Origin of the sequence: Paraburkholderia pallida, assembly GCF_004524855.1 — a bacterium.
GTDB classification, from domain to species: Bacteria; Pseudomonadota; Gammaproteobacteria; order Burkholderiales; family Burkholderiaceae; genus Paraburkholderia; species Paraburkholderia oxyphila.
Map to the genome: position 1 here is coordinate 230,687 of NZ_CP038150.1, position 115,343 is coordinate 346,029.

The 115,343-nt window shown below is 64.4% G+C and carries 99 protein-coding genes and 1 pseudogene (2 of these 100 running past the window's edge); 55 read left to right on the forward strand and 45 right to left on the reverse strand.

Annotation, left to right across the window (positions count from 1 at the left end):
• A protein-coding gene (tssF, locus tag E1956_RS27730) for a type VI secretion system baseplate subunit TssF (protein ID WP_134755261.1) crosses the window boundary here: on the forward strand, positions 1-1,494 show its 3' portion. It extends 441 nt beyond the left edge of the window; 1,494 of the gene's 1,935 nt are visible here — the last part of the coding sequence; the start codon falls outside the window, past its left edge; it ends in the stop codon at positions 1,492-1,494.
• A 105-nt stretch (positions 1,495-1,599) separates the two neighbouring features.
• On the opposite strand, the gene E1956_RS27735 is transcribed toward tssF, so the two are convergent.
• Positions 1,600-2,364: an IclR family transcriptional regulator gene (locus tag E1956_RS27735; protein WP_232072035.1), complete on the reverse strand. Its 765-nt coding sequence runs from the start codon at positions 2,362-2,364 to the stop codon at positions 1,600-1,602.
• A gap of 241 nt (positions 2,365-2,605) precedes the next feature.
• On the opposite strand from E1956_RS27735, the gene sauS reads away from it, so the two are divergent.
• The 3 genes from sauS to E1956_RS27750 all read left to right on the forward strand — a co-directional run bounded on the left by sauS (position 2,606) and on the right by E1956_RS27750 (position 7,338).
• On the forward strand, positions 2,606-4,072 hold the full coding sequence (gene sauS, locus E1956_RS27740; protein WP_134755265.1) for an acylating sulfoacetaldehyde dehydrogenase: 1,467 nt from the start codon (positions 2,606-2,608) through the stop codon (positions 4,070-4,072).
• A complete protein-coding gene (locus E1956_RS27745; protein ID WP_134755267.1) occupies positions 4,069-5,760 on the forward strand; it encodes an AMP-binding protein in 1,692 nt (563 codons plus the stop codon). The genes sauS and E1956_RS27745 overlap by 4 nt, the downstream gene beginning before the upstream one ends.
• 195 nt (positions 5,761-5,955) lie before the next feature.
• The gene (locus tag E1956_RS27750) at positions 5,956-7,338 is read left to right on the forward strand and encodes an MFS transporter (RefSeq protein WP_134755269.1); all 1,383 of its coding nucleotides are present in this window, start codon (positions 5,956-5,958) and stop codon (positions 7,336-7,338) included.
• Positions 7,339-7,375: 37 nt separating this feature from the next.
• On the opposite strand, the gene E1956_RS27755 is transcribed toward E1956_RS27750, so the two are convergent.
• Entirely contained in the window at positions 7,376-8,293 is a 918-nt protein-coding gene (locus E1956_RS27755) for an NAD(P)-dependent oxidoreductase (protein WP_134755271.1), read from the reverse strand.
• Positions 8,294-8,554: 261 nt separating this feature from the next.
• Between E1956_RS27755 and E1956_RS27760 the strand changes: the two genes are divergently transcribed.
• From E1956_RS27760 to E1956_RS27785, 6 genes are all read left to right on the forward strand, one after another.
• The gene (locus E1956_RS27760; RefSeq protein ID WP_133196499.1) at positions 8,555-8,755 is read left to right on the forward strand and encodes a DUF3311 domain-containing protein; all 201 of its coding nucleotides are present in this window, start codon (positions 8,555-8,557) and stop codon (positions 8,753-8,755) included.
• Positions 8,756-8,869: 114 nt separating this feature from the next.
• Positions 8,870-10,279: a sodium:solute symporter family protein gene (locus tag E1956_RS27765; RefSeq protein ID WP_134755273.1), complete on the forward strand. Its 1,410-nt coding sequence runs from the start codon at positions 8,870-8,872 to the stop codon at positions 10,277-10,279.
• A 176-nt stretch (positions 10,280-10,455) separates the two neighbouring features.
• Positions 10,456-10,656 carry a DUF3311 domain-containing protein gene (locus tag E1956_RS27770; RefSeq protein WP_134755275.1) on the forward strand — a complete coding sequence of 67 codons (201 nt, stop codon included), beginning with the start codon at positions 10,456-10,458 and terminating at the stop codon, positions 10,654-10,656.
• 114 nt (positions 10,657-10,770) lie between these two features.
• Positions 10,771-12,183, forward strand: coding sequence for a sodium:solute symporter family protein (locus E1956_RS27775; protein ID WP_134755277.1), 1,413 nt, complete (start codon positions 10,771-10,773; stop codon positions 12,181-12,183).
• A 13-nt stretch (positions 12,184-12,196) separates the two neighbouring features.
• Positions 12,197-13,909 (forward strand): amidohydrolase, encoded by a 1,713-nt coding sequence (locus E1956_RS27780; RefSeq protein WP_134755280.1) that lies wholly within the window; start codon positions 12,197-12,199, stop codon positions 13,907-13,909.
• On the forward strand, positions 13,906-14,907 hold the full coding sequence (locus E1956_RS27785) for a CobW family GTP-binding protein (RefSeq protein WP_134755282.1): 1,002 nt from the start codon (positions 13,906-13,908) through the stop codon (positions 14,905-14,907). The genes E1956_RS27780 and E1956_RS27785 overlap by 4 nt, the downstream gene beginning before the upstream one ends.
• Before the next feature lie 83 nt (positions 14,908-14,990).
• Here E1956_RS27785 and E1956_RS27790 read toward each other — a convergent pair whose 3' ends face one another.
• The 3 genes from E1956_RS27790 to E1956_RS27800 all read right to left on the reverse strand — a co-directional run bounded on the left by E1956_RS27790 (position 14,991) and on the right by E1956_RS27800 (position 19,144).
• A complete protein-coding gene (locus E1956_RS27790) occupies positions 14,991-16,310 on the reverse strand; it encodes an MFS transporter (protein ID WP_197732952.1) in 1,320 nt (439 codons plus the stop codon).
• Between the two features lie 88 nt (positions 16,311-16,398).
• Entirely contained in the window at positions 16,399-18,036 is a 1,638-nt protein-coding gene (locus E1956_RS27795) for a GMC family oxidoreductase (RefSeq protein ID WP_134755284.1), read from the reverse strand.
• A gap of 292 nt (positions 18,037-18,328) precedes the next feature.
• Complete coding sequence (locus E1956_RS27800) at positions 18,329-19,144, reverse strand: IclR family transcriptional regulator (RefSeq protein ID WP_134755286.1); 816 nt, start codon at positions 19,142-19,144, stop codon at positions 18,329-18,331.
• 419 nt (positions 19,145-19,563) lie between these two features.
• Between E1956_RS27800 and E1956_RS27805 the strand changes: the two genes are divergently transcribed.
• From E1956_RS27805 to E1956_RS27825, 5 genes are all read left to right on the forward strand, one after another.
• Positions 19,564-20,979 (forward strand): NAD(P)/FAD-dependent oxidoreductase, encoded by a 1,416-nt coding sequence (locus E1956_RS27805; RefSeq protein WP_134755288.1) that lies wholly within the window; start codon positions 19,564-19,566, stop codon positions 20,977-20,979.
• Positions 20,980-21,268: 289 nt separating this feature from the next.
• Positions 21,269-22,744 (forward strand): amino acid permease, encoded by a 1,476-nt coding sequence (locus E1956_RS27810; protein WP_232072037.1) that lies wholly within the window; start codon positions 21,269-21,271, stop codon positions 22,742-22,744.
• Positions 22,745-23,523: 779 nt separating this feature from the next.
• Positions 23,524-24,498: an AAA family ATPase gene (locus E1956_RS27815; protein ID WP_134755290.1), complete on the forward strand. Its 975-nt coding sequence runs from the start codon at positions 23,524-23,526 to the stop codon at positions 24,496-24,498.
• Complete coding sequence (locus tag E1956_RS27820; RefSeq protein WP_134755292.1) at positions 24,495-26,240, forward strand: cobaltochelatase CobT-related protein; 1,746 nt, start codon at positions 24,495-24,497, stop codon at positions 26,238-26,240. The genes E1956_RS27815 and E1956_RS27820 overlap by 4 nt, the downstream gene beginning before the upstream one ends.
• 174 nt (positions 26,241-26,414) lie before the next feature.
• Positions 26,415-27,263 carry a DUF5672 family protein gene (locus E1956_RS27825; protein ID WP_134755294.1) on the forward strand — a complete coding sequence of 283 codons (849 nt, stop codon included), beginning with the start codon at positions 26,415-26,417 and terminating at the stop codon, positions 27,261-27,263.
• Between the two features lie 17 nt (positions 27,264-27,280).
• Here the strand turns inward: E1956_RS27825 and E1956_RS27830 are convergent, their stop codons facing one another.
• From E1956_RS27830 to E1956_RS27855, 6 genes are all read right to left on the reverse strand, one after another.
• The gene (locus tag E1956_RS27830; RefSeq protein WP_134755296.1) at positions 27,281-28,042 is read right to left on the reverse strand and encodes a sulfite exporter TauE/SafE family protein; all 762 of its coding nucleotides are present in this window, start codon (positions 28,040-28,042) and stop codon (positions 27,281-27,283) included.
• The gene (gene pta / locus E1956_RS27835; RefSeq protein ID WP_134755298.1) at positions 28,039-29,079 is read right to left on the reverse strand and encodes a phosphate acetyltransferase; all 1,041 of its coding nucleotides are present in this window, start codon (positions 29,077-29,079) and stop codon (positions 28,039-28,041) included. Before pta ends, E1956_RS27830 begins: the two co-directional genes overlap by 4 nt.
• A 153-nt stretch (positions 29,080-29,232) precedes the next feature.
• The gene (xsc, locus tag E1956_RS27840; RefSeq protein ID WP_134755300.1) at positions 29,233-31,050 is read right to left on the reverse strand and encodes a sulfoacetaldehyde acetyltransferase; all 1,818 of its coding nucleotides are present in this window, start codon (positions 31,048-31,050) and stop codon (positions 29,233-29,235) included.
• Positions 31,051-31,201: 151 nt separating this feature from the next.
• Entirely contained in the window at positions 31,202-31,606 is a 405-nt protein-coding gene (locus tag E1956_RS27845; protein WP_134755302.1) for a nuclear transport factor 2 family protein, read from the reverse strand.
• 275 nt (positions 31,607-31,881) lie between these two features.
• Positions 31,882-33,414 carry a MocR-like pyridoxine biosynthesis transcription factor PdxR gene (gene pdxR, locus E1956_RS27850; RefSeq protein ID WP_134755304.1) on the reverse strand — a complete coding sequence of 511 codons (1,533 nt, stop codon included), beginning with the start codon at positions 33,412-33,414 and terminating at the stop codon, positions 31,882-31,884.
• Positions 33,415-33,879: 465 nt separating this feature from the next.
• The gene (locus E1956_RS27855; protein ID WP_134755306.1) at positions 33,880-34,800 is read right to left on the reverse strand and encodes a LysR family transcriptional regulator; all 921 of its coding nucleotides are present in this window, start codon (positions 34,798-34,800) and stop codon (positions 33,880-33,882) included.
• Positions 34,801-35,166: 366 nt separating this feature from the next.
• Between E1956_RS27855 and E1956_RS27860 the strand changes: the two genes are divergently transcribed.
• The 3 genes from E1956_RS27860 to E1956_RS27870 all read left to right on the forward strand — a co-directional run bounded on the left by E1956_RS27860 (position 35,167) and on the right by E1956_RS27870 (position 37,575).
• Positions 35,167-36,069, forward strand: coding sequence for a LysR family transcriptional regulator (locus E1956_RS27860; RefSeq protein ID WP_134755308.1), 903 nt, complete (start codon positions 35,167-35,169; stop codon positions 36,067-36,069).
• A 246-nt stretch (positions 36,070-36,315) separates the two neighbouring features.
• Positions 36,316-36,918 carry an NAD(P)H:quinone oxidoreductase gene (gene wrbA, locus E1956_RS27865; RefSeq protein WP_134755310.1) on the forward strand — a complete coding sequence of 201 codons (603 nt, stop codon included), beginning with the start codon at positions 36,316-36,318 and terminating at the stop codon, positions 36,916-36,918.
• A gap of 255 nt (positions 36,919-37,173) precedes the next feature.
• The gene (locus tag E1956_RS27870) at positions 37,174-37,575 is read left to right on the forward strand and encodes a hypothetical protein (protein ID WP_134755312.1); all 402 of its coding nucleotides are present in this window, start codon (positions 37,174-37,176) and stop codon (positions 37,573-37,575) included.
• 25 nt (positions 37,576-37,600) lie between these two features.
• Here E1956_RS27870 and gntR read toward each other — a convergent pair whose 3' ends face one another.
• Positions 37,601-38,629, reverse strand: a complete 1,029-nt coding sequence (gene gntR / locus E1956_RS27875; RefSeq protein WP_134755314.1) for an HTH-type transcriptional regulator GntR — start codon at positions 38,627-38,629, stop codon at positions 37,601-37,603.
• 139 nt (positions 38,630-38,768) lie between these two features.
• Here gntR and E1956_RS27880 point away from each other — a divergent pair, with 139 nt between their 5' ends.
• The 3 genes from E1956_RS27880 to E1956_RS27890 all read left to right on the forward strand — a co-directional run bounded on the left by E1956_RS27880 (position 38,769) and on the right by E1956_RS27890 (position 42,089).
• Entirely contained in the window at positions 38,769-39,311 is a 543-nt protein-coding gene (locus E1956_RS27880; protein ID WP_134755316.1) for a gluconokinase, read from the forward strand.
• Between the two features lie 84 nt (positions 39,312-39,395).
• Positions 39,396-40,739, forward strand: coding sequence for an MFS transporter (locus E1956_RS27885; RefSeq protein ID WP_134755318.1), 1,344 nt, complete (start codon positions 39,396-39,398; stop codon positions 40,737-40,739).
• A 123-nt stretch (positions 40,740-40,862) separates the two neighbouring features.
• The gene (locus E1956_RS27890; RefSeq protein WP_134755320.1) at positions 40,863-42,089 is read left to right on the forward strand and encodes a porin; all 1,227 of its coding nucleotides are present in this window, start codon (positions 40,863-40,865) and stop codon (positions 42,087-42,089) included.
• Positions 42,090-42,213: 124 nt separating this feature from the next.
• Here the strand turns inward: E1956_RS27890 and E1956_RS47420 are convergent, their stop codons facing one another.
• Complete coding sequence (locus tag E1956_RS47420; RefSeq protein WP_256377805.1) at positions 42,214-42,348, reverse strand: hypothetical protein; 135 nt, start codon at positions 42,346-42,348, stop codon at positions 42,214-42,216.
• 373 nt (positions 42,349-42,721) lie between these two features.
• On the opposite strand from E1956_RS47420, the gene E1956_RS27895 reads away from it, so the two are divergent.
• Positions 42,722-43,138: a phosphate-starvation-inducible protein PsiE gene (locus E1956_RS27895; RefSeq protein WP_232072039.1), complete on the forward strand. Its 417-nt coding sequence runs from the start codon at positions 42,722-42,724 to the stop codon at positions 43,136-43,138.
• A 36-nt stretch (positions 43,139-43,174) separates the two neighbouring features.
• On the opposite strand, the gene E1956_RS27900 is transcribed toward E1956_RS27895, so the two are convergent.
• Together E1956_RS27900 and E1956_RS27905 are read right to left on the reverse strand one after the other, a co-directional pair.
• Positions 43,175-44,365, reverse strand: coding sequence for a M20 aminoacylase family protein (locus E1956_RS27900; RefSeq protein ID WP_134755324.1), 1,191 nt, complete (start codon positions 44,363-44,365; stop codon positions 43,175-43,177).
• 343 nt (positions 44,366-44,708) lie between these two features.
• Positions 44,709-45,017 (reverse strand): DUF4148 domain-containing protein, encoded by a 309-nt coding sequence (locus tag E1956_RS27905; protein WP_134755326.1) that lies wholly within the window; start codon positions 45,015-45,017, stop codon positions 44,709-44,711.
• Positions 45,018-45,445: 428 nt separating this feature from the next.
• Here E1956_RS27905 and E1956_RS27910 point away from each other — a divergent pair, with 428 nt between their 5' ends.
• The gene (locus E1956_RS27910) at positions 45,446-48,001 is read left to right on the forward strand and encodes a response regulator (protein ID WP_134755328.1); all 2,556 of its coding nucleotides are present in this window, start codon (positions 45,446-45,448) and stop codon (positions 47,999-48,001) included.
• Here E1956_RS27910 and E1956_RS27915 read toward each other — a convergent pair.
• Positions 47,974-49,146: a hybrid sensor histidine kinase/response regulator gene (locus tag E1956_RS27915; RefSeq protein WP_134755330.1), complete on the reverse strand. Its 1,173-nt coding sequence runs from the start codon at positions 49,144-49,146 to the stop codon at positions 47,974-47,976. The genes E1956_RS27910 and E1956_RS27915 overlap by 28 nt on opposite strands.
• Before the next feature lie 296 nt (positions 49,147-49,442).
• On the opposite strand from E1956_RS27915, the gene E1956_RS27920 reads away from it, so the two are divergent.
• The 4 genes from E1956_RS27920 to E1956_RS27935 all read left to right on the forward strand — a co-directional run bounded on the left by E1956_RS27920 (position 49,443) and on the right by E1956_RS27935 (position 53,506).
• Positions 49,443-50,429 (forward strand): response regulator, encoded by a 987-nt coding sequence (locus E1956_RS27920; protein ID WP_134755332.1) that lies wholly within the window; start codon positions 49,443-49,445, stop codon positions 50,427-50,429.
• Positions 50,430-51,025: 596 nt separating this feature from the next.
• Positions 51,026-51,484 carry a MarR family winged helix-turn-helix transcriptional regulator gene (locus E1956_RS27925; protein WP_134755334.1) on the forward strand — a complete coding sequence of 153 codons (459 nt, stop codon included), beginning with the start codon at positions 51,026-51,028 and terminating at the stop codon, positions 51,482-51,484.
• A gap of 53 nt (positions 51,485-51,537) precedes the next feature.
• Positions 51,538-52,104 carry a cysteine hydrolase family protein gene (locus E1956_RS27930; protein ID WP_134755336.1) on the forward strand — a complete coding sequence of 189 codons (567 nt, stop codon included), beginning with the start codon at positions 51,538-51,540 and terminating at the stop codon, positions 52,102-52,104.
• The gene (locus E1956_RS27935; protein WP_134755338.1) at positions 52,097-53,506 is read left to right on the forward strand and encodes a DHA2 family efflux MFS transporter permease subunit; all 1,410 of its coding nucleotides are present in this window, start codon (positions 52,097-52,099) and stop codon (positions 53,504-53,506) included. Before E1956_RS27930 ends, E1956_RS27935 begins: the two co-directional genes overlap by 8 nt.
• Positions 53,507-53,656: 150 nt before the next feature.
• Here E1956_RS27935 and E1956_RS27940 read toward each other — a convergent pair whose 3' ends face one another.
• Positions 53,657-54,673, reverse strand: coding sequence for a 1-aminocyclopropane-1-carboxylate deaminase (locus E1956_RS27940; RefSeq protein ID WP_134755340.1), 1,017 nt, complete (start codon positions 54,671-54,673; stop codon positions 53,657-53,659).
• A gap of 196 nt (positions 54,674-54,869) precedes the next feature.
• Between E1956_RS27940 and E1956_RS27945 the strand changes: the two genes are divergently transcribed.
• The 4 genes from E1956_RS27945 to E1956_RS27960 all read left to right on the forward strand — a co-directional run bounded on the left by E1956_RS27945 (position 54,870) and on the right by E1956_RS27960 (position 58,017).
• The gene (locus E1956_RS27945; protein WP_134755342.1) at positions 54,870-55,370 is read left to right on the forward strand and encodes an Lrp/AsnC family transcriptional regulator; all 501 of its coding nucleotides are present in this window, start codon (positions 54,870-54,872) and stop codon (positions 55,368-55,370) included.
• 307 nt (positions 55,371-55,677) lie between these two features.
• Entirely contained in the window at positions 55,678-56,145 is a 468-nt protein-coding gene (locus E1956_RS27950; RefSeq protein ID WP_134755344.1) for an RbsD/FucU family protein, read from the forward strand.
• 123 nt (positions 56,146-56,268) lie between these two features.
• Positions 56,269-57,312, forward strand: a complete 1,044-nt coding sequence (locus tag E1956_RS27955) for an acyltransferase family protein (protein ID WP_134755346.1) — start codon at positions 56,269-56,271, stop codon at positions 57,310-57,312.
• Positions 57,313-57,360: 48 nt separating this feature from the next.
• Positions 57,361-58,017, forward strand: coding sequence for a glutathione S-transferase family protein (locus tag E1956_RS27960; protein WP_134755348.1), 657 nt, complete (start codon positions 57,361-57,363; stop codon positions 58,015-58,017).
• A 151-nt stretch (positions 58,018-58,168) separates the two neighbouring features.
• Here the strand turns inward: E1956_RS27960 and E1956_RS27965 are convergent, their stop codons facing one another.
• Positions 58,169-58,894 carry an OmpA family protein gene (locus E1956_RS27965; protein WP_167760141.1) on the reverse strand — a complete coding sequence of 242 codons (726 nt, stop codon included), beginning with the start codon at positions 58,892-58,894 and terminating at the stop codon, positions 58,169-58,171.
• 301 nt (positions 58,895-59,195) lie between these two features.
• Positions 59,196-60,032: a FadR/GntR family transcriptional regulator gene (locus E1956_RS27970; protein ID WP_134755352.1), complete on the reverse strand. Its 837-nt coding sequence runs from the start codon at positions 60,030-60,032 to the stop codon at positions 59,196-59,198.
• A gap of 246 nt (positions 60,033-60,278) precedes the next feature.
• Between E1956_RS27970 and E1956_RS27975 the strand changes: the two genes are divergently transcribed.
• Positions 60,279-61,793 (forward strand): M81 family metallopeptidase, encoded by a 1,515-nt coding sequence (locus E1956_RS27975; protein WP_134755354.1) that lies wholly within the window; start codon positions 60,279-60,281, stop codon positions 61,791-61,793.
• An 827-nt stretch (positions 61,794-62,620) separates the two neighbouring features.
• On the opposite strand, the gene E1956_RS27980 is transcribed toward E1956_RS27975, so the two are convergent.
• A complete protein-coding gene (locus E1956_RS27980; RefSeq protein ID WP_134755356.1) occupies positions 62,621-63,076 on the reverse strand; it encodes a DUF1269 domain-containing protein in 456 nt (151 codons plus the stop codon).
• A 284-nt stretch (positions 63,077-63,360) separates the two neighbouring features.
• Here E1956_RS27980 and E1956_RS27985 point away from each other — a divergent pair, with 284 nt between their 5' ends.
• Positions 63,361-63,774 carry a DUF3331 domain-containing protein gene (locus E1956_RS27985; RefSeq protein WP_134755358.1) on the forward strand — a complete coding sequence of 138 codons (414 nt, stop codon included), beginning with the start codon at positions 63,361-63,363 and terminating at the stop codon, positions 63,772-63,774.
• Between the two features lie 285 nt (positions 63,775-64,059).
• The gene (locus tag E1956_RS27990) at positions 64,060-65,523 is read left to right on the forward strand and encodes a mechanosensitive ion channel (protein ID WP_134755360.1); all 1,464 of its coding nucleotides are present in this window, start codon (positions 64,060-64,062) and stop codon (positions 65,521-65,523) included.
• A gap of 48 nt (positions 65,524-65,571) precedes the next feature.
• Here the strand turns inward: E1956_RS27990 and E1956_RS27995 are convergent, their stop codons facing one another.
• The 6 genes from E1956_RS27995 to E1956_RS28020 form a co-directional block, all read right to left on the reverse strand.
• A complete protein-coding gene (locus E1956_RS27995) occupies positions 65,572-66,537 on the reverse strand; it encodes a LysR family transcriptional regulator (RefSeq protein ID WP_134755362.1) in 966 nt (321 codons plus the stop codon).
• 165 nt (positions 66,538-66,702) lie between these two features.
• Positions 66,703-67,614, reverse strand: coding sequence for a bestrophin family protein (locus E1956_RS28000; protein WP_134755364.1), 912 nt, complete (start codon positions 67,612-67,614; stop codon positions 66,703-66,705).
• A gap of 123 nt (positions 67,615-67,737) precedes the next feature.
• Positions 67,738-68,745 (reverse strand): cytochrome d ubiquinol oxidase subunit II, encoded by a 1,008-nt coding sequence (cydB, locus tag E1956_RS28005; protein ID WP_134755366.1) that lies wholly within the window; start codon positions 68,743-68,745, stop codon positions 67,738-67,740.
• Between the two features lie 4 nt (positions 68,746-68,749).
• The gene (locus tag E1956_RS28010; protein WP_134755368.1) at positions 68,750-70,138 is read right to left on the reverse strand and encodes a cytochrome ubiquinol oxidase subunit I; all 1,389 of its coding nucleotides are present in this window, start codon (positions 70,136-70,138) and stop codon (positions 68,750-68,752) included.
• 170 nt (positions 70,139-70,308) lie between these two features.
• Entirely contained in the window at positions 70,309-72,582 is a 2,274-nt protein-coding gene (locus E1956_RS28015) for an FdhF/YdeP family oxidoreductase (protein WP_134755370.1), read from the reverse strand.
• A gap of 61 nt (positions 72,583-72,643) precedes the next feature.
• On the reverse strand, positions 72,644-75,466 hold the full coding sequence (locus tag E1956_RS28020; protein WP_134755372.1) for an ATP-dependent Clp protease ATP-binding subunit: 2,823 nt from the start codon (positions 75,464-75,466) through the stop codon (positions 72,644-72,646).
• Positions 75,467-75,980: 514 nt separating this feature from the next.
• On the opposite strand from E1956_RS28020, the gene E1956_RS28025 reads away from it, so the two are divergent.
• The 4 genes from E1956_RS28025 (at position 75,981) to E1956_RS28040 (ending at position 80,135) form a co-directional block, all read left to right on the forward strand.
• A complete protein-coding gene (locus tag E1956_RS28025) occupies positions 75,981-76,259 on the forward strand; it encodes a hypothetical protein (RefSeq protein WP_134755374.1) in 279 nt (92 codons plus the stop codon).
• A 293-nt stretch (positions 76,260-76,552) separates the two neighbouring features.
• Complete coding sequence (locus tag E1956_RS28030) at positions 76,553-77,977, forward strand: aminotransferase-like domain-containing protein (RefSeq protein ID WP_134755376.1); 1,425 nt, start codon at positions 76,553-76,555, stop codon at positions 77,975-77,977.
• Positions 77,978-78,123: 146 nt separating this feature from the next.
• Positions 78,124-79,656 (forward strand): FAD-dependent oxidoreductase, encoded by a 1,533-nt coding sequence (locus E1956_RS28035; RefSeq protein WP_134755378.1) that lies wholly within the window; start codon positions 78,124-78,126, stop codon positions 79,654-79,656.
• A 23-nt stretch (positions 79,657-79,679) separates the two neighbouring features.
• The gene (locus tag E1956_RS28040) at positions 79,680-80,135 is read left to right on the forward strand and encodes a DUF1269 domain-containing protein (protein WP_167760142.1); all 456 of its coding nucleotides are present in this window, start codon (positions 79,680-79,682) and stop codon (positions 80,133-80,135) included.
• A gap of 54 nt (positions 80,136-80,189) precedes the next feature.
• Here the strand turns inward: E1956_RS28040 and E1956_RS46325 are convergent, their stop codons facing one another.
• Positions 80,190-80,333, reverse strand: coding sequence for a hypothetical protein (locus tag E1956_RS46325; protein ID WP_167760143.1), 144 nt, complete (start codon positions 80,331-80,333; stop codon positions 80,190-80,192).
• Positions 80,334-80,501: 168 nt separating this feature from the next.
• Here E1956_RS46325 and E1956_RS28045 point away from each other — a divergent pair, with 168 nt between their 5' ends.
• Entirely contained in the window at positions 80,502-80,975 is a 474-nt protein-coding gene (locus tag E1956_RS28045) for a hypothetical protein (RefSeq protein ID WP_134755382.1), read from the forward strand.
• Between the two features lie 44 nt (positions 80,976-81,019).
• Here E1956_RS28045 and E1956_RS28050 read toward each other — a convergent pair whose 3' ends face one another.
• From E1956_RS28050 to E1956_RS28060, 3 genes are all read right to left on the reverse strand, one after another.
• Positions 81,020-82,180 carry an NAD-dependent formate dehydrogenase gene (locus E1956_RS28050; RefSeq protein WP_134755384.1) on the reverse strand — a complete coding sequence of 387 codons (1,161 nt, stop codon included), beginning with the start codon at positions 82,178-82,180 and terminating at the stop codon, positions 81,020-81,022.
• Between the two features lie 16 nt (positions 82,181-82,196).
• On the reverse strand, positions 82,197-82,640 hold the full coding sequence (locus tag E1956_RS28055; RefSeq protein WP_134755386.1) for a DUF1269 domain-containing protein: 444 nt from the start codon (positions 82,638-82,640) through the stop codon (positions 82,197-82,199).
• 80 nt (positions 82,641-82,720) lie between these two features.
• The gene (locus E1956_RS28060) at positions 82,721-83,656 is read right to left on the reverse strand and encodes a LysR family transcriptional regulator (RefSeq protein WP_134757854.1); all 936 of its coding nucleotides are present in this window, start codon (positions 83,654-83,656) and stop codon (positions 82,721-82,723) included.
• A gap of 277 nt (positions 83,657-83,933) precedes the next feature.
• Here E1956_RS28060 and E1956_RS28065 point away from each other — a divergent pair, with 277 nt between their 5' ends.
• From E1956_RS28065 to E1956_RS28080, 4 genes are all read left to right on the forward strand, one after another.
• Positions 83,934-85,364: an aminotransferase-like domain-containing protein gene (locus E1956_RS28065; protein ID WP_134755388.1), complete on the forward strand. Its 1,431-nt coding sequence runs from the start codon at positions 83,934-83,936 to the stop codon at positions 85,362-85,364.
• Positions 85,365-85,368: 4 nt separating this feature from the next.
• Positions 85,369-86,010 carry a MarC family protein gene (locus E1956_RS28070; RefSeq protein ID WP_134755390.1) on the forward strand — a complete coding sequence of 214 codons (642 nt, stop codon included), beginning with the start codon at positions 85,369-85,371 and terminating at the stop codon, positions 86,008-86,010.
• A 226-nt stretch (positions 86,011-86,236) separates the two neighbouring features.
• Positions 86,237-87,598: a DUF1254 domain-containing protein gene (locus E1956_RS28075; protein WP_134755392.1), complete on the forward strand. Its 1,362-nt coding sequence runs from the start codon at positions 86,237-86,239 to the stop codon at positions 87,596-87,598.
• Between the two features lie 147 nt (positions 87,599-87,745).
• Positions 87,746-87,955 (forward strand): hypothetical protein, encoded by a 210-nt coding sequence (locus tag E1956_RS28080; protein ID WP_043289061.1) that lies wholly within the window; start codon positions 87,746-87,748, stop codon positions 87,953-87,955.
• 137 nt (positions 87,956-88,092) lie between these two features.
• Here E1956_RS28080 and cysN read toward each other — a convergent pair whose 3' ends face one another.
• The 5 genes from cysN to E1956_RS28105 form a co-directional block, all read right to left on the reverse strand.
• Entirely contained in the window at positions 88,093-89,985 is a 1,893-nt protein-coding gene (cysN, locus tag E1956_RS28085) for a sulfate adenylyltransferase subunit CysN (RefSeq protein WP_134755394.1), read from the reverse strand.
• Positions 89,985-90,881 carry a sulfate adenylyltransferase subunit CysD gene (gene cysD / locus E1956_RS28090; protein WP_232072041.1) on the reverse strand — a complete coding sequence of 299 codons (897 nt, stop codon included), beginning with the start codon at positions 90,879-90,881 and terminating at the stop codon, positions 89,985-89,987. Before cysD ends, cysN begins: the two co-directional genes overlap by 1 nt.
• Before the next feature lie 864 nt (positions 90,882-91,745).
• Positions 91,746-92,987 (reverse strand): NADH:flavin oxidoreductase, encoded by a 1,242-nt coding sequence (locus E1956_RS28095; protein ID WP_134755398.1) that lies wholly within the window; start codon positions 92,985-92,987, stop codon positions 91,746-91,748.
• A 16-nt stretch (positions 92,988-93,003) separates the two neighbouring features.
• On the reverse strand, positions 93,004-93,780 hold the full coding sequence (locus E1956_RS28100) for an SDR family oxidoreductase (protein WP_134755400.1): 777 nt from the start codon (positions 93,778-93,780) through the stop codon (positions 93,004-93,006).
• 100 nt (positions 93,781-93,880) lie between these two features.
• Positions 93,881-94,366 carry an SRPBCC domain-containing protein gene (locus tag E1956_RS28105; RefSeq protein ID WP_028223674.1) on the reverse strand — a complete coding sequence of 162 codons (486 nt, stop codon included), beginning with the start codon at positions 94,364-94,366 and terminating at the stop codon, positions 93,881-93,883.
• Positions 94,367-94,650: 284 nt separating this feature from the next.
• On the opposite strand from E1956_RS28105, the gene E1956_RS28110 reads away from it, so the two are divergent.
• Positions 94,651-95,793 (forward strand): acyltransferase family protein, encoded by a 1,143-nt coding sequence (locus tag E1956_RS28110; protein ID WP_134755402.1) that lies wholly within the window; start codon positions 94,651-94,653, stop codon positions 95,791-95,793.
• Positions 95,794-95,863: 70 nt separating this feature from the next.
• On the opposite strand, the gene E1956_RS28115 is transcribed toward E1956_RS28110, so the two are convergent.
• Both E1956_RS28115 and E1956_RS28120 read right to left on the reverse strand, forming a co-directional pair.
• The gene (locus tag E1956_RS28115) at positions 95,864-96,637 is read right to left on the reverse strand and encodes an SDR family NAD(P)-dependent oxidoreductase (RefSeq protein ID WP_134755404.1); all 774 of its coding nucleotides are present in this window, start codon (positions 96,635-96,637) and stop codon (positions 95,864-95,866) included.
• A gap of 845 nt (positions 96,638-97,482) precedes the next feature.
• Positions 97,483-98,640 (reverse strand): helix-turn-helix transcriptional regulator, encoded by a 1,158-nt coding sequence (locus tag E1956_RS28120; RefSeq protein ID WP_232072184.1) that lies wholly within the window; start codon positions 98,638-98,640, stop codon positions 97,483-97,485.
• 276 nt (positions 98,641-98,916) lie between these two features.
• Between E1956_RS28120 and E1956_RS28125 the strand changes: the two genes are divergently transcribed.
• Genes E1956_RS28125 through E1956_RS28145 form a run of 5 tightly spaced genes read left to right on the forward strand, consistent with a single transcriptional unit; the run spans position 98,917 to position 103,458 of the window.
• On the forward strand, positions 98,917-100,026 hold the full coding sequence (locus E1956_RS28125) for a DUF1214 domain-containing protein (protein WP_134755408.1): 1,110 nt from the start codon (positions 98,917-98,919) through the stop codon (positions 100,024-100,026).
• A complete protein-coding gene (locus E1956_RS28130; protein WP_134755410.1) occupies positions 100,023-101,240 on the forward strand; it encodes a sulfotransferase family protein in 1,218 nt (405 codons plus the stop codon). Before E1956_RS28125 ends, E1956_RS28130 begins: the two co-directional genes overlap by 4 nt.
• Complete coding sequence (locus tag E1956_RS28135; RefSeq protein ID WP_134755412.1) at positions 101,230-101,670, forward strand: nuclear transport factor 2 family protein; 441 nt, start codon at positions 101,230-101,232, stop codon at positions 101,668-101,670. Before E1956_RS28130 ends, E1956_RS28135 begins: the two co-directional genes overlap by 11 nt.
• 1 nt (position 101,671) lies before the next feature.
• Positions 101,672-102,463 (forward strand): SDR family oxidoreductase, encoded by a 792-nt coding sequence (locus tag E1956_RS28140; RefSeq protein ID WP_134755414.1) that lies wholly within the window; start codon positions 101,672-101,674, stop codon positions 102,461-102,463.
• A complete protein-coding gene (locus E1956_RS28145) occupies positions 102,460-103,458 on the forward strand; it encodes a DHH family phosphoesterase (RefSeq protein ID WP_232072043.1) in 999 nt (332 codons plus the stop codon). The genes E1956_RS28140 and E1956_RS28145 overlap by 4 nt, the downstream gene beginning before the upstream one ends.
• A gap of 24 nt (positions 103,459-103,482) precedes the next feature.
• Here the strand turns inward: E1956_RS28145 and E1956_RS28150 are convergent, their stop codons facing one another.
• Positions 103,483-103,731 (reverse strand): hypothetical protein, encoded by a 249-nt coding sequence (locus tag E1956_RS28150; protein WP_134755417.1) that lies wholly within the window; start codon positions 103,729-103,731, stop codon positions 103,483-103,485.
• A gap of 303 nt (positions 103,732-104,034) precedes the next feature.
• Here E1956_RS28150 and E1956_RS28155 point away from each other — a divergent pair, with 303 nt between their 5' ends.
• From E1956_RS28155 to E1956_RS28165, 3 genes are all read left to right on the forward strand, one after another.
• Complete coding sequence (locus E1956_RS28155) at positions 104,035-104,943, forward strand: LysR substrate-binding domain-containing protein (protein WP_134757859.1); 909 nt, start codon at positions 104,035-104,037, stop codon at positions 104,941-104,943.
• Between the two features lie 151 nt (positions 104,944-105,094).
• Positions 105,095-106,423: an MFS transporter gene (locus E1956_RS28160; RefSeq protein WP_134755419.1), complete on the forward strand. Its 1,329-nt coding sequence runs from the start codon at positions 105,095-105,097 to the stop codon at positions 106,421-106,423.
• An 11-nt stretch (positions 106,424-106,434) separates the two neighbouring features.
• Positions 106,435-107,664, forward strand: a complete 1,230-nt coding sequence (locus E1956_RS28165) for a metal-dependent hydrolase family protein (protein WP_134755421.1) — start codon at positions 106,435-106,437, stop codon at positions 107,662-107,664.
• 126 nt (positions 107,665-107,790) lie between these two features.
• On the opposite strand, the pseudogene E1956_RS28170 reads toward E1956_RS28165, so the two are convergent.
• Positions 107,791-107,958: pseudogene (locus tag E1956_RS28170) on the reverse strand (OsmC family protein); the annotation flags it as partial.
• Between the two features lie 26 nt (positions 107,959-107,984).
• Between E1956_RS28170 and E1956_RS47425 the strand changes: the two are divergent.
• Both E1956_RS47425 and E1956_RS28175 read left to right on the forward strand, forming a co-directional pair.
• Positions 107,985-108,113, forward strand: coding sequence for a hypothetical protein (locus E1956_RS47425; protein WP_256377806.1), 129 nt, complete (start codon positions 107,985-107,987; stop codon positions 108,111-108,113).
• A gap of 111 nt (positions 108,114-108,224) precedes the next feature.
• Positions 108,225-109,268 carry an alpha/beta fold hydrolase gene (locus E1956_RS28175; RefSeq protein ID WP_134755423.1) on the forward strand — a complete coding sequence of 348 codons (1,044 nt, stop codon included), beginning with the start codon at positions 108,225-108,227 and terminating at the stop codon, positions 109,266-109,268.
• A gap of 150 nt (positions 109,269-109,418) precedes the next feature.
• On the opposite strand, the gene E1956_RS28180 is transcribed toward E1956_RS28175, so the two are convergent.
• The 3 genes from E1956_RS28180 to E1956_RS28190 all read right to left on the reverse strand — a co-directional run bounded on the left by E1956_RS28180 (position 109,419) and on the right by E1956_RS28190 (position 112,332).
• Positions 109,419-109,991 carry a thioredoxin family protein gene (locus E1956_RS28180; protein ID WP_134755424.1) on the reverse strand — a complete coding sequence of 191 codons (573 nt, stop codon included), beginning with the start codon at positions 109,989-109,991 and terminating at the stop codon, positions 109,419-109,421.
• 151 nt (positions 109,992-110,142) lie between these two features.
• Positions 110,143-111,192, reverse strand: coding sequence for a GSU2403 family nucleotidyltransferase fold protein (locus E1956_RS28185; RefSeq protein WP_134755426.1), 1,050 nt, complete (start codon positions 111,190-111,192; stop codon positions 110,143-110,145).
• Positions 111,193-111,384: 192 nt separating this feature from the next.
• A complete protein-coding gene (locus E1956_RS28190) occupies positions 111,385-112,332 on the reverse strand; it encodes a cupin domain-containing protein (protein ID WP_134755428.1) in 948 nt (315 codons plus the stop codon).
• A gap of 271 nt (positions 112,333-112,603) precedes the next feature.
• Here E1956_RS28190 and E1956_RS28195 point away from each other — a divergent pair, with 271 nt between their 5' ends.
• Complete coding sequence (locus E1956_RS28195) at positions 112,604-113,539, forward strand: LysR family transcriptional regulator (RefSeq protein ID WP_028223112.1); 936 nt, start codon at positions 112,604-112,606, stop codon at positions 113,537-113,539.
• A 16-nt stretch (positions 113,540-113,555) separates the two neighbouring features.
• On the opposite strand, the gene E1956_RS28200 is transcribed toward E1956_RS28195, so the two are convergent.
• From E1956_RS28200 to E1956_RS28210, 3 genes are all read right to left on the reverse strand, one after another.
• Positions 113,556-114,431 carry a sigma-70 family RNA polymerase sigma factor gene (locus E1956_RS28200; RefSeq protein ID WP_134755430.1) on the reverse strand — a complete coding sequence of 292 codons (876 nt, stop codon included), beginning with the start codon at positions 114,429-114,431 and terminating at the stop codon, positions 113,556-113,558.
• A complete protein-coding gene (locus E1956_RS28205; protein WP_134755432.1) occupies positions 114,428-114,907 on the reverse strand; it encodes a carboxymuconolactone decarboxylase family protein in 480 nt (159 codons plus the stop codon). Before E1956_RS28205 ends, E1956_RS28200 begins: the two co-directional genes overlap by 4 nt.
• Positions 114,908-115,064: 157 nt before the next feature.
• Positions 115,065-115,343, reverse strand: partial view of a GNAT family N-acetyltransferase gene (locus tag E1956_RS28210; RefSeq protein WP_134755434.1) — the 3' portion only. 237 nt of this gene lie beyond the right edge of the window; only the last 279 of its 516 coding nucleotides appear in the window; its start codon lies beyond the right edge, outside the window; the stop codon is at positions 115,065-115,067.

The window sequence follows — 115,343 nt, forward strand, 5'->3', positions numbered from 1 at the left end:
AAGGGATATCACTTCGAGACCGCGTACGAAGTCACGCTCGCGCCGCTGCGGGTCGCGGACGCCGGGTATCGCCTCCCGTCAGCCGCGCCATCCAGCGTGCGCTTGCCCGAGGGAACAACCGGCATCATCTCGATGACCTTTGCCGCGTCGATCGCCGGCACCGACCTGCGGCGCGTTGCACCGGACACGCTGCGTGTTTTCGTGGACGGCGACCAACCGGTCGTTGCCGCTGCCATCGACGCGTTGCTGCAACGCGCGCCCGGCGCGTTTGTCGAGGTCGAAGCAAGCGGGCGATGGACAGCGCTGCCGCAGGTGCCGGTCAGCCTCGCCGGCTTCGATGACAAAGACGCGCTGATCGAGCGTGCCGGCCGGCGGCGTTCGCCGTTCCGCCTTCTGCTCGAGTATTTCGCGTTTCCGCAGAAGTTCGACTTCATCGACATCGATTTCGCGGCCCTGCTGCGCGGCGCCGGCCCGCGCAGCCGCGTCAGCCTGCATGTCCCCGTGTGCGGTCTGCACCCGGACTCGTTAGCCGCACGCTCGCTGGGCGCACTGAGAACCACCAGTTTTCGCCTGTCGTGCACGCCGGCCATCAACCTCTTTCCGTGCCCGTCCGATATGGTTTCGATCAAGGACAGCACAACGCTGGTCTATCCACTCGTGCCGGCCCGGTTGTCGCTAGAGCGAACCGCGGTCTGGACCGTGGATGCCGTTCGAGCGCAAGTGCAGGGCACGAATGGCAAGTCGACTGTGACGGTTCCGGGGTTCGAGTCGCTGGGCCACTCCGCGGGCACACATCGGCCGGGCAAGCGTGAACCGTTTTTCTGGAGGGTGGAGCGTGACGAACGCCTGCCGGACTTCCTTGCAGGGCAAGACGCGCTGCTGTCGTTCGTTGGCCTCGACGGCCGCCTCATCGAGCCTGAGGGCATCGAACAGATCGATGTGGATCTGCGCTGCACAAACCGCAATCTGCCAGCGGAGATCAACCCGGGCAAGCCCGAGGGCGACTTTCGCAAGGCCGGCTATGACTCGGAAAACCGCATTGTCATGCTCAGAAAGCCCACGGCCAGCCTGCCCCGGCCGGAAAAGCCGGGCCGCTACTGGAACCTCGTCACCATGCTTTCCCCCAGCACGTTCAGCCTGAACCAGGCCGGCTTGCCGGCACTGAAAGAGCTGCTCTCGGGCCACGTTCCCCAGGTATCGCAGCCCGCGGCCAGGCATATCGATGCGATCGTCGGGCTCGCGAGCGAAACCGCCATGGAGTGGATCGTCGAAGAGCCGCTTTCACGTCTCGAACGCGGGCTGCGCGTTCGCCTGAGCATCGACGACTCCGTACTCTCCGGTTACGCGCTCAGCACCTTCGCGCGCGTGCTTGAAAGCGTGTTCGTCCGGTATGCGCCCGAAAACAGCTTCGCGCAGCTCGTGCTGGTTTCGGCACACAACGGCTCGGAGCTGGCGCGTGGCCAGCTGCTGCGCGGCACGTCGGCGCTGGTCTGAGCGCAGCGCCTGATCCACCACCTTGGTCGACGGGCGCGGTGAGCGGCAGCGCCGCTCACCATGGCCGCGTGCACCGCGGTGCTATTTCCTTTCTGGCGTGAGCCTTTACGCGCAGAACGTCTTCGCGGTTTCCTCGGCGGCGTGCCGCAGGTCGGGCACGAACGCGAGCAGATCGTCGAGCGTGACGCGCCCGACCGGCGCCTGAACGGCAATGGCCGCGCAGGCCCGGTTGCGCTCGAGCATCACCGGTACGGCAATCGCGATCAAGCCCTGCAGGTGCTCCTGATTGTTGATCGCGAGCTGGCGGCGGCGCGTGGCCGCGAGTTCCTTGCGCAGCGCGTCGCGGTCGGTGATCGTGCGTTCCGAATGGGCGCGCAGCGGCAGCGTCTCGATCATGCGCTCGCGGCGCTCCTTGGGCAAAAAACTCAATAGCAGCTTGCCGCTCGCGGAGCAGTGCAGCGGCACGTGCGAGCCCGGCTGCAGATGCATGCGCAGCGGCCATTCGGTCTCCACGCGGTCCACATAGACCACGTCGTTGCCGGCGAGCATCGTGAGGTTGCAGGTCTCGCCGATCTTCCCGACAAGCTCTTCGAGCAGCACATGGCGCGCCGCCGCCGGCCCGGCGTGCATCAGCACGTTCACGGCCATCATGCGCACGCGCGCGGAGCACTCGTAGAGCTTGTCGTTCGCGCCGCGCGTGACGAGCCAGGCGTCGGTGAGCTGCGCGAGGATCCGGTGCACGGTCTGCTTGGGCAGATCGAGGGCATGCACGAGATCCATCATCGATAAAGGCTGGCCCGCCTGGGCGAGCGTTTCCAGCACGCGGAACGCGCGCACCGCTGCGGCATTCGATTGATTCGAGGTCGACACGCGAGCTCCCATCCCATGCAAATCGGCAGGCGCCACGTCTGCGCCGAATGCTCTGCAGTACTGCGTGCCGCTATTGTGCATCGCGCGGCGCATTTTTCGGGACTATGGAAAGTCCCGAAATCTGCATTTTCCGCTGCGCCGCTGGCGCGAGTGGGCGTTTGCACGGGAAACGGGACTCGCAGCCGCGCGCCGATGAATAGATTGGCACTACAGCCAACGTTTCGTTTCGGGAGTGCAGCCGATGAATGTCAGGGACACCCATGCCGCCGCCGGAGCACGCGAATCCGCAGCGCCCGGGGCGCAGGCCGAGGCAGAAGCCGCGGCCCGGATAGCGCGCCAGATCGCAGGCGCGCGCGCCGCGCAGCAGGCCTTCGAGTTCGCCGGACAGGAGACGCTCGACACCGCGGCGGCGGCGGCCGCGTGGGCGATCATGGAGCCCTCGCGCAACCGCCGGCTCGCCGAGCAGGCGGTGCGCGACACGGGCCTCGGCAATGCCGACGACAAATTCCGCAAGAACTACCGGAAGACATTGGGGCTCTTGCGCGACCTGCATGGCCAGAAGACCTGCGGCGTGATTGCGCGCGACGAGGCCACGGGCATCGTGGAGATCGCGCGCGCGGTCGGCGTGGTGGCGGCCATCACGCCTTCCACCAATCCGGCCGCCACGCCGGCCAACAAGATCGTCAACGCGCTCAAATGCGGCAATGCAGTGATCGTCGCGCCCTCACCGAAGGGCTATGACGCGTGCGCGCTCTTGATTGAGTTCATTCACGCGCAGTTCGCGAAGGCGGGGCTCGATCCGGCGCTCGTGCAGATGCTCAGCGCGCCGGTGAGCAAGGCCGCGACGGCCGCCCTCATGCGCGAGGCCGATCTGGTGGTGGCGACGGGTTCGCAGGCGAACGTGCGCATGGCCTATGCGAGCGGCACGCCGGCTTTTGGGGTGGGGGCGGGCAACGTGGCGTCGATCGTCACGCGCACGGCGGATCTTCGCGATGCGGCGCACAAGATCGCCGCCTCGAAGACCTTTGACAACGCGACGAGCTGCTCGTCGGAGAACAGCGTCGTGATCGAGGAAGCCGTCTACGACGCCATGCTGCGCGAACTGGCCGCTTGCGGCGGCGTGCTGCTCGACGCCCAGCAGAAGGCGCAATTGCAGGCGGCGATGTGGAGCGAGGGCAAGCTCGCCGCGCGCTGCACCGCGAAATCCGCGCCGGAGATCGCGCGCACCGCGGGGCTTCACGACCTGGCCGCGCGCGAGCCCGCATTCCTGATGGTGGAGGAGACCGGTTTTGGCGCGAGCCATCCGTTCTCGGGCGAGAAGCTCGCGCCCGTGCTCACGGTCTATCGCGCCCGCGATTTCGACGCTGCCGCGGCCATCGTGCGCAGCCTCTATGCCTACATGGGCGCGGGCCACTCGGTCGGGCTGCATACGGGCGAGCCGGAGGCGGCCGTGACGCTGGGCTCGACGCTGCCGGTAGCGCGCGTGATCGTCAACCAGGCGCACTGCTTCGCGACGGGCGGCAACTTCGACAATGGCCTGCCGTTCTCGCTCTCGATGGGCTGCGGGACGTGGGGCCGCAACAACTTTTCGAGCAATCTCGGCTTTCGCCAGTATTTGAACATCACGCGCGTGGCGTATCCGATCGAGGAGCGCGTGCCCGAGCTCGATGCGCTGCTCGGCGACTATTTCCGGAGGTTCGGCCAATGAGCGCGCCCGCGACGATCCGCGCGCTGATCGAGATGCGCGCCGCGCAGTACCCGGACAAGCCCTTCCTGCTGGCGGCGCCCGATGAAAGCGCCGATGCCGCCGATAGCGCCGATATAGCCGATGAAAACCACGCCGGCGCGATGCTCACGTTCGGCGAATTGCACGCGCGTTGCCGCGCGCTCGAAGCGCGCTTTCGCGAGGCCGGCCTCAAGCCGGGCGATGTCGTTTCGGTGATGATGGGCAACGGCATCCAGACGGCCACGCTGCTGCTCGGCGCGATGTATAGCGGGCTGGTCGCGCACCCGCTGAACCTGCTGTGCCAGCCGTCCCAGCTTGCCTATATCGTCGAGCATTCGGATTCGCGCATGATCTTCGCGTGCGCACAGACCAGCGGCGCACTCGCGGCGGCCCTCGCCGCGCTGCGCGAGCCGGGCCGGCAGGGCATGAGGCGCGACGTTGCGCTCGTGCGCACCGAGCCGGACGCCGTCGGGCTGCCAGTGCTACCGGCGTTGCCTGCGCTGGAAACGGCGGCGGCAGATTGCGCGCCCGCATGGTCCGGCACAGCCCATGAGTTCGAGGATGCCCACGCACACGCACACGCACACGCACACGCACGCACCGACGCCAAAACCACCGACATCGCGCTCCTGATGTACACCTCCGGCACGACCGGCGCACCTAAGGGCGTGCTGCTGAGCCACGAGAACCTGCACGCGAATGCGCGCAACATCAGCGCCGAGCATCGTCTTGGCGCCGCAGACCGCGTGCTCGCTTCGCTGCCGCTCTACCACATCAACGGCCTCGTCGTGACCTTGCTCGCGCCGCTCTTTCACGCGGGCTCGGCCGTGCTGACGCCGCGCTTCTCGGCCCGCACGTTTTGGCGCGACGCAGCACGGTACGGCTGCACCTGGATCAACGTCGTGCCGACGATCGTCGCCTATCTGCTGAACGCCGACGATCCGCGCGGGCTCGATCTCTCGGCGCTGAAGTTCTGCCGCAGCGCTTCGGCGGCCTTGCCTGCCGACCACCATCGCGCATTCGAGGCGCGCTTCGGGATTGGCGTGATCGAGACCATGGGGATGACCGAGACCGCCGCGCCGGTATTCAGCAATCCGTATGAGGTATCGCGGCGCAGGGTCGGCAGCATCGGCTTGCCCTCGGGCAGCGAGGCGCGCGTGATCGACGGGCAGGGCCGCGAGTGCGCGCCAAACCAGTGCGGCGAGATCGTGCTGCGCGGCGAGCAGGTCATGCGCGGCTACTACAAGCGCCGCGACGACACTGCGAAGGCGTTCACCGCCGACGGCTGGCTGCGCACGGGCGACCTCGGCTATCGCGACGACGAGGGCTACTTCTACATCAACGGCCGCTCGAAGGAGCTGATCATCAAGGGCGGCGAGAACATCGCGCCGCGCGAGATCGACGAGGCGCTGCTGCGCCATCCGGGCGTGCTGGACGCGGCTGCTGTTGGCGTGCCCGACCCCGCCTACGGCCAGGAGATCGTCGCGTTCGTGGTGCCGCGCGAGGCGCACTGGCAGGGCGCGCCGGACCCCGCCGAGCTGCGCGCGCATTGCCTGCGCGAGCTGGGCCGCTACAAGACACCGAAAGAGTTCCGCTTCGTGAGCGAGCTGCCGCGCGGCCCCTCGGGCAAGGTCCAGCGGCTCAAGCTCGTGGCGCCAGCCAGCGGTTGACGCGCATCTGCACGCCGCTTGCCCCGGCTACGCAAGCGGGGCACCAAACGCAGAAGAAAACGCACAAGATAGAGACACAGCAACCATCCTGCATGGGACCAGAGTAAGCCGCTCAAGCGGCAACTCCGATCGACATGCGTTGCATGGGGCCAGCGTAAGGCGCTAAAGCGCCAACTCTGGCCGACAGGAGACACCATGAAACAGCACGCGCAGCGTATCAAGACGCGCCATATCATCCTCGCGGTCATGTGTTTGATGTACTTTATCTCTTACATAGATCGGGTAAACATCGCAGTCGCCGGGCCGTTGATTCGCCACGAAATGGGCCTCACCACGGTGCAGCTCGGCTTGGTGTTTTCGGCGTTCGCGTATCCGTACGCCGCCATGCAGATCATCGGCGGCTGGCTCTCGGACAAGTACGGCCCCAAGCTCGTGCTCACGGTGCTCTCGCTGATCTGGGGCGCCGCGACGCTCGCAACGGGCTTTGCCGGCGGCGTCACGATGCTGGTGCTGCTGCGCTTCGCGTTAGGCGTGGGCGAGGGCGGGGCGTTCCCCACCGCCACGCGTGCCTTCACGTACTGGATGCCAGTGGGCGAGCGCGGCTTCGCGCAGGGCATCACGCACAGCTTCGCGCGCCTGGGCGGCGCGATCACGCCGCCGCTCGTACTCGCGGTGGTGGTCGCGGGCGGCTGGCGCGACGCCTTTATCCTGCTCGGCGTCGCGAGCCTCGCGTGGACCGTGCTCTATCTGTGCATATTCACGAATTCGCCCGAGCAGAACCGGCGCGTCACGCCAGAGGAGACCGCCGAGATCGGCTACCGGCGCGGCGACTGCGAGCGCGCGAAGCGCATGCCCACGCCGTGGCGCAAGCTCATGCGGCGCATGTGGCTCGTCACGTTCGTCGACTTTTGCTATGGCTGGCTGCTGTGGGTCTATCTGACGTGGCTGCCTTCCTATCTGAAGGAGTCGCGCGGCTTCGACCTCAAGCAACTCGCGCTCTTCACGGCGCTGCCGCTGCTCGCGGGCGTGGTGGGCGACACGCTGGGCGGCGTGGTCTCGGACCGGCTCTTCAAATGGACGGGCCGCCTGCGCTTTGCGCGTTGCGCGGTGCTCGTCACGGGCATGGGCGGCTCGCTCGCGTTCCTGCTGCCCATGGTGTCCGCCACCAACCCGATGGTCGCGGTGATCTTTCTCTCCGCGTCGTTCTTCTTCCTCGAGATCACGAACCCGGTGCTGTGGACGCTGCCGCTCGACATCGCGGGCAAATACGCGGGCACGGCGGGCGGCATGATGAACACGGGCTTCGGCATCGCCGGCATGGTCTCGCCGGTCGTGTTCGGCTACCTGATCGGGCGCACCGGCAGCTATGATGTGCCGTTCACCATCTCGGCGGGGCTGCTCGCGCTCGGCATCGTCGCGGCGCTCTTCATCGATCCGGGCCGCACGGTCGAAGCCGACGAGGAGCGTGAGCGGCGCATGGGCACCGCGGAGGCCGGCGCCTTCGCGTTCCTCGACTCGATGCCCGCGGTGCGGCTCGAGCGGCACACCTTGCGGCGGCCGCTGCGGTGGTGGCGTTAAGGCGCCAGGGCGTTGCGGCGCGGGGGCTGCCAGAGCGTTACGCGCCGCCGTCGAGCTTGCGCAGGCGCCAGATCAGGCTCGAGGTATCGAAGCGGCTGCCGCCAAGGCGCTGAACGTCGCCGTAGAACTGGTCGATGAGCGCGGTGACCGGCAGCGCCGCGCCGTTGCGCTTGGCTTCGTCCAGACAAAAGCCGAGATCCTTGCGCATCCAGTCCACGGCGAAGCCGTAGTCGAACTTGCCCGCCATCATCGTCTGGCCGCGGTTGTCCATCTGCCAGCTCGCCGCGGCCCCTTTGCCGATCACGTCGAGCACGAGCGCCATGTCGAGGCCCGCACGCTCGCCGAAGTTGATCGCTTCTGCAAGGCCCTGAACGACGCCGGCGACAGCGATCTGATTGACCATCTTCGCAAGCTGTCCCGCGCCCGCCGCGCCGATCAGCGTGACGGCCGCCGCATAGTGGGCGAGCGTGGGCTCGGCGCGCGCGAAGCTCGCGGCGTCGCCGCCGCACATGATCGTGAGCTTGCCGTTCTGCGCGCCCGACTGGCCGCCCGAAACCGGCGCGTCGATGAAATGCAGGCCGAGCGGCGCGGCGCTCTCCGCTAGCTCGCGCGCCACGTTGGCCGAGGCGGTCGTGTGGTCGACGAACACGGTGTCGCGCGCCATGCCGGCGAAGGCGCCGTCCGGGCCGAGCGCGATGCTGCGCAGGTCGTCGTCGTTGCCGACGCACGCGAGCACCAGCTCGGCGCCCTGGGCCGCTTCGCGCGGCGTCGCGGCCGAGCGCCCGCCATATTCGGCGACCCATTGCGCGGCCTTGGCGCCGGTGCGGTTGTAGACGGTCACGTCGAGCCCGGCCTTCGCGAGATGACCGGCCATCGGATAGCCCATCACGCCGAGCCCCAGAAACGCGACGCGGCGTACCGGGTTGGGTGTGGGCGAGGTTGCGGATTGGCTCACTGTGGCTCCTTGCGGTGAAGTGTGAAGAAAGGGGCGGGCTTCATTATGTCAGCTATCGGCACGGGGAATTTGGTGGGGCTGTTGGCGCTCCCGCCCGCCGGCTCATCGGTTCGCCGTACGTTGGACTCAACGATTGCGCACATCTGGTACTAACGGCCGGTGTTTTTGTCCGCCCATACTCGATTCACAACACCATGACGTTCTCGGGTCGACCGCGAAGCATGGGGCCGCACACAGTGCGGTCGGCTAATGGAGACAACGATGCTCAGGTACCTGATCGGAATCGGCATTCCTTTTCTCGGCGTCGTCGGCATGCTGCCCTGGGTGGCGGCGCAGGACCGCTATGTCTTCGGCGTGCCCTTCATCTACGCGTGGATCTTCGCCTGGTTCCTGCTGACCTCCGCGTGTCTCTTCATCTGTTGGCGCTGCTTCGACCGGCATCGCTACGCGAACGAGGCTTGAGCCGTTCGCCGGCGCAAACCGGCCCCGACCGGCGCAAGAAACGCGGTAACCCGTTAGCCCGCTCGCCACGTTCACCGCCGCCCATCCTGATGTCGCCATTGCGGAGTGCCGTGCATGTCCACTCTCGTCTTCTTCCTCCTGATCGCGTTTTCGCTGTACCTCGCCATCCGCTCCCGGCGCGGTCACGGCAAGCAGAGCGTGCACGACTTCTTCGTCGCCTCGCGCCAGTTCGGCACCGCATTCGTGTTCTTCCTCACGGCAGGCGAGATCTACAGCATCGGCACGATGGTGGGCTTTCCGGGTGGCATCTACGCAAAAGGGCCGACCTATGGCGTCTGGTTCCTCGGCTATATCCTGCTGGCCTATCCCATCGGCTATTTCATTGGCCCGCGCATCTGGGAGGCCGGCAAGCTCCATAACGCGATCACCCAGGCGGACCTCTTCAAGGGCCACTACCGGAGCCGCGCGCTCGAGCTGATCGTCGCGGGCTCCGCCATCCTGTTCCTGATCCCCTGGGGCCAGTTGCAGTTCACGGGCCTCGTCGCGGCGCTCAAGGGCTTGGGCTGGAATGTCCAGCCGGTCTGGCTGATCGTCGTGTGTGCCGCGCTGGCCTTCACCTATGTCGCCATCTCCGGCGTGCGCGCCTCGGCGTGGATCTCCGTGCTCAAGGACACATTGATGATGCTGGCGATCGTCGTCACGGGCGTGGCCGCCGCATGGATGGCGGGCGGCACCCACGAGGTGTTCCAGGCCGCGAGCCACCAGGTCAGCAACACCATGACGGCCCCGCAGTTGCGCTTCTCCATGAGCACGATCGTGTTCCAGTCGCTCGGCTTCTACATGATGCCGTTCGGCGTGCAGGGCTTCTTCACCGCGCGCGGACCCAATACGATCCGCCGCACGCAGATCGTGATGCCGCTCTACATGGTGATGTACCCGTTCCTCGTGATAGCCGCGTACTACGCGATCAGCGCGAACCTGAAGCTTGCTTCGCCCAACGACGCGTTCTTCGCGGCGGCCGTCCATCTGCTGCCCGGCTGGCTGCTCGGCTTCGTTGCTGCTGGCGCAGCGCTCTCGGGGCTGCTCGTGCTCGCGGGCATCTGCCTGGCGATCGGGCCGATCGTCACGCGCAACCTCATGCCGAACCTGCCCGAGGCTCGCCAGAAACGCACCGCCAAGTTCGTGATCGTGGCGTACCTGATGGTGTCGATCACGACCACGCTGTTCACGCCCAACCTCATGCTCGCGCTCATCAACACGACGCTGTATGGCGTGACGCAGTTCCTGCCCGGCATGCTGATCCTGCTCGCGGGGCGCCGCGTGCGGCCCGGCGCGGTGGCGGCCGGCATCGTCTGCGGCCAGCTCCTGGCGATCGTGTGCTATGCGCTCCATATTGGCTTTGGCGGCATCAATCTCGGGCTCGTGTGCCTTGGCGTGAATGTGCTCGTGCTCTTCATGGGGCATATCCTGATGCGGCCGTCCGGGCAGCGCTATGTCATGGCCGATCCCGTTCAGCATTCTTAGGGAGCCCGCTTGCTGGACCCATGCCGCGCCAGCATTGGACTCAACGATTGTGCGCATCTGGCACTAACCGGCGGTGTTTTTGTCCGCCCATACTCGATTCATAAACAGTATGACGATCTCGGGTCGACCGCGAAGCATGGGGCCGTACCCGGTGCGCTCGATTAATGGAGACACCCATGCTCAAGTATCTGATCGGAATCGGCATCCCTTTTCTAGGCGTCGTCGGCATGCTGCCCTGGGTGGCGGCGCAGGACCGCTATGTCTTCGGCGTGCCCTTCATCTACGCGTGGATCTTCGCCTGGTTCCTGCTGACCTCCGCGTGTCTCTTCATTTGTTGGCGCTGCTTCGACCGGCACCGCTACGCGAACGAGGCTTGAGCCGCTCGCCAGCGCAAACCGGCCCCGACCGGCGCAAGAAACGCGGTAACCCGTTAGCCCGCTCGCCACGTTCCCCGCCGCCCATCCTGATGTCGCCACTGCGGAGTGCCGTGCATGTCCACTCTTGTCTTTTCCCTCCTGATCGCGTTTTCGCTGTACCTCGCCATCCGCTCCCGGCGTGGCCACGGCAAGCAGAGCGTGCACGACTTCTTCGTCGCCTCGCGCCAATTCGGCGTGGCGCTCGTGTTCTTCCTCACGGCGGGGGAGATCTACAGCATCGGCACGATGGTGGGCTTTCCGGGCGGCATTTACGCAAAAGGGCCGACCTATGGCGTCTGGTTCCTCGGCTATATCCTGCTGGCCTATCCCATTGGCTATTTCATCGGCCCGCGCATCTGGGAGGCCGGCAAACTGCATAACGCGATCACCCAGGCGGACCTCTTCAAGGGGCACTACCGCAGCCGCGCGCTCGAGCTGATCGTCGCGGGCTCATCGATCCTGTTCCTGATTCCCTGGGGCGAGTTGCAGTTCACGGGCCTCGTTGCGGCGCTCAAGGGCTTGGGCTGGCACGTCCAGCCGGTCTGGCTGATCGTCGTGTGCGCCGCGCTCGCCTTCACCTATATCGCCATTTCCGGCGTGCGCGCCTCGGCCTGGATCGCCGTGCTCAAGGACATCCTGATGCTGCTCGCGATCGTCGTCACGGGCGTGGCCGCCGCATGGATGGCGGGCGGCACCCACGAGGTGTTCCAGGCCGCGAGCCACCAGGTGAGCAACGCCATGAGCGCGCCGCAGCTGCGCTTCTCCATGAGCACGATGCTGTTCCAGTCGCTCGGCTTCTACATGATGCCGTTCGCTGCGCAAGGCTTTTTCACCGCGCGCGGGCCCAATACGATCCGCCGCACGCAGATCGCGATGCCGCTCTACATGCTGATGTACCCGTTCCTCGTGGTGGCCTCGTACTACGCGATCAGCGCGAACCTGAAGCTCGCCTCGCCCAACGACGCGTTCTTCGCGGCCGCTGTCCATCTGCTGCCCGACTGGCTGCTCGGCTTCGTGGCGGCGGGCGCCGCGCTTTCAGGGCTGCTCGTGCTGGCGGGCATCTGCCTGGCGATCGGGCCGATCGTCACGCGCAACCTCTTGCCGAACCTGCCCGAGTCGCGCCAGAAACGCACTGCCAAGTTCGTGATCGTCGCGTACCTGATGGTGTCGATCACGACCACGCTGCTCACGCCCAATCTCATGCTCTCGCTCATCAACACGACGTACTATGGCGTGACGCAGTTCCTGCCCGGCATGCTGATCCTGCTCGCGGGGCGTCGCGTGCGGCCCGGTGCGGTGGCGGCCGGCATCCTCTGCGGCCAGGGTCTCGCGATCGTGTGCTACGCGCTGCATATCGGCTTCGGCGGCATCAATCTCGGGCTCGTGTGCCTTGGCGTCAATGTGCTCGTGGTCTTCGTGGGGCATATCCTGATGCGTCCGTCCGGGCGGCGCTATGCCATGCCCGATCCCGTTCACCATTCATCGTGAGTTGAGCCTGTCAATGAATCTGCATGCATCGTCTTCGTCGCCCGTACAGACCGAACGGTCCCGACAGTCAGCCGGCGTGGCTGGCCCGGTCACGGTATTCGCGGCGCGCCGCATCCTCACGCTCAACCCGGGCCAGCCGCACGCGACGCATGTAGCCGTGCGCGACGGCCGCATTCTCGCGGTGGGCACAAGCGAAGACGCCGCGCAGTGGAAGGCGCAATTCGGTGCGTATGCACTGGACGAGACGCTGGGCGACAAAGTGCTGATGCCGGGGCTCGTGGAAGGGCACTGCCACCTGATGGAAGGCGCGGTATGGGACGCGGCCTATGTGGGTTACTACGACCGGCGCGGCCCGGACGGCACGTTGTGGCCCGGCCTGCGCTCGCTCGACGCGGTGCTCGCGCGACTGGCCGAAGCGGAGCGCGCCATGACCGACGACGGCCCGCTGCTCGCCTGGGGCTTCGATCCGATCTACTTCGGCGCGTCGCGCCTCACGACGCGCGAGCTCGACACGGTCTCGGCGAGCCGCCCGATTGCGATCCTGCATGCGAGCGTGCACTTGATGAACGTGAACAGCGCGATGCTCGCGCTGGCGGGCATCGACGAGGACACGGACATCGACGGCATCGCGCGCGACGCAGACGGCCAGCCCACGGGCGAGCTGCAGGAGTTCGCCGCGATGTTCCCGATTTATCAGGTGATAGGCGGCAAGCTCGCGATCGCGGCCAGCGAAAAGCCGCACGCGGTCTGGAATTTCGGGCGCGTGGCGCAGCTCGCGGGCGTGACGACGGCCACCGATCTCGTCAACGACCTCTCGCCCGAGGGCAACCGCACCTTGCATAGCGTGACGGCCGACCCCGACTACCCGGTGCGGATCGTGCCCGCGTTCGCGCCGCAGCGCAATCCCGCGCAGCGCGCGGCTGGCGTGCTGGAGGCCATGGCGGGCAACACCGACAAGCTGCGCTTCGGGCCCGTGAAGTTCATCGTCGACGGATCGATCCAGGGCTTCACCGCGCGCGTGCGCTGGCCCGGCTACGCGGGTGGGCAGCCCAACGGACTCTGGCTGATTCCGCCCGAGCAACTGGTCGAGGTGTTCGAGCCGTACCATTGCGCAGGGCTGCAACTGCATATCCACACCAATGGCGACGAGGCAACCGAGGTCGTGCTCGATGCGCTCGCAACCTTGCTCGCGCGCCACCCGCGCCCCGATCACCGGCACACGCTGCAGCACTGCCAGATGGCGGACGCCGCGCAGTTGCGGCGCATTCGCGCGCTCGGCCTGTGCGTGAACTTCTTCGCGAATCACGTCTACTACTGGGGCGACGCGCACTATAGCCAGACCATGGGCCCGGACCGGGCGAACCGCATGGATCCCGCGGGCTCGGCGCAGCGCATGGGCATTCCGTACGCGCTGCATTCGGATGCGCCCATCACGGCGCTGAGCCCGCTCTTCACGGCATGGTGCGCGGTGCGGCGCGAGACGGCGTCGGGGCGCGTGCTCGGCGAGGCGGAGCGCCTGAGCGTGGATGAAGCGCTGCACGCGATCACGCTGGGCGCCGCTTATACGCTGCGCCTCGATCATTTGATCGGCAGCATCGAGGTGGGCAAGTTCGCCGATTTCGCGGTGCTCGACGAAGACCCGAGCACCTGTGCGCCCGAGCGCCTGAAGGACGTGCCCGTGTGGGGCACGGTGCTCGGCGGACGTGTGCTGCGCGCGCCGAGATGAAAGCCGCCGCCGCTTCATCGCCCGTGCCTGCGCCGATCGACCTGGCCGTGGTTGGCGGCTATCTCGGGGCGGGCAAGACCACCGTGGTCAACCGCCTGCTGGAGGCGCCGCACGGCAAGCGCATCGCAGTGCTCGTGAACGATTTCGGCGCCGTGAATATCGACGCAAGGCTCGTGCGCGCGCGCAGCGACGACGTGATCGAGCTCGACAACGGCTGCATCTGCTGCACCATAGGCGGCGCGCTCGTCGACGCGCTCGGGCGTGTAGCCGCGCGCGCGGACCGGCCCGATCTGCTGCTGATCGAGGCGAGCGGCGTATCGGACCCGGCGAAGATCGCGCAGGTGGGTTTGCTCAACGGCGCGTTCCGCCTCACCGCGGTGCTCGTGATCGCCGACGCGCTCGAGCTCGTGCATACGCTCGCCGACCCGCTCGTGGGCGCGATGGCGCAGCAGCAGATCGACAGCGCGAGCGCGGTGATCGTCACCAAGCTCGACCTGATCGAGGCCGGTGCGCGCGAGCGGGCCGTCGCCGACGTGCGCGCGCTCGCGCCCACTGATATCGTCGTGGCCGCCGATCACGGGCGTGTGCCGCTCGCGCTGCTGTTCGACGCCAGCGTGGCCGAGCGGCGCGCGCTCGCCGACGCGGGGCGCTGGCAGCGCCGGGCCGTGGGGCCGCCGATGCCGGCATTCACGAGCGTGGCGATTGCCGTGCCCGAAGTGCTGGACAAGGCTCGCCTGCGCGCGTGGCTCAAGGCGCTGCCGCGTACGGTCCTGCGCGCGAAGGGGTTCGTGCGCGTTGCCGATGCGCAGGGCGATATCAGCACGCGCGTGTGCCAGGTGGCGGCGCGGCGGCTGCGCATGTCGGCGGCGACGCAAAGCGAGCAGGGGAGCGAGAGTGCGGAAAGCACAATGGTGTTCATTGGTTTTATCGATATGGAGACCGAAGCGATGTTGCGCGATGGTCTCCACGAGTGCGTCCTTCAGGCCGTGCAGGTGTGAGTGCCGAGTGGCGCCGGGTAGCCAGGCCCGGCGCGCACGGCGCACATCCGGTTCATGCGCGAATGCACGCGTTATAGACGGGTCTACCGCGCCCCACCCATTGCCACGCGCCGCGCGACCTGCCTGCGCCCCACCCAGGCGGCCGAAAGCGCACTCACCAGACCCGCGCACAGTGTATAGACACAGATCAGCCACGGATCGCCGCCATTGCGCTGCAGCAGCCATGTCGCCATGATCGGGCTGATGCCGCTCGCGAAGATCCCGGAGAACTGATACACGAACGAGATGCCGGAATACCGCACATTGGCGTCGAAAAGCTCCGCGAAGAGCGCCGCCTCGGGTCCGTACACCGACGCATACACGACGCCGAGCGGAATGATCACCGCGATCCACACAAGCAAGGGCTCACCGCCGCTGTGCTTCATGAGCCAGAAGCCGAAGAACGAGGAAAAGCCCGTGAGCAGCGAGCCCCAGAAATAGATGCGCGTGCGGCCGACACGATCCGAGAGCCGGCCGAACAACGGAATCGTGAAGATCATCACGAACGCGGCGGCCATGACGGCGAGCAGGGCGTCGGTGCGCGAGAGCTTGAGCGTCTGCGTGAGGTAGGCGATCGTGAACACGGCGAAGACGTTGAAGAACACGCCGTCGATGAAGCGCGCGCCCATGCCCGCGAGCACGTTGCCGGGGTAGCGGGTGAGCACCTCGGCAATCGGCACGCGGATTTCCGCGCCCGACTGCTTCACGCGTTCGAACTCGGGCGTTTCCATCACGCGCAGTCGGATATACATGCCGATGGCCACGAGCGCGAAGGAGAGGAAGAACGCAACGCGCCAGCCCCACGCGAGGAACTGCGCATTGCTGAGCGTGGAAGAGAGCACGGCGACGACGCCCGAGGCGAGGCACAGCCCGATCGCAAGGCCAATCTGCGGAATGCTCGCATAGAAGCCGCGCTTGCCCTCAGGCGCGTATTCGAACGCCATGAGCACGGCGCCGCCCCATTCGCCGCCGAGACCCAGGCCCTGTGCGACGCGCAGGACGAGCAGCAGCGAGGGCGCCCAGAGGCCGATCTGCGCATAGGTGGGCACCGTGCCGATCAGTACGGTGGCCACGCCCATGATGGAAAGCGTCATCACCAGCATGCTCTTGCGGCCTAGCCGGTCGCCGAAGTGGCCGAAGATCATCCCGCCGAGCGGGCGGCTCAGGAAGCCGACGGCGAAGGTGCCATAGGCGAGCATCGTCGATATGAGCGGATCGCCGCTCGGGAAATAGAGCTTGTTGAAAACGATGCCGGCGACCACGCCGTAGAGGAAGAAGTCATACCACTCGATGGTCGCGCCGATCAGGCTCGCGACGACCACGCGTCTCATCTGCCGGGCGTCGGCCCGAGGCAATGCGTTCATGGCTGTCTCCAGATTATTTGATCAGGTATCCTTTATTTCTGTTGCGTCCAGCGTATTGCGTCCAGCGTGCTCCGCGTGATTGCGCGCATCAGACGTGCGCTTCGGCGTGCTCCTTTCGCTGCGTGGCGAGCGCCGGGTGGTCCTCGAGAATCATGTCGGCGGCTTTCTCGGCGATCATGATGACGGGGGCGTTGGTATTGCCGGAGACGAGCTCCGGCATGATCGACGCGTCCACCACGCGCAGGCCGCCGAGGCCGTGCACGCGCAATCGGTCGTCGACGACGGCCAGCGCGTCGTGGCCCATCTTGCAGGTGCCCGCCGGGTGGTAGATGGACTGGCTGTAGCGGCGCGCCGCCTCCAGCAGCTCGGCGTCGGTCTGGTACTGCGCACCCGGCACGAACTCGGAGACGATGTGCGGCGCCAGCGAAGGCGCATCGGCAATGCGGCGCGCCACCCTGATGCCGCCGATCACGACGGGATGGTCGCGCTCGTCGGACAAATAGTTCGCGTGGATGGCCGGATACGCTAGCGGATCGGCCGAACGGATCTCGACACTGCCGCGGCTGTACGGCCTCAACTGGCACACCGACGCCGTGAAGGCCGAGAACGGATGCGCGCCCTTGCCGGGCTTGTCGGCGCTGAGCGGCTGCATGTGGAACTGAATGTCGGGGCGCTCGACGTCGGGGCGCGAGCGCGTGAAGATCGCCACCTGGCTTGCAGCGAGCGTGAGCGGCCCGGTGCGCCAGAGTGCGTATTGCAGCCCGATCCACGCCTTGCGCAGCGGGTGATTGACTTCGTCGTTGAGGGTGCGCTCGCGGGTGCGGAACACGAGCCGCACCTGGAGATGGTCCTGCAGGTTCTGCCCGACGCCAGCCAGTTCGTGCAGCACGGGTACGCCGGCATTGCGCAGGACTTGCGCGGGGCCCACGCCGGAATGCTGAAGAATCTGCGGCGAGCCGATCGCGCCGGAAGCGAGAATGACTTCGACGCGCGCGCGTGCCCGCTTGCGCTCGCCGTCCTGCAGGTATTCCACGCCCACCGCGCGCCGTCCTTCGAATAAAACCCGGCACGCTTGCGCGCGCGTCGCCACGATCAGGTTGCTGCGATGCCGCGCGGGCTTGAGAAAGCCCTTCGCGGTGCTCCAGCGAAAGCCCTTGTACGCCGTTTGCTGAAAATAGCCGACGCCTTCCTGGGTCGCGCCGTTGTAGTCCTGGTTGAGCGGAATGCCGATGTCCTGCGCGGCGGCGATGAAGTGATCGGCAATGGGGCGGCGCAGCCGCAGGTCGGAGACCTTGAGCGGGCCGCCGGTGCCGTGCCATTCGTTCGCGCCGCGCTCCTGGTCCTCGGACTTCCTGAAGTAGGGGAGCACGTCGGCGTAACGCCAGCCGCGGTTGCCGAGCGCGGCCCAGCGGTCGTAATCCTCGCGTTGTCCGCGCACGTAGAGCAGGCCGTTGAGCGAGCTCGATCCGCCGAGCACCTTGCCGCGCGGCCAGTCGATCTGGCGGCCGGCCACGCCTTCGTCCGGCTCGGTGCGATAGCACCAGTCGAGCGTGGGGTCGTGCATGGTCTTGAAGTAGCCAACCGGGACGTGGATCCACGGGTTGGAGTCTTCACCGCCCGCCTCGAGCAGCAGCACCGTGTTGCGAGGATCGCTGCTCAGGCGGTTGGCGAGCACGCAGCCCGCCGATCCGGCGCCGACGATCAGGTAGTCGACTTCGTATTCCATGAATCCCGTCTCCTCGAAATCCAGGCGCGGCGCGGCGTATTGGGTCGTTCCGCCTCGTGCCGCGTTTTTTGGATCAATGTCGTGGATAGGGAGACCGGCCGCAAGCGCGAATGGTGCGGGTACGCTGAAAGTGAAACGGAAAGTGCGGAAACGGAATCAGAAGTCGGTGGCGTGGCGGGCGTGTTGCACTGCCGAATGTGCGCTGAACAAGCACTGAATCGGCGCCGGGGCAGCGCCGCATGGGCACACCGGTGCGCGAATCAAAGCAACGTAGCGCTGGCTCAGCGCGCGTTCATGCCAGCGACAACCCCTGGAGCAACGGCGCGAGTCGGCTCGCCGTTTCCCGCATGCGGCCAACGGCTTCCAGCAGCTCGTTGAGCGTCGTGCGCGCAGTGGGCGCATGCACGGCGAGCGCAGCGAGCACACGCTTGCTGCCGGGCTCCTGCACCGGCACCGCGATGGCCACCATGCCGCGCACGAACTCCTCGTTGTCGATGCCGATGCCGCGCACCGCGAGCCGGTCGAGCTCGGCTGCGAGCGCCTGCGGGTCGGTGAGGGTGCGATGCGTCATCTTCGTGAGCACGAGGCGCTCGAGCAGCGTGTTGCGCTCGAGCGCCGTCATCTGCGAGAGAAAGAGCTTGCCGCTCGCGGTGCAGTGCAGCGGCACATGCATGCCCGGGCGCATTTCCATGCGCAGCGGCTCCGTCGTCTCGACGCGCTCGATATAGAGCACGCGGTCGCCATCGAGCGCCGTGAGGTTGCAGGTTTCGCCGAGCGCTTCCACGAGTGCGCGCAGCAGCACGCGGCACGAGCGTGTGAACGTGTTGTTGGCGAGCGTGGCCAGCGCGAGTTGCGCCGCGCGCGGGCCGAGCGCGATGCTGCGGTCGTTACCGCGCGAATCGGGCATGTGGACCACGTAGCCGCGCGTCTCCAGCGAGTCGATGAGCCTGAGCAGCGTCGCCTTGGGAATATGCAGCCGCGTGGACAACTGGGACAGCGTGTACGGCTGGCCCGCCGCGGCCAGTTGCTCCAGCACGACGAGCGCGCGCAGCACGCGTGCATCGTCCGTCGACGCTTCGTCGCGCGGCGCTGGGGCGGTGTCTCGCATAGGTCTCCTCCGGGTTTTCCTTAAGCCTGTTTTTTCTGCCGTTTTTTTGAATGCGCGGCGTGCGGAATAATGGAACAAATTGTTCGAGTTTTCTAGCCCATTCTGGAATTGGCAGAAAGTTCGGCGGGTGAAATACCGGATTACCCTGATAGCCCCAATGCAGAAGTGCATTGAAGCGTCGTGCTGTACCAGGCGATACCAGGCCACTGGTCCTACCTGAGCAGATTTGGTCTGCCTAGAATTTTTTCAACGTAACGCACAAGCCAAGTGAGGCGTGCGGGACCGAATCGAAGAAGAAAGCAGGTTTGCATCGGATCAGAGACAAGCATCGGATGGGAGACAGGCATGACGAAAAAGCAGTCGGCAGCAACCGCGCTTGAAGCGGCGGCGATCACCGCCAGCGACGGGGAGCAATGATCATGGGATACAGCACCATTGAGCCGACCGCCACGGGCTTTGTCGGCGGCAACACCGGCTCCACCAGGTACGACCCCACCTACGACCCGCTCGTGTCCCCCGGCCCCGGGATCGGCAAGGACTACGCGCCGACTTACTGGGTTGGCACGGCGGGCACCCCGCCCGCCGACGACGGCCCTGTCACGAAGGACATCGACGTCGATGTCGCGATCATCGGCGGCGGCTATACGGGCCTTGCCACGGCGCTGTGCCTTGCACGCGAGCACGGCATCAAGGCGGTCGTGCTCGAGGCGAACCGCACGAGCTGGGGCTGCAGCAGTCGCAACGGCGGGCAGGGGCAGAACGCCTCGGGCCGCCTGTCGCGCTCGCAGTGGATCGAGCGCTGGGGCAAGGACGTCGCGCTCAAGATGCACGACGAAATCCAGCAGGGCTTCAATCACTTCAAGGAGCTCGTTGCCGAGATCGATTGCGATCCGCAGCCGGGCGGCCACTTCCTGATCGCGCACCGGCCGCGCATCATGGCCAAGCTCGCCGCCGAGGCGAAGGTCTGGAAGGACGTGTTCGGCTATTCGTCCGAGCTGATCGACGCACGGACCTTCCGCCGCGAATTCATCGACGACCACGAAGCGTGCGGCGCGCTGCACGAGCCCGAGGGCATCGGCATCCATGCACTGAAGCTTGCGTTCGGCTACCTGCGCCTCGCGCGCGCGGCCGGTGCGAAGGTGCACACGAGCAGCCCCGTGATGGGCTGGGAAACCATCAACGGCGTGCATCACCTGCGCACGCCGGGCGGGATTGTGCGGGCGCGCGCAGTCGGCATCGCGACCGGCGCGTACACTGCGCAGACGCTGCATCCTTCGCTGCGCAGCAAGGTCATGCCGATCCTCTCGAACTCGATGGTGACGCGTGTGCTGACCGACGCGGAGATCGCCGCGTGCAACTTCCGCACGACCCAGGTGCTCACGGACACGCGCACGCTGCGCTTTTACTATCGCTTCCTGCCCGACCGGCGCCTGCAGATCGGCAGCCGCAGCGCGATCACGGGCCAGGACGCGCCGAATCCGCGCCACCTCGAGCTGCTCAAGGAAGGCATGGCGCGCAAGTTCCCGGCGCTGCGCGGCGTGCAGATCGACTACTCATGGTGGGGCTGGGTGGACGTGAGCCACGACATGATGCCGCGCGTGTGCCAGCCCGATCCGCGCCAATCCGTGTATTACGCGCTCGGTTACGGCGGCAATGGCGTATCGTATTCACAGCAGGCCGGGCGGCGTCTCGCGGAGCGCATCGCCGGCAAGGGCGCGCAACAGACGCTGCCGATCTTCACCTCGCCGCTGCCCGGCCACCCGTTCGCGCCGTTCAGGCGCATCGGTCAGCGCATGCTCTATCTGCAGTACTTCAGGCGCGACGAGAAGCCCTGAGGGCGGATTGGACCATGTGGTCTGCCATCTGGTCTGGACCATCTGGTCTGGACCAATGGTCTGAGCCGCCTGGCCATGGCTTGAGCGGTCATGGCTGGCGGCACGCACACGCGCTGCAACACGTTCGAACAACGAATCAAACAACAGCGAATAACAACCATCCGGGCAACGGGCATGCGCTGGTGCGCAGGCTTCCCCGTCACGGATGGCGCGCGTGCAGGCGCGCCCTCGCGGAGTCCCGCGAACGCGCCCGCACCCGAACAACCAGGATTTGGAATCTGGAGGTGACATGCAACCCTCGATGGACAATAGTCAGTTGAAATGCGGGCTCAAGCAGCGCCACATGACGATGATCGCGCTAGGCGGCGTGATTGGAGCGGGTCTCTTCGTTGGCAGTGGCGTCGTAATCCAGCAGACAGGGCCGGCCGCGGTGCTGTCGTTTCTCATCACCGGCGGTCTCGTGGTGCTGGTGATGCGCATGCTCGGCGAAATGGCCTGCGCCATGCCGGCAGTCGGTTCGTTCTACGAATATGCGCGGCTCGCGTTTGCGAGCTGGCGTGGACCTGGCAAGCTCGCGGGCTTTCTCACCGGGTGGATGTACTGGTATTTCTGGGTGATCGTGGTGGCCGTGGAGGCGGTGGCGGGCGCCAAGCTCGTGCAGTTCTGGATCCCCGACGTGCCCGCCTGGCTGATCAGTCTCGTGCTGCTGGTGCTACTGAGCGCGACGAACTTGATCTCGGTCGGCAGCTACGGCGAATTCGAGTTCTGGTTCTCGTCGATTAAGGTGGCGGCCATCATTGTGTTCCTGTTTCTCGGTGGCCTGTATGTGCTCGGGCTGTGGCCTGCTTCGCTGCACACGACGGCCGTGCTGCCGACGCTGCTCAGCCATGGCGGGCTCATGCCGAAGGGGATAGGGCCGGTGCTCAGTGGCGCGGTAGCGGCAACGGGCTTTTACTTCGGCGCGGAGATTGTCACGATTGCAGCGGCCGAGGCGCATGAACCCGCGAAGGCTGTCGCCAAGGCGACCAACTCGGTGATTACCCGTGTGCTCGTGTTCTATGTGGGCTCGGTGTTGCTCGTGGTTGCGCTCGTGCCGTGGAATTCGCCGCAGATGTCGACGCCTTATGTGAGCGCGCTTGAAGTGATGGGCCTGCCTGCCGCTGCCAACATCATGAACGCGATTGTGTTGACTGCGGTGCTTTCGGCGCTGAATTCGGGGCTCTATGCCGCCTCGCGCATGCTGTTTGCACTTACTCGCCATGGCGACGCGCCCAAGGCGCTCGCGAAGGTGAGCCGGCGCGGCGTGCCGGTTCGTGCGATTCTGCTTGGCACCGTGTTTGGGTATGTGTCGGTTGTCATGTCGTATGTTTCGCCGGATACCGTGTTCGCGTTTCTCGTTAATTCGTATGGCACGGTTGCTATCTTCGTTTATTTGCTGATTGCGCTTTCGCAGTTGCGGTTGAGGAAGCGTCTTGATGCGACGGCCGTTGGCGAGTTGCGTGTGAAGATGTGGTGCTTTCCGTATCTCACCTGGCTCTCGATTGGCGGTATGGTTAGTATTCTTGTGGCTATGGCGTTTATTCCGGAGCAGCGGAAGCCGCTTTGGCTTGGGGTTGTTAGCCTTGCGGTGCTGCTTGTGGCTTATGCCTGGTTCCATCGGCGTGGCCGGGGGCGCGAGGAAGAGCAGAGCTTCCTTACCTGGCCGGCTAATTCGATGGATCAGTATGCGGCTGATACCGGTGCCGGTAGCTTTCATGGGGAGTGAGGGTATCTGGCGATGCTCGGTGGTGCCAGGCGGGTTACACGGCAGCGTTATAAAGGTGGCCTTAACTTGTATTCGCGGCGGGCCGCAAGCGTTGCCCCTGTGCGGGGCGGCACCTACTTTTCTTTGCCGCGGCAAAGAAAAGTAGGCAAAAGAAAGCCGCTCACACCGCTAGTGTGACGCCGTTCACCACTGCGCTTATTATCGGAGCGGCTCCGGGGCGTCTGTCACCACTCGCCGTCACCCGGAGTGACTAAGGGCTCATCCATCCGGCGGCGCTGCGCGCGCCGTGGGGTATAACCAAAACCATTGGGATGTACACGTATTCGCAGAACTCCACGTATTCAAATGGAGGCGCTCTCGCATATCAGTAGGACTCCAGTATATTAGGTGGCTGTACTCCCGCGTATTCGCCAGGCAGCCCGCGCGGTTTTCCTTGCAGACCCTTCCGCCCGCGCGTAGCGCGTGGCGGGAAGAATGAGCCCTTTGTCACTGGGGCGGAATGTGTGAGGTGACGGATGCTCCGGAGCCGCTCCGATTGGAAGCGCAGTGGGGGACGGCGTCACACTGGCGGTGTGAGCCGCTTTCTTTTGCCTACTTTTCTTTGCGGCTGCAAAGAAAAGTAGGTGCCGCCCCGCACAGGGGCAACGCCTGCGGCCCGCCGCGAAAACAAGTTAAGGCCAACTATCGACCCTTAGCGCCACCCGACGGGTACGAGGAAAATGGAAGATCTAACGATGGAACAGCTTGTGCGCAGCCATGACGTCCCAGACGAGTCCGCGATGACAACATCGCTCGCGATAGAAAAGCCCAACCAAATGATCTCGGTCCGAGACCACTTCGGCATCGACTCGCCCTTGAAGGTCCCAGCCTTCAGCGCCCGCGAAGCCCACGTCCCCGACCTCGACGAAGCATACCGCTTCAACCCCGAAGTCACGCTGGCCATCCTGGCCGGCTTCACCCGCAATCGCCGCGTAATGGTGCAGGGCCTTCACGGCACGGGAAAATCCACCCATATCGAGCAGGTGGCAGCACGCCTGAACTGGCCCTGCGTGCGCGTGAATCTCGACGGCCATATCAGCCGGCTCGACCTCGTCGGCAAGGACGCCATCGTCGTGCGCGACGGCCGCCAGGTGACCGAGTTCCAGGAAGGCATCGTGCCGTGGGCGCTCCAACGCCCAGTCGCGCTAATCTTCGACGAATACGACGCGGGCCGCCCCGACGTGATGTTCGTGATCCAGCGCATTCTCGAACGCGACGGCAGCTTCACGCTGCTCGACCAGAACCGCGTGATCCGCCCGCACCCATACTTCCGCCTCTTCGCAACCACCAACACCATAGGGCTCGGCAATCTCAACGGCCTCTATCACGGCACGCAAATGCTCAACCACGCGCAGATGGACCGCTGGAACGTGGTCGCGACCCTCAATTACCTGCCGCGCGAGGAAGAGGCCGGCATCGTGCTCGCACGTGTGCCGGAGATGGCCAACGACGCTGGCCGCGCACTCGTCGATTCGATGGTCGGCATGGCCGCGCTCACTCGCAAGGGATTCGCGAGCGGCGATCTGTCGACGCTGATGTCGCCGCGCACCGTCATCAACTGGGCCGAGAACTGCGAGATCTTCCGCGATCCCGCGCTGGCGTTCCGGCTCACATTCCTGAACAAATGCGACGAGGCCGAGCGGCCCATCGTCGCCGAGTATTACCAGCGCTGCTTCGGTGTCGACCTCGACGCAGCGCCGCCGGGTGCTGCATGACACCCACACAACCCACGCTGCCCTCGCGCGAAGCCGTGCGCGCCGCGTTGCGTCGCGAGGCGCTGTGCGCGGCCGCAGTGCGCGCGCTCACGGGCGACGCCGCGCTGCATTATCGCGGAGGCCGGCTGTGCCGGCAGTTGCGCCCGCTACCGCTTTACGCGCCGCATCTGCGCAGTAACGCCTACGAGGACGATTTCGCTTCGCTGCGCGGTGCCGCCGATGGGGCCGCGCAACGCCTCCTGCATTCCGATGCGGCGCTGCACCGGCTGCTATGCCCAGAGCCACCGATCGAGCGTCTCTTGTTCGAGCTTTTCGAGCAGGTGCGTTGCGAGGCGCAACTGCCACCGGGCATGCCGGGCCTCGCGCAGAATCTGCGGCATCGCTTCGATGCATGGTCGCGCGCGTATTGCCGCGCGGGCCTCAGCGAAGGCCATCTCGGCATCCTGCTCTACACGGTCGCGCAGATCGTCTGGTCTCGGGTGACCGGCTGGCCGGTGCTCGAGGAGACCGAAGACCTGATCGAGGCCACGCGCGCCGGCATCGTGCCCGCGATCGGCACGCAGCTCGCCGGCCTGCGCCGCCATCGCTCGGACCAGCGCGCCTACGCGCTGCACGCGCTCGTGCTGGCGCGCAGCGTTGCGGCGATGCTCGACGACGCGCGCGCCGCGGCCCGCGCCCAGGACGACGATGAAGACGCGCGCGAGCCCGACGACGCGCTGACGTCGTTCTCGCTCTGGGTGGACTTCGACGAGGCGGACGCCGACCTGCCCGCGCTCGCGCCAACCGGCGAGAGCCGCGTGCTGGGCGCGGCGGGGGAAGGCTATCGCGCCTACACGACGCAATACGACCGCGAGATCCGTCCGGCGACGCTCGTGCGCGAGGCGCTGCTGCGCGAGTACCGCGAGCGCCTCGATGAGCGCATCGCGGCGCGCGGCATCAACGTCGCGCGGCTCGCGCGCGTGCTGCAGGCAGCGCTCGCGGTGCCGCAGCGCGACGGCTGGCTGTTCGGCGAGGAGGAGGGCTGCATCGACGGCCGGCGTCTCGCGCAGGTCGTGAGCTCGCCCGCCGAGCGCCGCGTGTTCACGCGCGAGCGGCTGCAGCCGCGCGGCGATTGCGTGGTGGGCTTCCTGATCGATTGCTCGGGCTCCATGAAGGCGCATATCGAGCCGGTGGCGATGATGGTCGATCTGCTCGCGCGCGCCTGCGAGCAAGCGGGGCTTGCGAGCGAGGTGCTCGGCTTCACCACGCTCGCCTGGAACGGCGGGCGCGCGCGCAACGAATGGCTCGCGCGCGGACGGCCGCCGCATCCGGGGCGGCTGAACGAGACCTGCCACATGGTGTTCAAGTCCGCCGACGACAGCTGGCGACGTGCGCGCGGGGCCATTGGCGCGTTGCTCAAGGCCGACCTGTTTCGCGAGGGCGTGGATGGCGAAGCCGTCGAGTGGGCGTGCGCGCGGCTCGCGGCGCGCACCGAGGCGCGGCGCATCCTCGTGGTGATCTCGGACGGCAGCCCGATGGACGCGGCCACCGCCCAGGCGAACGACGCGTTCTATCTCGACAATCATCTGAAGCAGGTGGTGGCGCAACACGAGGCCATGCGCGACGTCGACGTGATCGGGCTGGGCGTGGGGCTCGATCTCAGCCCGTATTACCGGCACTGCGTTGCGGTCGACCTGGACGAGCCGCTCGATATGACGCGGCTCGCGGGGTTGGCGAGGTGGATTGGGGAGCGGCGGCGCTGATCCGATGCAAAGCGTACCCGGTCAGCAGGAATGTCGGAGAGCAAATTTGACGGATCCCAATTTCATTTAAAACATATTGGATTTTGCAACTATCCCTGTCGGATCGAGACTTCTCTCATATTGGGCATCGATTAAGCTAGCCATCTGATTCAGCGGCCACCGAGTATTTTTCAGATGAGCAACAATCCATTTCCCGATTTATCCGACGTGACGATCTGTGCGGTCGATACCATCAATCCCGCGTTTGCGGCGCGCGCGCTCGATATCTCGATGTCACAGTGCCGGTTTGGCGACGCGCTGCTCCTTACACACGAAGCCGTGTCCACGCGCGCACGAATCGTCAAGATCGACCGCCTCCAGTCGATCGTCGCGTACTCCACGTTCATGATCAAACAGCTTGGGCGCTACATTTCCACGCCATGGGTGCTCGTCGTACAGTGGGACGGCTACGTAGTGGACGGGTCGCAGTGGACCGAAGCGTTCTATCAATACGACTATATCGGAGCGCGCTGGCTCAATGCGAAGGAAGGCATTGAGGTGGGCAACGGCGGCTTCTCGTTACGTTCTTCGAAGCTGCTCAAGGCACTCGCAGACGAGCGGTTTGCCACCGGCACCGAGAGGCTCGAAGATGTCCTGATTTGCAATACCTGGCGATCGGTGCTCGAAAACGATTACGGGATCCGCTTTGCGCCGGCCGAATTGGCCGATCGATTCTCTTACGAATATGCGGTCCCCGCGCGTCCGTCGTTTGGTTTTCACGGTCTCATCAACATGTGGCGGCACATCGAAGACAAGACGATGCTGGAAATCATTCGAGATGTCGACATTCAGACGCTCTCTTCCCCAAGAGGGGTGGCTTTGCTAAAGATCTACTGCGATTTGAGAAAATTCGCGTGCGTGAAGGCAATATACCAACGTTACCGGCAATACTGGGGGGCGCAGGAGGTCTTGAACGCCTTTGTCCAGATCGGCATGCACAATGATTTAGCCTCCCATTACATGCGGATTTGTGACGCCGCCTGAACAGGTACATCAGTTTTTCAGCGAGTCAACCCCCTGACCGCGCACAGCACCAGCGAAGCCCCAATCGCCATCAGCACCCCAAACGCGAGCCGTCGCGTCGCGATCGAAGAAAGCGGTGGCGGGTAGCGACGCGCGGCAAGCGTCATGAGCATGACGACCGGCGCGGCGAGCATGGCCTGAACGCAAATCGACGAGCCCAGCTTCCCTTCATACATGCTGAACAGCACCCGCGTGAACGCCGTGAGCGCGAAGATGAGAATGAGCGCGCAGCGAATCTCGACCAGCTTGAGCGGCTGCCGGTAGAACTGGAAGATGAGCGGCGGCCCGGACACGCCGAACATCCCGCTCAGCAGGCCACCACACAAGCCGCTCACGAAAAAGCTGCGATCGCCCGAGCGCTCTGCGAGCGGCGTGGGCCGCAGCGCGGCGCTCAGCCCGCCGTACAGCACGACGCCGCCCAGCAGCAATTGCAGCACGCCCGATGCCGAAGCGCTCAGGTAATTGAGCAGCAGCACGCCCACGACCACCGAAGGCAGCGCGCCGAGCGTCGCGGCGCCGACCGCGCGCCAATCGATATGGTGGAGCTTGCCGTGCAGCGCGGTCGCGCTGTTCGTCAGCGTGACGAGGCTCAACAGGGTCGCGATGCTCGCGACGGGCGCGAGATCGAAGCCACTTGTCGCGCCCATGACGATCATGCCGAGTCCAAAACCCGTGATCGTCTGAAAATAACTGGCGGCGCCGATCAGGGCGATCAGCACCAGGACCTTCTCGTGCATCATGCTGCGTGGGGTTCCTTCGAGTGAGTGGCGGCGCGCTGGCGGGCCGTCTGCGCCTGGACCGCCGTCACGGCGATCACGTAAAAGATGTCTTCCGCGCTACAGCCGCGCGAGAGGTCGTTGGCGGGCTGGTTCAGGCCCTGCAGCAGCGGGCCGATGGCCTTGGCGCCGCCGAGGCGCTCGGCGAGCTTGTAGCCGATGTTGCCCGCGTCGAGGTTCGGAAATACCAGCACGTTGGCGTGGCCGCCGCACTGCGAATGCTCGATCTTGCGCTCGGCAATTTCCGCGACGATGGCCGCGTCGAGCTGCACGTCGCCATCGACGCACAGGGCAGGGCGCTGCGCGTGCACGCGCCGGGTGGCTTCGATCACCTTGTCGACCGAAGCATGGTGGGCGCTGCCGCTCGTCGAGAACGACAGCATCGCCACACGCGGGTCTTCCATCAGCAGGCTTTGCGCGCTGTCCGCGGCGGCCATGGCGATTTCGGCGAGCTGCCCGGCGTCGGGGTCCACCACGAGCGCGCAGTCCGAGAAGATCAGGCCTCCTTTGTAACGGTGAAACGGCTCGCACAGCATCATCAGGAAGAAGCTCGAGACGAGCTTGAACGAGGGCTCCACCCCAATCAACTGGATGGCCGTGCGCACGACGTCAGCGGTCGTGTGGAGCGCGCCCGCGACCGAGCCGTCCGCGTGGCCGAGGCGCACCATCAGGTTGGCGAAGGTGAGCGGCTTGGCGGCTTCTTCCCATGCGAGCGCGGGCGTCATGCCCTTGGCGCCGCGCAGCGCGACGAGCTCGTCGGCGAAGCGCGTACGCCAGGCGCTCGCTTGCGGGTCGATCAGCGTCATCTCGCCGATATCGATCGACTCGCGCGCGGCGCTCGCGTGCACGGCGGAGGGCTCTCCCACGAGCAGGATGCGCGCGATGCCTTGCTCTTTCGCGCGCGCCGCGGCGGCGAGCACGCGCGCGTCCTCGGCTTCGCACAGCACGATGCGCATGGGCGACATACGCGCGCCTTCGACAATGCGGTTCAGGGCTTTCATGGTGTCATGGGCTCAGTGAGCACTGGAATCATGCAGGCAAAAACGAACCAGAGAAACGCAAGCGGCCGCAGGCGGGTGAGCCGCCTGCGGCCGGTGACGCGTGGCCGGCGAGGTGCGTGCAGCTTCGCACGCGCGCCGGCCACTACCGGCGACTCAGACGTAATCCTTGTACTTGTCGAGCAGGCGCACGGGCTTCGAGAGCGCGTCGCGGCGGAACGGGTCGCCGAGTTCGCGCGTGCACATGATCTCGACGATGGTCGTCTTGCCCTGGTTCATCTGCATGTCGATCGCGCGCTTGAGCGCCGGGCCCACGTCTTCCAGCTTGTCGACCACGATGCCTTCGGCGCCCATCGCCTTCGCGATGCCGGCGAAGCTCGGGCTGTCGAGTTCGCCCGCCACGAAGCGGCGGTTGTAGAAGTCCACCTGGTTCTTCTTCTCCGCGCCCCACTGGCGGTTATGGAACACCACGGCCGTCACGGAGATGTTGTGGCGCACGCAGGTGAGCGTCTCCATCAGGCTCATGCCCCACGCGCCGTCGCCCGCGTACGAGACGGCCGGACGGTGCGGCGCCGCCACCTTCGCGCCGATGATGGTCGGGAACGCATAGCCGCAATTGCCCCAGCTCATCGCCGCGAAGAAGCTGCGCGGCTTGTTGAAGCGCAGGTAGCTGTTCGCGACCGAGTTGATGTTGCCGATGTCGGTGGACACCATCACGTCTTCGGGCATGGCCTTTTCGAGCTCGCGCAGCACCTGGCGCGGATGCAGATACTCGCCGCCGGTGGGCGGGCGCTCGTGCTTCTGCTCTTCGATCATGTCGAGGCTGTAGGCGTCGCGCTCGTGCGTCCAGCCGTCGAGCTCCTTCTCCCACATGGCCTTTTCAGTGGCGACCTGATCGGCGCGCTCGGCACGCGTGGCGTCGCATGCGAGCGTGCGGTTCGCGAGGCGCTCGGTCAGTGCGATTGCCGCGGCCTTCGCGTCGCCGCAGATGCCCACCGAGATCTTCTTCACGAGCCCGAGCATCTTGTGGTCGGCGTCGATCTGGATGATCTTCGCGTTCTTCGGCCAGTAGTCCATGCCGTGTTGCGGCAGCGTGCCGAACGGTCCGAGACGCGAGCCGAGCGCGATCACGACGTCGGCGCGCGAGATCAGCTTCATCGCGGCCTTGGAGCCCTGGTAGCCGAGCGGACCGCACCACAGCGGATGGTTCGCCGGGAACGAATCGTTGTGCAGATAGCTATTCACGACCGGCGCACCGAGGCGTTCGGCAAGGGCCTTGCACTCCTCGATCGCGTCGCCCATCACCACGCCGCCGCCCGAGATGATGACCGGGAACTTCGCATTCGCAATCAATTCCGCCGCTTCGTTCAGGCTCTCGTCGCCGCCTGCGCCGCGATCGAGACGGCGCGGCTGCGGAATCTCGGCCTTGATCTGGCCATAGAAGTAGTCGCGCGGAATGTTCAGCTGCGTCGGGCCCATTTCGGACATCGCACGGTCGAAGCAGCGCGCGGTGTACTCGGCCATGCGCGCGGGGTGCGTGACGTGGCCCTGGTACTTGGTGAATTCCTGGAACATCGGCAGCTGGTTGGCTTCCTGGAAGCCGCCGAGGCCGATACCCATCGTGCCCGCTTCCGGCGTGATCATCACGACCGGGCTATGCGCCCAGTAAGCCGCCGCGATGGCCGTCACGCAGTTGCTGATGCCGGGACCGTTCTGGCCGATCACGACGCCGTGACGGCCGGAGACGCGCGAGTAGCCGTCCGCCATGTGCGCGGCGCCCTGCTCGTGGACCACGGGAACGAGGCGGATGCCGGCGGGCGCGAAGATGTCCATCGCGTCCATGAACGCCGAGCCCATGATGCCGAACATGTCGGTCACGCCGTTGGCCGCAAGGGTCTCGACGAAGGCTTCGGAGGGGGTCATGTCCTGCGGGCCGTTGGCCGTTGCCGTCTGGGTAGGGGTCTTGTCGCTCATCAGCTGTCTCCGGTTGTCGTGTGACGGAATTGCGTGTTTCGAATGCTATTCGCCGCGTTTTGCGGATCAAGCAATTCCGTCCTTGATGGGTGAATCTGAAATGGAATGGAACGATTCGTTTCAAAAACAGGTTGGGCCGCAGTTAGCCGGGTCACGCGGGCTGCTTCGGGCGCTCCTTGCGGAACGCGCGCTTCACGGCGATCAGGCCGTCGCGGAACTCGAACAGATCGCAGCCTTCGGCTTCGATGCGCCAGCCTTCGGCGTGCGTGCCCGTGAACACCCATTCCGATACGCCGCGCTCGCCCGCGACGTAGTGGCGGCCGTGGCCCCAGTGCGCGTCGGGGAAGGTGCGAAACACCGCTTCGAAGGCGGCGCGCACCGCCTCGCGGCCGACGAAACGGGTGCCGTAGATCTCGGGCCCGCCGGCCGCGTCGAACACGCAGTCCTCGGTCATGAACCCCATCAGCGCCGTGGCGTCGTGGCGGTTGAATGCGTCGGAAAAGGCGGCGAGCGTGTCGGCGGTAACGGCGGCTTGAGCGGTGAGCGTGTCTGCCATGCATGTCTCCTCGGATCGGGTGGAAAGCCGGTGCCGTGCGTCGGGCAATCGACGCGCTCGGCACGGTATAGCGACACGTTAGAGATCGCCCGTTGAGGCGGGTAGCACCAGTGCGGAGGATTCGCCTGGGCCAGCGCGCAGGCAGGCTGCGCGCGGCTCGGCGGGGAGGGGAAGACTGAAGGGCGGGAGTGCGAGCGGAGCGCTCCGCAGCGCCGCCGGGAGGGCGGCGAGCAAGGTTGCCAGCGGAGCCGCCGGCAGGATCGGCGGTAGCGTTGCTACGCGGGCTGCTGCTGGCGCACGACTTGCGCGAGTGCGCGCACGCCGGGCTCGATCTTCTCGAGCTTGATCGCCGAGAAGCCCATGCGGAACCAGGGGCTGCGCTCGGCTTCATCGGCGAAGAACACGCCGCCGGGTTCGATCAGGATGCCGGCTTCACGCGCGTCGTCGGCGAGACGCGCGGCGTCGAGCCACGGCGGGCCTTCGACCCAGCACGACGCGCCGCCCGTGACCGGCACGTAGCGCACTTCGGGCAGATGGGCGTCGAGCGCCGCCATCAGCGCCTGCGCGCGCTCCTTGTAGGCATGCGCGAGGCGGCGCAACAGCGCGTCGTGGTGGCCGAGCGCGAGGAACGTCGCGAACGCGCGCTGGATATAGGCGACGGGGTGGCGCACCATCAGGCGGCGCAGCGCGCGCAGCTCGCGGATCAGCTCCTGCGGCCCCACCACGTAGCCGAGCCGCAGGCCCGGCGCGAAGGTCTTCGAGAGGCTGCCGACGTAGATCACGCGGTCTGCCGTATCGAGGCTCTTCAAGGCCGGGTGCGGCGTGCCGGAGAAGGTGTTCTCGCTCTCGTAGTCGTCCTCGATGATGACGAAGTCGTGGCGCTGCGCGAGTTCGAGCAGCGCACGGCGGCGCTCGATGGGCATGGTGGCCGTGGTCGGGCACTGGTGGCTCGGCGTGACGTAGACGTAATCGCAGCGCGCGAGCGAATCGGCGAGACGCTGCGGGTCGATGCCCTCGGCGTCCACGGGCAGCTCCAGCAGATGCGCGTTGCGGTTCACGAAGATGTTGCGCGCGTCGGGGTAGCCCGGGTTCTCGAAGCCCACCGTCGTGCGCTTGCCGCAGAGCAGGTCGGCCACGAGATACAGCGCCTGCTGGCAGCCGTTCGTGATGATGATTTCCTCGGGCATCGCGAACACGCCGCGCCGCGGCAGCACGCGCGTGCGAATCTGCTGGATCAGCGATTCGTCGTCGCGCTCGATCAGGTCGGGCGCCCAGTTGCGGATCTCCATGATCGAGAGCGCTTTCATGCAGCACTCGCGCCAGTCGTTGGTCGGAAAGAGCGATTGATCGAACTGCCCGTAGATGAACGGATACGCGTAGTTCTGCCAATTGGCGGGCTTGACGATGTTGCGCTGGGCCGAGGGCGGCCGCACGATGCGGCTTTGCCAGGCGGGCCGCGCGGGCGTCTCGCCGCCCTGCGCGAGGTCGGTGCCGGGCTCGGGCTGGCGGGCCGTGAGGCCGTGCAGGCCCTGCAGCATCTCCGGGTTGACGAAGTGGCCGCTGCGCTCGCGCGAGAGCAAATAGCCTTCTTCCACGAGCATCTGGTAGGCGAGCACGACGGTGTTGCGGGCGACGCCGAGCTGGTCGGCCAGCTCGCGGCTCGACGGCAGCGCCGAGTCGGGGGGGAGCTGGCCATCGAGGATTGCCGCGACCAGCATCTGGCGAATCTGGTGCTGCAGCGTTGCCTTCGACTCCGGTGTCCGCCTGAACTGCTGGGCCCATAGGGCGGACGGGGTACGGGTCGGCATGCTGTCTCCTGGGTTGTGTATGGGGTGGACGAGAGGCGGCCCGCGGGCCTGGCGCATGAGGGCCGGGGACCGCGCGGATGCGCTTGCTGGGGTACGATGCGGGCCCGGTGAAGGAATTTCGAATGGTTCGGGGCGGGCGCGGACATCGGCCGGGTTGGTAAGACAATACCCAATTTGACCGGCTTTCGTCGATCAGGAAAATATCCGGGCTTGCCAAACCGGTCCATCGGCGCATGTGTGGATCGAGCGGGCGCGCCGTTGGCGCCCGCTCGCAGCCTGCCAGAGCACGGTGTTCTAAATCGGTCAACCAGGCATGGCGATCAGGAGAATTTACAGGTTGAGCATGGATCCGGCAAAGGTCCGTAACAGCTTCTTCATCTATCAGGATTGCGAAGTAGTTGGAAAGGCGGATCTCAGACGACCGCAAGTGCCGTCTTCAAAGTCGTTTCGCGGGGCGTGCCGAACTCAGGTGGCAGCGACCGCCCACGGTGCGGCCGCGAGAGACTCGGACAAATAGTTGAGCAGCGCGGTCACGCGTGCCGGACGCAGGATATTGGGCGGTGTCACGAGATTCAGGTTGATTTGACTGATGCGCCAGTCGGGCAGCACATCGACGAGCACGCCCTCCTGAAGCGCGTCCCAGACAATGAATTCCGGCTGCAAGGCGAGGCCTTGCGCCGCGAGAAGCGCGGGGCCGATCACATCGGCATTGTTGCTCCGAATGCGGCCCTTCACGGCAACGGCACACTCCTCACCGGAGGTATGGCGGAAGTGCCACAGCTCGGGCGTGGCCAGATTCGTGTAGATGAGGCAGGCATGCTGCGTCAGCTCGCGCGGGTGCGTGGGGTGCCCATGACGTTCGAGATACGCCGGCGTGGCCACCAGGGGGCGGTTCACGACGCAAAGCCGGCGCGAGCGCAGCGATGAATCGCCGAGCTCCGCGATGCGAATGGCCACGTCGAAGCCGCCGGCCACCACATCGACAATCTGGTCGGTAAGCGAGAGGTCAATTTCCACATCGGGGTAGTGCTCGAGAAAGGCGGGGATCAGCGGCGCGAGGTAGCGGATGCCAAACGACATCGGTGCGGTCACGCGCACCATGCCGCGCGGCTGGACGGCCTGTGCGGATGCCTCGGCTTCCACGGCCTCGCCTTCGGTCAGGATGCGCACGGCCCGCGCCTTGGCGAGCTCGCCGGTGGGCGTGAGCGAAAGCTGGCGCGTGCTGCGGTAGAGGAGCGTTGTGCCGAGCTTGTGCTCGAGCCGCGCAATGGCCTTGGACACCGTGGGCTGCGAGATGCCCATCGACTCGGCGGCCTTGGCGAACGAACCGGTTTCGAGCACGCGCGCGAAGATGGCCCACGCCTCGAGGTCAGGGAGTGTTTGCATGGAAAGCAGAATGGCTGCCAGGCCACTCGTTCAAAATTACACAAAGGGAGTCGACATGGTATCGCGAGACTGGCGCGGCTACGGCGCCGGTTGGGGCGCTCCGTCGAAACGCGCCGCGCTTTATTGAATTTCGGATCTCCATTTAAATGCCGATTTTTTTCTGCATTTATGGCCGTGGATGTTACTACGAATCCATAAATATGGAATTACATCTATTCCATTTGTTCTATTTGTGGTTGGCTTGCGCTCCGATAACATGACCTCGAGACAATTCAGCGGGGCGTTGAATATCCGCTGCAGGTGGCGAGCCGACCTGTCAATTCCGGCCAGTAGAACCCTCGGAACTCCCCCAGTCAGAACTATTGCATGCAAAATCTTCCCGATCTCGAGGCTTGGGCGATTTTCGCGCGCGTGGCCACAACAGGCTCTTTCGCGAAGGCGGCCGAAACACTCGGCATGACGCAGCCCACGGTGTCCAAGGCGATCATCCGACTCGAGAGGCGGCTCGGCACGACATTGCTCTACCGAACCTCGCGCCGGGTTTCCCTCACGCCAACCGGTCAGCTCGTGATGGAGCGCGCCAAGCATATCGTCAGAGAGGGTGAGCTGATCGAGGCGGAGACATCGGCGCACTCGCGGGCGCCCATGGGCTTGCTGCGTATCTCGGCGCCCATGTCGTTCGGTCTCAAGTATGTGGCGCCCCTCATGCCGGGGTTCCTCGCGCGCTATCCGGATGTGAATCTCGATGTGTGTTTCGATGACGCCGTAGTCGACGTCGTGGGTGGCGGCTTCGATGTGGCTATCCGGATTGCGGCACCCGAAGACTCGTCCGTGCGCTCTCGCAATTTGTGCGCGATACGCCGCATGCTGGTCGCAAGCCCGACGTACCTCGCTCGGCATGAGCGCATCACCCACCCCCGGGAAATCGAAAGCCATACCTGCCTTTGCTATGCGAGTCATTCGACGTCGCTGTCATGGCGTTTCCAGCATGCCTCGGGTGAGGAGTGCAGCGTGACGGTCGACAGCCGGATGCGCACCAACAATGCCGAGTCGTTGATCCCGGCGCTGCTGGCCGGCATGGGGATGGCGTTGCAGCCAGAGTTTGTCGTCGCGGATGCGCTGGCGCGCGGCGAGCTGGTCGAAGTCCTGCCGGAGTGGAAGATCGCGCAGATCTATCTGAGCCTGGTCACGCCGCCCCGGGTCTTCCGTCCAGCGCGCGTTGCGGCGTTGCTCGACTATCTTTCGGAAAGCTTGCCGTCGGCGCCCTAGGCGATGGCTGCCCAATGGGCTTGTCCGGCTTTGATTGTCCACCGGAGCGTGACGGAGAGTACGGCGCGGCTCGGTTGATTCCTTGGAGCGATCACCTAGACTGATCCCTACCGAGTGCATTCAGCCGACCATTGAACGCAACGGTCGGCTTGATCGCAGGTGTGTTGAAGTGTTGAACAATGGCGCACCGCATCCGCGGCGCCAGACGAACCCGACCAGGGCTACCGTAAAAACTGGAGAAACCAGATGGCCAAAATTCTCGTGCTGTATTACTCGTCGTATGGGCATATCGAAACGATGGCGAAGGCCGTTGCCGAAGGTGCGGGCTCGGTGCCGGGTGCGAGCGTGACGCTCAAGCGCGTGCCCGAAACCATTCCCACCGAGCAGGCCCAGGCGGCCCATATCAAGCTCGATCAGCCTGCACCCGTTGCGACGGTCGACGAGCTGGCGGACTACGACGCGATTATTTTCGGCACGCCTACCCGCTTCGGCAATATGGCCGCGCAGATGCGCAACTTCCTCGATCAAACCGGCGGCCTGTGGATGAAGGGTGCGCTCGTTGGCAAGATCGGCAGCGTGTTCGCTTCAACGGGCACGCAGCACGGCGGTCAGGAAACGACGATCACGTCGTTTCACTCGACGCTGCTGCATCACGGCATGGTGATCGTCGGTGTGCCGTACGCTTGCCAGGGCTTGACGAAGATGGATCAGATCACCGGCGGCACGCCGTACGGCGCAACGACGCTTGCCGGCGCCGATGGCAGCCGCCAGCCGAGCGAGAACGAACTCGATATCGCGCGCTATCAGGGCAAGCACGTTGCGGAGCTGGCCGCGAAGCTCGCTTCGTAAATTCAAGGCAGGCCGCTGAGTGTGTTCGGCGGCCTGCAATTCGAATGTTGAGGCTACGCGTGCACAGGCAGTTGTGCCGTGTCTAGATAATCAGTCATCCTGAATGTAAGTGGATGGTTTCGGTATGCGTGCACGCCAATGTCTCGGCTCGAGGGACAGAGTGCCGGTGCGCATCGGCTGACGGCAGGGCGGGCGCGCAACTTGCGCGATCCAGGCTTCGATGTGAACCCCTGCATTGGAAGCCGAGGAAAGACCATGAGATCAGGATTGACGCGAGGCACGGCGGCAGGCGCGATCCTGCTCGTGTTTTTCATTGCTTTCGCATCGGCGTATGCGGAGCCTGTTGCCACGGGACCGCTCAACGTCACGGGGTCGCTCGTCGTGCGCGGGCCGTTGACGGTCGAGGGTTCGCTGAGGGTGGCCGGAGACATCCACGCCGCCGGGCCGATAACGGCAGCGCGAGTTGAACGGATTGCGCACGACGATCCCGACATGGACAGGCGCGCAGGAGAAAACACCTTTTATGGCCCGTTGACGGTGCACGGCCCGCTGGTCGTCCACGGCGATCTGGAAGCGCGTGGCCCGATCAACGTCGGCGGCGCGGCGGGCGCCGTCGGCCGCGTGGATGCCGAAGGGCCGGTTACCGAGCGCCCGTAGGCCCAGCTATTAGCGTGAGCAGATCCTAAGCGCTTTCCCGCACCACCAGTTCGAACCCCAGGTCGACCGCCGGCTTGGCAATCGGCTCGCGGTCGATCATCGAGAGCAGCAGATTGGCCGCGACGCGCCCCATTTCCGCTCGTGGCGTTCGAACCGTGGTCAGGCGCGGCACGCAATCGGCGGCGCCGGCCAGGTCGTTGAAGCCGACAATGGCCACCCGGGCTGGAATCTCGATGCCCTGGCGGCGCGCCTCGAACAGGGCGCCCTGCGCGAGGTCGTCGTTGCCGAAGAAAATGCCGTCCACGTCGGGCCGGCGTTGCAGCAATTGCCGGAACAGCTCGCATCCGAGCCCGATCGACGAGGGTGACGGCGTGAGCACTTCGAGATCGGGATCGTAGAGGCCTTTGCGCTGGAGCGCCTCACGAAAGCCTTCGCCGCGCTGCATCGTCCGCGAATCGAGCTGGGCGCCCACGAAAGCATTGCGGCGGCAGCCACGGCCCAGCAGATGCTCGGCGACGGCAGCGCCTGCCCGCACCTGCGAGAAGCCTACGCAGTGCACGCCCTCGGCGGCATCGAGCTCCATGATGTGCACGCAGGGCACACCGCTCGCATCGATCATGCGGCGCGCGCTTTCGGTGCGGTCGAAGCCGCTGACGATCAGGCCGCTGGGCGGCGACGCCAGGTAATGGCGGATCAGGTCTTCCTCCGCGTGGCGCGAGTAGTGCGAGTTCCCGATCAGCACCTCATAGCCGCGCGGGCGCAGCACGGAGTGAATCGATTCCAGCACGTCCACGAACACGGCGTTCGAGATCGACGGGATCACCACGGCCACGGCGTCGCTGCGCGACGACGCGAGCGCGCGCGCCGCGGGGTTCGTGACGTAGTTGAGCGCGGCGGCGGCGGCCTTGACGCGCTCCACCAGGTCGGGCCCCACCGAGCCCACGCCGCGCAAGGCGCGCGATGCCGTAATCGTGCTCACGCCGGCGCGCCGGGCGACCTCCTCGAGGGTGGGCCTGCCGGTGCTGCGGGTTTTCCTGAGTGTTGAAGTTGCCATGATCGATTTAGGATAGCGCTGTCTTGCACCCTGCGCAATGGTAGTGCCCCTAATACGGCGGCCAATATGTATTGCGCGTGATGGTGCACTTTTTTTGAAAGTTTGAGATAGCGCTATCTCAAGGTTTTGGGAGACTCGAATGACCCGGCAAATTACATCCCTCGTCGTCATGGGCGTAGCGGGTTGCGGCAAGAGCAGCGTGGCGCGGGCGGTGGCCGAGCACGTCGGCGGCGTGCTGATCGAAGGCGACGCGTTCCATCCGAAGGCGAATGTCGAGAAGATGGCGCGCGGCATCCCGCTCACCGACGAGGACCGCGCCGGCTGGCTCGACCGGCTCAGCGCCGAGCTCGAGCGCGCCGCCAGCCGGGGCGAGCGCGCGGTGCTGGCCTGCTCGGCGCTCAAGGAGCGCTACCGGGACCGGCTGCGCGCGGCCACGGCGTCGCTCGGCTTCGTGTTTCTCGATCTGCCGCAGGCGGAGGCGCTGCGGCGTGTTGCGCAGCGCGACGACCATTTCATGCCGGCCTCGTTGGTCGAAAGCCAGTTTGCCGCGCTGGAGCCGCCGGTTGCGGAGCCGCTGACCCTGACCGTCGACGGCACGCGCTCGCTCGCCAGCATCGTCACGGATGCGGTGGCGTGGTGCGCGAGCACGCAAATGCGGCCGGGCTTTATGCAGGCCGCGTGAGATAGCGCTGTCTTTAGTCTGGCCCTCAGGCCGGCGAGACAGAAAATTAGAACCAGAACAATAGAGACAAGCAAGGAGACAACGATGACAACCGCATCAGGAAAACGCATCCCCAACCGGCGCTGGGCCATAGGACTGTTGCTGGGCATAGGCGTGCTCATCAACTACTTCGACCGCATCAACCTCTCGGTAGCGGCGCCGCAGATGAAGGAGGCGTTCAACCTCTCGCCAGCCGAGATGGGCTTGCTGTTCAGCGCCTTCTTCTGGCCGTACGCCTTGCTCCAGGTGCCGGCCGGCATTCTGCTCGACCGCTACGGCGTGACGCGCATTGGCCGGCTGGGGGCATTCCTGTGGGGCCTGGCCTCCGCCATCACCGTCTTCGCGAGCGGGTTCGGCGGCGTGTTCGCCGCGCGCGCGGTGCTCGGGATCGCGGAAGCGCCGGGCTTTCCGGTCAGCTCGAAGGCCACCGGCTACTGGTTTCCGCGCAAGGAGCGGGCGCTGGCGACGGCCATCTTCGACGCCGCGGCCAAGTTCTCCAATGTGATCGGCGTGCCGCTGGTCGCCGTGGTCGTCGTGAACGTCGGCTGGCGCTGGGGCTTCGGCGTCACCGCGCTGCTGAGCTTCGCGTATTTCATCGCATTCCTCACGATCTATCGCGATCCGAGCAAGGACAGCAAGCTTTCCGCGGCGGAGCTGGACTATATCCAGCAGGGCGGCGCGACGCCCGAAGGCACGCCGGGCGGCAGCGTGTTCGGCATGCTGGGCTACCTGCTGACGAAGACCAAGGTCTGGGGCCTGACGATCGGCTTTGCCGCGTACGGCTACTCGTTCTATCTGTTCCTGACCTGGCTGCCGGGTTACCTGGTCCAGACCATGCACATGAGCATTCTCAAATCGGCCGGCTTCGCGGCGATTCCGTGGGCCGTGGCCACGGCAACGGATCTGCTCGTCGGCGGCTGGCTGATCGACCACCTGATCGCCCGCGGTAAGGACGAGACGCGCGTGCGCCGCGCGGTGCTGGTGACGGGTATGTTGTTCGGCCTTGCGGTATTCGGCGCGACGCAGACCACGAATCCCGGCTGGGCGATCTTCTGGATTTCGATTGCGCTGGGCGGCCTTGCCGCCGCTGCGCCGGTGGGCTGGTCGCTGCCTTCGCTGATTGCGCCGAAGGGCGGCGTGGGCACCATCGGCGGCATCATGAACTTCGCCAATAACCTGATGGGCGTGGCCGCGCCGATCGTGACGGGCATCATCGTCGGCGCGACGAACTCCTTCACCAACGCATTCCTCGTGGCGGGCGTGATCCTCGCGGTGGGCATCGTGTCGTTCGTGTTCGTGATGGGCCGTATCGAGGCGATTCCCGAGCCCGTGGCCCAGGGCGAAGCAAACGCGCGCACGGCTTCAAAAACAACGACAACGGTGGATTGATCGGCCGTGACCCGGCGGCGCGACAGCGTCCGCCGGGCGCATGACCCATCGAACTTAAAATCGAATTACTAAGAACAACGAATTAACAACAACCTCGAATCGAGGACTTGGAGCACACTCGCAATGAAAAATAACCACCAACGACGCCTCATCGGTTTCGCGGCTGTGACCTCGCTGGCTGCGGCGGCGCATGCGCCGGCATTCGCGCAGAGCAGCGTGACGCTGTATGGCATCGTCGATAACGGCTTGGGCTATCAGTCGAGCGCGACGACGCTTGGGTCGACATCGGGCGGCCGCTCGGCCGTGAAAATGATCACGGGCGTCTGGGCAGGCAGCCGTTTCGGCTTGAAGGGCGGGGAGGATCTGGGTGGCGGCACGAAGGCGATCTTCCAGCTGGAAGAGGGCTTCAGCGCCAACTCGGGTGCGATGCAGACGAGCAACACGATGTTCAGCCGCCAGGCGTTCGTAGGCGTGACCAACGACACCTACGGCTCGCTCACCGCGGGCCGCCAGTACGCGGCGTACTACCAGTTGCTTTCGCCGTACAGCCCGACGACCTGGCTCACGGGCTTCTACGGCGCGCACCCGGGCGACGTGGACGGCCTCGACACGATCTATCGTGCGAACAACACACTGCTGTATGTTTCGCCGAAGCTTTACGGCTTCAAGTTCAGCGGCTCGTATTCGCTGGCCGGTGTGCCAGGCAGCGTGAACCAGGGCTCAACGTGGGCCGCCGCCATCCAGTATGCGCAGGGGCCAGTCGGTCTGGCGGTGGGTTTCTCGCGGATCAACAACTCGACGATGGGAGGTGGCGCGTTCGGCGCGGATTCGACCACGTCGAACGCGGGCGCGCAGGCGGGTTTGTCGGCGGTGACGAACGGCTACCAGACCGCGCAGGCGCAGCAGCGCTTCGCGGTGGGGGCGGGCTATACGTTCAACAGCCAGTTCGACATCACGGCCACGTACTCGAACGTCCAGTACGTGCCGGGCACGAACTCGGCGTTCCGCGACGAGGCGATCTTCAACACGGGTGGCATCGTGCTGCACTGGAAGCCCACGGTTGCATGGGACTTCGCAACGGGCTACAGCTATACGCGCGCGACGAAAGCCAACGGCATCGCGAGCAGCGCCCAGTACCAGCAATTCACGCTTTCCGAGTACTACTCACTCTCAAAGCGCACGGGCCTGTACGCCCTTCAGGCTTACCAGCGCGCGAATGGGCAGACGCTTGGCACGAACGGCAAGTCGATCATCGACGCAACGGCGACGATCGGCGACGGCTTCCAGACCTCGCCCGCGTCCTCGCGCAGCATGTTTGCGGCGGGGGTGGGGATCGTGCACCGGTTCTGATGCGATCCGGTGCAACGGACTGTGCCCACGGACGGGCATAGTCCGCGCCGATCCGCAAGCGCCGCTGCCCATGCGGGCGCGGCGTATTTCGCGGCGGATCGGGCGTCTTTGCTGCTCGAGCGGATTAGTAGCGGCGTTGCGCTTCTGCGAGCAGCTCGCAGTATTCCAGGTGGCGATTGAGCGCCTTGACGCTGAGGCGGCCAACAGCCTCGAAAGCGTGAGTGACGGTAGACGAAATTGCGGCGATGAGCGCAGCCATGGTGTTCTCGATTCTATGGTAGTTACCTAAGGGTAAACCCTATTATAGCGATGCCCCGCCAGAATGCAAGGAAAGAGGGGGCAAGGCGCGCCCCGAGCATCAGTTCGCGGATCTGGCACACATTTGCCGTTGCGCTATTACAACATTCCATTGGCTGGAAGCCGGTGTGCCATGTAGTCGAGCGGTTTCCCGCCAGCTTCCCGGTAGCTGAGCGGGTGCGTCGAAACATATAAAACGGCACATAAAAAGTATCGGCGCAGCCCACGCGGACTTTTCCGGCCCGATTTTCGTCATTTCACAGTCTCGCGTTACGATTCCTCGTTCCTGACGGTTATTCAAAGGATTGAAGGAACATATGAAATACGAGAACGCCTTGCAAAAGTCGATCAAAGGGCGGCTCGAGCGCGCGATGGAGCTTGCGGAGCTGTTCGGCCTCGGGATTATCGGCATCGGGACCGTCGCGGCGATGGTGCATCTGATCTGGCGGATGGTGAATTCCGATGGCGTCACGCTGACCGACCTGCTGCTGATGTTCCTGTATCTGGAAGTCTTCGCGATGGTCGGGCAGTACCTGAAGGCCGGGCAACTGCCGGTGCGCTTTCCGCTCTACATCGCGATGGTGTCGATCGCGCGAGATCTGATTCTGCGCTCGGGCTCGAATACGGAGCTGCACCTGCTGGCGTCAGCAGGCGCGATCGTGCTGATCGCGCTCGGTGTGTTGCTGATTCGCTATGGACAGGCCCGCTATCCGAGCAATGTGGCCGAGACGAAAAGCGAAGAGGCCGGTTAAGGAGGGTGAGGGCTCCCAATACCGGCGCTGCGCTGCTTATGCGCGCGTCGCGCTCAAAAAGCGCTCAACGAGGCGCGTCCAGAACGCAGCGCCAATGGTGAGGTTCTCATCGTTGAAGTCATAGCGGGCGTTGTGCAGCATCGGCTGGCCTTCGCCGTTGCCGAGACGCACGAAGCAGCCGGGGCGCTGCTGCAGGTAGTACGCGAAGTCCTCGCTGCCCGCGATCGGCGGGAACGGCGCAACGACGCGCTCCGGCCCGACCAGCTCCTCGGCCACCCGGCGCGCGAAGTCGGTCTCGGCCTCGCTGTTCACGAGCACCGGATAGCCGCGGATATAGTCGATCTCCGCGCTCGCGCCATAAGCCTGCGCCTGCGATTCCACCAGCGCGCGGATGCGCGATTCCAGCAGCTCGCGCACGGCCGGCGAGAACGAGCGCACGCTCAGTTCCAGCACGGCGTCCTCCGGGATCACGTTCGGCGCGAAGCCTGAGCGGAACGAGCCGACGGTCACCACCGCGGCCTCGTTCGGATCGACGTTGCGCGACACCACCGATTGCAGTGCCATCACGATGCTGCTGCCCACCAGCACGGGATCGATCGCCAGATGCGGACGCGCGGCGTGACCGCCGCGTCCCGCGATGCGCACCTTGACGGTGTCGCAGGCGGCCATCAACGGACCACTGCGAAAGCCGAACGTGCCGGCCGCCATGCCCGGATGGTTGTGCAGCCCGAAGATCGCTTCGCACGGGAAGCGCTCGAACAGGCCATCGGCAATCATGCGCACGGCGCCGCTGTCCGAGCCGGCTTCTTCCGCGGGCTGGAAAATCAGGTGCACGGTGCCGTCGAAGTTGCGCGTCTTCGCGAGCTGCTGCGCCGCGCCGAGCAGGACGGTCGTGTGGCCGTCGTGGCCGCACGCGTGCATCTTGCCGTCGTGAATGCTCGCGTAGTCGAGGCCGGTCTGCTCCTGGATCGGCAGCGCGTCCATGTCGGCCCGCACGCCCACCGTGCGCGCGCGCGTGCCCACCTTCAGCGAGCCGACAACCCCATGGCCGCCGACATCGCGCGTCACCTCATAGCCCCACGCCTCGAGCTTGCGCGCGACGAAATCGGCCGTATCGGCCTCCTCGTAGGACAGCTCCGGATGCTGGTGGATGTGATGACGGATCTCGCAGAGTTGCTCGCGGGCATGGGCCAGGTCGGCAACTTCGCAATAACGGCTTTCGCTCATGGGGTGGGGGCTCCTGATATTGGCCTGGACGCGGTAGCGTCGAATCGGGGGGATGGCGCGCCGGATCGGCGGCGGCGTCGTGCGCAGCCGGCCGCCGCGCTCCGGGGCATCCGCGATGGGGAATATAAGGAATTCGGGCGATGACGGCTAGCACCGCACCCGCAAGGGCGAAAAAGACCCAGACCGGCGAGGTCCGGGTGAAACCATCGGGGCGGGGCCCCCATGGTGGAGGTATTCATGCAAAAACTGGCGCGTTCCGGGCTTGATCGCGGGAGCGGGCCAGTCTTTCAAACGAGGGGCGCACGAGTGCGGCGCCCCTTGGGGAGCGGGCGAATCCCGCTGCTTACTGGCCGAAGTAGATCGGCTTCATGCCGTCGTAGGCGGGGCGGGCAACCGGGGCGCCCGAGGCCGACGAGCCGTTGGCGACGCCGCCATACGCGCTGTTTTGTGCGTTGACCTTGGCTTGTGCAGCAAGGATGTCGTCGGGGTAGTGCGGATCGTTGGCGCGGCCCGGGCTATAGCCGGCCTTTTCGAGCTGCACCAGTTCGGCGCGAACCTGCGCGCGGGTCAGCGGCCCATTCGACTGGGCGAACGATGCAACCGGGACAACGAGGGCAACAGCAACTGCGACGGCCTGGATAAGGGACTTCATGATGACAACCTCCATTGTGTTTTGGCTTTCGATGCTGCGGATTCGCTGCAACCGATGACCAAAGTCTAGGAGTTTCAGGCTCCAGGGTTAACCATGATCCTGGGAAGATACCCTTCCAGAAAGCAGAAGGATCCCCCAAGCCTGTTTGCCGGGATGGCGCGCCGCGCAGGAGTCCTTTGGACTATGTCGAAAGCATGCCAACCGCAACGCGATTAGCAACGGCCCCACGGCCATAGGCGGGGATATTTCGTTTCTCCAGCAGAACTCGCCTCACGCGGCGAGACGCTATATATTGAATGCTTCGCTTGTGGTCCGGCGGGGCTGAACACGGCGTTCCCGTTCAGGCTGTCGAGCACGCGCGACTGGGGAAGCACAACAGAGCGCCCTGCCTGAACCGGCAGGGTCATAAAAACGTCATTGGAGGCTTGATGGTGATGCCGCGCGAAAGCATGACGGACATGCTCGAACGAAGCCGGCTTGCGATTCGTTGGGGGGGCATATTGGGCCTTCTGTGCCACCCCATTTACTACGTGGTCTGGACCTGGGTCCTGCCACAGCCGTACGACAATCTTTTTCTGCGCCTGAGCGCCGCGTGCCTCTGTATCCCGTTGATCTTTCAGGCACATTGGCCCAAGCAGTACAGCCGTTATCTGCTCATCTACTGGCATGTTTGCCTGATCTACGTCTTGCCGTTCGTCTGTACGTTCCTTGCGATCAGAAATGGCTTCTCCACGATGTGGATGATGACCGAAGTCATGATGATCTTCATTCTGGCGCTGTGTATCGACAGCCCGCTTTTGCTGATGGCGTGCATCGGCGCCGGTATCGCCGCGAGCATCGTGGCGGCGGTCATCACTTTCCCAACGCCGATCATCCTTAGCGCAGCCGATATGTCGAATATCGCGCTGCTCCCCGTGGTCGTGCTGTGCAGCATGGTCTTTAGTCACGCGATCAGCAAAGGCCGCATCATTGTCGAAAAGAATCGGGCGCTCAAGGCGCTCGCGGGCTCGATCGCCCATGAAATGCGCAATCCGCTGAGCCAGTTGAGATACGTGCTCGACGGCATGGAGGAGGCCCTGCCTGCGTCAACCGAAATCGGCCGGTCGCTGGTGTTGACGCACGCGAATGCGACGTCGCTCTATCGCTACCTCGCACAGGGCCAACTCTCGATCGAGCGGGGTCTGCAAATTATTGCCATGACGCTCGACGAAGTGAGCGCGAAACCCATCCGCTCAGACCATCTCGCCTATCTGCGCGCGGCGAGCACCACGCGCAAGGTGCTGGACGAATACGGCTTTGCCGACGACACCGAGCACAGCAAGGTCAGGCTCCTCGTGCTCGAGGATTTCGTCTTCAAGGTCGACGAAACGGTCTATCTGTTTACGCTCTTCAACCTGATCAAGAACGCGCTGCATCATATGGCTGCGCACCCGTCGGCCACGCTCACGCTGGTGGTCGACCGCCATACCGTGGTCGTGCGCGATACCGGCCCGGGCATCTCCCCGGAGATCCTGCCGCATCTGTTCGAGCCTTTGCGCACAGCGGGCAATTCGGCGGGGACCGGACTCGGGCTCGCATACTGTCAGCGCGCGATGCAGGCCTTCGGCGGCACGATCACCTGCCATTCGCAGCTCGGCGAGTTCACGCAATTCACGTTGCGCTTTCCCGCTATTGCCGACCGCGAGATCGCCGAGCACGAGCGCGAGATTCTCGCGCGGGCCACGCCCGTTTTTCATGGGAAGTCGATTCTTCTCGTCGACGACGACGTCGACCAGCGATTGAAAGTTCAGCGCGTGTTGTCGAAGCTGGGCGCGCAGATCAGCGAGGCCGACAACGGGCAGCGTGCGCTGGCCATGCTGCAGGGCAGGGGCGCCGCGCCCTGCGACCTCGTATTGATGGACGTGAACATGCCGGTGATGGATGGCTACACGACCACCGAAAGAATTCGCGCAGGCAGTGAGTTGCCGAACCGGGATGTCTTGATCGCGGGCTATACCGCGGAGTCCGGCAATGTGGCCCATGTCCTTGCGCGCCGGGCCGGCATGGATGACGTGATCAGCAAATCCTGCGGCATGATGGAATTGATCACGTCGCTTCAGGCGCTCTTCGAAAGCGGCGACCGGCGGCATCTGGGCAAGGGCTTCGAGGGCTTCCAGGGCAAATCGATCCTCGTGGCGGACGACGACACCTTCAGCAGGCTCGTTGCCAAGGCTTATCTGGAGCGATGCGGTGCGAGCGTCATCGAAGCCGAGCACGGGGACGCCGTGCTGAGCCGCTTGAAGGACGGCACCGCCATAGACGCGGTCGTGATCGACATGAACATGCCGGGGATGGGGGGCGTGGAGGCCACCTCGCTGATTCGTGCCCGCAACGACCGCTACGCGAGGATTCCGATCATTGCCTTGACCGCCCAGACCGACATGGACGCGGTTCGGGAGTGCATGGCCGCGGGCATGAACGAAGTCGTGACCAAGCCCGTTCAGGTGGGCGCACTCTACGCGGCGCTTGCCAGGCAATTCGCACGGCAGCGCGTATTGCACACCTTGACGAAGGCGGATTCGTCGCCGGACTCGCTCATCCCACCTCATGCAGAGCCGATCGCAACGGATGGCGAACTGCTGGACAAAGAGCAGCTCGACGAACTCGCGAGGCTCGATTTGCTCGACGAGACTTTCCTCAATGGCATCACGCAGATTCGATCGCTGCTGACGCAGCTTTCAGCTGCCGCAGAGAAGCAGGATATCGAAGCGGCCCATGCGGCGCTGCATCGTCTGCTCGGTGTCAGTGGCAATATGGGTGCGCAGGCCTTGCATGCGCTGGTGAGGAACGTCTATCCACGGCTGGTAGCCGGTCAGTGGCCGCTGGAACCCGATTGGATTGGCCGGATCACGGCACTAGGCGAGCGTTCAGCCGATGCGCTGCAAACGTATTGCGCTTCGGCCAAAACCACACGCGGCTACGACAAGGTGCCGCGCGACGAATGAGCTTCGAGCGGCGCGTGGCTGTCAATGGCATAAGCCCGCTTTCTCGAGTTGCCAAAGTCCATCGTGACCGTCGTGCCCACGCCCAGGGCGGATTCGATCCGCAGGCTTCCGCCGCATGATTGCATGATGCGATTGCAAAAGATCATGCCCATGCCGTGCCCGCCGCTCCCGGCATGCGTGGTCACGACGTCGTGCGCGAGGCGCGCCTTGATGTCGGGCGCAATCCCCGGGCCGTTATCGCAGACGCGAATCGCAGGCGCCGGCAGCGTCGTCACTTCGATGCGCAACGACGGCGCGTTCGAGCCATTGAGCGCACGCAGGGCGTTCGACAACAGCGAAGACAGCACGAGCGCCACGCAATTGGGCATCGCGCTCACGATAAAGTCACCCTGCACGTCGACCGCTATCCAGTCGCGCTGCGAGGAGACGAACGGGTAGGTCTCGATCAGTCCGGCCACGAGGCGCGTTGCCCTGACCTCGTGCGTGGCCGCCGGCGATGACGGCCGCTGACCGCCATCTTTCACCGACGACCAGAACGACTCGATCAGGCTCAGGCAATACTGCGCGTTATCGAGCATGGAGGTGGCCGCGTCGGCAAATCTGGCACGACGCTCGGGCTCGGATTCATCGGGCCTGTCCTCCCCGATGCCGCGCGCAAAAAGCGCGATCGCTGCCAGTGGCGTATTGAGCTCATGGGCGAGAAAGCCCAACGTCTCGTCCATGGCCAGCAGGCGTTGATGGCGGCTCTCCCGCTCATTGAAGTGCGCGATCGCGAGACTCAGGACCTCGCCGATGGCCTCCATTCGCAGCGGCTTTTCGATGATGCGAAACACGTTGCCGGTATTGACCATCTGCAACAGCAAATCCTTGTCCGCGTACGCCGTGACGAGGATGCGCACGATATGCGGATACTTCTCCGCAATCTCGCGCAGCAGGTCGTCGCCGTTGCGGCCCGGCATCCGGAAGTCCGTCACGATAATGGCGGTTTCGGCGGCATGCCTGTCCAGAATCGCCATCGCCTCATCCGCGTGCTGCGCGACGCGAACGTGGTAAAGGCCGCGCGTTGCGCGTGCGAATAGCGTGCGTGACATCTCATCGTCGTCAACGAAGAGAATGAGCGGTGAAGGTTGAACCTGGCCGCTCATCGCAACGGCTCAGAAGGTGAAAAACGAATGGGGATGTCTCGCATATTTCTCGAAGGACGAGGTCGGCATGGATCGTCTTTCATGGATGTTTTGATAGTGCCGGATACAGTTTGTAAAACTTGATCGGGGATTCCGAATCTGCTCCGCACGCTCGTGCATTCTGCCATAGAATGCTCTTGAAGCATTTCAGGGGAATGCCCAGGGACTGCATCAAAAGTTAATCGCGTCGATTCAATACGCATCGCGAACCGATGATGCATTCGCGTTAATTCTGCGGCTCAACGACATAAGCGACCATGAGCGATTTCACCCGGCAGCCCGTTTCCTTTCCTGCATCCGCCGTGTTCCTCGACGACAGTGTCGGTTTCCTCTCGGCATTGCGGAGCATGTTTCCCGATACCCGCACGCATCATTTCTTTGCCCGCCCAGGGCAGGCATTGGACTTCGTGATGCGCAACGGATATCCGGCAAGGGGCGCGCGGCTGGCGGGGCGCGACTTTGCGGCGGTCGACTGTGGCGCAGGCAATGCCGTTGGTGACGACGTCATGGAGGACGGCAACCGTTTCCAATCGGTCGCCGCTGTCGTGGTCGACTACGAGATGCCGGAAATTGACGGGCTCACGTTCCTGTCGCAAATGAAGGGCATCGACTGCACGAGAATTTTGTTGACCGGCAAAGCGGGGGCTCCCGAGGCAGTCGATGCGTTCAATGCCGGATTGATCGACTATTACCTGAAGAAGTCGGACGTGGAAATGATCGTCAAGCTGCGCGCGTTGTTGGGCGACGCGCGACGCAAGCACTGCATGAGCCGTGGGCTCGTCAGTGTTCATGATACGGGGGCCGTCTATGCGCGGCCGGAGACCCTCGCGGTGCTCGAGAATCTCGCGAGGCGAGAGTCGATTACCGAGTATTACTGGCGACCCGACGGGAACGCCATCCTGACTTTCGACGCCGCTGGCGAAGCGGGCATTTTTCTCGCTTGGGATGAGACCGACTGGGCGCTGCAATGCGACGTGATCGCGGACGAAGGTGGCCCGCGCGAGCTGCTTGACGAGATGAATGCGCGGCGCACCATGCCGATCTTCTGGCCGCATCAGGCCTATCGGCCCGAGGCGGAGATCGTGCGCTACGCGGTGCCTCATGCGATCAACGGGCTTCCGGGCGCGTTTTACAGCTGGACGCGTCTGGACGGAGACGATCTGGTAGCGCGTCCGTTGACGTTTGCGGAGTGGCGCCTGGAGCAGCAGTTCCATCGCTCGGATTCGTGCGCTGTGCATCCGTAGTGGGTCGAGCATGCAATGCGTGCGCACGAATGCCGGTAGCCGGCGTGGCAGCCTGCGTTTAATTGAACCCGATAACGAGCAGGGCAACGAGCGCGCACAGCGCCGCCCCGAACAGGACCGCCCCGACTATTAGCCACTGATTTGGGGTCATGGGACACCGCCACCTGGCTGGAATCCTGATGGTAGGCATGCGATGTGCGCTCAGGTGGCGTCGCGTGGCCGGGATTGTTGGCTGGCGCACACTTCGGGTCTGTGCATGGACGACCTCGTGAGGCTCGGGGTCTAGCCAGCCGCTGCCGGATGAAGGGGGCGGTTCGACGGGTTGACGTTAGCAATCAGGGACAACCCGCCCGGCGGGCGCATCGCCCGCCGCGCTCGCACGCACGCTAGCACGCTGTCAACGCCAACTCCTCACACTCCCACCGGCGAACTGCCTGAAGCGGAGCGTGCCTGCGCACGCAACGTCCGCCAGTGCGTAATCAGATCATTTACCGTGAGCCGCAGCAGCCGTGCATGGCCTGTCGCACTATCCGAGCACGTGAAAAATTTGAACAGATAAACTTGCAAGATAAACTGTCGATATCTATGATGTGCGCATGAAACGAGCTCGCGACCCCGACCCTTCTCCCGACACCATCGCCGCGGACCTGATGCTGGCACTGGGCCAGTTCGTTCGCAGGCTGCGCTCCACAGCGAATCCGCACGAACTGAACCTGTCGCAGATGGGCGCGCTGGCGAGGCTCGAGCAAGGCCCCGCGACAACGGCCGATCTGGCGCGTATGGAAGCCATGAAGCCTCAGTCGATGAAGGTGATACTCGCAGGCCTCGAAGAAGACGGACTGGTCGAGCGACGCCCGCATCCGACCGACGGGCGCCAGATCTTGTTTGTGCTGACGGCTTCGGGCACTGAAGAACGCAGAAGGCGCAGCGTCGCGAAACGCGAATGGATGATGGCGGCGCTGGCCACTTTCGAGCCCGAGGAGCTGCGCGCACTCGAAGCCGCCATTCCTTTGATCAGCCGATTAGGCAACCTGCCGTCGGGCGACTCGGCATGAATCCGGTTTAAGCCGTCAACACGCCATTCTTTGCGATCTTGCAGGAGAGCCGCATGAGCATCACGACGATTGACCCGAAGACTGCACTGATCGTTGTCGATCTGCAGAAAGGCATTGCCAACCTCCCCAATGTGGTGCCTCCGATGAGTCAGACCGTGGCGAGTGCCGTCGTGCTTGTCGATGCATTCCGCCGCCACGATTTGCCGATCGTGTTCGTCAACGTCGCGGGCGCTGCCCCGGGCCGCAACGAACAACCGCCTCGGGCATTCTCGATGCCCGACGACTGGACGGAACTGGTACCCGAACTGGACCGCCAACCGCACGAGCACCTCGTCACGAAGCGGACCTGGGGCGCGTTCACCGGCACCGATCTTGAGGCGTATCTGCGCGAACGCGGTGTCACGCAGGTCGTGCTTTCGGGCGTTGCGACCAGCATCGGCGTGGAATCCACCGCACGTCAGGCGCATGAACTGGGGTTCAACGTGACGCTTGCGATCGACGCCATGTCCGACCTGAGCGCGCAAACCCACGAGAACAGTCTGTTGCGCACCTTCCCGCTGCTGGGGGAAACCGGCACGGCACAAGCCATCTGTGCGGCCCTGGATCGGCGCCATGCCTGAAGGGGGTGGCGGTGCGAAGAGCATCGAGTCCGCGAGCCGGCTCGACGCCTCGCAATGGAAGATCATCTCCGTTGCGACGATAGGCTCGCTACTCGCGCAACTCGATGCGACCATCGTGAACGTCTCGCTTTCGAGTCTCGCCGCGGACCTCCATACCAGTCTCGCGACGATTCAATGGGTCACGAGCGGCTATCTGCTGACGCTTACACTGGTTCTGCCGATAAGCGGCTGGCTGGTGGACCGGATCGGCGCGAAGGCCGTTTATCTGTGGTGTTTTCTGGCATTCACGCTCGCATCGGCGTTGTGTGGCATGGCGTGGTCTGCGTCTTCGCTGATTGCGTTTCGCGTGCTGCAGGGGGCGTGCGGAGGACTGCTTGCGCCGATGGCGCAGATGATCGTCGCGCGCGCGGCGGGCAAGCAGATGGCGCGCGTGATCGGCTATATGGCCGTCCCGGTGCTCGCGGCCCCGATACTCGGGCCGCTGGTCGCCGGCGCAATCCTCCAGCATGCCTCGTGGCGCTGGCTGTTTCTGCTGAACTTGCCGATTGGCGTGCTCGCACTCGTGCTGGCATGGCGCTTCCTGCCGCACGACCGGACCCAGACGCGGCCGCGCGAACTCGACTGGATCGGGCTCATGCTGCTATCGCCAGCGCTGGTCCTCTTTCTTTATGGTTGTGCGCGACTTGGCGAGCCTGTGGGCCTGGTGGCGTTGCCAGTTAGTGTTGCGCTGCTGATGGCCTTTCTCTGCGTGCAACGCCGCAAGGGCGATCATGCGCTGCTGGATCTGGGGCTCTTTCGCGGCACCGTCTTCGGCGCCGTGGCCTCGACGCAGTTCCTGTCGAATGGCGCGATGTTCGCAGGCCAGGCGCTGGTGCCCATGTTCCTGATCGACGCGTGTGGCCGCTCGCCCGGCGAAATGGGCTGGATGCTCATGCCGATGGGGCTGGGCATGCTGCTCACGTATCTATGCATGGGCAAGCTCACGACATGGTTCGGCGTGCGCAAGCTTGCCCTCGGTGGCGCATTGCTTGCGCTGATGGGGACGCTGCCGTTTGTCTGGCTGGCGAGCAACGGCCTCCATCCGTTTGTGCTCGCTGCAGGGCTTTTTTTGCGCGGGATGGGGCTCAGCACTATCGGTGCGCCGTCGCTATCCGCGGCGTATGCATCGGTCGAGCGGCCGCATCTGCCGATGGCCACGACGACGATGAATATCGTCCAGCGGCTCGGCGGCCCCACCTGGACCACGCTGTGCACCTTGCTGCTTGCCTGGCAGTTGAAGGAGCCGGTGCATGCGGCTTTGGGGATGTTCGGGCCGTATGGGTGGGCTTTCATTGCGTTGTGCGCGTTGCATGGATTGACGTGCGTGGCAACCACCCGGCTGCCGGTGGCTGTTGCCGGGTAGTGGCCTCAATCGCGCGCTTTTGCGTGGCTAAGCAAGAGTTCCAGCATCTCGTCGTCGTGCTGATTCTGATCCGGCCTGCCTGCTCGCCCTCGATAACCGCGGGCCTTGGTCGATCGAGCAGCGCTCGCACCGCGCCGTGCCCGCCGCGTCTCAGCCGTCGCGAAAGAGAAAGCTATACGCACTGAGCGCCGGCACGCCTCCCAGATGCGCGTACAGCACCTTCGAACCCGGTTCGAATTCGCCGCGGCGTACCTTGTCGATCATGCCGTGCATCGACTTGCCTTCGTAGACCGGGTCTGTCAGCATGCCTTCCAGGCGCGCACACAGGCGGATCGCCTCCAGCGTGCCTGCGTTCGGCAAGCCGTATTCGGGGCCGCCGTAGCGCGTATCGAGAACCACATCGCGCTCGTGGATCGCGCGCCCGAGATCGACCAGCTCAGCGGTATGACGCGCGATGCGCGTGATTTGCGCATGGGTCTTTTCCGGTGTCGCCGATGCATCGATGCCGATGACGCGATCCGCGCGCCCATCGGCCGCAAAGCCGACGACCATGCCCGCTTGCGTACTGCCGGTGACCGAGCACACGACGATGTAATCGAATTTGAAGCCGAGCTGCGCTTCCTGCTGGCGGACTTCCTCGGCAAAGCCCACGAAGCCAAGTCCGCCGAGCGGATGCTCTGAGCAGCCGGCAGGGATCGCATACGGCTTGCCGCCTGCCGCGCGCACGCTCTCGAGCGCTTCCTCCCAGCTCGGGCGAATGCCGATATCGAAGCCGTCCGGCACGAGCCGCACGTCGGCGCCCATTATCCGCGACATCTGGATGTTGCCGACGCGATCGTAGACGGCATCGGCGTAATTTACCCAGTTCTCCTGAACAAGCACGCACTTCATGCCCAGATGCGCAGCCACGGCGGCCACCTGGCGGGTCTGGTTCGACTGGATGCCGCCGATCGAGACCAGCGTGTCGCAGCCTTGCGCGAGCGCTTCCGGAATCAGGTATTCGAGCTTGCGCGTCTTGTTGCCGCCGAACGCGAGGCCGCTGTTGCAGTCCTCGCGTTTCGCATAGAGCTCGACCTTGCCGCCGAGGTGCGCGCTGAGGCGCTTGAGCGGCTGGATGGGCGTGGGCCCGAACGTCAACGGATAACGGGGAAAGCGTTGGAGGTTCATCGAATGTCTCCGGAATAAGGGGGGGCACGCGGGGAGCGGCTGCTATCGGCGCGCATCTGAGGCGCGCATTCCGCCTGAAAAATGCTAGGCCGATGTGAACGAAATGTGCTTGCGAAAAAAATCCAAGAAGCCTACTTTAAAGGCATGAAACCGCGTCTATGAATATGATTAGTTTGTGAAATCGGAAAGATACGCAATGAAATTAAGCAAGCAAACAGCTGCTGCCCCCGATGCATTGCCGGCATTGGATCGTATCGACCGCGCGATTCTGAAGCATCTGCAAGCGGACGCGTCCATCTCGAACGTGAGCCTCGCGGCCAGGGTGAAGCTGAGCGCGCCGGCATGCCTGCGGCGCGTCGAACGGCTCAAGGAGATGGGATTGATAAGGGGAATCGTCGCGCTGCTGGACCCAAAGGCGCTGGGCGCGGGGATGCTGGTCGTGATCGGATTCGTGCTGGACCGCTCGACGCCCGAGGCGTTCAGCGCGTTCGAGAAGGCGGCGCGCAAGGTGTCGGGGTGCGTCGAGTGTCACGTCGTGACCGGCGAATTCGACTACTTCATGCTCGTGCGCACGCGTGACAACGAGAGTTTCAACCAGCTTCATGCGGAGCAGTTGCTGTATCTGCCCGGCGTGCGGCAGGTGCGCAGCTTCATGGTGCTCAAGGAGATTCTCTCGACCCATGCGTTGCCGTTGTAACGCAGCGGGATTCTTCGCGGTGCGCGACGTTGGCTAGTGAGGGCAGGACGTCGTAGGCCTATGGCGGGCGTCCTGAGTGGATCAAACGGGGTTGCGGGTTTCCGGCAATTGTGCAACTAACTGTCAACCGCGCTCCATCGACCGCCCAGCGCCTTTCGGCGCCAAACACCAGCCGGCATGCAAGCTGGCCACCAACGATACAATTGCATCGGCTGCTAATCCAGCGCTGACCGGGCGCGAGTCGGTGGGCGATCTGAAGCGCAGTTTCATTGATCACGGGCGCCGTGAGTCAACAGAGGAGACAACCGTGCTGAAAAATCTGGATCCGCTTCTGAACGCCGACGTGCTGCAGGCGCTGCGCGCCATGGGCCACGGCGACGAGCTCGTGGTCTGCGACGCGAATTTTCCCGCCGATTCCGTTGCGCACGCAACGGTATTGGGCAAGCCCCTGCGCATCGACGGCGCCGACGCGCCGCGTGCCGTGCGCGCCATCCTGTCCGTGCTGCCGCTCGACACCTTCGTGGAATCGCCGGCGATGCGCATGGAAGTGGTGGGCGAGCCCGACGCGATTCCTGCGGTGCAGCGCGAGGCGCAAGCCGAGGTCGATGCCGCCGAGGGACGGGCAGTGCCGTTCGCGCCGATCGAGCGCCACGCCTTCTACGCGCGCGCACGCAAGGCGTACTGCGTGATCGCCACGGGCGAAACGCGCGGCTATGGCTGCTTCGTGTTCGCGAAGGGCGTGCTGCTTGCGCCGGACGCGCCGCGCTCCGTATAGCAAACGTTTGCGATGGCGATAGCCGTGGCGCACGGCTTTGTCGGCCGCCGAAATGCGCCTTGGCACGACGCTGAATAATGATATAGTCCGCGCTGTCTACGGGGACACAAAAATCATAAGCGCGTGCATAACAACAACTACAACCTTTTGCGACTGCTATTCGCGGTCGCCGTTATCTATTCTCACTCGTTTGAACTGCTCGGCTTTCCAGATCCACTGGAGCGCATGTCGTCGGCCATGTCGGCCGGGACGATCGGCGTTTGTGGCTTCTTTCTGCTGAGCGGCTATCTCACGGCGCAGAGCTGGTCGCACGAGCCGCTGGCACTGGCATTCCTGAAAAAGCGGGCACTCCGTCTTTATCCGGCGTTTATTGTGGCGTCGGCGTTGTCGGTGCTCGTCGTCGGCCCGCTGGGTGCAAGTACGCAGCACTATTTTGCCGAGTGGTCGCCTTACAAATTCGTTGCCGATCTGATCGGATTGCGCCAGCCGCGCACGCCCGCCGTGTTCGCGGGGTCGCCCGTTCAGTCCGTCAACGGGGCGATGTGGACGATTACATTCGAGCTCCGTTGCTATCTGCTGCTGACCGTACTCGGCCTGTGCGGTGTCGTGAAACGGCGCTGGGCGTTGTTGCTGCTGGCAGTTGCCGTCAATGTCGCCGCGATACTCGGCGCCCCGCATCAACGCGGCGCCGAGGGTTTGCCGCTCTTCGGCGTGTCGGGCTTCATGATCTGGTTCGCGTCGATGTATCTGTCCGGCGTGTGTTTCTATGCGTTCCGCGAGCGCATTCCCTTGCGTGCCTCCCTGGCCGCTGTCGCGTTCATCGTGTTCGTGGCGGCGTTGTTTGGGCCTCAGAGCGTGTTGCGCGCGGTGACATCGACGATGGGGGCCTACCTTATTCTTTATTGCGGACAACTGCAGTCTTCATGGCTTGCGAAGCTGCGCATGCGCGACGATATTTCTTACGGCCTCTATTTGTATGGGTGGCCCGTCATGCAACTGACCGCGCATTGGTTGCCTTCAATCGTGCCTCTGGTGGCTTTCACGTGCGTTACGGCAATGTGCATACCGCTGGCCCTTGCAAGCTGGCGACGCATCGAGGCACCCGCTTTGCGCCTCAAACGCGCTACGGTGCCACGCGGGAATCTCGCGCTCGGCCGTTTGCGGTAGTCTGGCGCCTGCAACATTCGCAACCGGCCCATTTCCGGAGGTCTCACGATGTCGCTCGCGCTCTACGGCCATCCCTTTTCTTCCTATACGCAGAAGGTGCTTATTGCGTTGTACGAGAACGGCACGCCGTTCGAATTCCGCACTATCGGCCCCGATTCGCCGCATACGGCCGACTGGCTGCAGCGCTGGCCGCTGCGCAAGTTTCCGGTGCTGGTGGACGGGGAGCGCAATGTGGCCGAGACGAGCGTGATCATCGAATACCTGCAGCTCGCGCATCCGGGCCCGGTGCAATTGCTGCCCGCCGACCCGATGTCCGCGCTCGACGTGCGGTTTCTCGACCGCTACTTCGACCTGCATGTGATGACGCCGGTGCAGCGCGCCGTCGACGGCGCCTTGTCGGGCGACGCGGCGAGGCGTGCGGACGGACTCGCGTTCGCGCAGGAAAAGCTGGAGCTCGCGTATGCCTGGCTCGAAACGCAGCTCGCGGGCAGGTCCTGGGCAGCGGGAGCGGACTTCTCGATGGCGGACTGCGCAGCAGCGCCTTCGCTCTTTTACGCTGACTGGACGCACCGCATAGCGGAGACGTTTCCGGTGTTGCGCGCCTATCGCGCGCGCCTGCTCGCGAGACCATCGTTCGCGCGCGCGGTGGAAGAGGCACGGTCTTACCGGCCGCTATTTCCGTTGGGCGCGCCGGACCGCGATTGAGGTCCCGCGCGGCCGTATGCGTCCGCACGGGTCAAGAGAGCAAGGACTACTGATTGAATGGCGTGGTGCGCTTCGCCAGAACGCCTTCGCGTAGTGCAAAGGCGAAGCGCACGCGCGATGACAATTACCGCGTCACATGCGTTACATCATGTCACGTCGCGGGACCGGACGACGGCGGCAGGGCATAGCGATCGCCGGTGCGCGCATGCGTGACGATCTCGACGCGGCGGTCCGGTTGCAGGCAGGCAACGAGGCTCTCGCGCGATTGATTGTCGTTGCACTGCGTGATCGGGTCTTGCTCGCCAAGTCCACGTGCGTCGATGCGCTCGGCCGGGATACCTTGTTCGACGAGCAGCGCCTTCACCGCATCGGCGCGCCGTTGCGACAATTCGAGGTTGTACGAGGCAGAGCCCAGACGGTCGGTATAGCCGCGCACTTCAATGCGGCCGTAGTGCGCCGCGGTCAACTTCGCGGCGATCTCACGAATATCGGCGCGGCCGCCCGGAAGGACGTCGGACGCTGCGCCGCGATCGAACGGGAACAAGGTGTCCGCAGAGAGCCGCATTACCTGAACGACGGGCGCGGGCGGCGGCGGTGGCGGCGCAGCGGCGTCGCGCACCACGGCGGCCCAGTGTCCGCGCACCCAGACATAGCGGCCCTGATCCCAGCCCCAGTAGCCGCGTTCCCAGACATAGCCGACGCGCGGCGCCGGCGCGGCTTCATAGACGGGTGCGGGCGGCGCGAGCACGACCATTTGAGCGGAGGCGGGCGCGATGCCGGCGAACCATGCCGTGGCGAGGAGCGCCCCGGCCAGCACTCCGCTTGCGATGCGGCGGTTCGGGTTGCGTTCGGTGCTGCGAGAAAGGATGTTTTTCATAGTGCGTCGTACGAATCGTTGAGGACTTGTCGAGCGAAAGGGCACTCGGGCCGTACTCAAAGCGTAACGGTTCGCCGTATGAAAAGACTTTGCCAAGTGTAAGCAAACGTCGGCGCTGCCAGGGCGCGGCATTGGGGGGGAAGGCAGGGTGTCTGGGTTAGGCCAGCGGCTTTTTTGCCCGTGGGCGGCGCATGCGGGGTAACGCGCCGTAATGGCTGTTGAGAAAATTGCAAGCTTCACGTCCGGCGTGACTGCGCAATGGATTGCACGGCGGACGACGCCGTGCAACCTGGCGTTCGCTTTACGTTTCCTTGCCGACGGCTGCCACCATCGTGCGCGCCCGCTTGCGGATTTCGGAGTCCAGGATCAGCCTGCCGCGCAGCTTGCCCTTCATGCGCTTGACGTGCTTCGGCGCTTCGGTCATGTGCTCGATCATCAGCGCGCGCACGCGCGCCGCGTCGCGCTCGCGCGCGGCCTGCAAGATCTCGCGATGAAACTTCGCGTTCGCGGCACCAAAGCGCCGCTGATCCGCGAGCGGCGTGTCGTTCCTGTATTCGATCAACTGCCTGATCATCTCGTTGATGAGTTCGCAGATGAAGCGCAGGAACGGATTCGGGTTCGCCGCCGCAAGGATATCGTGAAAGGTCATGTCCTCCTGGCGCTGACGCACGAGATGGCCGCGGTCGTCCGGTCCGGCTGTGCCATCGCAGCATTCGATGTTCGCTTCGAGCGCGGCGAAGTCCGCATCGGTCAGGTGGGGCACCGCGCCCGCCGCCAGTTCGGGCTCCAGTTGCTGGCGTACCTTATAGATGTCGTCGATCGACACATCCTTGAAAAATAGATAGTTCTGCAGAAGTTGCAGCGTACGGTCGAGCGGCACCTCGACCACCATGCCGCCGCCGCTCGGCCCCGTCGACACCTTGATGAGCCCTTGCACTTCGAGCGACTTGAGCGCCTCGCGGATCGTGCTCTTGCTCACCGAGTAGAGCTGTTGCAGCTCGGCCTCGCGCGGCAGCCGGTCCCCCGGACGCAGGTCTTTCTCGGTAATGAGGCGCTTGATCTCCTCGGCGACGAGGTCGGCCCGCTTCGGCTGCTTGATTTCGACGGCAGGCCCCGATCTGACGCGGTTCGTGACCATCTTCGAGACTCCCTGGGTGGTGCGGTTGCGTATTGGCGATGATTGACAGCCGAAGGGATTATACCTAGTATCAGGTTCATTCTATTTATCATGATAAATAGAATGAACCGTTAGGCGGGCCGCTTCTGGGTGTCGGCGTCATCTGACCGCCGCACATAGTGCACGACACATGCAAGGAACCTCATCGATGCAAGTTCAGGAATCGACTCCCGGCGCTGCGGCAGGCGCTTCCGCAAAGGACGTGGCATGAAGATCCTCATCGCGCGCATGAATCACGAGACCAATACATTCTCGCCGGTCGCGACGCCGCTGGCCGCGTTCGGCACCAACGGCCCCGCATGGGGCGAAGACGCATATCGCGAGAACAAGGGCATGCGCACGGCCATGTCGGCGTTCATTGACGCGGCCGAGCACGAGGGCGCGCAGATCGTGACGCCCGTTTCCGCGGCGGCGAATCCGAGCGGCCCGGTGGCCGCCGCCGCGTACGATGCGATCTGCGACGCGATTCTCGCGGCCGCGCCGGGCTGCGACGCCGTCATGCTCGATTTGCACGGCGCAATGGTTGCTGAGCAAACGCCGGATGGCGAAGGCGATCTGCTCGAACGCGTGCGCGCTGCGCTGCCCGAGGCGCCGATTGCGGTCGCGCTCGATCTGCACGGCAACGTCACGCAGAAGATGATCGACAACGCGGACGTGATCGTGAGCTTCAAGACCTACCCGCACGTGGACATGTACGAGACGGGCGAGCACGCCGCGCGGCTCCTGCTCGCGCGCATGGCGGGGCGGGCACGCCCGGTGCTGGCGTGGCGGCGGCCGCCGCTGCTGACGTCCACGCTGCGCAGTTCGAATGCCGATGGGCCGATGGGCCGCGCGATCGAGGCCGCGCGCGAGGCCGAGGCGCAGGGCATGCTGGCCGTTTCGGTGCTTGCGGGTTTCTCGCTTGCTGACATTCCCGCGCCGTGCATCAGCGTAGTGGTGGTGAGCGACGGCGATGCCGCCGCGGCTGAGGCGGTGGCCGAGCGGATTGCGCGGCAGATCTGGGACGACCGTGATGAGTTCGTTTATCGTAGCCCGCCGCTCGAGGAATCGGTTGCGCGTGCGGCGCAGGTTGCGAAGGACGTGCAAACAACGCAGGGTGTGGGCAAGCCTGTGCTTTTGCTCGATCACGGCGACAACTGCATGTCGGGCGGCACTTGCGACACGATGGATTTGCTTGAGGCGGCGCTCGCGCAGGGGCTCACTGGGATGGTGAGCGGGCCGCTGTGCGATCCTGAGGCGGTGGCCGCGTTGATCGAAGCGGGCGTGGGCGCGCGGGTGACACTTGGCGTTGGTAACAAGCTTGCGCGAGAGGGGGCGGCGCCGCGTGCGCCGTTCATGGCTACGGGTGTCGTGCGCGCGATTACCGATGGTGAATATGTGATTAGTGGCCCGACTTATACGGGGCAGCGTGCTCATATGGGGCGTGCGGCGGTGCTTGATATTGGGGCGGCCACGCTTGTTGTGACCGAGCGCACGCATGAACCCTGGGATTTAGGGGTGTTCGAGAGTGTGGGTGTCGATCCGCGGCGTGCGTGCTTTCTGTTGCTGAAGTCGCGGATGTATTGCAGGCCGGTGTTTGTGCCGATTGCGGCGGCGCTTGTTGAATGTGATAGCCGGGGCGTTACTGGTTCTGATTATGGGCTGTTTCGGTATGCGCGGCTTGCGCGGCCGGTTTATCCGATTGATCAGGATACTGGGTGGGGTGGGCATCAAGTTAATTGATGCCGATCTTTGCGGCTTTGGCCTTAACTTGGTTTCGCGGCGGACCGCAGGCGTTGCCCCTGTGCGGGGCGGCACCTACTTTTCTTTGCCGCGGCAAAGAAAAGTAGGCAAAAGAAAGCCGCTCAAACCGCTAGTGTGACGCAGTTCACCACTCGCCTTATAGCGGAGCGGCTCCGGGGCGTCTGTCACCACGGGGCGTATAGCGGAGTGACTAAGGGCTCATCCATCCGGCGGCGCTGCGCGCGCCGTGGGGCATAGCCAAAACCAGTGGGGTTCACGCGTATTCGTAGGATTCCAGCGTATTCGATCAGCGGCTTGCCCACGCATTCGCCAACCATCACGCCCGTGCATTCACCGATCAGTACTCCCGTGCATTTACCGGTCAGCGCCTTCGCGCACTTACCGGGTGGCATCTCCAGCGCATTGGCCGGCCAGCCCGCCTCGTTTTCCTTGCAGACCCTTCCGCCCGCGCATAGCGCGTGGCGGGAAGCATGAGCCCTTTGTCACTAAGGCGGAGTGTGCGGGAAGACGGATGCCCCGGAGCCGCTCCGAAGGACAGGGCAGTGGTGGACTGCGTCACACTGGCGGTGTGAGCCGCTTTCTTTTGCCTACTTTTCTTTGCGGCTGCAAAGAAAAGTAGGTGCCGCCCCGCACAGGGGCAACGCCTGCATACCTTATGCAAAACAAGAAACACGCACCTTCAAACGACCACAAAAAAACAGAAAATCACCACGTTTTCACACGTGCCCGAAGAAGCCACGGCGAAAGCCGTCAATATTCGCGAGGCGCAACGTGCCCCGCAGTGGGCGCTCAGGAAGCAGGCCCCGTCACTCGGGAAACGCCTTTCGGTGGACGCTACCCCCATAGCCATTGACAACATTGTCAACAGCAAACGGCGACGCCTCATCCGCCTCAAGAATAACGGCCGCAGTACCCGGCACAAGTTTCACCGAAACGCCCTTAACGAACTCGCTATCGAGCAACGTATGCAGCGCGTGCCCAGCGAGCCCCGCACTCGCGCCCGCGGTAAAGCCCAAAATCGAGCCAACCGGCCCACCCAGCATGCCAATCAAGCTCCCCGAGAGCGCCCCAATCACCGTGCCCCAGTATGACCGCGTTTGCCGGTCGAGGATCGTCAGCGCTCCTGAATCATCCTTGCCCACAACGGCACCACTGTGGATAGTGAAGCCCTGACCCTTCTCAGCAAAGTCCTTGAAATCTTGACATGCCTTCTCGGCAGTACCTAATGTATTGAAGACGGCGACAATCAGCGTGTTTGCCATGATGGACCCATCCGTGAGCTTCACCTCATTCACGGTAATACTAGTCAATCGAACCCGTCGCCGTGATGCAATTTTTTCCGATTCAAAGTATCGGCCCAAAGGCGAACATTTCCGCATCTCAGGTGCTAGCATGCGATAAACGGGGTTCGTTCTCCTGTGAGTCAATCGTAGGATTAAGCATTCCGTAAGGCTTTCTGGAAGACGAATCAAGGATCGCAAGGATAAGACAGGCCACGCGATTCCTTGAACGCGTGCACGCGAACGTAACCAAGGTGAGGCAGAAGATGCGAGAACTCGGTGCCGTCGATGCATGGGAACATACGCTCAGCCTGCTAGGCGCGGGATCAGCCTCGCGCGGCAAGCGAATCGACGATTCGTGCAGTCAATCCAGTCATACCCCGACGAGCCTGAAGCAGGATGCGGTGCAGCCCACGCCGGCCCTGCGCGCCCATCTGGCCGTCGTGGAAACGTGCTCCGATAACCTGGTGTCGGTCTCATGGAGCGATTCCACCAGCGGGCGTTACTCCGAGCAGCCCTGGCGGCTGTGCATCGCCAGAAAGGGCGGCGTGTGCGCGTTGACAGGCGCCAGCATACGGCGCGGCGACCGTGTCTATCGGCCGCTTTCCAGAAAGCTCATGTCGGCAAATGCGGGCTGGGTCGTGCTGGCCTCGGCGTTGAACTCCGTTACACCGATGTGAAAGCCCGAAAAAAATCCCCAAAGGGGCACTTTGGGGATAACGAGGGCCTACATTTGTGGACGTCGAACTAATCGCACGCTTGCGGTGCAATCGCGCTGCAAGCGCCGCGGCGACGTACCGGCAGGCATCTTACCCACTGGCCCCGTGGGGCGAAAGGCGTGGCGTCCAATAGCTAATATCGGCTGATTTCGAAAGCACAAGATTCCTGTATTGCAAATTTGCAGATGCTTTGAGTGCAGTTTCGCGAAGTGTGGTGACCAGACCCTAACCTCCGTCGAGAAAAAAATGGACTCATCCAATTTCCTTGCATCGCTGCAGACTTCGCTTGGGGGATACTTGCCGCGGGTGGCGGCGGCCATCGGCATTCTGATCGTCGGCTGGATCGTGGCGTCGCTCGCGCGCGCCGGTGTGCGCCGGCTCCTTTCCGCCTTGAAGGTCGACGAGCGGATTGCGGAAAACGCCGGGCAGGGCGTGTTCGTCGAGCAGCTCATCGCGAGCGGCTTGTTCTGGCTCATCCTGCTCGTCACGGCAGTCGGCATATTCAATGTGCTCGATCTGACCGATGTCTCGAGCCCGTTCTCGCAATTGCTCGGTCAAATCGTGGGCTACCTGCCCAACCTCATTGCGGGTGCGGGGCTGACGCTCGTTGCATGGCTGATTGCGCTGGTCCTGCGCAGTGTCGTGGCACGTGCGCTAAAGGGCATGAAGCTGGACGACTGTCTCGCGTCGAGTGCGGGCATGAAGCCTGCGAGCAGCTATTTGAGCGATCTGCTCTTCTGGCTGGTCATTCTGTTGTTCCTGCCGGCCATCTTGTCCGCGTTTGCGCTCTCGGGCTTGCTAGCGCCCGTGCAGGGCATGATCGACAAGCTGCTCGCGATCGTGCCGAACCTGTTCGCGGCCGCCGTGATCGGTTTCGTCGGCTGGATCGTCGCGCGGGTGCTGCGCGGTCTCGTCACCAATCTGCTCGCCGCGGCCGGTGCGGACCGACTGCCGAAAGAGGTCGGCAGCCCCACCGCGGTCAAGCTCTCGAAGCTCGTCGGCACGCTGGTCTATCTCTTCGTGTTCGTGCCCACCTTGATTGCCGCGCTCGACGCGCTGCACATCGACGCCATCTCGCGGCCGGCGACCGACATGCTCGGCCAGTTCCTCGAAGCGGTGCCCAATATCGTCGCCGCCATCATCATCTTGCTCATTACCTATTACGTGGCCCGGTTCGTGGGCTCGCTCATTCGCAGCCTGCTGGTGTCGGCCGGTGCGGACGGCTTGCCCGGCATCCTCGGCGTGGGCAGCGTATTCACCGGCATGTTGCTGCCTTCCGCGCTCGCCGCGCGGCTCATCGTGTTCTTCGCGATGCTGTTCGCCGTGGTGGAGGCGGCCAACCGGCTCGGCTTCTCCCAGGTGCGCGACGTGGTCACCCTGTTCATCGAATTCGGCGGCCACGTGCTGGTGGGCGCCGTGATCCTCGTGATCGGCTACTGGCTCGCGGATCTCGCGCGGCGCGTCATTCAACAGGCCGAAAGCAACCATAGCGTGCTGTTTGCGCGAATCGCCCAATTCGCCATTCTGGGCCTCGTATTCGCGATGGGGCTGCGCGCGATGGGCATTGCCAATGAAATCGTGCAACTGGCCTTCGGACTGGTGCTGGGCGCCATCGCCGTTGCGGTTGCACTCGCGTTCGGCCTCGGTGGCCGCGAGGCGGCCGGGAAGTTGCTCACGCGGTGGCTGAATGACAAGAACGCCGAGCAGTGACGCTCGCGCGACCGCACGCGCAAGCGCAGAAAGCGCAGCGGCGAGTCTTCACGATCGCCGCATATCGCGCGCCTCGAAGGAGGGCGGCTCGCCTTGCGCCGTGTCTTCGGCGCCCAGCGTGCCCAGCAACTCAGGCACGCATTTCTTCATGATGTTGACGACCATTCGCACGCGCGCGGGCACGGGCCGCTGGGCGCGTGTCAGCACGTGCAGCTCCTGCGCGGGCACGCGGTACTGCGGCAGCAGTTCGACCAGTCGTCCACTGGCGAGTGCGTCTGCGCACGCGAACGACTCCACCACGCCAATCCCCAGGCCCTCGCCGATCATCCGGTACATGGCTTTCCAGTGATTGGTGGTAATGGCGCTACGAATGGCGACGCTTTCCTGGGTGCTCGAAGCATCCACGAGCGGCAACTGATCCGAGCCAAACATGCCCTTGAGGCGGATGAACGAATGCTTGATCAGATCCACGGGATCGGCAATCGGTTCGTGCCGCGCGAGATAGTCTGCTGAGGCCACGAGCACACGCGCCACCTGGCCCAGCCGGAACGCGAAGAACGCGCCTTCACCCACTTGCCCCTGACGAAACGAAATGTCGATACCCTCGGTCACGAGATCGACGATCTTGTCGCTCAGCGCGAGATCGATATTCAGCTGCGGATAGGCCTCGCGAACGAACCTCAACGCCTCCGGCAAGATCACTTCGCCAAAGCAATGCGGCGCGCCAATGCGGATCGCGCCCTTGAGGATGTGGCCGTCGCTCGAGACTTCCGCAATCGCCTGCTCGGCAGCCGCAAGAATCTTCTTGCTGCGTTCGTAGAAAATTTCGCCCTCGGGCGTGCACTTGAACGTACGCGCGTTGCGAAGTAGCAGACGGCATCCGAGGTACGTTTCCAGACGCTCGATTCGCTCGCTCGCGGCCGGCTGGCCGATATTCAGATCCCGCGCCGCGCTGGAGATGCTGCCTCGTTCGACGGCGCGGACATAAATACGCATCGCTTCCAGAAGATTCACGGTTGCGCTCCCGAAATCGCGGCGTTGTTCAGGCGTCCCGTCAATCCGTAAGGCGTGGTGCGACTATCGGGGCGTGCAATCGATGCGTGCGGGCAAAAATAAAGTGAGTGAACCATTCACAAAAAGTACAGAGGGGGAGTGCCTGAAATGTCGTGTCTTGCACGCTCAAGTCAGTTGATACGGGCGTATGGGTTTGACCGGCTCGGGCACCGGGCACCCGCACAGTTCGAGCACCGTGCGTTCGATATTGCGCGACATGGCGTCGAGCGCCAGCGCGTTCGGCGCGGTGCTGAACGGGTCGGCCACTTCGCTGGCGATGGCTTCGAGCGCGATCAGCGTATAGGAGATGAACACGCACAGCAGGGGCGTGAAGAACTCCGTGGAATCGACGAGCCCGAACGGCAGCAACACGCAATAGGCGTAGACGGTCCGGTGCAGCAGCACGTTGTAGGCAAACGGTATGGGCGTGGAGGCAATGCGCTCGCAGCCGCCGACGATCTGGCCCAGTTCGTTGATCTGCTCATCGAACATCCAGAGCTTCGTATCGGACGTATGGCAGCGCTGCTGCGGGCTGGCCAGCTCGTCGCGGATCTCGTTGAGAATCGCAATGGGCTTGTAGATCGGGTCGCGCAACCGTTCCGCCTGCTGGCTTCCGAGCAGGCGCACGAAGTCCGCCGTGGGGTCGGTGCCGCGCAGTTCATGCTTGAGCGCGTAGACGAACCCAATCAGTTGCTGCGCGATACGCAAGGTATCGGTGCGCTCCGGCGTATAGCAGAGCATCTGCGATGTGAGCGCGCGCGCGGCGTTCAGCAGGCTGCCCCACAAATGGCGCGCCTCGTTGAATCGCTCGTAGCTCGCGTTGTTGCGAAACGCGAGGAAGATCGCGAGCGCCACGCCGAATAGCGTGAAGGGGGCCGTGTTCAGCGGGATCTTCTCGCCGAATACGCGTCCGTGCGTAAAGACGGCGAGGCTGCTCACGACCGCCATGAAGATCAGTTGCGGGATGATCGACTGCAGCACCGAGCCGTTCCATATGAACAGCAGCCGGAACCAGTTCTCCCTTGGCCTCACGATCATGATGTGCTCTTTGCATGTATCGAATGGCGGCAGTGCCGCCCGGGCACTTCATTCAGTGTCCGTGATGGAGTGAAGAGGCGATGGGAATGACGCGCCCTGCGGCGCGCCACGGATCTTGCGGTATCAGTGGTAGCCCGCGTCTCCTTCCCGGACCTTGCCACGGAACACGCGGTACTGCATCGCGTTGTAGACGAGGATGATCGGCAGCACGATAACCGTGCCCACGAGCGCGAAGAGCTGGCTCGAATGGCTCGACGAGGCCTGCCAGATCGTCAGCGAAGGCGGGATGATGTACGGCCAGATGCTGATGATGAGCCCGGTGTAGCCGAGAAAGCAGATCGCGAGCGTCAGCAGGAAGGGCATGGCTTCGTGCTGGAGCCGCACCGAGCGGAAGATGCTCACGACGCACACGAGCACGAGAATGGGCACGGGCAGGAACCAGCCGAGATTGCCGCTCGCGAACCAGCGGGCTTCGACCGATGGCAAGCCCAGCACCGTCCACAGGCTCACTATGACAATGGCGCCCAGCAGGACGGCGGTGAGCGGGCGCATCAACTGGCGCATCTTGCGCTGCAGTTCGCCGTCGGTCTTGAGAATGAGCCAGCCGCAGCCGAGCGCCGCATAGGTGATCAGGACACCGAATCCGCAGAACACGCTGAACGGCGAGAACCAGTCGAACGGGTCGCCCGCGAACTTGTCGTCGACGATCTTGATGCCTTGCAGCAGCGAGCCCAGCACGATGCCCTGGCACATGGCCGCGAGCGCCGATCCGCCGATGAACGCGAGGTCCCAGGCGTGCTGCGTGCGGGTGGCCTTCGCGCGCAGCTCGAACGCGGCGCCGCGGAAGATCAGGCCCACGACCATGAGCATGAGCGGCATGTAGTTGGCCGGCAGCAGCGTCGAATAGACCACCGGAAACGCGCCATAGAGGCCCGCGCCACCGAGCACGAGAAAGGTCTCGTTGCCGTCCCAGACCGGCGCGACGGTGTTGAGCATGACTTCGCGCTCGCCTTTGCCTTCGAAGAACGGAAACAGCAGGCCAATGCCGAGATCGAAGCCGTCGAGCATCACGTAGATAAAGACGCCGAGTCCGATGATGGCGGCCCAGATAACAGGAAGGTCGATTTGCATGGCGTCACTCTCCTACCACGGCGTCCAGCGCACGGTTATGCAATCCAGGATACTTCAGCGATTCGCGGCTTTCGATGCCTTCCGCAGGGCCTTTGCTCATCATCTTCAACATGTAGTAGACGCCCGTGCCGAACACGAGGAAGTACACGATCACGAGGATCAGCAGCGAAACGCCGGCCTGCTGAGCGCCAATCGGCGACATCGAATCCGCGGTGCGCATGACGCCGTACACGGTCCACGGCTGGCGTCCGACCTCGGTCGTGATCCAGCCGGCCAGCAGCGCGAGAATGCCGGACGGACCCATGCAGAAAATGAACCACTGGTACCAGCGCGTTTCGTAGAGGCGCCCGCGCATGCGCAGAAGCAGTCCAAGCAGCGCGGCCAGCAGCATCAGCATGCCGAGGCCGGCCATGATGCGGAAGGTCCAGAACACGATGGGCGAATACGGGCGGTCCTGCGGCGGAAATTCCTTGAGGCCGCGAATCTCGCCGTCCCAGCTATGCGTGAGAATCAGGCTGCCCAGATGCGGAATCTGGATCGCGTAGCGCGTGACTTCCGCATTCATGTCGGGCAGGCCGACGAGATTCAACGCGGTGCCGCCATGCTCGGTCTCCCAGAGTCCTTCGATTGCCGCAATCTTGGCGGGCTGATGTTCACGCGTGTTCAGGCCGTGCGCATCGCCCACCACGATCTGCACCGGCGCGAGCACCAGCAGGATCCAGAGCGCCATCGAAAAGCTGCGCTTGACCGGCACGTCGCGCCGCCCGTGCAGCAGATGCCAGGCGCCGCACGCAGCAACGATGAAAGCCGCGACGATGAACGCGGCAATCGTCATGTGCGCGAGCCGGAACGGAAACGACGGGTTGAAGATCACCTTGAACCAGTCCACCGGCACGATGCGGCCGTTCTCGATGGCATAGCCCTGGGGTGTCTGCATGAAGCTGTTGGACGAGAGAATCCAGAACGTGGAGATCAGCGTGCCGATCGCCACCATCAGCGTCGCAAAGAAGTGCGCCTTGGGACTCACGCGGTTCCAGCCGAACAGCATGACGCCGAGAAAGCCGGCTTCGAGGAAGAAGGCCGTCAACACTTCATAGGTCAGCAGGGGCCCGGTGATATTGCCGGCAACCGTGGAAAAGCCGCTCCAGTTCGTGCCGAACTCGTAGGCCATCACGACGCCCGAGACCACGCCCATGCCGAAGCCCACGGCGAAGATCCTGGACCAGAAGCGGTACATGTCCTTGTAGGCCGCGTCGCCGGTCAGCAGCAGGCGCCATTCGAGCACGGCCAGAAAGCTCGCCATGCCAATGCTGATCGCCGGAAAGACGATATGAAACGAGACTGTGAACGCAAATTGCAGCCTGGCGAGATGAAATGCGTCGAAGATTTGCATGATGGGTCAAAGCTCCAGGTAACGACTGCATTTGCGTGCAGAAGATGATGTTCGGCCGGGTGAAGCATGGCCCGGCCGGACAGCCGGGAACGCGCTGTGTCTGCATATTGCCTGCATATTGCCCGTGTCGCGCCTGTGTAACGCCGATGTAATGTTTGTGTGGCGCCTCGTCAGGTGGCCGCGCGCACGACACGCACGGGCACCGACTTGTAAGAGGGCGTGCCGCTTTCCTTGTCGATGAAATCGAGCGGCACGAGCACGTTCGCTTCCGGGTAGTACGCCGCCACCGAGCCCTTCGCGATGCTGTACCGGATCGCCGTGATGTTCGGCAGGCGCAGCGTCCGTCCGGGCGTGAGCGTTTCGATATCGACCAGGTCGCCGTGCTCGATGCCGAGCGCGGCCATGTCCTCGTCGTTCATGAAGAGCACGTCGCGTCGCCCGAAGACGCCGCGATAACGGTCGTCCATCGCATAGATCGTGGTGTTGTACTGATCGTGGCTGCGGATCGTGATGAGCCGCAGCACGTTCTCCGCCCCGAACACGTCGGCGTCCTCCCTCACGCCGCCGTAGACGGAGAACATGGCCTTGCCCGATGGCGTGTGCCATTGGCGCTCGGTGGGGGGCAGCGGCAGGCGGAATCCGCCGGGCACGCGAATGCGCGCGTTGAAGTCTTCGAAGCCCGGCACGGTCTGCTCGATCAGGTCGCGGATCTTGTCATAGTCGGCAATGAGTTCCATCCACGGCATCTTCGTATTCGTGAGCGTGGCGCGCGCCATGCCGGCCACGATCGCGGGCTCGGAGCGCAGGTGCTCGGAGGCGGGCGTGAGCTTGCCGGCCGACGCGTGGACCATGGACATCGAGTCCTCCACCGTGATCGACTGCCTGCCGCCCGTTTGCATGTCGAGTTCCGTGCGGCCGAGGCAGGGGAAAATATAGGTCTCCTTCGAAACCAGCAGGTGCGTGCGATTGAGCTTGGTGCCGATATGCACGCCCAGTTCGAGCTTGGCCATGGCGGGGAAGGACTGCTCGGAGTCGGGTAACGCGACCGCGAAGTTGCCGCCGAGGCAGATTAACGCCTTGGACTTGCCGTCGATCATCGCCTGCATGGCCTGGACCGCGTCGTGCCCGTGTTCGGACGGCGGCGTGAAGCCGCACGCGTCTTCAATCAGCTTCAGAAAGTCCTTCGAGGGCTTTTCGGTGATGCCCACCGTGCGGTTGCCCTGCACGTTGGAGTGGCCGCGCAGCGGGCAAATACCGGCGCCGGGCTTGCCGAAGTTGCCGCGCATGAGCAGCAGGTCGGCAATCAGCCGCACGTTCGCGGTGCCCTTGTTGTGCTGGGTGATGCCCATGCCATAGGTGACGATCGTCGCGTTCGACTTCGCGTAGGCGAGCGCGACATGCTCGAGGTCCGGCCGCGTGAGGCCGCTGGCCTTTTCGATGTCGTCCCACGAAGTGGCTTCGAGGTCCGCGGCGAAGGCGTCGAATCCTTCCGTATGCGCGGCAATGAAATCCTTGTCGAGCACATTGCCTTCCTCGGCTTCCATCTGCAGCAGCGCCTTCATGATCCCCTTGAGCGCCGCTGCATCGCCGCCGGCGTCGACCTGGAAGTAGGTCGAGGCGATGCGGGTCGAGCTGAAGGTGGCCATCTCGAACATGCTCTGCGGGTCGGCGAAGCGTTCGAGCGCACGCTCGCGCAGCGGGTTGAAGACGATGATGGGCACGCCGCGCCGTGACGCTTCATGCAGCGTCCCCATCATGCGCGGATGGTTCGTGCCGGGGTTGTGGCCGATCGAGATGATGAGCTCGGCCGAGTCGAAGTCTTCCAGCGATACCGTACCCTTGCCGATGCCGATCGACTGCGGCAGGCCCACGCTGGTGGGCTCGTGGCACATGTTGGAGCAATCGGGGAAATTGTTGGTGCCGTATTCGCGGGCGAACAGTTGATACAGATACGCGGCTTCATTCGAGGCGCGCCCGGACGTATAGAACTCGACCTGGTCCGGCGTCAGCGAGCGCAGGATCTCGCCGATGCGCGCAAACGCGTCTTCCCAGTCGACGGCGCGGAACGTGTCGGTCGCCCGGTCGTAGACGAGCGGATGCGTGAGCCGGCCCATGTCTTCGAGCTCGTAGTCGGTCTTCTGCAGGAGCGACGTGACCGTATTGGCTGCGAAGAACTCGGGCGGCACGCGCTTGGTCGTGGCTTCCCAGGTCACGGCCTTGGCGCCGTTCTCGCAGAACTGGAACGTCGAGCGGTGCTCCTTGTCGGGCCACGCGCATCCGGGGCAATCGAAGCCGTCGGGCTGGTTCGTGCGCAGCAGGACAATGGGAGCCTCGACGCTCTGCATTTGTTGCTGGATGGCTTGAGCGGTCGCCCGAAGCGCTCCCCAGCCGCCGGCGGGGCCGTCGTAGGGGTGGATGCCTGGCACTTCGCGTTGCTTGGTCATAGGAAACTCCGTAACGGTTCGAGGTACGCCAATAGCAGGGCGCCGCTCTGCCTCTAATGAATTACTCGGCGCTCGCGCCGGACTCGCGCGTGCTGCGCTTCTTGCGCCCCTTTCCGGCTGCGGTGCTCGTCGCGGCCGCCGCGTCTTCGGCGTCCTTCGTGGCATCCTCGCCGTTGGGTGCCTTGGCGGATTTTGATTCGGCATCCGAATCGGATGCGGAGGCCGTCTTGTTGAACTTGACCTCGCCGCTCTCCTTGTCGTAGTCGATCTCCACGCTGTCGCCGGGCTTGAGCGCGTCGCCGAGAATTTCCTTCGCGAGACGCGTTTCCACTTCCTGGCGGATCTTGCGCTTCAGCTCGCGCGCGCCGAACTCGGGCTGGTAGCCGACCTCTACCATGTGATCGACAAGGGAATCGCCGATCTTCAGCGTGATGTCCTGAGCCGCAGCCGTGCGGACCACCCGGTCGAGCTGGATCTGCACGACCGCGCGAATATTGTCCTTCGAGAGCGCGTTGAAGATGATGATTTCGTCGATGCGATTGAGGAACTCGGGGCGGAAGTGGCCCTTGAGCACCTTCATCATTTCGTCACGAATTGCCTTGTCGGACTTGCGGTCCGCTTCGGGCTGCTCGAGGTTGTCCATGATGATCGGCGCGCCCAGATTGCTCGTGGCGATGATCACCGTGTTGCTGAAGTCCACCACGCGGCCCTTGCCGTCGGTGAGGCGGCCGTCGTCGAAGACCTGCAGCAGCACGTTGTAGACGTCCGGGTGCGCCTTCTCGATCTCGTCGAGCAGGATCACGCTATAAGGGCGACGGCGCACGCGCTCGGTGAGCTGGCCGCCTTCGTCGTAGCCGACATATCCGGGCGGCGCACCAATCAGGCGCGCGACTGCATGGCGCTCCATGTACTCGCTCATGTCGATGCGGATAATGGCTTGCTCGTCGCCGAACACGCTTTCCGCAAGCGCCTTTGCAAGCTCGGTCTTGCCCACGCCCGTGGGCCCGAGGAACAGGAACGTGGCAATCGGCCGGTGCTCCTGGCCGAGACCCGCGCGCGAGAGGCGCACGGCGTCGCTCACGGCGACCACGGCATCGTCCTGGCCCACCACGCGCTCACGCAGCTTGTCTTCCATCTTGAGGAGCTTCTGGCGCTCTTCCTGCGTAAGCTCGGCAACCGGAATGCCCGTGAGACGCGAAACCACCTCGGCCACCGAGGCCACCGTGACTTCGAGCGTTTCCGTGCCGGTTTTGCGCTGCCACGCTTCCATTTGCTCGTCGAGCTGCTTCTGCTTTTCGTTGATGCGCTCTTCGAACGCCTTCGCTTGGTCGTAGCGCTTGCGCGAGGACGCGTAATCCTGCTCGCGCTTGAGCTGGGCGACTTCCGCCTCGAGCTCCTGAATGTCCGCTGGCCGCGAGGTCGCGCCGATGCGCACGCGCGCCGCCGCCTGATCGATCAGATCGATGGCCTTGTCCGGCAGGAAGCGCGAGGTGATGTAGCGGTCCGCAAGCTCGGCTGCGGCCACGAACGCATCGTCGGAGAAGGTGACCTGGTGGTGCGCCTCGAGCTTGTCGCGCAGGCCGCGCAGGATCACGATCGTCTGCTCCACGCTCGGCTCGGGCACGAGCACGGGCTGGAAGCGCCGCTCGAGCGCCGCATCCTTTTCGATGTACTTCTGGTATTCGTTGAGCGTGGTCGCGCCAATCAGGCTCAGCTCGCCGCGCGCGAGCGCCGGCTTGAGCACGTTCGCGATATCGAGGCCGCCTTCGCCGCCGCCTTGCCCCGCGCCCACGATCGTATGCAGCTCGTCGATGAAGAGGATCAACTCGTCCTGCTTGGCCGTGACCTCGTCGATCAACTGCTTCGCGCGCTCCTCGAACTCGCCGCGATACTTCGCGCCCGCGACCATCGAGTTGATGTTGACTTCGACGAGCCGTTTGCCGCGAAGGACCTCAGGCACGTCGCCGTTCACGATGCGCTGCGCGAGCCCTTCGACGATGGCGGTCTTACCCACACCCGGCTCGCCAATCAGCACCGGATTGTTCTTCTTGCGGCGCGCGAGCACCTCGATGGTGCTTTCGATCTCCTGGGCGCGGCCCAGCACCGGATCGAGCTTGCCCTGGCGCGCCATGGCCGTGAGGTCGCGGCCGAACTTGTCGAGGTTCGGCGTGCCGGTCGAGGTTTCGACACGGCCGTCCTCGGCGCCCTTGCCAACGACCTTGACCACCTTCTGCCGCAACGCCTCGGGCGTCACGCCATACTTCTTGAGCAGGGTGCCCGCGAGACTCTCGGGCACCGAAGCGAGCCCAATCAACAGATGTTCGGGACCGACATAGGAATGCCCGAGCTCGCGCGAGGCCTGGAACGCGTATTGGAACGCTTTCTTCAGGCGCGGCGAGACGGTCATCTGCACCTCTTCGTCATCGTCGCTCGCGGTGCCGTGCTTCGCGTGCTCGTCGATATAGCTCTTGATGTCCTGCGGCGAGAGCTTGAGCTCCTTGAGCAGGGTCGCGCAAACGTCCGTGTCGGCGAGCACGTAGAGCACATGCTCGGTATCGAGCTCGGTGCGGTGCAGCTCGTGCGCCTTCTCCGCCGCGCGCTGGAGCAGCTCCATGGTCTGCTCGCTGAACGCGTCGGTCACGTCGACCGACTCGCGGGGCACGCTCGCGGACAGACCCGCCTCGTCGCCGAGTCCGCCCAGCAAGTGCGAGAGACCGCCTCCGCCGCCCAGCAGCGAATCGAACGGATTGAGCATGCTTTGATGGCGCATCAGCTGCCGATAGTGGTAGTCGCAAATCGACAGCGACTTGCGCTCGCCGTCTTCCGTCACGACAACGCGTGCAACGGCGGGACGGGCATGGCAGATATCGCAGAGTGTGGGCATGATCGTGTCACCTCTAACCGTGGAGAGTTTCGTCCTGCAATGAGTGGCGTCAGCCTGCCGCCTTCGACGCGTCCCTCGGCGCAGTGGCCGAAAGCGCGACCGGCACCGACGCCTCGCTGGTCAACATCAGAAGCGTGAACGTTTCGCGCAGATACAACCGTGCGGTGGTCTTGCACCGGCCCCCGCAACGCTCGGTCTTTCGTAGATTAGGTCTCTCGTGTGCAGCCGCAAAGGTCGGCTACAAAGGAATTGAAACGGACTGTGGCGGTGGGTGGTATGCATCTGGGTCGGTCTGAAACGGGCCCATGCGAACCGCAAAAAGGGACAATTGGACAGGTAAATTCTATGAGTGGATCAGGCCAAAGTGAACGTCTGTCGATCCGATACTAGATATCGGGCCGATACGGGCATCGATTAATCCGATATTCAATATTGGGCATTGGAATTGCGCAGCGCGATTCGCGTTTCGCTTATCGTGTATCGCATCAAGACGTACGTTCCAGGGAGGTGCAGCGTGAGCACAGAAAATCGAGTCGACAGTATCCAGCGCGCGCAAAACTTCGACGATCTGCATGACGCGATGCAGGGATTTCTCGAAGAGGCCGAAGGCCGCTATCCCGCTCTCGCGCAGGCCGGAACGCTGAAGGCGTGCATTGGCGGCAGCGCGTTCGCACAAGCCGTGAGCGAGCTGAAGCAGTATCAATCGCTCACGGGCGAGACTTACCCCGACGTCCATCGCGTGGTTGAAGCAGCCGCGGCGAAGCATGCACAGTTGAGCGGCACGAGCGCCTAGATTCAGCAGCCTGCTTCCGCATCTGGCAGCGCGGTGCCGATACACCGCGCTTGCTCGCTTTCGCTTTGCCTTGTTCATCACGCTTGCTCCGTAGACGCTGCGAGTGCCTTCGCCGTTGGGGCGGATGGCGCGTCGCTATGCAGTTCGTAGAGGCAAGAATAAAAGTTGCGAGCCCGCTTCATGACGCACAGAATGGCCGGACTTTTTAGAGTACAGTTCGGCGCGCAGCAGTACACTTGAATGGCTGTGCTGTTTGCTGAAAAAGTAAAAAGGGAAGCAGGGGGAGTAAAGCGGTGAAACTCTATGAGAAGCTCGCGGAGGACATTGAATCGCTGATCCGCAAAGGCGTCTATCGGCCCGGCGACCGTGTTCCATCAGTTCGGCAGGCGAGTCAGCAGCACCGCCTCAGCATCACCACCGTGATACGCGCGTATTTGCTGCTGGAAAGCCGTGGCGTGCTGGAGAGCCGTCCACAATCGGGCTTTTTCGTGAGCTTGCGAATGGCCGAAGGCAACCGGCCCGCAGGCGAATTGCGCCCGACGCAGCCCATTGCCGTATCGGCCAGCGTCGACGTGAGCCGCCTCGTGCTGTCGACGCTGCGCTCGATTGGCGCCGACGACGCCGTGCCGCTCGGCTCGCCTTATCCCGACCCCACGCTGTTTCCGTTCGAGAAGCTCAATCGCTATGCGTCGGCCGTCGGGCGCAACAAGGCGCTCTGGGGCATTACCAACGCGCTGCCGCCGGGCTGCCCGGACCTCGTGCGCCAGATCGCGCGGCGCTACCTCGAAAACGGCATGGCCGTGGACCCGAACGAGATCATCGTGACCGTGGGCGCGACGGAGGCCATCAACCTGTGCCTGCAGGCGATCGCCAAACCCGGGGACGTGATCGCCGTCGAGTCGCCGACGTTCTACGCCATGCTGCATGCTATCGAGCGCTCGGGCATGAAAGCCATCGAGGTGGCGACCCATCCCGAGCACGGTATCGAAATCGACGCGCTCGCGAAGATCATCGAATCGCAGCCCATTGCGGCCTGCATGGTGATGCCGAATTTCCAGAATCCGCTGGGCTTTCAAATGCCCGACGCGCGCAAGCGCGAACTCGTCGAACTGCTAGGCAACGCGCAGATTCCCGTCATCGAAAATGGCGTCTATAACGAACTGTATTTCGGCGCCTCGCACCCGACCACCTTGAAATCGTATGACAAGAAGGGCATCGTGTTGCATTGCGGCTCGTTTTCGAAAAGCCTTACCGCCGCGTATCGCATTGGCTGGGCCTTGCCTGGCCGCTATCGCGACGAGGTCGAGAAGCTGAAGTTTCTGAACACGCTGACAACCTCGGTGATTCCCCAGCTGGCCATCGCGGAGTTTCTCGAGCGCGACGGCTACGAGCATCATCTGCGCCGCGTGCGCAAGAACTATGCGCAGCAGGCCAATATGATGAAGGCGATGGTCGAGCGGTTTTTCCCGGCCGGCACGCGCATGTCGAACCCGGCGGGCGGCTACGTGCTGTGGGTGGAGCTGCCGCCGAAGGTCGACTCGATGAAGCTCTACCAGATGGCGCTCGAGCGCGGCATTACGATCGGCCCCGGCTACATGTTTTCGATCTCCGACAGCTACCGCAATTTCATCCGCCTCAATTACAGCAGCCCATGGTCGAGCGCGATCGAGCAGGCCATCATTACCGTGGGGAAACTGGTTGCGCACTGCGCGCGTTGAGGAGCCGGATCGACGGCACTGGACGTACAAACGTGCGTTCGAAGGTGTAGTGTTCAAATACGTTCAAGCCCAAACGGCATTCCGGAATGCATGAATGCCGATACATTGCATCGGGGCTTTTGTATCGACTTGAAAGGAGTGGTGCAATGTCGAAGGATTCCAGTGCTGCATCCGAACGCGATTTCACCCAGGGCGTGCCGCTCGATGACATCGCCGACGATGGCATCTTGACCGGCCAGGTGGGAGACGAATCCGTGCTGCTCGTGCGCAAGGGCGGCGAATTGTTTGCCGTCGCCGCGACCTGCACGCACTACGGCGGCCCGCTGGCCGAGGGGCTCGTGGTGGGCGATACGATCCGCTGCCCGTGGCACCACGCGGCGTTCTGCCTGCGCGACGGCCAGGTGGCGCATGCGCCCGCGCTGGACGGCCTCAAATGCTGGCGCGTGGAGCAGTCCGGCGGGCGCGCGTTCGTGCGCGAAGCGTTGCCAGCGGAGGCGCCGCCGAAGCTGAGCACTGCGAAGGTCCCGGTGTCGGTCATGATCATCGGAGGCGGCGCGGCCGGCAACGCTGCCGCCATGACGCTGCGTAGCGAGGGCTACGAAGGCCCCATCACCGTCTGGAGCGCCGATGCTTCGCCGCCTTACGACAGGCCGAACCTCTCGAAGGACTATCTCGCGGGAACGGCCGATCCTGCATGGCTGCCGTTGCGCTCGCCCGAGTTCTACGCAGAGCAGCGTATTGCTGTGCGCTGCGACCAGCGCGTGGTCCAGATCGATCCGGCAAGCAAGACCCTAGCGCTTGCCAACGGAGCGCATGAGCACTACGGCGCCTTGCTCCTGGCGACCGGCGCAACGCCCATCCGGCTCGCGATTCCCGGCGCGCAGTTGCACCATGTGATGGTGCTGCGCTCGCTGGCCGACTGCAACGCGCTGATTGCGCGTCTCGCCACAACGCGTCGCTGCGTCGTGGTGGGCGCGGGTTTCATCGGACTCGAAGCCGCAGCGGCGTTGAGAACACGCGGTGTCGAAGTGCACGTGGTCATGCGCGGCACGCACCCCATGGAAAAGGTGCTGGGCGCGGCACTCGGCGACATGCTGAAAAAGCTGCACGAGTCGCACGGCGTGGTGTTTCACGTTGATGCGGATGTCAACGAGATCACGGCAACTAGCGTGAAGCTCTCGACCGGCGACGAGCTGCCCGCCGAGCTCGTGGTGGCGGGGATCGGCGTCACGCCCGAAATCGCGCTGGCCCAGCAAGCAGGGCTCGCTATCGATCGCGGCGTGGCCGTGAACGAGTATCTTCAGACCAGCGCAGCAGGTGTCTACGCCGCGGGCGATATCGCGCGCTGGCCCGACCCGCATACGGGCCAGCGCATCCGCGTCGAGCACTGGGTCGTGGCCGAGCGCCAGGGCGTGGTCGCGGCGCGCAACATGCTGGGAAAGCAACAGCGCTTCGAGGCGGTGCCGTTCTTCTGGACGCAGCACTACGACCTCGCCATCAACTATGTCGGCCACGCCGAGGGCTGGGACCGTGTCGATATCGATGGCGATCCTGTCGCGCACGTGTGCGCCGCCACGTATTGGCGCGGCAACCAGCGCCTCGCGGTCGCAACGGTGGGCCGCGATCTGGAAAGTCTTCGCGCAGAAGCGGCGTTCGAAGCGCAGACACCGGTTCAATGACGTCAAATGTGAGGAGCGATGTGATGGCCCAACAACTCATCGTCGCTGTGTTCAACAGCGTGAGCGACGCGGAAGATGCCGCCCAGGCGATCCGCAAGCTCGAAGCCGCGGAGCCGAGCTTCAAGGTTGAGAGCGGCGTCATGGCGGAAAAGGACAGCGCCGGCAAGGTCAGCTTGCTTGGCACGAAGACGCATCCGTTCTGGGGCGTGGTGATCGGCGCCGTCACGGGGAGCCTGATCGGGCTGCTGGGCGGGCCGACGGGTGCGATGCTCGGCTTTACGATAGGCGCGAGCACCGGGCTCGCGGGCGTCGCGCTCGCAGACATACTCGATCACGAGTTCGTGCATGCGATCGGCAACGCGTTTGCGCCTGGCACGGTCGCGATCTTTCTGGAGGCGAGCGAAGCGTCAACGGCGCAAGTGGACACGCTCGTGACGTCGTATCACGGAACGGTCCACCGCAAGCCGATGGCGCAATGACAGTCGGGCAGGCCGCCTCGAGGGAGGCGGCTTACGTGCAGGGGGCATAGCCGCCTATTTATGCATCATCGCCCTGACGATAAAGTGAAATGGCAGCGTAAGGAGAACGGTCGCGCCAAAGCCGACGCACCAGAGAATAAACACCCACTTCAGGTCGTGCAGAAAACCGTGGCGCCGGTCGGTTGGTTCACGTTTCATCGTCTGCTCCTCGCCGGAAATTTCATCGCTTACTCCTAAAACGCGCAGCTGCGGTACGGTTGATGGGGCGGGGCGGTGCGCAGATTATGGCACCGGCACCCGCAAGCAATCAACACGATCGCCACAGGCACCCGTATCAATCTTTCGCTCATCAATGGGGACTCCAAAATGAAAGCCGAATCTCAACCCAACCCTCGCATCAAGGAGCGCGAGCAATCGGGGCCGCACCTGACCGCGCACGAGCACGTCGGCCTGAATGGAAGAATCGCGCTGACCATCACCGATGCCGTAGGGACGATGTGGTGCGCCTACATCTTCGCGATCATTGCGCTCATCAGTCTGCCCTCGTCCATTGCGGGCGGCGTGTCGACGCTCGTCGCCTGGGTTGCGCAGACGTTTTTGCAACTGGTGCTGCTGTCGGTCATCATGGTGGGCCAGAAGGTTGCGGCTGCGGCGTCGGACAAGCAGGCGCTGCAAACCTATAAGGATGCGGAGGCGCTCCTGAAAATTCAGGACGAAGTGCGCAGGCTCATCGAAGTCAACAACACGCTGACCGAAGCGATTCATCGCGCCGTCATGGAGAAGGACGGTTCGGCCGCCGCGCAAAAGCAGATTGCCGGCGAAGCAAGGCCGCCGGCGTGAGCGAGGCGGGCGCCGCGAGCCCATGCGGCTCGCGCGCGCCCCCGTTACGTTAGCTGATACGATGCGCGCCCCGTTCCGGCCAGATTGCCGCCATCGACGATCAAATACTCTTCGCGAATGGGCGTCCCGCCAAAAAAGCTCTGCAGAATCTCGAGCGTGCCCGCCGCATAGCGCGCCTGTGCCGAAAGCGTCGTGCCCGAGATATGCGGTGTCATGCCATTGAAGGGCATGGTTCGCCACGGATGATCGGCGGGCGCGGGCTGCGGAAACCAGACATCGCCCGCGTAGCCCGCGATCTGGCCGGACTGCAATGCGCGCACGACCGCGTCGCGTTCCACCAGCTGGCCGCGCGCCGTATTGATGAGATACGCGCCGCGTTTCATCCTCGCGAACATGGCGTCATTGAAGAAGTGTTCGGTGGAAGGATAGAGCGGCAGTTGCAGGTTCACGATATCCACGGCGCGCACCAGCGAAGCCGCATCCGGATGCCAGGTGAGCGCCAGTTCGCGTTCGATTTCCGGCGCGAGGCGGTGGCGCTGGGTGTAGTGCAGCGCGAGACCGAAGGGCTTGAGCCTGCGCAGCACCGCGAGACCGATTCTGCCCGCGCCGATGGTGCCGAAATGCATGCCCTCGATGTCATAGCTGCGCTCGACGCATTCGGCGATGTTCCATCCGCCGGCGGCCGAAAAAGCATGCGAGGGCACGTAATTGCGCACCTGCGTGAGGATGACCATGACCACATGCTCGGCCACGCTGATGCTGTTCGAGCCGGTCACCTCGGCTACGGTAATGCCAGCCTGCGCCGCGGCCTTGAGGTCGACATGATCGGATCCCACGCCCGCAGTCAGCGCGAGCTTGAGTTTTTTGGCTTTGGCGATGCGCTCCGCGCTGAGGTAGGCAGGCCAGAACGGCTGCGAAATGACCACGTCGGCCTCGGGCAAATATCGCTCGAACGCGGAATTCGGCCCGTCCTTATCGCTGGTCACGATCAATTCGTGGCCGTGCTGCGCCAGATACGGGCGCAGCCCCAGCTCGCCGGAGACGCAGCCCACCAGTTCGCCCGGCTTGAAGCCGAGCGCTCCACTGGGGTGGGGCGCCTTCTGGCCGTTGTCGTAGACGGCGATTTCTGGAATCGCGTCGCGCACATAGCGGGGCGGGTAGCCGGTTTGAGGATCGGGATAGAGCACACACAGAACTTTGGCCATCGCTGCGCTCCGCGCTTCACCACGACAACGGTTGCGTAAACACCTTGCCGCCGTATCCGAGCACGACGTTTTCGATTTCGTATTCGGGAGGCTCTTTGGCTTCGATAATGAGCGCGACGCTGCCGGGCTTGAGCTCCTCTGAAATCGATTTCGTGAGCTTGCTGTCGAAAACGTGCTCCGCAATCCCCGCGCCGGCCCCGATCGTCACGCCCGCCAGCGCGCCGAGCGGGCCACCAATCAATCCAATGAGGCCGCCCGTCACCGCGCCGATCACCGTTCCCCAATACGACTCGGTGTACTGGCTGAGCACCGTGAGTTTGCCGTCCGCGCTCTTTTGGACCATCGCGCCGCTTTCGATCTTGAAGCCGTCGCCGTCCTTTTCGAAATTCTTGAAATCGCGGGCGGCCCGTTGCGCCACATCCAGATTGTCGAAGGTCGCAACCACCAGCTTTTGAGTCATCTTCGCACTCCTGTCTCGTTGCGCTGCATCTACTAAAGATAGGCAATCGGCGCGCACGTGCCACGCAGGTTTTGCCGATATTAACGATCGGGTGCCGGCGAGCCGTGCGTGGGCGGCTGGCTATCGAGCACTTCGGCTACATAGGCCTTGAGGGTTTCGACGATCTTGCGCACGCGCACCGGCACCGGGCGTTGCGGACGAATCAGCAGGTTCAGCGCAAGCGCCGGCACTTCGTACTGCGGCAGCAACTGCACGAGCTGGCCGCGCTCGATGGCGTCTTTCGCGGCAGGCGCTTCGAGCACGCCAATGCCCACGCCGGCCAGCACCATTTCATACATGGGCCGCCAATGGTTGGTCTTGATGGCCGTGCGGATCGCCATGCTGTCCACGATATCCGTGCCTTTCGTGAGCGGCAGCTGGTCCGCGTCGAAGGCGCCCTTGACGCGGATGAAACTGTGCTTCGCGAGATCGGCCGGTTCCGTGATCGCTGCGTGCCGAGACAGATAATCGGGCGACGCCACCAGCAACCGTCCGACCTGGCCTTGCGGGTAGGCGATGAACGCGCCGTCGCCAAGCTGGCCGAGCCGAAACGAAATGTCCACGCCCTCGGTCACGAGATCGGCGAGCCGGTCGTTGAGGACGAGCTCGATGTCGAGCCGGGGCCAGGTTTCGCGAATCCGCTTGAGGCCTTCGGGCAGCACAGTTTCGCCAAAGCAATGCGGCGCCGCGATCCGGATCGTGCCTTTGACGACCTGATCTTCGTTCGAGACTTCCGCGACGGCCTGCTCGACGGCGCCGAGCACCGATTTGCTGCGCTCATGGAAGATGATCCCCTCCGGCGTGCATTTGAATGCGCGCGCATTGCGCAGCAGCAGCTGGCAGCCGAGATACTTCTCCAGCCGCTCGATGCGCTCGCTCACGGCGGGCTGGCCGATGTCGAGGTCGCGTGCGGCACCGGAAATGCTGCCGCGCTCCACGACTCGCACGTAAATGCGCATGGCTTCCAGCAGATTCACGTGCCGCTCCCTGGCGTGGCCGGCCGTTTCGGCGGCATGCGCGGGGGGATGCGTGGCGGGGTGTGCTTCAGTGAGGTTCGTGGACATATCAGCCCTTCCATTCATCAAGCTCCAGATTCATGTCGTCGCGTGCTTCGAGGCGACGGTGCGATGGTGAAAGGTTACGGGGGCAGACTCATGAGTGAAATGCACAAATCGGGGCGGCGCCGAAGAGTACAGTTCTGCTACGATCGGCCTCGCTCAGGAGGGCGCCAACGAACGCCACGGAGGGCGTTGGATGAAACTGTACGAAAAGCTGGCAGACGACCTTGAACGGTCGATCCGGCAAGGCGTTTATCGGCGCGGCGAGAAATTGCCGTCGATACGGCAGACGAGCCTGCAGCACCGCGTCAGCATCACGACCGTGCTGCGCGCGTACATTCTTCTGGAGAGTCGCGGCTTGATCGTGAGCCGCCCGCAGTCCGGCTATTTCGTGAGCGATGCAGCGGACGATGAGCAGGCGCACATTCCGGAATTGCGGCCTTCGCGGCCGGTGCCGATCTCGTCGCCGGTGGACGTGAGCCGCCTCGTGCTTTCGACGCTGCGCTCGATCGGCGTCGACGAGGCCGTGCCGCTGGGCTCGCCGTATCCCGACCCGCGCCCGTTCCCGTTCGACAAGCTCAATCGCTACGCCTATGAAGCGGGCCGCGGCAAGGCGATCTGGGGTGTGACCGATGCGTTGCCGCCCGGCAACGCGCGGCTCATTCGCCAGATTGCGCGCCGCTACCTCGAAAACGGCATGCGCGTCGACCCGAACGAGATCGTCGTGACAGTGGGCGCCACGGAGGCGATCAATCTGTGCCTGCAGGCGGTGGCGAAACCCGGCGACGTGATCGCCGTGGAGTCGCCGACGTTCTACGCAATGTTGCACGCGATCGAGCGCCTGGGGATGCATGCCATCGAAGTGGCCACGCATCCCGAGCACGGTATCGATGTGGAGGCGCTGGGGGAGATCATCGCTTCGCAGCCCATTGCCGCGTGCATGATCATGCCGAATTTCCAGAACCCGCTCGGCTTCATGATGCCCGATGCGAACAAGCGCGCGCTCATGGCGCTCCTCACGCAGCGCGATATTCCGGTCATCGAAAACGGCGTCTATAACGAACTCTATTTCGGCGAAGCGCATCCCACCACGCTGAAGTCACTCGATACCAAGGGGCTCGTGTTGCATTGCGCGTCGTTCTCGAAGAGCCTCACGGTGGCCTATCGCGTGGGCTGGGCGCTGCCGGGGCGGTATCGCGATCAGGTGGAGAAGCTGAAATTCCTCAATACGCTCACCACGGCCACGATCCCGCAAATCGCCATTGCCGAGTTTCTCGAGCGTGACGGCTATGAGCATCATCTGCGGCGCGTGCGCAGGCATTACGCGCAGCAGGCCAATCTGATGCGGGCGATCGTGTCGCGTTTCTTTCCCGAAGGCACGCGCATCTCGCGGCCGGTGGGCGGCTACGTGCTCTGGATCGAGCTGCCGGAAACGGTGGACGCGCTGCGCCTCTACAAGCTGGCGCTGGAACAGGGCATCACGATCGGCCCCGGACAGATGTTTTCAATCTTCGAGAACTCGTACCGCAATTTCATCCGGCTCAATTACAGCAGCGCATGGACCGATGAAATCGAGCAGGCCGTGATCACCGTCGGCAAGCTCGCCGGCGAACTGCAGCGAGGTTGACGCCATGCATCTCGATCTTTCGTTCTCGGTGAAGGTGTTTTCCGCAATGTTCGCAATCATGAATCCAATCGCGAATGTCCCGGTGTTCCTTTCCCTGACCGAGGGTGCGAGCGACGCCACGAAACGGAAGATCGCGAGCGTCACCTTCATTGGCGTGACCATTGGCTGCCTGATTTCAGTGAGCGTGGGCGACGCCATTCTTGGCGTATTCGGCGTGACGATCGACGACTTCCGGCTCGCGGGCGGCCTGCTCGTGCTGCTCATTGCGCTCGACATGCTGCACGGCGCCTCGAGCGCCCAGCACACACCCCGGCAAAGCGAACTGGGCGAAGGCGGTGGCGATCAGGACGTGGCCATTTTCCCGCTCACGATGCCGCTGCTCGTCGGCCCCGGCACGATTGCGACGCTGATCGTATTTGGCCATACCGCGACGAAGCAGGGCGAGGTTGCCAGCCTCGCGCTGGGGCTCGTCGTGTTCCTCGCGCTGCTCGCGATTGCGCTGTTCTCCGCGCCGCTGATCGGGCGGTTCTTGTCGCCCAAAGTGACCGCCATTACCAAGCGCTTGATGGGCATGATCCTGGCCGCCATCGCGGTGGAAATGATGACCGCGAGCTTGACCGCGCTCTTCAAGGGCCTGGTCCATTAGCGATTCACCCTCGATTCACTGTCGATTCACCCTCGCGCGAGCGAATTTCGGGTTTCTACCTGGTCCATGCGGACGAGGCGTATGCGGGGTCGTCCCCTGATCATCGGCCTGCAAAACAGACAGGCGCAGGCAGAAGCAGGCAGACGCACGCAACGCGGCCGGCGGATCAGGGAGGATCAAATTGGCGGGTTCGAAAACGAGGATATTCAAGGGCTCCGCGGCACGCATGGGGGCGACGCTCTGCCTGATGGCGGCGATGTTGCCCGCCGCGAGGGCGCAGTCCGACACGCAAGCACAAACGATAGGCGAAGCATTCGACTACGCCTACCCGCTTTACCTGCTTTCCACCTATCGCTGGACCGCGCTCGAAACCACGAGCAGCCGAACCAGCACGACGCTCGATCATTTCGCGCATTCGCGCAAGATCGCCACGCCCGACGACAAGTGGGCGAACGGCCCCATCGTCGAAGCGCTCTATTCGACCGCCTGGATCGATCTCGCCCGCGGCCCGGTGATCTTGCGCACGCCGGACACGCACGACCGCTACACCGTGCTGACGCTGATCGACTTCTATTCGAACACGTTCTTCTATGCCGGGCGGCGCACGACGGGAACCGGCGCGCAGCAATACTGGCTGGTCGGTCCTGACTGGAAGGGTGAGGCACCCGCGGGCATGAAGGTCGTGCGCGCGTCCACGAACGATGTGTATGTGAATCTGCGCGTGGCGGTGGACGGTCCCGCCGATCAGCAGACGGCCAATGCGGTTCAAGACGGCTTCACGATCACGCCTGCCGGCACGCCGTCTTCCGCCGCGCAGCCGCCCGGTGCGCCACAGCGCCTGCAGCCCGTTGCCGGCGATCCGAAGAATTTCGTCGATGTGGTCAATCAGATGCTGGCCCTCGATCCGCCGCCGCAGCGCGACGAGGCGCTCATCGAGAAGTACCGGTCAATCGGCATCTGCGGCGCGCCATGCAGCTGGGACGCGTTGCCCGATGCCACGAAAGCCGCCTGGCGCGCGAGCTATCCGAAGCTCGAGAACCAGTTCTTCGCCTGGTATCTTGCCCAGGGCCACGCGCACGGCTGGATCAACTACAGCCCGCCCGGCAACAAGCTTGGCACCACTGAGCAGCGTGATTACCAGCAGCGCGCGTTCGCGCTGGCGCTCGGGATGGGCATGCTGGGTCTCGACCGACGCGAAGCCAATTACTGGAATACCTTCGCCGACGCGCAAGGGCAGCCGCTCAGCGGCGGCAAGCGTTACCGGCTGCGGCTGCCGGCCGGCGGCATTCCCTCCAATGCGTTCTGGTCGGTCACGCTCTATTCGGCGGACAAGAGTGGGCAATTCCTCGTGGACAACCCCCTCCACCGTTACCAGATCAGCAGCCGCACGCCGAACGTGAAAACCGATGCCGACGGCAGCATCGAGATCTGGCTCCAGTCCGATCCGCCTGCCGCCGACAAGCTGTCGAACTGGCTGCCCACGCCGGCCGGGGGCCAGCCGTTCATGCTGTTCGCGCGCGCCTATGAGCCGAAAGCCAGCGTGCTCAGCGGCGCGTACCGGATGCCGGATGTGGAAGCGCTTCCTTGAATCGACCCGGGTGAGACCCGCGTTAGACCCTAGTCGGAATGGACGATGGCGCGGCGCGAGCACCCCGTTAATTTGGCCGTTATTCGGCGCGACGCCGAATGACGAAGGGCACGAAGCCACGAATGCCCCAAGATCGGGAGACGGTCCATGAAGCTGACGAAATCCAGGGTGTGCGCGTTCACGGTTGCCGCGGTCGCTGCTGTTGCGGGCGCGTGCTATGCGATTGGCGGCCCCGATCAGGAGAGCTATGTTGCCGGCTTCATGCCGTGCAGCGCGGTCGATTCGAGCGGACAGCCTCAGGACTGTGTGCCGGTCGACCGAACCCGCATGAGCATTGCCGCCTTGCACGGCATGTGATTTCCATTTGAAAGTATTGTGAAAGAAAACTGCCCGGCACGCATTTGCGCGTCGGGCAAGCGTTGTTTTCTTCGGAAGAAACAACGCTGCCCGCATCGTCCTCGAGTACTGGACGATGCGGGCCGGTGCGCCAGGCTTTAGCGGTGCAGGAGCCAGTCCACGATGCGGCCGGCGGCTTGCTCCGGTGAGTCGACGGTCGTGTCGATGCGGATCTCGGGCTGCTCAGGCGGCTCATAGGGCGAGTCGATGCCCGTGAAGTTCTTCAACTCGCCATTGCGGGCCTTCTTGTAGAGCCCCTTGGGATCGCGCTGCTCGGCCACGGAGATGGGGGTGTCGACGAAAATCTCGACGAAGCCATCCGGCCCCGCCAGCGCGCGCGCCATGTCGCGTTCGGCGCGGAACGGCGAGATGAACGAGACGAGCGAGATCAGTCCGGCGTCCATCATGAGGCGCGCCACTTCGGCCACGCGCCGGATATTTTCGACGCGGTCGGCCTCCGAGAAGCCCAGGTCCTTGTTCAAGCCGTGCCGCACGTTGTCGCCATCGAGCAGATACGTGTGCTTGCCGAGCGCGTGCAGCTTCTGCTCGACGAGGTTTGCAATCGTCGACTTGCCCGCGCCCGAGAGCCCCGTGAACCAGACCACGCGCGGCGCCTGATGCTTGAGCGTGGCGCGCGCATTGGCGTCGATGACCGTAGCCTGCCAGTGCACGTTCTGCGAGCGCCGCAACGCGAAATGCAGCATGCCCGCGCCCACGGTGTTGTTGGTGAGCCGGTCGATCACGATGAAGCCGCCCGTATCGCGGTTCTCCGCATAGGGGTCGAACGCCACCGCCCGGTCGAGGTTCAGGTTGCACACGCCGATCTCGTTCATGTCGAGCGTGCGGGCGGCAAGGTGCTCGAGCGTATTCACGTTCACGCGGTATTTCGGCTGCGCGCAGGTCACGCCCACGGTGCGCGTGCCAATCTTCAGCAGATAGGGGCGGCCCGGCAGCATGGGCTCTTCGTTCATCCAGACGAGCGTGGCTTCGAACTGGTCGGCGACAGCGGGCGGCGCATCGGCGCGCGCGATCACGTCGCCGCGGCTGATGTCGATTTCGTCTTCGAGCGTGAGCGTGACGGCCTCGCCGCAGCGCGCGCGGTCCGTTTCGCCTGCCGCGGTGATGATCGACGTCACGCGGCTGTCGCGGCCGGACGGCAGCACGCGCACGCGCTCGCCGCGGTGGATCTCGCCGGCCGAGATATTGCCCGCGTAGCCGCGAAAGTTCAGGTGCGGACGGTTGACCCACTGCACCGGCAGCCGGAACGGCTGGGTGAGGCGGGCATCGTCTTGCACGGGCACGCTCTCGAGATACGCCATCAGCGAGGGACCGTCGTACCACGGCGTGTTGGCGCTGGTCTCGGTGACGTTGTCGCCCGCGAGCGCCGAAAGCGGAATGCTCGCGATATCGTGCAGGCCGATCTGGGCCGCGAACGCGCGATATTCGTTCGTGATCCTCTCGAATACGTCTTGCGCATAGCCGACCATGTCGAGCTTGTTGACGGCCAGCACGATACGGCGAATGCCGATGAGCGAGACGAGATAGCTGTGGCGGCGCGTTTGCGTGAGCACGCCCTTGCGGGCGTCCACGAGAATCACGGCCACGTCCGCTGTGGAGGCGCCCGTGATCATGTTGCGCGTGTACTGCTCGTGGCCGGGGGTGTCGGCCACGATGAACTTGCGCTTTTCCGTGGCAAAGAAACGGTAGGCGACGTCGATCGTGATGCCTTGCTCGCGCTCGGCCGAGAGCCCGTCGACGAGCAGCGCGAAGTCGAGATTGCCGCCCTGGGTGCCGACTTTCTTCGAGTCCGCCTCGAGCTGGCTGAGCTGGTCTTCGAACAGCATCTTCGACTCGTAGAGCAGCCGGCCGATCAGCGTGCTCTTGCCGTCGTCCACGCTGCCGCAGGTGATGAAGCGAAGCAGGCTCTTTTCCTGCTGCGCGCTCAGGTATCGCTCGACGTCGTCGGCGACGGTGGTGATGACGGTGGCCATTAGAAGTATCCCTCCTGTTTCTTCTTTTCCATCGAGCCTGCGGAGTCGCTGTCGATCAGGCGGCCCTGGCGCTCGGACGTTTTGGCCAGCAGCATCTCTTCGATGATGCCGGGCATGGTGTCGGCCTCGCTTTCGATGGCGCCGGTCAGTGGGTAGCAGCCCAGCGTGCGAAAGCGCACCTTCTTCATTTGCGGGACTTCGCCCTCGCGCAGCGGCAGGCGTTCGTCGTCGACCATGATGAGCGTGCCGTCACGCTCGACCACCGGACGCTCCTTTGCGTAGTAGAGCGGCACGATGGGGATATTCTCGAGATAGATGTATTGCCAGATGTCGAGCTCGGTCCAGTTGGAGATGGGGAAGACGCGAATGCTTTCGCCTTTGCGCTTGCGCGCGTTGTAGAGGTGCCAGAGCTCCGGGCGCTGCATCTTGGGGTCCCAGCGATGATGCTCCGAGCGCAGCGAGAAGATGCGTTCTTTTGCGCGTGATTTCTCTTCGTCGCGGCGGGCGCCGCCGAATGCAGCGTCGAAGCCGTAGTGGTCGAGAGCCTGCTTCAGGCCTTGGGTCTTCCAGACGTCGGTGTGGACCGCCGAGCCATGCGTGAACGGGTTGATGTTCTTTTCGACGCCTTCGGGGTTGATGTGCACCAGCAGGTCCAGGCCCAGGCGCTGTGCGGTCTCGTCGCGAAAGGTGATCATCTCGCGGAACTTCCACGTGGTGTCCACGTGGAGGAGGGCGAAGGGCGGTTTCGCGGGGTAAAAGGCCTTCATGGCGAGGTGCAGCATGACGGAGCTGTCTTTGCCGATCGAGTACAGCATGACCGGTTTTTCGCACTCCGCCACGACCTCGCGCATGATGTGGATGCTCTCGGCTTCGAGGCGTTCCAGGTGGGTCATCATCGATAGTCTCCTCATTGAATATGCTTGGGGCGCAGGTTCTGGGATGCGAACTGCGCTGCTGCATGGAGGAGAACTTAACTGTTCGGAGGCTTCGGATTCTTCGTCCGACTAGACTAAAAGTGTTTTTGTGGTTCTCCTGGCGGTGGCCTTAACTTGTTTTCGCGGCGGGCCGCAGGCGTTGCCCCTGTGCGGGGCGGCACCTACTTTTCTTTGCCGCGGCAAAGAAAAGTAGGCAAAAGAAAGCCGCTCACACCGCCAGTGTGACGCAGTCCACCACTGCCCTGTTTATCGGAGCGGCTCCGGGGCGTCTGTCACCACTCGCCGTTTATCGGAGTGACTAAGGGCTCATTCATCCGGCGGCGCTCCGCGCGCCGTGGGGTATGACAAAAAACAGTGGGATGTACGCGCGTTTTCGTAGGACTACAGTGTATTCGATTGGCGGCTCGCCCACGCATTCACCAGCCAGAACGCCCGTACATTCACCAATCAGCACTCCCGCCCGGTCAGAACCCCAGCGCATTTACCGGTCAGCACCTTCGCGCACTTACTGGGTGGCCCCCCAGCGCAATCGCCGGCCCGCCCGCCCGGTTTTCCATGCATACCCTTCCGCCCGCGCGTAGCGCGCGGCGGGAAGGATGAGCCCCTTGTCACTAACGCGGAGTGTGCGAGAAGACGGATGCCCCGGAGCCGCTCCGATTTACAGGGCAGTGGGGGACGGCGTCACACTGGCGGTGTGAGCCGCTTTCTTTTGCCTACTTTTCTTTGCGGCTGCAAAGAAAAGTAGGTGCCGCCCCGCACAGGGGCAACGCCCGCGGCCCGCCGCGAATACAAGTTAAGGCCAACGCCTGAGAACCTGAAAGGCTCTCACCCCACAGCAAGCCGCTGCGTCATAGCGGGATCATTCCCGGGCCCAAGTGCACAACTCACCCCAGCGGGGTCATAAATCCTGGCAACACAAGCATTGCAACTATTGCATCCAGAACGCGAAAGCGTCCCCCTCCGAAAGTGCTCCACAAGCTCTGGATCATGAATAAGCGCACGCGCAAGTGCAACACAATCGAACCCATCGGCCATCAGCTGCTCGACGCCGTCGAGCGATCGCACACCGCCCACATAGGCGAGCGGCATCTTCACGGCCGCGCGTATCGTTCTGGAATCCTGCAGGAAATAGTTCTCCCGGAACTTGAGATTACGCGGCGTGCGCATCTCCAGCATCTTCACCCCGAGCTTCGCAAACAGATGCGGCGCAGCAGCCTTCATCTGCTCGGTGGGCATGGGGCTCCCGAACAGCACCCAGGGACTTTCCACATTGCGCCCCCCGCTCAGGGTCAGCAGATCGGCACCCGCGTCTTCAAGCAAGCGCGCCGTAACGGCAGAGTCCTCCGCACTGTTGCCGCCTGCCGCGCCATCGCTCACACTCAACTTGCAAGTCACCGCTAGTTGCGCGCCCACGGCGTCCTTCACCTGGTGCAACACATGCAAAGGAAAACGGCTGCGCTGCTCGACGCTACCGCCAAAGCGATCGTGGCGGCGATTACTGAGCGGCGAGAGGAACTGGTTCAGCAGATAGCCGTGCCCCATGTGGATCTCCACGGCGTCGAATCCGCTCTCGCGCGCGAGGCGCGCGGCTTCTGCGAATTCGGCGGCCACGCGCACCATGTCGACCTCGCTCATCGCGCGCTGGAAGTACACGCCATAGAGCATGCCAAACGCGTTCAACCCGCTCGATGCCGATGGCGGCGTGCGGCTGCCGCCATGGCGCATCATCGTGAACGAGCCGGCATGCGTGATCTGCAGGCAAGCAGCGGCGCCCTCGCGATGTACCGCATCCGTGAGCACCCGCAAATGCGGCACGATCCCCGCGTGCATATGCATCTGGTGCGAGAACGTCAGCCCGTCCGCGGCCACCGCCGCGTAGGCCACCGTGGTCATGCCGATGCCACCCGCCGCAAGATCGCGGTGATGCTTCACGAGGGCCTGGGTCGGCAGTCCCACCGGCGTCATGCCCTCGTTGGCACCCGCCTTGATGAACCGGTTGCGCAGCGTGAGCGGGCCAATGCGCAACGGCGAAAAGGGCGAGGGCGGGGACGCGTGAGTCGCTTGCATGGGGTGCTCCATGGAATCAGAAGGCATCCGGCCGCACGCTCGCGTCGTGCCCGCCGTCGATGAAAAGCACGCTGCCGTGGATGAACCCGGCCTGCTCGCCGCAAACATAGCGGATCAGCGAAGCGATTTCGTCAGGCTCGGCGCGACGCCCCACGGGCGGCACGAACTGGCGGATGGCCTCGCCGTAGCGCGCATCGCGCAGGCCGGCTTCCAGCAAGGGCGTTTGCACCGCGCCCGGCGCCACGGCGTTCAGGCGCACGCCGGCATGGCCCCATGACGCCGCGCGGCGGCGCACCGCAACGGCCAGCGCGTGCTTGGAGCTCGCATAAGCCGCGTAGCCGGCCTGGTCGGCGGGACTCGCCTCCACGAGCGCATGCACGCGGGCCTCGTCGTCTTCGAGGTAGGCGTCGTGCAGCGGATGGCCAGCCCACGGCTGCAGCACCGCCGAGTTCGACGACACCGCCACGGCCGACGGCTGGTTGCCGCGCTTGAGCGCCTCGAACAGGCCGTCGAGCAGCGCAAGCGTGCCGAAGTAGTTGACGCTCGCGACGAGCGTGGCCGGCTCGGCCTGCGGGCCCAGGCCCGCGCAGCAGACGAGCGTGTCGATGACGCCGCCGCTGCGCGCGAGCACGGTGTCGACGGCGGCCTCGCGGCCCGCGGCGCTCGAGAGGTCGGCGCACACGTCGGCGCGCGCGATGTCGACGCCAATCACGTTCATGCCGGCTTCGACGAATTGCCGCTGGACGGCGGCGCCAATGCCTGAGGCGCTGCCGGTGATGACTGCGGTTTTCATGCGTGGTCTCTTCGGTTGGAGTGGCTGGGCGGCGGCGAGCGCTTGCTTTCAACGGCCATGCTGCCTCGTGCGCGCGATATGTGTGCCGCCTGCATTGAAATCAGACCGCCTGGGTCGCGCGGGCTTCGCGGTACAGCGTTTCTGCGCGCTGCTTGAGGGCGTGCGCCACGGCGGAGAATCCCTGGCGCACCCATTCACCGTGCTGCGCCATCACGGTGGGCGCGGTCGGCCCGAGGAAGAGATCGGTGGAGTGATAGCGGCAGCGCGCTTCATCGAGTATCTCGATGATCTGGTCGCGGCGTGCCGCGTCGGGGTTGTCCGCGCTCGAAATCATTTCCCACGAGAGCAGCGTCGGGCGGTCGAACGCGGCCAGCTGCTCGACAACGTGGAGCAACTCGCCTGGCCGCGTCGGATCGGGCAGATACAGGTTGACCGGCTCGCCCATGCGCAGCGTCGATTCGACCTTCACGGTGTACGGGTTCCACTCGGGATAGCGGGGGAGATCGATCAGGATGTCCCAGACGAACGATGCGGGCGCATCGATATCGACCTTGACCGAGCTGACGAGGTATTGCGAGTCGGACATGCGAGCCTCCTTGGGGCGGGAAAGAATCGCGTGAGGCGCGCACATGCGCCGGCTCACGCGTCGCCATCGTGTCACCGACAGGGCCCCGCCTTCTTCGTCCGGACGGACTAAAGGCGGGCAAACCCCAGGGGAAATGCCAGGAAATAGCGCCATGCCGGCAATGCATTGCCGCTCGCGTCATCTGCCCCTGGCATCGAGCAAATTGATACGACGATTTATTTATGTTTTTTTTAACGACCGGCGCAGGTAGGCTCCAAGCCATTGACTAGCAAAAGGGGCACATCATGTCCGGAGCGCCAGCGTCCCGCGCGCCGTCGGCCAAATCGCTCAAAATCGACGCGATCCGGTTCATGGCGGCGCTCTGGGTGATGCTCTACCACTTCGGTCCGCCGCCGTTCAAGGCGTTCTTTCCGGCCTCGCTGGCAGGCGTGGGCGGCGCGCTCTGGTCGGGCTCCGTGCTCCTTTTCGCGGGACCGGCCGCGGTCATCGTGTTTTTTGTCATTTCCGGTTATTGCATTCACAACGCATATCACCGTGATGCCACGCTGCGGCCGATTAATTATTTTGCGTCGCGCTATGTGCGCATTGGGCTGCCGCTCGCCGTGGTCGCGGTGCTTTGCCAGCCGCTCGGCAATGCCGGCAATCTGCTCGAATCGGTGCTGTGGTCGCTTTACTGCGAGATCGTCTATTACACGATCTATCCGTTGCTGCGCAGCCGCTTTCGCTACGTGGGCGAAATGATCGTGGGCGTGGCGCTCGCCGCCGCCGTGATGGTCTGGTACCGCCACACGCATACGCAGCTCGTGTGCGCGCATTGCGTCTACGAAAACTATGGCGTGGCAGGCACGGCCTTCCTGTACCTGCCGGGCTGGCTGCTTGGCTGTCTCGTGGCCGAGATGCATCGCAGCGCCATCGACGGCCGCGCGAGCTATCGGGCATCGGCGCTTACGGCAGGCATCGCGCGCGGCCTCGCGGCGGTGTCGGGCTGGCTCGCGAAGCATCTGGCAGCCGCGCGCATTGCGATCGTGGCGACGGGGTCGTTCACGTTCCTGCTCGCTTCCACCTCGCACATCAAACCGGCTTTCTTGCCGTTCGTCGGTCCGGATATCACGTTGCCGGTGTTCCAGTTCATCGTGGCGGGATGGATAGCAGCGGAAACGGCCACGCAGGGCCGCAGCGCATTCTGGCGCTACGCCGGTGGGCTCGGCGCGTGGTCGTACAGCCTGTATCTGTGCCACAAGCTCGCGCTGGCCATTCTCGGCGAGACCGGCTATCCGCAGGGCCAGACGTTCGCCTGGCTCGCTACGGTAATCGTTGCGCTGGCAACGAGCTACGCGTTTTACTGCGCTGTCGAGCGGCCTTCGCACCGGCTCGCGCACCGCTTGCGCAAGTTCGTCGCGAAGGTGCCTACGCGGCCGGCGGTTTGAGAGGCGCTGGGAGGATTGGCGCCGGTACTTGGTATCGGCCTCACCGCGCAGCGCAGTCGTCACGATTTCTTTAGATGCCGAAGCCGCCGGACACGTTCAGTTGCTGCCCGGTGATGTAGGCGGCGTTTTCGGATGCGAGGAACACGGCGGCACGGCCGATGTCCTCGGGCTTGCCCCAGCGTTTGAGGGCGAGCATCTGCATTGTTTCGTCGATCCATTTCTGGTCGAACTGGCCTTGCTCGAGGAGTTGCGGGAACATGCCGGCCTCGATTACACCGACCAGGACGGAATTCGCGCGGATGTTGTAGCGGCCTTCCTCGCGGGCGATGCCCTTTAGCAGCGATTCATTGGCGGCCTTCGGGGCGACCGACAGGCCGTCACGATCGGGCCAGCGCAGATGGCCGGCCGAGCCCAGCGCAACGAACGAGCCGCCGCCCGCGGCGCGCAGGTGGGGCAGTGCGGCCTTGGCGGCATTGAAGAAGCCCATGACCTCGATGTCGATGGCGCGACGCCAGTCTTCGTGGCTCATCTCGCTGATATGGCGTTGGTTGACGAAAGGGCCTGCCGCCCAGACGATGGTGTGTACGCGGCCGTGAGTTTCTATGGCGGCGTCCAGTGTGGCCTGGACTTGGGCGGTGTCGGTCACGTCGACCTGGTGGGTGCTTGATTTGATGCCCAATTCGCGGATCTGGGTGGCGATGCGGTTTGCTATGTCAGCCTTGGAGCGGTAGGCGACTGCTACCGGTACGCCGGTGCGGGCGAACTCCAGGGCCACGCCTTGGCCAATGCCGCCGTTGCCGCCGAATATCAGTGCGGCGCCTTCTGGGAATCCATTCTTGATCATGGTTGGTGCTCCTGTTTGATTAGTTCTTTTTTAAGGCGTTGGCCTTAACTTGTATTCGCGGCGGGCCGCGGGCGTTGCCCCTGTGCGGGGCGGCACCTACTTTTCTTTGCAGCCGCAAAGAAAAGTAGGCAAAAGAAAGCGGCTCACACCGCTAGTGTGACGCCGTCCCCCACTGCGCTTCCAATCGGAGCGGCTCCGGGGCATCCGTCATCTCGCACACTCCGCGCAAGTGACAAAGGGCTCATCCATCCCGCCACGCGCTACGCGCGGGCGGAAGGGTATGCAAGGAAAACCGGGCGTGCTGCGTGGCGAATGCGCGAAGTTCTGCCGGGCAAACTGGCGATTGCGCAGGAATGGTTCCGGGCGAATATGCTGGAGTCCTACTGATACGTGAGAGTGCTTCCATATGAATACGTTGGAGTTCCACGAATACGTGTCTATCCCAATAGTTTTTGTTATTCCCCACGGCGCGCGCAGCGCCGCCGGATGAATGAGCCCTTGGTCACTCCGGGAGATGGCGAGTGGTGACAGACGCCCCGGAGCCACTCCGATATACAGGGCAGTGGTGGACTGCGTCACACTAGCGGTGTGAGCCGCTTTCTTTTGCCTACTTTTCTTTGCGGCTGCAAAGTAGGTGCCCCACAGGGCAACGCCTGCGGCCCGCCGCGAAAACAAGTTAAGGCCACCGGCCAAAATAACCCCAAAAAAGCAAGCTGAATACTCGGCAAGCATCATCACCTGCGCAAATAAAAGCACCGCACCGAAGTGCGCAAAGCACTACCTCATATAGCAATGAGCATCCCATAGCGCAGCAGAATCGCGCGCCCGCATATTCAAACCAGCTCTCAAACCATAGACACAACGCTATTAAGCAGCGTCTTCACAAGCACGGCTTGGCGCGTAGCGCCCGTCTTCCCAAAGATCCCCCTCAAATGCGCCCGCGCAGTATTCTTCGCGATCCCGAGCGTCTCGGCAGCCTCATCCAGCGTGAGCCCATCCACAAGCAACAGCGCCAGCTCGGTCTCAGTAGGCGTAAGCCGATAAAGCGATCTCAGCATGGCCCTGGAATGCTGCGGCGAAGAAGCCGGATCGCGTATAAACACGGCCACCGCCGGCCGCCGCGTACGGTCCTCAGCCCGATAGTTCAGCGGAATGGGCCGCAGCAACACACTAAGCGGGATCTCCCCAGAGGCCCGCGAAAGCGTAGTGGCCTCGACACACGACGTCGCCGCAATCAAATGGTGATTGATCGCCGCCTGAATCGCCTTCTGCAGGCGCCGGTCCTCCACCGGACAACGCGCGCGCAGCGCATCGTTCACGAGCGTCAAGCTATCGGCCGCAGCAAACAGACGGTTGGCAGCGCCATTGCTCTTCATGCACTTGCCATGCTCATCGAGGATCACGGTGCCCACCAGCATGCGGTCCATCGTGCCGGCGTACAGCGTCCGCTCGGATTCGAGCACGTCGAGCGTCGAGTGCAGGTCAACCGCACGTTGCAGGTGCGGCAGCAGCACGGCAACCAATGCCTTATCGGCCGTGTCATAATCGCGCGCACCGTGGCGCCGGCTCACAAAGAAAGCACAATCCACAGCGTCGCGCGTGCGTATGTTGGCGACCAGGATATAGCGCAGGTCGAGCGGCTTCAGGTATTGCAGATAGAATTCATGCTCGCACCACGCCTCCGCGCCGAACAGTTCGTCCGCGCTCACCGCCTGGCCCGCCGGCACGGTGGTAAAAGGGCAGATCGAGTAGTAATGCTCACTATATGAGGGCTCGCCCGGCAGCAGCGTGCCATAAGCAGAGGCATTGACGATCAGCCCCGCGCGCCCCGATGCGGGATTGCGCAGCACAAGCGTCACGAAGCTCGCATCGAGCCGTTGGCGGATGCACTCGAGCAATCCCGCCCACGGCGTGGCTTCTACCGGTCCCTGGTAGACGAGCGCGAGCAGGGCGCTCACGTCGCGCGGCGCAAGGCCGGCCGCCTCGAAGCTGGCTGGCGCAATGCCCTCGCAGTCGCCTGCTATATCCGTCGACACTTTGTTCGTCTCCATGGCGTTGTGGCGAGTCCCGTTGCCCGGTCCCGGTTGCCGTTTTCGACGATGATAGGAGCCGAGGCGCGGCGCGCATCGTCCTTTTGAGTTAGACGGCCAGCCGCGCCGGCCTCCAGCCGCACCCCCACGGGAAGCGGGAGGGTAAGCCCTGGGTAGTCCGCCTGGACGAAGATTCGGGCAACCCGGTATCGGTATCGTCTCCTCACGGCACAACGGAGGAGACAGAGCATGACGACGCCAACCGGCGAGGCGCAGTTGCTTTCAGGCGAGACATGGGCCGCCTTTTGCGAGACGCTGCGGCGCAGCGGCGAACAGATTCTGCGGCCCGAAGCGCCGCACGACGCGTTCACGCGCGCCGAAGGGTTCCGCTATCTGAGCCGGCTCTTGCGCATCGCGCTAGAAATGCATGTGGAGTTCGCGGATGCGGATTTCCCCGGCTTTTTCTCGCCCTCGCACGAGACGGCCAAGATCGGGGCCGACAATCCCGACAATCTCTATCAGTACGCGCGCCTGAACGGCAAGCACGAGTACCGTGTGAGCGGTACTCGCGGCACCGTGTCGTACCTGAGCTTCGGCACGCAGAAGGGCGGCTATGAAACCGACGGCAAGATGCTGCCGACGGGCTTCATCGACGCGAATCACATGCAGGTCGAAGCCGATGGCAGCTTCGAGATCGTCCTGAGCGCACAGCGCCACGAAGGCAACTGGCTGCCGATGGACCCCGCCTCGAACGCGCTGGTCGTGCGGCAGACCTTCCTCGACCGCAAGACTGAGAAGCCCGCGCAACTGAAGATCGAGCGCATTGGCGCGTCGAGCCAGCCGGCGCCGCTCGACCCGGTGCGTCTGCATGACGGCCTGCAGCGCGCCGCCGCGTTCGTCGAGCAGACGTCGCGCATCTTCGCCAACTGGGCGCAGGGCTATCAGGCGCACGCCAACGCACTGCCACCCGCCGATCAGGCAGTGTGCCAGGCCGCCGGCGGCGACCCGAACATCTTCTACTACCACACGTACTGGGCGCTCGAAGACGACGAGGCGCTCGTGATCGACGTGGCGCGCGTGCCCGAATGCGATTTCTGGAATGTCCAGATCAACAACTACTGGATGGAGTCGCTCGACTATCGCTATCACCAAATCTGCCTGAACAAGCATTCGGCAAGGTTGCGTGAAGACGGCGGCGTCACGCTGGTGCTGAGCGCACGAGACCCCGGCGTGCCGAACTGGCTGCAGACCGCGGGCCATCGCAACGGCACGCTGTGCCTGCGCTGGGTGGGCGCCACGACGCCCGTGCATCCGTCCACGCGCGTGGTCAAGCTCGAAACGCTGAAGGAGACCGCATGAACGCCGCCAACCCGATTGCGTCTATCGCGACGCACGAGGACACCGATCAGCTCGTCAGCCGACTGTTGGCAAGCGCGACCGAGCGCTCAGGGGGACTGACCGACTTCGGTGACGGCAGCTATCGCAAAGCGCTCACGGTCCTGTTCGACTCGCTCGCCACGCAGGCCAATCTCTCGCCGCAAGGCGAAGCGATGCTGCACGAGAAAGTGCTGGCGCAGCTCGTCAACCGCCTCGTGATCGAAGACTATTGCAAGCGCCATCCCGAGATTCTCGCGCAACCGATCGACGATCCCGTCGTGATCGTGGGCCTGCCGCGCACCGGCACGACGCTGCTGCAGCGCGTGCTCGCCACCGACACGCGCTTTCATTCGGCGGCGTGGTGGGAAACGCGCTACCCCGCGCCGTTGCCAGGCGAAGCGGCGCACGAGAGCACGCGGCGCGTCGCGCTCGCACGCGCCGAAGTGGAGCAGATGATCCACTTCATTCCGCAGATCCTCGCGATTCATCCGCTGGACGCCATGCAGCCCGACGAAGAGTTCATGCTGATGGAGCATTCGTTCCTCTGCGCCATGGACTCGTATGCGAACGTGCCGCGCTATACTGCGTGGCTCGCGCAGCAGGACCATACCGAGGTGTACACGTATCTGAAGAAAATGCTGCAGTTCCTGCGATGGCAAAAGGCGCAGCGCGGCGAGCCGGGCGCGCAGCGCTGGGTGCTCAAGACGCCGCAACACCTGCACACGCTCGAAGTGCTGTTCAAGGTGTTTCCGCATGCGAAAGTGGTGTTGACGCATCGGGACCCGACCGCGACCATCCCGTCGATGGCGAGCATGGCGCATACGCTCTGGAAGCTCTACGCCGACGCTCCCGATGCGCGCGAAGTCGGGCGGCAATGGAGCGCGCAGATGCAGCGCGCCGTCCATCACGCGATGGACGTGCGTGCGAGCCTGCCGGCGGAGCGCTTCCTCGACGTGCGCTTCGAGGACACGGTGGCCGATCCGCTGGGCGTGGTCGAACGGGTGTATGCGTTCGCGGGCATGACGTTCCCGGACTCCGTGCGTGCCGGCATGCAGGCGTGGCTCGCGCAGAACGGGCGCGAGAAGCGCGCGCCGCACGATTACACGCTCGAGCAGTTCGGCCTGAGCGTCGAGCAGTTGCAGCGCGATTTCGCGCGCTATCGCGAACGCCATATCGAGGCGAGCCATGGCGCGTGATCTCCAATACCTGCTCGACCGCACGGATATCAACGATCTCATGATCGATTACGGCACGGCCATCGACCGGCGCGATTTCGCGGCGCTCGACCGTTTCTTCACCGAAGACGCGGTGATCGATTACCGTGCCACGGGCGGCCCGCGCTGCACGCTGCGCGAGGCCCAGTCGTTCCTCGCGCAGGCGCTGCCGCAATTTCCGCGCAGCCAGCACATGATGGGGAACATCAGCGTTGAGATCGAAGGCGAGACCGCGCGCGCCCGCACGATGTGCCACAACCCGATGGTGTGGCGCGCGCCCGACGGCAGCGAGCGCGTGATGTTCTTCGGCATCTGGTATGTGGACGCGCTCGTGCGTACGCCCGAAGGCTGGCGCATCCGCCATCGCGAGCAGGAACTCTGCTATTCGTACAACTATGAGGGGGGACTTTGAGATGCTTTTGAAGAACAAGGTAGTGATCGTGTCCGGCATTGGACCCGGGCTCGGCGTGAAGCTCGCGGTCGAAGCGGCGCGCGAGGGCGCGCGCGCGGTCGTGCTCGCCGCGCGCACGGCGGCGAAGCTCGACGATGCCGAAGCGCGCATCCGCGAACTTGGTGTGGACTGCGAAGTATTCAAGAGCGTGACGGACATTACGGATCGCGCGCAATGCAGCACGCTTGCGAAGGAGACGGTGGCGCGCTTCGGCCGTATCGACGCGCTCGTGAATAGCGCCTTCGTGCACGGCAACTTTCCCGAGCCGGTGGAGAGCGCCGATCTCGACGGCTGGCGTGCGGTGTTCGACACCAATCTCGTCGGCACGATGACGATTACGCAGGAGGTCGCGGCCCACATGAAGGCGCAGCGCAGCGGCGCAATCGTGATGATCAATACCCAGGCCGTGCGCAAGCCGTTCGTGGGTGAAGCGGGCTATGCGGTGTCGAAGGGGGCGCTCGCCGTCGCGGTGAAGTACCTCGCGAAGGAGCTGGGCCCGCACGGCATACGCGCGAACACGATCCACATGGGCTGGATGTGGGGCGCACCGGTGCAAGGCTACGTGCGCCATGCGGCGGCCGAGCACGGCGTGCCCGAAGAGCAGATCGTCGCGCCGATCGCGGCCAATATCGCACTCGGCGAGATTCCCCATGACGACGACTGCGCGAAGGCCGCGCTCTTCCTCGTCTCCGACTACGCGAAGGCGATCACGGGCGCAGCGCTCGACGCGAACGGCGGAGACTTCATGCCATGAGCCACGGTGGCCCCATGACGAAGAACGCGGACGCGCCACTGCCCATCTACGCCTTCAACGGCGACGCCGACGGGCTGTGCGCGCTGCAGCAACTGCGGCTGGCCGAAGGTCCCGATGCGGTGCTGGTAACGGGCGTCAAGCGCGACATTCACTTGCTCAGGCGCGTGGCGGGCGGTGCGGGCGTGCGGGTCACCGTGCTCGACGTATCGCACGATCAAAACCGCGACGACGCCCTGCGCCTGCTGGACGAGGGCGCGTCGCTGCGCTATTTCGACCATCACTTCGCAGGCGAGCTGCCCGCGCATCCGCGCTTTGAGGCACACATCAACACGGCGCCCGATGTCTGCACGAGTGCGCTCGTCAACGGCTATCTCCGCGGCCGCCACGCGCGCTGGGCGATTGTGGGCGCATACGGCGACGCGCTGACCACGCTCGGCGAAGCGCTCGCGCGTGCGCATGGCATTGGCGGCGAGGCGCTCGGGCGGCTCGCGCAGCTAGGGCTCCTGCTGAACTACAACGCCTATGGCGACACGGTCGACGACCTGCACTTCGCACCCGAAGCGCTGGCCGAGGCGCTGCTGCCGTTCGCCGACCCGCTCGCGTTCGTGGAAGCCAGCGACGTGTTCGCGGCGCTGAACGACGGCTATCGCGACGACATGGCGAAGGCGCATGCGCTGCCGGCCGGGCGCGACGTGCCGGGGACGCGGCTGATCTGTCTGCCGGGCGAGGCATGGGCACGGCGCGCGTCCGGCACGCTCGCCAACGAGCTGTTGCAGCGGGAGCCTGAGCGCGCGCTCGCCGTGCTTTCGCCGAAGCCAGGCGGCGGTTTCGTGGTGAGCCTGCGCGTGCCCGCCGGCTGCGCAACCGGCGCCGACGATTTTTGCCGCCAGTTCGAGACGGGCGGCGGAAGAAAGCGTGCGGCGGGCATCAATCATCTGCCGGAAGCCGAATTCGACGGCTTCGCCGCACGCTTCGAAGCGGCGTTCAGAGTGTGAACCGGGAGAGCACAGTGAGCGGCCTCAATCGTCGCCCCAGCGCCAGCGAGGCGGCTCGCCTTTGAGCCAGCACACGAAGAGGAGGACGACGCTGTAGAGCACGACCAGCAAGATGAAGGTCGAGCGATGATGGTCCGGCGGGGCAAAGCGTGCGGTTGCGCCGATCAGCGCGAAGTAGGCGATCAGAATCGCCCATCCTTGCCAGCGGATCGGCAGGCCCCAGCCCCAGCCGTGGCGCTTGGCCGGGAACCAGTAGTCGGGTATCGGTGGCATGGCATGATCTCCGGTCTCGCGCGCCGTCTGTGGGCTGATCGCGCGCGCTCAAAGTGGGTTCGCTCATTGTCGTCGATTTTGCCCGGCCGCTCGCGCAATGCGTAACGCCCGCTCAAGCTGGAACAGCGCGCCCCGGGGCGATGTGGCTCATCGGTTGCACGGCGTTGTGACCGCGAACGCGTGCGCATAAGCCTTGTTAAAAGGCGCAGTGCACGATTGAGGACAACCCGGGCGAGCGTTTGCCGTGCGCGGCAGCGGCGAGGCTCTATCATGCGGGAATTGCAATCAATGCTTGCACCCGCCATGCGCATCACGCCCTTGCCGCCTCTTCAATGTCTGGTCGCTTTCGAAGCCGCTGTGCGGCATGCGAGCTTCACGCGCGCGGCCAGCGAGCTGCACCTGACGCAAAGCGCGATCAGCCGCCAGATCCAGCAACTCGAGGAATTCCTCGGGCGCTCGCTGTTCGTGCGCGAGCACCGCTCATTGCGCCTCACGATTGCGGGCGAGCAATATGCGGCGCAGGTTCAGCGTCTGCTCGCGCAATGCGCCGAAGCCACGCTCGACGTCATGAAGCATTACGGCGACCTGGAACTGACCGTCGCGTGCTCGTCGGGCGTCTCGGTCCTTTGGCTGACGCCGCGGCTCCCGGGGTTCCGCGCGGCATTTCCGAACATCAAGCTGCGCCTGATCGTGCGTGATGGGCTCGCTTCGATGTCGCCCGCGGAATTCGACGTGGGCGTCTACTACGTGCGCCACCAAGCCCCCGCGTCCTATACCGCGCGCAGGCTCTTTCACGAAGAGGTCTTTCCCGTCTGCTCGCCCGCGTATCTGGCGGGCCGCACGCTCGATGCGGGCGATCTGGCGAACGAAACGCTGCTGCTGCTCGAAGACGGGCAACGCCAGTGGATGTCGTGGCCCGAATGGCTCGGCCTGAACGGCGTGGACATGCCCAAGGCGCCGCGCAGCGTCACGATCAACCACTACCCGCAGATCGTGCAGATGGCGATTCTTGGCCAGGGTGTCGCGCTGGCGTGGCGCTACATGATCGACGCCTGCCTGAACGAAGGCCTGCTCGTGCGCGTCACGCCGGCAGCGGCCAGCCACGGCGGCGGCTACTACGTGCTCTCGCCCAACGATCGCGTGGAGAACCAGGCGGCGCGCATTTTCACGCGCTGGCTGTTCGAGCAGGCGCAGGCTCAAATGCCAGTGTAGGCATCACCTGCAAGCACCACCCCAAAGCACCTCGCATGCGCTCAGCGCATGCATGCATGCGAATCTTTCGTTTCAGAAACAAGCGCGCTTGTCCTTAGCATGTCGATGATGCGGGCAAGCCCCGGCTTTTTCCCAGAAAAAGGAGGAGACGATGCAAGGAACGCTTTCGCAGAACGCAGTGCCCTCTGTCCAGTTGGCCGCGCGGCAGCGGCGCCGCGCCGTGATCGCGACCGTGCTCGGCAACGGCCTCGAATGGTTCGATTTCACGGTCTATAGCTTCTTTGCCGTCATCATCGCGAAACTGTTCTTTCCCACGGGCAACGAGCTGAGCTCCGTGCTGCTCACCGTGGCGACCTTCGGCGTGGGCTTCGTCATGCGCCCCGTGGGCGGCATCGTGCTGGGCGTCTATGCCGACAAGGTCGGCCGCAGGGCGGCGCTCTCGCTGACGATCCTGCTGATGGCATTCGGCACGGCGCTCATCGGACTCGCGCCCACCTACGATCAGGCGGGAATTGCGGCGCCGCTCCTGATCGTCGTCGCGCGGCTCTTGCAGGGCTTTTCGGCAGGCGGCGAAATGGGCGGCGCCACGGCGTTTCTCACCGAGTACGCGCCACCCGGCAAGCGCGCGTACTACTCGAGCTGGATCCAGTCGAGCATCGGCTTCGCGGTGCTGCTGGGCGCGGCCACGGGCACCTTCGTCACGACCTCGCTCGACACGCAGGCGCTGTATAGCTGGGGCTGGCGCGTGCCATTCCTGATCGGCATCCTGGTCGGGCCGGTGGGCTATTTCATCCGCAGCCAGATGGACGAAACGCCCGCGTTCAGCGCCATCGAAGAGCAGGGCAAGGAGCATTCGCCGCTCAAGGAGGTGCTCGCGCGCTTTCCGCGTGAGACGTTCGCGAGCTTTTCGATGGTCATACTCTGGACCGTCTGCACCTATGTGCTGCTGTTCTATATGCCGACCTATTCGGTCCGCACGCTGCACCTGCCGCAATCGACGGGCTTCTTCGCCGGCATGGTGGGCGGCCTCATGATCATGTGCTGCTCGCCCGTGGTCGGCAAGCTCGCCGATCTCTGGGGCCGGCGCGTGTTCCTCAGCGGCGCCGCGCTGGCGATCCTGGTGCTCGCGTGGCCCATGTTCGCGTGGATCAATCACGCCCCGGGGCTCACGTCGATGCTCGTGTTCCAGGCCGTGTTCGGCGTGCTGATTGCCGTCTATACCGGGCCGATCCTCGCCGCCTTCGCCGAGCTCTTTCCCACCCGCGTGCTCTCGACAGGGCTATCGGTTGCCTACAATTTCGCGGTCACGATCTTCGGCGGCTTCGCGCCGTTCCTGATCACGTGGCTGATCGCCCGCACGGGCAGCAACATGGCGCCCGCGCTCTATGTGATCGTCGCGGCGGCGATCAGTCTGGTCGGCACGTTCTTCGTCAAGGACGTGCGATACGGCACCCAGCGTGCGGGTGCCGCAATTCAATAAGGATGACGAATATGTCCATCACCATCATTCAGGGCGGCAACGTGCTCGACCTCGTGCAAGGGGTGCTGCTCGAACATCATCATGTGATCATCGAGGGCGATCGCATTGTCGAAGTGACGGACCGCCCGGTCGACTATCCCAACGCGCACGTGATCGACGCGCGCGGCAAGACCGTGATGCCCGGCTTCATCGACTGCCACGTGCACGTGCTCGCCTCCAGCGCGAATCTGGGCGCCAACGCCGGACAGCCGAACATCCTCGCGGCCATACGCGCGCTGCCGATCATGCAGGCCATGCTCTCGCGCGGCTTCACGAGCGTGCGCGACGCGGGCGGCGCCGACTGGGCGCTGATGCAGGCTGTGGAGACGGGGCTCGTGCCGGGGCCGCGCATTTTCCCGTCCGGCAAGGCGCTCTCGCAGACGGGCGGCCACGGCGACTTCCGCCCGCGCGGCGATCTGCTCGAACCGTGCTCGTGCTGCTTCCGCACGGGCGCGATTGCGCGCGTGGTGGACGGCGTGGACGCCGTGCGCCTCGCCGTGCGCGAGGAGATCCAGAAGGGCGCCACGCAGATCAAGATCATGGCCTCGGGCGGCGTGGCCTCGCCGGTCGATCCCATTTCCAATACGCAGTACTCCGAAGACGAGATCCGCGCGATCGTCGGCGAAGCCGAAGCGGCCAATACTTACGTGATGGCGCACGCCTACACCGCTCGCGCGATTGCGCGCGCCGTGCGCTGCGGCGTGCGGACGATCGAACACGGCAATCTCGTCGATGAAGCCGCGGCGAAGGTCATGCGCGAGCATGGCGCGTTCGTGGTTCCTACGCTCGTGACCTATGACGCACTCGCGCAACACGGCGCGCAGTTCGGGTTGCCGCCCGATTCGGTGGCGAAGGTGGCCAGCGTGCAGCGCGCGGGCCGCGAATCGCTGGAGCTCTATGCGAAGGCGGGCGTGCCGATGGGATTCGGCTCGGACCTGCTCGGCGAGATGCATGCGTTCCAGTGCGGAGAATTCCGCATTCGCGCCGAGGTGCTCGGCAATCTGGAGGCCCTGCGCAGCGCGACGAGCGTGGCCGCCGACATCGTCAACATGAAGGGTGAGCTGGGCGTGATCGCCGCGGGCGCGATTGCCGACGTGCTCGTGCTCGACGGCAATCCGCTCGCCGATATCGGCGTAGTGGCCAATGACGGCGAGCGCGTGGAATATGTCGTGCAGCGGGGCAAGGTGGTGAAGGGCGCTTGAGGGCCGGCGGGGCGACTCCCGGAGTTGAGTCGCGTCGTTGGGGAAGCGCAGAAGCGGGGCGGCAGATAGGCCGCCCCGTTTCTTTTTATTGCTCACGCAACATGATTGCGGCTGGGATCACGCCTGAGCCGACCAGCCCGCACCGAACGACTGCTCCGGATGGGTGCCCGGCGCGCTCGAACCCGGCGACGAGAGTTTCGCTTCAAGCTGTTCGTCCAAACTGTGGGATGCGCCGTCATGGCCGCCGGTGGTGTGCGTCTTGCCCGTGTACGGACCATCTGGTGCCTGGCTCATGGTGAATTCCACATGAAGCGCGTTGAATGATGGACCTGGAGCGGCGTGATCTGGTCGGCGTGCGGGACTTCCTGGAAGCCTTCGCGTGGATTTCACCGTTGACGCATTGGAACGGGCCGATGTATCCGGCATGTTCTCAGGAGCGCCGTTATTGATTCGTTGTGTGTACGAGGATCGGGCAGATACAGTGAGATACAAAGCCTTCACATGATTCGGCTATAAAACCGTTGCAGCGCTTCATCCCATCTAAACAGGAGAAACGAGTCATGTCAGATCCCGTCAATGTCCGCCGTCGCCGGCTTCTCGGCACTACGCTGGCGAGCCTCAGCCTCGCGGAACTTGGCTTGAGCAGCATTGCCCGTGCACAGACGCCGGACGGCGCAGCGCCGAACACGCGCACAGGTAGCGGTGTTTCGTTCGGGCCCATTCAGCAGATCGACGCTGGCGTGCTCAACGTGGGCTACGCCGAAGCGGGGCCGAAGAACGGTCCTCCGGTGCTGCTGCTGCATGGCTGGCCTTACGACATCTACAGCTACGTCGAAGTCGCGCCGATGCTGGCCGCAGCCGGTTATCGCGTGATCGTGCCATATCTGCGCGGCTACGGCTCGACGCGTTTTCTCTCGGCGGACACGCCGCGCAACGGGCAGCAGGCAGTGACCGCCGTCGACATCGTCGCGCTCATGGATGCCTTGAAGATCGATCAGGCCGTGCTTGGCGGCTACGACTGGGGCGCGCGCACGGCGGACACCATCGCCGCGTTGTGGCCCGAGCGGGTCAAGGGCCTCGTCTCCGTGAGCGGCTACCTGATCGGCAGCCAGGAGGCGAACAAGAAGCCGCTGCCGCCGCAAGCCGAGCTGCAGTGGTGGTATCAGTACTACTTCGCGACCGAGCGCGGCGCGCAGGGTTACGCGGCGAACCGCGACGCGTTCAACAAGCTGATCTGGCAACTGGCATCGCCGAAATGGAACTTCGACGATGCGACCTACGCGCGCTCGGCTGCCGCGTTCCAGAATCCCGATCACGTGGCGGTGGTCATTCACAACTATCGCTGGCGTCTTGGCCTCGCGCAGGGGGAGTCGAAATTCGACGGCATCGAGCAGCGGCTTGCCGCCGGGCCAACCATTGCGGTGCCGACGATCACGCTCGAAGGCGATGCCAATGGCGCGCCGCATCCGCAGCCGGCGGCCTATGCGAAGAAGTTCACGGGCAAGTATGTGCACCGGGATATTGGCGGCGGCATTGGCCATAACCTGCCGCAGGAAGCGCCGAAGGCTTTCGCCGAGGCTATTTTGCAGGTGACGCATTTGTGATGCGGGGTCGCTGCGCGCTCGTTATGGGCGCGCAGTGAATTGAATCTCATACTCTGGCAAAAGGAATGGCGCGCCGCGTGAACGGCGCGCCATTCCTTTTTCTGGATCAGACACGAGGCGAATTGCGAATCGCGAATCGCCTCCTCAACTTCAACCCTGCTTGCCATCCACCCCCAACAGCCCCCGAATGGCCTGTTCGGTCTCCTCATAGTGCCCCTCACCAACCTGCCGATAAACCACCTTGCCGTTCTTGTCGATGAGATAAAGCGCGGGCCAATACTGGTTCCCATAGGCATTCCACGTCGCATACTGATTGTCCTGCACGACGGGATATTGAATGCCGAACCGCGCGACCGCCTTCTTCAGATTGCCCGTGTCGCGCTCGAACGGATATTCGGGCGTATGCACGCCGACCACCACGAGCCCCTTGTCGCGGTAGCGCGCGTACCAGTCCTTCACATAGGGCACCGTATGCGCGCAATTGATGCAATCGAAGGTCCAGAATTCGACGAGCACGACCTTGCCGCGCAACTGCTTCAGATCGAGCGGCGCGCTATTGAGCCAGGCGCCGGTGCCGGTGAAGTCGGGCGCGCTCGCACCGGTCTGCACGGCCGCGGGCTCGGCGGCGGGATTCGAGTCGGATGCGAAGGCAGCCCAGGCGCCGGTGGCGGCCAGCCCCGCAAACGCGGCAACGGCGGCCGCAATCTTGAGTCGATCGAACATGACGGGATCTCCGTGGTTGGGTGTTCGACCGTATTGGAGCGCGCGCACGTATCCGGCAGATGTCCCGGGCACGCGTATCTGAAACGTAGTGTGTCGCCGCGCGCGCCGGATACACAGGGATACAAAGCAGGCACCGCGCGCCTCTAGAATCTCAAGCGCCAATGCCCGCTTCGAGCTCATCCATCGCGCCCTCATGCGCTTCGAGCAAGCGCCGCACGTCGGGCAGCGCGCGGCGCACCAGAGCACGGGTCGATGCGGGCAGGTCCGCGCAGGCGTCCTCGATGTCGCCGCTTCGGTGGTCGCCGAGCATCGCGAGGAGCACGCAGGCCTGGTGCACGTCCTTTTGCGACTTGATGAGCATGTTGGTGCGCAAGCGCGACACCAGCAGCTTGTGAATCGCAAAGCGCGCCGGGTCTGGAACCCGGACGGGAACCGCGCCGTGCCTCGAAATGAGCGTGCCCATCTGCGACTTGCCGAGCAGGAAGGCGAGGTAGGGGAGCCCCGTTGCGTGCGCGCCCAGTTCGGGCACCGCGATGGTCGGGAACGAATCGTCCTCCGAAGGCACGAGCAGGTCGACATGAAAGCGCGTCGCGCCGGCTTGCTTGAACGAGGTCGATGGCGCGCCGCGCGTCATCGGCGGCACTTCCACGAAGGCGATGCCGGTTTCTTTTAGGATCGCGAGCAGCCCGCCCGTGGGCACATGCTGGAGCGCGAGTTGCCGCGCGCGCGCAATATCGACGTCCTCGGTCTCGTAGGCCACGGACTTGATGCCGAGGCTGTTGAGCAGCACCGCGTAGGCATGGGAGCCGATGAGCACGGCCCCGGCCTGGAAAAGGCCGTGGTTGTACAGCACCCCCATCGTGGCGTAGGTCTTGTTATCGGCGATCTGAAAGCCCAGCTTCGCGAGTTCGCGGATGCGGCCCACGAGGTCCTTTCCTTGCAGGATGCGCTCGCGCATCGTCTCCACGCGCGCCTCCACATCGGGGTCGCCTCGCGGGCCACCCAGGCTTTCCTCCTGCTTCTTGCCCTCGGGGTTCATGAACTGGCGGGCGTAGTAGACGAGGCCGGCGCGCTTGTGCTCGAGGATCGTCCCCGGCGCGCCGACGAGGACCGTGTCCTGCGCCGCGGCAGCTTGCTCGACGTTCGCAAGCTGGGCGCAAAAAGCCTGGTCGTGACGTTGGTAAAGGGGTGAGCCGAGCATGTCCGGAGCCGTTTTCAGTAATTTCTTATATTTTACTGAAAAGCGGCTGGCAGTGGAAATTTCAGTAATTTTTCGATAATTACTGAAAACCGCGCTGCCCAGGCGCAGGAGATGCGCCCGCCGCCGCCGGCGGGCTTTGCCTCACCGCCAGCGGCGCAACGCGCCGCCGCTCACCGCACGCCGAGTGCCGCGTTACTTCGCGAAGCGGATGTCGAGCGAGCGCAGATACGTTTGCAGGCCCGCGTCCTGGAGCGGGATCACGTAGGCGTCGTCGCCGGACTCGTTGAAGTGCGCGTGCCAGTAGCCCGGCGGCGTGACGAACGCCATGCCCGGCGTCCAGTCCACGCGCACCGGATCGACGATATTGCCGCTCCCGTCGAGCTCCGTGCCCACCAGCGTGTAGACGCCCGGTTTCGCTGCGGGGATGAAGTCCAGCGCGATGGACTGGTGACGGTGCGGCTTTTGCATCGTCCCCGGGCCGATCATGCCGAACATGGCCCACATCGAATGCGTCACCGTGCGCGTCTGCGGGAAGTGGGTGTTGCCGAGCAGCACGCTGATCCGGTTGCGCTGGCTCGCGCCCGGCGCGTTCGCCACCGCCTCCAGCTCCGCCTTTGCGCGTTGCGCGGGGTACAGCGTGGGGCTGAAACGCGCGTGCGAGACCGTGGTGCCGAGATAGCTGAGCAGGGGCGCATCGCTGACGTAGTAGAGGCGGGCGGTCGTCTGCGCCGAGAGCACAGCCTCGCTGCCGCCAGGCAGCGAGAAAAAGTCGCCCGCGCCGAACAGGAAGGCCGCGTCGCCCTGCGTCACGGCCCCCGCGCCTTCGAGCACGTAGAACACCTGCGAAGTCGCGTTCGGGTTCACCGAAACATGCTCGCCCGCGACGATGCGGATGAAGTTCGCGAGCAGCGCGGGCCCCGTGGCCGGAAAGTCGCAGCCCAACTCGGCGGAGAGGTCGAGCGGCACGATGCGCGTCGGGCCATCGTCGTACAGCGAGGAGAGAAACGACCGGTAGGGCACGCGTGAAATCAGACGGGCCCCGATCGGATTGGCCGACGACGTGTATTCGAAGTATTCGGCCTCGCGTGTCGTGACATCGTCGTTCAGCTTGAGCGTCGAGGGATCGGTCCGGGTTTGCATCTTTTGACTCCTTTGAAGGTGGGGCTCGTCGAGCGGAGGTTTCGCTGCTTGAATGAATCGTGGGGCGCAGCGGCATGAGCAGGACTATAGGAGCGGGGTGGAGCGCGCAGAATGGCGCTCCGGCGGAATCAGTTTTGCGTGGCGCGGATAGCTGCCATCGAGGGCCGTGGACCGGGCCGCCCGGGTAGAATGCGCAACGACGACGCCCGGCCGTTCCATCGCCGGGCCGAAAGAACAGGGCGGGACGAGGGCGGAGGCGCGCAAGGTGGTGATCGATTATTTTTTGGCGATTCGGGCATTTCTTCAGGCTGCGGAGCTGGGCAGCTTCAGCAAGGCGGCCGAGCGGATCGAGGTCAAGACGTCGACGGTCTCGCGCTACATCTCCGAGCTCGAAGCCGACCTTGGGATCGCGCTGTTCAATCGCTCGACGCGCGGCCTGACCCTGACCGAGGGCGGGCGCGTCTTTCGCGAGCGCGCCTTGCGCGTGATGCAAAGCCTCGACGAGGCACGCGAGGCCGCTTCGTCGCTCAATAGCGCGCCGCAGGGTGTGCTGCGCGTCACCATGCCGACCTCGTTCGGACGCCGGCACGTGATCCGCCATCTGCCCGAATTCATGGCGCGCTACCCGAAGATCAACGTCGATGCGATCTTGACCGACGAGGTCGTGAACCTCATCGACGCCGGCATCGACGTGGCCGTGCGCATCGGCGTGCTGCCGGACTCGCAACTGATGGCACGGCAGCTCGCCACGCACCGGCGCATCGTCTGCGCGAGCCCGGCCTACCTCGCGCGGCGCGGGCATCCCGCCACGCCCGCGGAACTCGCGTCGCACGAGGCGATCCGTTTTCCGCTGACCGCCGAGGACAAGTGGGTCATCGTGAGCCCGTCGGGCCGCGGCAGTGCGAGCGAAGTCACCGTCAAGCTCGGCGGGCGCCTGCGCGTGGACGACACCGAGGCCGTGCTCTCGCTGGCGCTCGCCGGCATGGGCGTCGCGCTGCTGCCCGAATGGGCCGCGGGCGGCGCGCTGCGCGAAGGCAAGCTCGTGCAGTTGCTGCCAGGCTGGGAGGCGCGCACCTCCACCGCGACGCCGGGCGTCTGGGGCGTCTATCCGCCCAAGAAAACCGTCTCGTCGAAGGTGCGCGCGTTCCTCGACTTCTTTGCGGGTCTCTACGCGCGCGAAGGCTATTGGCAGGAGCCGTCGGCTTAAGGCACGTTAGCGCGAGTTAGTGCAGGTGGCGCAGCTTGTCCGGGTTGCGCACGACATAGATGGCCGCGATCTTGCCGTTCTCGATATCGAGCGCGGTCGTCTGCAGCTCGCCGTCGGCCTCGAGCGTCACGAAGCCGGGCAGCCCGTTGATGAAGCCCGCGCGCACGAGCGTCGAACCGTTCTTGCGGAACAACTCCGCCAGATATGCGTGCACCTTCATCACGGTCTCGAAGCCGAACAGCGGTTTGCCCGCGGCGGACCGCTTGCCGCCGCCATCCGCATGCAGGCTCACATCGGCGGCCAGCATCGCGCCCAGGGCGCTCATGTCGCCGCTGCGCGATGCGGCGAAGAACGCCTTCGCCAGCTCCACGCCGCGTTCTTTCTCCACGCGAAACCGCGGGCGCGCTTCGCGCACGTGAGTGCGCGCCCGCGCCGCAAGCTGACGGCACGCGGCGGGCTCGCGCTGAATGGTCGCCGCGACCTCGTCGAAGTCGAGACCGAATACGTCGTGCAGCAGAAACGCCGCGCGCTCGAGCGGCGAGAGCCGCTCGAGCGCGAGCATCAACGGCAGCGTGACGTCCTCCTGCTCGTCCTCTTCGACGACGGGGTCGGGCAGCCACGGTCCCACATACGTTTCGCGCTGATGCCGCACCGACTTGAGCTGGTCGAGGCACAGGCGCATCACCATGCGGCGCAGGAAGGCCTCGGGCACGCGCACCTCGGCGCGATCGGCGTGCATCCAGCGGATGAACGCGTCCTGCACGATGTCCTCGGCGTCCGCGACGGAGCCGAGCATGCGGTACGCCACGCGGATCAGCTTGCGCCGCAGCGGGTCGAAGCTCGCCGCGGCGTCTGAGGCATCGCCAGCGTGAGTGGGATCGGGGTCCGTCATGCGGCGGCAGCCGATTTCGCCATGGCCTTCGCCGCCGCCGGATCGGCCCACAGGCCAAAGCCAACCGCGAGACGGTTCCAGCCGTTGATCACGTTGATCATCAGCGTGAGCTTCACCTGCTCCTCCTGCGTAAAGTGGTCGTTGAGTGCGGCGCGGGCGCGCTCGATCGCATCGTGTCCTTCGGAGATGCGCGTGAGCGCCTCGGTCCAGGCCAGCGCCGCGCGTTCGCGCTCGCTGTAGCAGGGCGCCTCGCGCCAGGCGGAAAGCAGGTAGAGGCGTTGCTCGGTCTCGCCGGCCTCGCGCGCATGGGTCGTGTGCATGTTAATACAGTTGCCACATGCGTTGATCTGCGAGGCGCGCACCTCCACGAGCGCGACGAGGCTGGGGTCGAGGCTGCCGGCCACGGCAAGCGAGGTGCCCATCCAGGACTTCATTTGAGCGGGGGCGGCGGTGAACGGGTCGAGCTTGGCAGTCATGGTTCCATCTCCTTTCGTGTGGGTTCCACTGACATGACGAGCTAGCCCGCCCCGCGTGTGACATCGGGGCGAAAAATTTTTCGGTGTGCGGGTGCCGTGGTGATGGAGGCGTTCAGCCTGACTCAATACACCGCATCACACCGCATCGCACCGCGCGTCAGGCATCGGGCGTGGGGCGCGTATCGAGCTTGAGCTGCATGAAGGCGAGGTCGAGCCACGCGCCGAACTTCATGCCCACTTCCTTCAGGTGCCCCACGTGCTCGAACCCGAGCTTTTCGTGCAGCCCGATGGAGCCGGCATTGTTCGCTTCGATGCCCGCCACCATTACGTGCTTGCCGATCGCGCGCGCCCGGCCGATCAGTTCCTGCATGAGGGCCACGCCGATGCCCCGGCCCCGCTGGTCGTTGCGGACATAGACCGAATGCTCGACCGTATG

Coding starts and splice junctions, on each gene's coding strand:
- sauS (WP_134755265.1), top strand. CDS start 2,606: ATGAATGTCAGGGACACCCATGCCGCCGCCGGAGCACGCGAATCCGCA.
- E1956_RS27745 (WP_134755267.1), top strand. CDS start 4,069: ATGAGCGCGCCCGCGACGATCCGCGCGCTGATCGAGATGCGCGCCGCG.
- E1956_RS27750 (WP_134755269.1), top strand. CDS start 5,956: ATGAAACAGCACGCGCAGCGTATCAAGACGCGCCATATCATCCTCGCG.
- E1956_RS27760 (WP_133196499.1), top strand. CDS start 8,555: ATGCTCAGGTACCTGATCGGAATCGGCATTCCTTTTCTCGGCGTCGTC.
- E1956_RS27765 (WP_134755273.1), top strand. CDS start 8,870: ATGTCCACTCTCGTCTTCTTCCTCCTGATCGCGTTTTCGCTGTACCTC.
- E1956_RS27770 (WP_134755275.1), top strand. CDS start 10,456: ATGCTCAAGTATCTGATCGGAATCGGCATCCCTTTTCTAGGCGTCGTC.
- E1956_RS27775 (WP_134755277.1), top strand. CDS start 10,771: ATGTCCACTCTTGTCTTTTCCCTCCTGATCGCGTTTTCGCTGTACCTC.
- E1956_RS27780 (WP_134755280.1), top strand. CDS start 12,197: ATGAATCTGCATGCATCGTCTTCGTCGCCCGTACAGACCGAACGGTCC.
- E1956_RS27785 (WP_134755282.1), top strand. CDS start 13,906: ATGAAAGCCGCCGCCGCTTCATCGCCCGTGCCTGCGCCGATCGACCTG.
- E1956_RS27790 (WP_197732952.1), bottom strand. CDS start 16,310: ATGAACGCATTGCCTCGGGCCGACGCCCGGCAGATGAGACGCGTGGTC.
- E1956_RS27795 (WP_134755284.1), bottom strand. CDS start 18,036: ATGGAATACGAAGTCGACTACCTGATCGTCGGCGCCGGATCGGCGGGC.
- E1956_RS27800 (WP_134755286.1), bottom strand. CDS start 19,144: ATGCGAGACACCGCCCCAGCGCCGCGCGACGAAGCGTCGACGGACGAT.
- E1956_RS27805 (WP_134755288.1), top strand. CDS start 19,564: ATGGGATACAGCACCATTGAGCCGACCGCCACGGGCTTTGTCGGCGGC.
- E1956_RS27810 (WP_232072037.1), top strand. CDS start 21,269: ATGCAACCCTCGATGGACAATAGTCAGTTGAAATGCGGGCTCAAGCAG.
- E1956_RS27815 (WP_134755290.1), top strand. CDS start 23,524: ATGACAACATCGCTCGCGATAGAAAAGCCCAACCAAATGATCTCGGTC.
- E1956_RS27820 (WP_134755292.1), top strand. CDS start 24,495: ATGACACCCACACAACCCACGCTGCCCTCGCGCGAAGCCGTGCGCGCC.
- E1956_RS27825 (WP_134755294.1), top strand. CDS start 26,415: ATGAGCAACAATCCATTTCCCGATTTATCCGACGTGACGATCTGTGCG.
- E1956_RS27830 (WP_134755296.1), bottom strand. CDS start 28,042: ATGATGCACGAGAAGGTCCTGGTGCTGATCGCCCTGATCGGCGCCGCC.
- pta (WP_134755298.1), bottom strand. CDS start 29,079: ATGAAAGCCCTGAACCGCATTGTCGAAGGCGCGCGTATGTCGCCCATG.
- xsc (WP_134755300.1), bottom strand. CDS start 31,050: ATGAGCGACAAGACCCCTACCCAGACGGCAACGGCCAACGGCCCGCAG.
- E1956_RS27845 (WP_134755302.1), bottom strand. CDS start 31,606: ATGGCAGACACGCTCACCGCTCAAGCCGCCGTTACCGCCGACACGCTC.
- pdxR (WP_134755304.1), bottom strand. CDS start 33,414: ATGCCGACCCGTACCCCGTCCGCCCTATGGGCCCAGCAGTTCAGGCGG.
- E1956_RS27855 (WP_134755306.1), bottom strand. CDS start 34,800: ATGCAAACACTCCCTGACCTCGAGGCGTGGGCCATCTTCGCGCGCGTG.
- E1956_RS27860 (WP_134755308.1), top strand. CDS start 35,167: ATGCAAAATCTTCCCGATCTCGAGGCTTGGGCGATTTTCGCGCGCGTG.
- wrbA (WP_134755310.1), top strand. CDS start 36,316: ATGGCCAAAATTCTCGTGCTGTATTACTCGTCGTATGGGCATATCGAA.
- E1956_RS27870 (WP_134755312.1), top strand. CDS start 37,174: ATGAGATCAGGATTGACGCGAGGCACGGCGGCAGGCGCGATCCTGCTC.
- gntR (WP_134755314.1), bottom strand. CDS start 38,629: ATGGCAACTTCAACACTCAGGAAAACCCGCAGCACCGGCAGGCCCACC.
- E1956_RS27880 (WP_134755316.1), top strand. CDS start 38,769: ATGACCCGGCAAATTACATCCCTCGTCGTCATGGGCGTAGCGGGTTGC.
- E1956_RS27885 (WP_134755318.1), top strand. CDS start 39,396: ATGACAACCGCATCAGGAAAACGCATCCCCAACCGGCGCTGGGCCATA.
- E1956_RS27890 (WP_134755320.1), top strand. CDS start 40,863: ATGAAAAATAACCACCAACGACGCCTCATCGGTTTCGCGGCTGTGACC.
- E1956_RS47420 (WP_256377805.1), bottom strand. CDS start 42,348: ATGGCTGCGCTCATCGCCGCAATTTCGTCTACCGTCACTCACGCTTTC.
- E1956_RS27900 (WP_134755324.1), bottom strand. CDS start 44,365: ATGAGCGAAAGCCGTTATTGCGAAGTTGCCGACCTGGCCCATGCCCGC.
- E1956_RS27905 (WP_134755326.1), bottom strand. CDS start 45,017: ATGAAGTCCCTTATCCAGGCCGTCGCAGTTGCTGTTGCCCTCGTTGTC.
- E1956_RS27910 (WP_134755328.1), top strand. CDS start 45,446: ATGGTGATGCCGCGCGAAAGCATGACGGACATGCTCGAACGAAGCCGG.
- E1956_RS27915 (WP_134755330.1), bottom strand. CDS start 49,146: ATGAGCGGCCAGGTTCAACCTTCACCGCTCATTCTCTTCGTTGACGAC.
- E1956_RS27920 (WP_134755332.1), top strand. CDS start 49,443: ATGAGCGATTTCACCCGGCAGCCCGTTTCCTTTCCTGCATCCGCCGTG.
- E1956_RS27925 (WP_134755334.1), top strand. CDS start 51,026: ATGAAACGAGCTCGCGACCCCGACCCTTCTCCCGACACCATCGCCGCG.
- E1956_RS27930 (WP_134755336.1), top strand. CDS start 51,538: ATGAGCATCACGACGATTGACCCGAAGACTGCACTGATCGTTGTCGAT.
- E1956_RS27935 (WP_134755338.1), top strand. CDS start 52,097: ATGCCTGAAGGGGGTGGCGGTGCGAAGAGCATCGAGTCCGCGAGCCGG.
- E1956_RS27940 (WP_134755340.1), bottom strand. CDS start 54,673: ATGAACCTCCAACGCTTTCCCCGTTATCCGTTGACGTTCGGGCCCACG.
- E1956_RS27945 (WP_134755342.1), top strand. CDS start 54,870: ATGAAATTAAGCAAGCAAACAGCTGCTGCCCCCGATGCATTGCCGGCA.
- E1956_RS27960 (WP_134755348.1), top strand. CDS start 57,361: ATGTCGCTCGCGCTCTACGGCCATCCCTTTTCTTCCTATACGCAGAAG.
- E1956_RS27965 (WP_167760141.1), bottom strand. CDS start 58,894: ATGAAAAACATCCTTTCTCGCAGCACCGAACGCAACCCGAACCGCCGC.
- E1956_RS27970 (WP_134755352.1), bottom strand. CDS start 60,032: ATGGTCACGAACCGCGTCAGATCGGGGCCTGCCGTCGAAATCAAGCAG.
- E1956_RS27975 (WP_134755354.1), top strand. CDS start 60,279: ATGAAGATCCTCATCGCGCGCATGAATCACGAGACCAATACATTCTCG.
- E1956_RS27980 (WP_134755356.1), bottom strand. CDS start 63,076: ATGGCAAACACGCTGATTGTCGCCGTCTTCAATACATTAGGTACTGCC.
- E1956_RS27985 (WP_134755358.1), top strand. CDS start 63,361: ATGCGAGAACTCGGTGCCGTCGATGCATGGGAACATACGCTCAGCCTG.
- E1956_RS27990 (WP_134755360.1), top strand. CDS start 64,060: ATGGACTCATCCAATTTCCTTGCATCGCTGCAGACTTCGCTTGGGGGA.
- E1956_RS28000 (WP_134755364.1), bottom strand. CDS start 67,614: ATGATCGTGAGGCCAAGGGAGAACTGGTTCCGGCTGCTGTTCATATGG.
- cydB (WP_134755366.1), bottom strand. CDS start 68,745: ATGCAAATCGACCTTCCTGTTATCTGGGCCGCCATCATCGGACTCGGC.
- E1956_RS28010 (WP_134755368.1), bottom strand. CDS start 70,138: ATGCAAATCTTCGACGCATTTCATCTCGCCAGGCTGCAATTTGCGTTC.
- E1956_RS28015 (WP_134755370.1), bottom strand. CDS start 72,582: ATGACCAAGCAACGCGAAGTGCCAGGCATCCACCCCTACGACGGCCCC.
- E1956_RS28020 (WP_134755372.1), bottom strand. CDS start 75,466: ATGCCCACACTCTGCGATATCTGCCATGCCCGTCCCGCCGTTGCACGC.
- E1956_RS28035 (WP_134755378.1), top strand. CDS start 78,124: ATGTCGAAGGATTCCAGTGCTGCATCCGAACGCGATTTCACCCAGGGC.
- E1956_RS28040 (WP_167760142.1), top strand. CDS start 79,680: ATGGCCCAACAACTCATCGTCGCTGTGTTCAACAGCGTGAGCGACGCG.
- E1956_RS46325 (WP_167760143.1), bottom strand. CDS start 80,333: ATGAAACGTGAACCAACCGACCGGCGCCACGGTTTTCTGCACGACCTG.
- E1956_RS28045 (WP_134755382.1), top strand. CDS start 80,502: ATGAAAGCCGAATCTCAACCCAACCCTCGCATCAAGGAGCGCGAGCAA.
- E1956_RS28050 (WP_134755384.1), bottom strand. CDS start 82,180: ATGGCCAAAGTTCTGTGTGTGCTCTATCCCGATCCTCAAACCGGCTAC.
- E1956_RS28055 (WP_134755386.1), bottom strand. CDS start 82,640: ATGACTCAAAAGCTGGTGGTTGCGACCTTCGACAATCTGGATGTGGCG.
- E1956_RS28065 (WP_134755388.1), top strand. CDS start 83,934: ATGAAACTGTACGAAAAGCTGGCAGACGACCTTGAACGGTCGATCCGG.
- E1956_RS28070 (WP_134755390.1), top strand. CDS start 85,369: ATGCATCTCGATCTTTCGTTCTCGGTGAAGGTGTTTTCCGCAATGTTC.
- E1956_RS28075 (WP_134755392.1), top strand. CDS start 86,237: ATGGGGGCGACGCTCTGCCTGATGGCGGCGATGTTGCCCGCCGCGAGG.
- E1956_RS28080 (WP_043289061.1), top strand. CDS start 87,746: ATGAAGCTGACGAAATCCAGGGTGTGCGCGTTCACGGTTGCCGCGGTC.
- cysN (WP_134755394.1), bottom strand. CDS start 89,985: ATGGCCACCGTCATCACCACCGTCGCCGACGACGTCGAGCGATACCTG.
- cysD (WP_232072041.1), bottom strand. CDS start 90,881: ATGATGACCCACCTGGAACGCCTCGAAGCCGAGAGCATCCACATCATG.
- E1956_RS28095 (WP_134755398.1), bottom strand. CDS start 92,987: ATGCAAGCGACTCACGCGTCCCCGCCCTCGCCCTTTTCGCCGTTGCGC.
- E1956_RS28100 (WP_134755400.1), bottom strand. CDS start 93,780: ATGAAAACCGCAGTCATCACCGGCAGCGCCTCAGGCATTGGCGCCGCC.
- E1956_RS28105 (WP_028223674.1), bottom strand. CDS start 94,366: ATGTCCGACTCGCAATACCTCGTCAGCTCGGTCAAGGTCGATATCGAT.
- E1956_RS28110 (WP_134755402.1), top strand. CDS start 94,651: ATGTCCGGAGCGCCAGCGTCCCGCGCGCCGTCGGCCAAATCGCTCAAA.
- E1956_RS28115 (WP_134755404.1), bottom strand. CDS start 96,637: ATGATCAAGAATGGATTCCCAGAAGGCGCCGCACTGATATTCGGCGGC.
- E1956_RS28125 (WP_134755408.1), top strand. CDS start 98,917: ATGACGACGCCAACCGGCGAGGCGCAGTTGCTTTCAGGCGAGACATGG.
- E1956_RS28130 (WP_134755410.1), top strand. CDS start 100,023: ATGAACGCCGCCAACCCGATTGCGTCTATCGCGACGCACGAGGACACC.
- E1956_RS28135 (WP_134755412.1), top strand. CDS start 101,230: ATGGCGCGTGATCTCCAATACCTGCTCGACCGCACGGATATCAACGAT.
- E1956_RS28140 (WP_134755414.1), top strand. CDS start 101,672: ATGCTTTTGAAGAACAAGGTAGTGATCGTGTCCGGCATTGGACCCGGG.
- E1956_RS28145 (WP_232072043.1), top strand. CDS start 102,460: ATGAGCCACGGTGGCCCCATGACGAAGAACGCGGACGCGCCACTGCCC.
- E1956_RS28150 (WP_134755417.1), bottom strand. CDS start 103,731: ATGCCACCGATACCCGACTACTGGTTCCCGGCCAAGCGCCACGGCTGG.
- E1956_RS28155 (WP_134757859.1), top strand. CDS start 104,035: ATGCGCATCACGCCCTTGCCGCCTCTTCAATGTCTGGTCGCTTTCGAA.
- E1956_RS28160 (WP_134755419.1), top strand. CDS start 105,095: ATGCAAGGAACGCTTTCGCAGAACGCAGTGCCCTCTGTCCAGTTGGCC.
- E1956_RS28165 (WP_134755421.1), top strand. CDS start 106,435: ATGTCCATCACCATCATTCAGGGCGGCAACGTGCTCGACCTCGTGCAA.
- E1956_RS47425 (WP_256377806.1), top strand. CDS start 107,985: ATGATGGACCTGGAGCGGCGTGATCTGGTCGGCGTGCGGGACTTCCTG.
- E1956_RS28175 (WP_134755423.1), top strand. CDS start 108,225: ATGTCAGATCCCGTCAATGTCCGCCGTCGCCGGCTTCTCGGCACTACG.
- E1956_RS28180 (WP_134755424.1), bottom strand. CDS start 109,991: ATGTTCGATCGACTCAAGATTGCGGCCGCCGTTGCCGCGTTTGCGGGG.
- E1956_RS28185 (WP_134755426.1), bottom strand. CDS start 111,192: ATGCTCGGCTCACCCCTTTACCAACGTCACGACCAGGCTTTTTGCGCC.
- E1956_RS28190 (WP_134755428.1), bottom strand. CDS start 112,332: ATGCAAACCCGGACCGATCCCTCGACGCTCAAGCTGAACGACGATGTC.
- E1956_RS28200 (WP_134755430.1), bottom strand. CDS start 114,431: ATGACGGACCCCGATCCCACTCACGCTGGCGATGCCTCAGACGCCGCG.
- E1956_RS28205 (WP_134755432.1), bottom strand. CDS start 114,907: ATGACTGCCAAGCTCGACCCGTTCACCGCCGCCCCCGCTCAAATGAAG.